Below are 112,465 nucleotides of genomic sequence, written 5' to 3'. Positions count from 1 at the left end.
AGGCCGAAAGGGTCATCGCGTCCCGTCAATCCGGTGAGGTTGTTTTGGCCGACGACGGGCAGGCAATCAACCTGTGCGCCAACAACTATCTCGGGCTAGCGGATCATCCCGATCTGATCGAGGCAGGGCGGACAGCCCTTGAGCGATACGGCTACGGCATGGCGTCGGTTCGGTTTATCTGCGGCACGCAGGAAGAGCACAAAGCGCTTGAGGCGCGGATTGCGGCCTTCCTAGGAACGGAGGATTCCATACTCTATTCCAGCTGTTTTGATGCTAATACCGGCCTGTTCGAGACACTACTTGGTCCAGAGGATGCGATCATATCCGACGCGCTTAACCATGCCAGCATTATTGACGGTGTGCGGCTGTGCAAGGCGCAACGGCTGCGCTACGCAAATTCCGACATGCCCGATCTGGAGGCGCAGTTGCAGGCATCCGCAGGCGCGCGCCACCGTCTGATTGCGACGGATGGAATTTTCTCGATGGATGGTTACATGGCCAAGCTCGCGCAGGTTTGCGATCTGGCGGACAAATATGATGCGATGGTCATGGTTGATGATAGTCACGCGGTGGGCTTTGTCGGCCCTTCAGGTCGCGGCACGCCAGAGGCCTGTGGTGTCATAGACAGGGTCGATATCATCACAGGCACACTCGGCAAGGCGCTGGGCGGGGCTTCCGGTGGTTATACTGCGGCCAGCGCACCTGTTGTGGACTGGTTGCGGCAGCGCTCGCGCCCCTATCTGTTCTCGAACACTCTGGCACCTGTGATCGCGGCAACAAGTCTCAAGGTTTTCGATATGCTCGAACAAGGCGACGCACTACGCGCGACCTTGTGGGAGAACGCAGCCTATTTCCGCGCAAGGATGGGTGCGCTTGGCTTTGAGTTGCTACCGGGCGAGCACGCGATCATCCCTGTGATGCTGCGCGACCCGAAACTGGCGCGCGATATGGCGGCCCGTTTGCATGAAAAGGGCGTGTTTGTGACTGCTTTTTCCTTTCCGGTCGTGCCGCGTGGACAGGATCGTATACGCACCCAGATGTCTGCCGCCCTTAGTCGGGACATGCTTGACCGTGCCATTGATGCGTTTGAATCCGTTGGCCGCGATATGGGGGTCATCGCATGAGCAACCAGATGAAGGCGCTTGTCAAAGCGCGCGCAGAACCGGGTCTGTGGATGGAACGCGTTCCGGTTCCCGAGCCGGGCCCGTCCGATGTGCTGATCAAGGTCGGGAAGTCCGCGATTTGCGGCACTGATGTGCATATCTGGAAATGGGATGCATGGGCGCAAGCAACGATTCCCGTGCCGATGGTTGTCGGCCACGAATTCGTGGGCGAGATCGTCGAAACAGGCTCTGCGGCGAGCAAATACGCCGTTGGCACTCGGGTTTCGGGCGAGGGCCACATCGTCTGCGGGATCTGCCGGAATTGCCGCGCAGGGCGCGGGCATCTATGCCGCAATACCAAGGGCGTCGGGGTCAACAGACCCGGTAGCTTTGCCGAATATCTCTCTATCCCCGAAGCGAATGTCGTTCCTATTCCACCTGAAATCCCCGATGAGGTCGCTGCTATCTTTGATCCTTTCGGCAATGCGGTGCACACCGCCCTCAGTTTTGATCTGGTGGGCGAGGACGTTCTTGTGACAGGTGCAGGCCCTATCGGGATTATGGGGGCCTTGGTGGCGCAAAGGGCCGGCGCGCAGCGTGTCGTGATCACGGACATCAATCCCTACCGTCTTGATTTGGCCCGCCGTCTGGGTGTGCAGCACGTGGTCAAGGCGGATGACGAGGGGCTCGATTCCGTGATGGCGCGGATCGGGATGACCGAGGGTTTTGATATCGGTCTTGAAATGTCGGGCGCACCGCCTGCAATGCGCGACATGATCCATTTCATGAACAATGGTGGTAAGGTCGCGCTGCTCGGGATCGCGCCGCAAGGCTTTGCCGTGGACTGGAACGAGGTGATTTTCAAGATGCTGCACATCAAGGGTATCTACGGGCGCGAAATGTTCGAGACCTGGTACAAGATGATCGCTCTTGTGCGGGGCGGGCTTGATCTGAGCGGCCTGATCACGCACCGGATCGGGATTGACGACTATCAGGACGGTTTTGTCGCGATGCTTTCTGGCGATGCCGGCAAAGTCGTGATGGATTGGTAAAATCGTCACTTTGTTTTGAGTATTTGTTGCAAGATGAATAAGCCGTATCCCTTGAAAGCCTGCCTGCAAAGCGCAGTTTTCACAGGCAAGACTTGACTGCATGGAGACCGTGATGCCGAAATATGAACGAAACCAAGATGTTGTGGCCAGCCTGACACCCGAACAATTCTGGGTCACACAGGAAAGCGGCACAGAACGGCCGGGCACAGGCAAGCTGTTGCGGAACAAGGAACCGGGGATCTATGTCGATGTTGTCTCGGGCGAGCCGCTTTTTGCATCCTCTGACAAATATGACAGCGGGTGTGGCTGGCCCAGCTTTACCAAACCGATCGAGCCTGCCCATGTCACGGAATTGTCCGATAACAGTCTTGGAATGCAGCGGGTCGAAGTCCGCAGCACCTACGGCGACAGCCATCTCGGCCATGTCTTTCCGGACGGCCCGCGCGACCGTGGAGGTCTGCGCTATTGCATCAACTCAGCTTCTTTGCGCTTTGTCCATCGTGACGATATGGAAGCCGAGGGATATGGCGAATATCTGGATCAGGTGGAGGACATCAGATGAATGAGGAACGCGCCGTTCTGGCAGGGGGATGCTTTTGGGGGATGCAGGATCTGATCCGGAAATTGCCCGGGGTTACCAAAACGCGTGTCGGCTATACCGGCGGCAACGTGCCCAATGCAACCTATCGTAACCACGGCACCCATGCGGAAGGGATCGAGATTTTCTTTGATCCCGACCGGATCACCTATCGCAGACTGCTGGAGTTCTTCTTCCAGATCCATGATCCCACCACGCTGAACCGTCAGGGCAATGATATCGGGCTGTCCTACCGCTCGGCGATCTACTTTGTGAACGATGCCCAGCGCGAGGAAGCCATCGACACGATCGCAGATGTTGAAGCGTCGGGCATCTGGCCTGGCAAAGTGGTAACAGAAGTCGAGCCCGTCGGCGATTTCTGGGAGGCGGAACCGGAGCATCAGGATTATCTGGAACGTCTGCCCAATGGATATACCTGCCATTTCCCGCGACCGAACTGGGTTTTGCCCCGCCGGTGAACTGGTGCCGCGTTCAGCTTGCTTGCTGTGGGGATGGATATGAAACCCGCTAAGCCGAAGCAGACCAAGGGCCCTGCCCATGTGATCGCGGCATTTGGCTATTCTCTGGCCGGTCTAAGATGCCTCTGGAAAGAGGTCGCTTTCCGGCTGGAACTACTGGGTGGCGCGCTGGGCCTGACCATTTTGATTGTCGCGGGGGCGAGTGCTAGCCGTCTATTGCTGTTCGTTCTATTGTTTTTAGCTGTCTTGGTAATAGAGGCGCTGAATACAGCAGTTGAAATGATCGTCGACAAAATTTCACCCGAATGGTCGGAATTTGGCAAAAAGACGAAAGATGTCGGTTCAGCTGCGGTATTCCTCATAATCATAGCAAACGGAGTATATTTCTCTGCAACGTTATTCGAGATTTTATATTTATAGACTTAATTCGTCATCTGGTTTCGAGCGGCACATAATGGAAAAGGGCGCCCATCAGGGCGCCCTTTCTGACAAGACCCGTGAAGGTCAAATCAATTAGAAACGGTAGTTTGCACGAACCTGGAAGGTCGTTGCATCGACATCGATAGCTGTGTCGTTGAAAGTGTCAAACTCGTGGTAAAGCACTTCACCGCCCAGCGAGATCGCGTCCGTGACCATGTGCTCGTAGCCTGCACCAACGAAGTAACCGGTATCGTAGCCCAGACCATCAATGTCTGCGCCAACACCACCGGCAGTCGCATACAGCAGACCGTTGCCCAGATCATAACCACCACGGACTTTCAGGCGATAAACGCGCTCCAGCGTCACACCACCAACGGCGATGTCCGCGATGTCGGCGTCAGCGCCCACACCAAGTACATAATTCCCGAAGTCCCAGTCATAACCTGCAGTCAGACCACCAATAACGTCATCACCGCTAAGGCCAGTTGCCGAGTCAGTGCCGATATCCGCATAGCCGAGCTGCAGACCGGCATAACCGCCAGTCCAGTCGCGACCCATGGTCATTGCGACGGGCGCAGGTGCTTCAATCATCGGTTCCATTGCGGCCGGAGCTGCCGAGCCAGCAAATGCGGGTGCCGCAATTACAGTCGCGCCAAAAGCGGCGATAAGTGTACGTGTAAGTTTCATAGTCCCATCCTTTCGTTACGGGGTCGTCGCTGGAGAGAGCAATGCACCTGCACAGCAACGATCTCGGCACAAATGAGCCTGATCCCGTTTATTCGCAAGGGTTGTTTACTCTTTGTCCGAACAAGAAAATGTGAGTAGATAGGCGGGAACCTGCCGAGTGGCTGGATGTTTTCCGCCGATAGTTGATTTCAATCCAAACGCGAGCCGCCAGTAATCTATCGCGCAAGATGTCTATCAGCAGCATTGACCTTTTGCCCCACACAGTTCAGCATCCCCGTGCCGCTCAGAAGGAATGCAGATTTATGCAACCATTACAGGGAATTACCCTAAAGATCTGCTCGGTTCTTCTTTTCATAACGATGGCCTCGATGATTAAGGCAACCGCGCATCATGTCCCGGCGGGGCAGGCGGTGTTTTTTCGGTCATTTTTTGCCATGCCGGTCATTCTGGGTTGGCTTTGGATGCGTGGAGATTTGCGGACAGGACTCAGTGTTGCCTCACCACTGGGACATTTTTGGCGCGGTTTTGTCGGAACTGCCGCCATGGGTTTGGGTTTCGCAGGGCTCGGATTGCTTCCTCTGCCCGAGGTGACCGCCATCGGCTACGCCGCCCCGCTGCTTGTGGTCGTGTTTGCGGCCATGTTTCTGAACGAAGAGGTGCGCGCGTTCCGGTTGTTTGCCGTGGCGCTGGGTATGGTGGGCGTGGTGGTTGTACTGGCTCCGCGTCTCTCGATACTTTCCGGACCGACCGTTGAAAGCGCTGCGGCCCTCGGCGCCATGCTGGTTCTGATGGGGGCAGTATGCGCTGCATTGGCGCAGATCTATGTCCGCAAGCTGGTGCAGACCGAACAGACATCGGCCATCGTGTTTTTCTTCTCGCTGACAGCAACAGGTCTGTCGTTGCTGACCTTGCCCTTCGGTTGGGTCGTGCCGCTGCCATTTGAAGCCATGTTGCTGATTATAGCGGGGCTTCTGGGCGGGCTTGGCCAGATATTCCTGACCTCGGCCTATCGCTTTGCAGATGCCAGCGTGGTGGCGCCTTTTGACTATGCTTCGATGCTGTTTGCGATTCTGATCGGATATTTCATTTTCGACGAGGTGCCGACAGTCCAGATGCTGGTCGGCGCGGCATTGGTGATCTTGGCAGGCGTCATGATCATCTGGCGCGAACATGTGCTGGGTCTGAAGCGCGAGAAGGCGCGTTCGGGAATGACGCCGCAAGGCTGATCAGGCCTAAAGGTCGCGCAGCCCGGCAAGCGCATAGCCCGCAGGCAATAGCGCGCGCCGGAACCGTCCCAACGGAAAGCGTGGCGCACTGGCCTGCATGACTGCGGGATAAGGCAGACTTGTGGTCTTGCCCTGCACCAGATCGGCCAGCAAAGCGCCGGTATAGGTGCCCATTGCCACGCCGTTACCGTGAAAGGCAAAACCTGCGAACGCACCAGTGAGACTGGGGATCGGTCCGCAATAGGGCACCCGATTAGACGAGAAGCAGACCATCCCGCTCCAGCTATAGGGGGTTTCAACGTCCTTCCAGGCTGGAAACATCGTTTCAAAATGGGCGCGGGCACGTCTGGCGATTCCTGCTTCTGCCTCGGGCGAGGCCAGCAACCCGCCACGCATTCCGAACAGAAAGCGATTGTCGGGCATCAGCCGGAAGTAGTGCAGCAGATTGCGGGTGTCATAGACCATTTGCCGACTGGTCCACCCTGCTGCATCAAGTTCGGCTTGGGTCAGGGGGCGCGTGGTCAACACGTTAGACTGTGCAGGAAGGTAACGACCAGCCATCCAGCGGGGTAGATCCTCGGCAGAATAGCCGTTTGTTGCCAGTATTAAACGCTTCGCGCGGATCGTAGCCTGACCTGTTCCAACGACGATATAGCCATCCCTTTGCGCGATCCTCTGCACCGCGCTATCGCCGTAGACCCGTGCACCGGCATTGCGCGCCGCACTGACCAGTCCCGCGATGTATTTGCGTGGGTTCAGACCGAAACCCACCGGTATGGTCAGCCCGCCATGAAAAGGACCCGACATTCCCAGATCCTTCAACGCGGCAGGGTCATGCCATGTGGCATCAACTCCGTATTCGGCCTTTATGCGTGTGACATCACCCTGCAGGGCTCGGGCATTGCTTTGATTATGCGCAAGGATGGTTTCGCCGTTCGAATGGGTGTCGGCCTCGATCCCGTGCGTAGTCAGGATGTCCCTGACCAATGCGACAGCATCCTTTTCAGCCTGACGCCAGCCTGTCAGGGCGGCACCACCAAAACGCTTTGCGATTTCCTTGCTGCTGGCCTTTACACCGCCAAGACAACAAAAACCGCCATTGCGCCCTGATGCACCCCATCCCGGATAAATCGCGTCAACAACAACCACATCGACACCATCCTGTGCCAGATGCAGCGCTGCTGACAGGCCAGTAAAACCTGCGCCGATGATCACGACTTCGGTGGACAAATCGCCTGTCGCAGCCAGAAAATCTGCTTGGCTAACTGCGACGGTTTGCGCCCAGTAGCAGTCCGCGACAGGGCCTTCCCCATAGGCATAGGCAGGAAAAATGCGCGTCATGAGGTGCGGGCGGCCGCCTGTTCGTCATTCTGTTTGGCAAGACTGCTGCGTTTGGTCAGGATCGACGCCGTGATCACCCCTATCGTGACAATGGCGATCATGATCGTCGATAGAGCATTGATTTCTGGTGACACGCCCAACCGCACGGCCGAGAATATCCTGATCGGCAAGGTCGTGGCAGATGGTCCTGCGGTGAAGGACGCAATGACAAGATCGTCAAGCGACAGCGTGAACGCCAATAGCCAGCCTGAAATGACCGCAGGTGCGATGATCGGCAAGGTCACAAGGCGGAACGCATCGAAGGCCGAGCAACCTAGATCAAGTGCTGCTTCTTCTAGTGACTTGTCAAAACTGACCAGCCGCGAGGACACAACTACCGACACGAAGCACATCGAAAAGGTCGTATGCGCCAGAACGATGGTGAAGATACCGCGATCAAGCCCGATCCCGATGAAGAGCAACAAAAGTGACAGACCGGTGATGACTTCCGGCATCACCAGCGGTGCGTAGATCATGCCGGAAAACACGGTACGCCCCATAAAGCGCCCCCCGCGCACCAGAACATAGGCGCCCATTGTGCCCAGAACCGTTGCGATCGTGGACGAGGCGATAGCCACTTTGACCGTGACCCATGCCGCATCAAGGAAAGACTGGTTCTGTAATAGGGTCCCGTACCATTGTGTCGAGAAGCCCGCCCAGACTGTCACCAGTCGGGATGCGTTGAAGCTGTAGATAATCAAGATGATCATCGGCAGGTATAGAAACGCGAATCCCAGCGTCAGCGAAGTGGCGTTGAACCATGAAAACCGTCTCATTGATCCATCTCTCGCTGCTTCTGTTCGTTGCGCTGGAACAGCACGATGGGAATTATCAGGATCAGCAGCAGGATAACGGCCACTGCAGAGGCAACAGGCCAGTCACGGTTCGAGAAGAACTCCTCCCAGAGCACTTTGCCGATCATCAATGTATCCGAGCCACCCAGAAGCGAGGGGATGACAAACTCGCCCAGCGCCGGAATGAAGACCAGAAAACAGCCCGCAATGATCCCCGACTTGGACAGCGGTATGGTGACCAACCAGAAGGCGGTCAGGCGTGAGCAGCCAAGATCCTCTGCCGCTTCCAGAAGCGAACCGTCCATCTTCTCGAGGGCCGCGTAGATCGGCAGGATCATGAAGGGCAGATAGGTATAGACGATGCCGATATAGACAGCCGTATTCGTGTTCAGGATCACAAGCGGCGTCGAGATCAGACCTGTCCAGAGCAGAAACTGGTTCAGGAACCCCTCGTTCGATAGTATGCCCATCCACGAATAGACGCGGATCAGAAAGCTGGTCCAGAACGGCAATATGACCAGCAGCAGAAGGGTTGCGCGCCATTCATCGGGGGCCTGGGCCATGCCATAGGCGATTGGATATCCAACCAGCAGCGTCAGAATGGTCGAGATCAGGGCAATCTGGAGCGAGGAGACATAGGCTTTCCAATAAAGCTGATCCTGCGTCAGAAAGACATAGTTTTCAAAGTCCAGTTCCGCGAAAAACGCTTTGATACCGGCCCAACCCTCGGTAAGGTCCAGTTGGGGTGTATATGGCGGAATGGAAAGCGCGATATCAGACAAGGATATCTTGAGCACGATAGCGAAAGGCACCAGAAACAGCGCCATCAGCCAGATGAACGGCACTGCGATCAGGATGAAGCGCCGCATTGCCCTAATTCTCCAGCACGACGGCAGCAGTGTCCGTCCATGACAGCCAGACCCGATCTTCCCAAGTGAAGCTACGGCGCGACAGGCGGCGCGTATTGGCCGTCTGTGCCTTCATCATCTGACCGTTGGCAAGCTTCACATGATAGGTTGAGATATTGCCCAGATAGGCGATGTCGATGATCTGTCCTTGCACAGCATTCGCCATATCTGCAGGACGATCCGCCGAGATCCCCACCTTCTCGGGCCGGATGGCAAGATAGCAGCGTTGACCTTCGGAAAAGCGTGTCGCTGTCTTGGCCGTGAACGGTGCCTGACCTTCAGCCCAAGCGATGTGATAGGCATCACCCTCCGGCGTGGCGACACCGTCGATGATGTTCACGTCACCGATGAAATCCGCCACATAGACAGAATTCGGTGCCTCGTAGATTTGTGCAGGGGTCGCGACCTGAATGATCTGGCCTTCATCCATCACAGCCACGCGGCTGGAGACTGTCATCGCCTCTTCCTGATCATGGGTCACGATGACGAAAGTGGTGCCTGTCTTCTCTTGAATGTCCATCAACTCGAACTGAGTATCCTGACGCAGCTTCTTGTCCAACGCGCCCAATGGCTCGTCCAGCAGCAGCAGTTTGGGGGCTTTTGCAAGGCTGCGTGCCAAGGCCACACGCTGGCGTTGGCCGCCCGAAATCTGGTGCGGTTTGCGCATGGCGAATTTTTCGAGCCGCGTCAGCCGCAACATCTCGTCAACGCGCGCGGCGATCTGGTCTTTGGGCTTGCCTTCACGTTTCAGACCGAAAGCGATGTTTTCCCAGATACTCAGATGCGGGAACAGCGCGTAGGACTGGAACATCATGTTCACAGCGCGCTTGTTTGGAGGGACATTGGCCATGTCCTGCCCTGCGATCAATATCTGCCCTTCGCTGGTATTCTCGAAACCGGCAAGCATCCGCATCAGTGTTGTCTTGCCGCAGCCGGACGGACCCAGAAGCGCGAAGAACTCTCGTTCGTAGATATCCTGCGTCAGGTTCTCGATAGCTGTGAAATCGCCGAACCGCTTGGTCACGTTCTTGAACTGGATGAGAGGCTTTGCCTGCGGATCATCCCACGGGGCGAAAACGGTCTGTGCCATGCCGAACCCTGTCCTGAATATTGTGAAGGCCCGCGCGTTAGCCGCGCGAGCCTTTGTTGCCGGGTCTTAGGTGCCCGATTTGATCTTGGTCCAAAGGCGGGTCACAGTGCGCTGGACGCCCGCATCCCAAGGTGTCGTCGTGAACAGGTTGTTCAGCGCTTCCTCGGAGGGATAGATTGCGGGATCGCCGATCACGTCTTCCACCAGAAACTCTTGCGAGGCGAGGTTTCCGTTCGCGTAGTAGACATAGTTCGATGCCGCAGCCATGTTCTCGGCGTCCATGATGAAATTCAGGAAAGCATGGGCGCCTTCAACGTTGGGTGCATCAACGGGAATGGCCATCTGGTCAAACCACATCTGTGCACCTTCCTTGGCCGCGTTATAGGCAATCTCGATCCCGTTATCGGCCTCGGCTGCGCGGTCACGGGCCTGAAGGATGTCGCCCGACCAGCCAAGCGCCACGCAGATATCACCATTTGCAAGCGCGTTGATGTATTCGCTGCTGTGGAACTTCAGGATATGTGGACGGATCGCCATGAACACCGGCTCGGTCTTGGCGATGACCTCGGGGTCGTGGCTGTTTGGGTCCTCGCCCAGAAACTGGAGCGCGGCAGGGATCATTTCTGCAGGCGCGTCCAACATCATGATACCGCAGGCTGCCAGTTTCTCGGCATTGGCGGGATCAAAGATCAGCGACAGGCTGTCGATTGGCGCGTCCTCGCCAAGGATCTCGGTGACCTTGCCAACATTCACACCGATACCTGTGGTGCCCCACATGTAATTGATCGAATAGGCGTTGGCGGGGTCATACTGCTCGGTCCGTGACGAAACCACGTCCCACATGTTTTCCAAATTGGGCAGCTTGGACTTGTCCAACTCCTGGAAGGCGCCCGCTTGGATCTGACGCTGCAGGAATGTTCCGGAAGGCACAACAACGTCATAGCCCGAACCGCCGGCCAGCAGCTTGGTTTCCAGAACCTCGTTGCTGTCGAAGACGTCATAGATCAGTTTGATACCGGTTTCGGCCTCGAACTTTGCCAGCAAGGCTTCGTCGATATAGTCGGACCAGTTGTAGACGCGAACTTCCTGCGCCGATGCAGCGCCTGCCATGAGCGCGATAGTCGCAGTCATGGTCAGCAAGTGATGTCTCATCAAGTAACTCCCTATCATAGATTGAGGATCTTCCGTCCCCGTTCTGGAATTTGATCAAAGTTTCTGCCTCTAGGCAATATGGTAATGTTTTCACGACACCGCTAAACTCGCAAGCGGGTGTCTTGGGCTAGCGCAGGGAAAAGTGGCAGAATGGAAGACGGTGCACGGAAAATGACCACTCTTACAGATGCGGCCTCGAACCCGCCTGCACATGAGGTGATCTATCGCCAGTTGCGCGACCAGATCCTGTTTGGCGAAATAGCGCCGGGGCAGGCCCTGACGATTCAGGGTGTGGCGGACCGCCTGAACGCGGGCATGACCCCGGTCCGCGAGGCAATCCGCCGTCTGACAGCCGAGGGTGCGTTGGTGTTTCAGGGCAATCGGCGTGTTTGTGTTCCGGAACTTACAGCCGCCAATATATCTGAAATTATATTTGCAAGACAATGGCTTGAATCCCATCTGGGGTTGCGCGCCACAGAACGCGCAACACCGTCTGACCTGAACCAGCTGACTGAGATCGACAAGAAGCTGGACCGCGCGATAGTCGCCGGAGATCTGCGCGCCTATTTGCAGAACAACTATCGTTTTCATGCCTTTCTCTATAATCTTGCAGAGGCGCCGATCCTTGCAGAAATGGCCGAACGTTTGTGGCTCAGGTTCGGGCCATCCCTGCGGGTGGTGATCGGCCGGATCGGAACCCAGAACCTGCCGGACAAGCATAAGGATATGCTGGAATGCATGCGGACCGGTGATTCCGAAGGCGCTGCGAAGGCCATGCGCGAGGATATGCTGCAGGGAATGGAGCAGATCCGCGAGATGCTGGATTTGCGCGAGCATTCAAACTGATTCGATTGACACTTCAGAATTTGATCATATTCTAGTTGCCAACAGCGATGTGACCCGCCACAGGGTCGCCCTGACCGATTTCTTGACCAAGCGAGGCCCACCATGACTGTGATCACCAATCATATGCCAACGCATGAACTTCAGGCGTTGGACGCCGCGCATCACATGCACCCTTTTACGACGCAAGAGGCATTGGCGACACGCGGCGCGCGGGTGATCACCCGCGCCGATGGTGTCTGGATCACGGATAGCGATGGCAACAGGATCATCGACGGCATGGCCGGCCTGTGGTGCGTGAATATCGGTTACGGGCGCGAGCGTCTGGCCGAGGTCGCGGCCCGTCAGATGAAGGAGTTGCCCTATTACAATACCTTTTTCATGACGACCCATGTGCCTGCCATCGCACTCAGCCAGAAATTGGCGGAAATCGCGCCCGGCGATCTGAACCACGTGTTTTATGCCGGATCAGGCTCTGAAGCGAATGACACCAACATCCGCATGGTCCGCACCTATTGGGCACAAAAGGGCGAGCCGGACAAGAAGGTGATCATCAGCCGCAAGAATGCCTATCACGGCTCGACCCTTGGGGGCGCGTCGCTGGGGGGCATGTCCGGTATGCACGCGCAAGGCGGCTTGCCGATCCCCGATGTCTATCATATCGACCAGCCCAACTGGTGGTCCGAAGGCGGCGACATGAGCCCCGAGGAGTTCGGGCTAGAGCGCGCGCGCCAATTGGAACAGGCGATCCACGATCTGGGCGAAGACAAGGTCGCTGCCTTCATCGCCGAGCCGATCCAGGGCGCGGGCGGTGTGATCGTGCCGCCAGACAGCTACTGGCCCGAGATCCAGCGCATCTGCGACAAGTACGAGATCCTGCTGATCGCGGACGAGGTGATTTGCGGTTTCGGGCGCACTGGCAACTGGTTCGGAAGCCAGACCGTGAACATCAGGCCGCATATCATGACAATCGCGAAGGGTTTGTCTTCGGGATATCAGCCGATTGGCGGTTCGATCGTCTGCGACGAGGTGGCCAGCGTCATTGGGGCATGCGAATTCAATCACGGCTATACCTATTCCAGCCATCCCGTAACTGCAGCGGTCGCGCTTGAAAACATCAACATCATCGAAGAGGAAGGCATCGTCGAACATGTCCGCGACGATATCGGCCCCTATATGAAAGAGTTGTGGACCGCGATGACGGATCACCCGCTTGTCGGCGAGGCCAAGATCGTGGGTATGATGGGTTCCATCGCCCTGACACCCCACAAAGAAAGCCGCGCCAAGTTTGCGTCTGAGCCCGGAACCGTGGGCTATATCGTGCGCGAGAGGTGCTTTGCCAACAATCTGGTCATGCGCCATGTCGGTGACCGGATGATCATCAGCCCGCCCTTGGTCATGACCCGTGACGAGGCCGATATCCTGATCGAACGCGCCCGCAAATCGTTGGATGAAGCGCATCAACAGTTGAAAAACGACGGCCTGATGGTCGCGGCCAACTGAACCGGAAAAGACTCTAATCCGGCCTGATCTTATGTGTCAGGGCCGTGTTGGATATTTGAAGCAAGAAGAAATACAGGGCGTGCCGGTCACGCCATGTGCCGGTTCAATCGGGCGATACAAAGCGAGATATGGGCGCGACGCACATCTGCGGCTGCCTGCCCGTCCCTTGCCACAAGCGCCTGAAAACTGTCACGCAATTCCGAGACGAAGATTGCCGTTTCTTCGGCAAGGTCCAGACGCGGCGTTGCGGTCAGCCAGATCCTTGCCGTGCGGTAATACAGCCGCTCGGACATTTCGCGCAGCGCCAAGTTATTGGTCAGCGAGGTGCCGAAATGGAAGTAGTCCATATTCAACTCCGCCAGCGCACGGGTGTCGGGTTGCTTCAGCAAGATTTTCCCCGCGTCGAGAAAGTCCGCGGCCTCTTTGATGATTTCGTCCGAAACGGGCACCGGTGACAGCCGCCCGACAAGCCCTGCCAGTTCACGCCGCAGATCGTAGGTGCGCGCCATCTCCTCTGCGTCGACGTCTGTGACGATCGTACCCACGCCGTGCTGCGAGATGACAAGCCCCTCGTCCTCAAGGCGTGCGAGAACCCGCCGGAGCGGTGTGCGCGAGGTGCCGAATTCGGCTGCAAGGGTTTCCTCGGACAGGCGGGTGCCAGGCGGATAGTCAAGCATGCAGATCCGCGTTCGCAGCGCGTCATGCAGGCGTAGAAAACGACTACGCGCATCGGAGTGATCAGACATAGCGGGTCAACCTGTCACCCAGCCCGTGAAGCATTGAAAGACATTGATCCAATTGGGATAGAGACACAAACTCGTCCGCTTTATGCGCCTGTTCGATACTGCCCGGCCCGCAAAGCACGGCCGATAGACCCATCTGCTGGAACAAGCCTGCCTCGGTGCCAAATGCGACTACATCCGCACCATTGGCTCCTGTCAGTTCGGCAACCAGCCGCCTCGCCTCGTTCTCGTCCATGGGCTCAAGCCCGCAGACCTCGCCGATGATATATGTTGTGATATCGGCCTCGGGACAGACGGCCTGCATCTGAGGAAGCAGGACGTCATTGCAATAATCTGCCAGTGTCTTTTTGACGAAATCGGTATCCGAATCCTGAACGGGGCGCATTTCCCAATCCAGTTCGGCGCGGCTGGCGATGACATTATGGGCAACACCGCCAGCAAGACGACCGATATTGATCGTTGTCCAGGGCGGCTCGAACCTGCTGCCGACAGGGGTGCGATGGCGCAACTGATGGCGCAACTCCATCAGCCGCGCGACATAAGCCACAGCGTATTCTACCGCGTTCACGCCGCGATCAGGGTTCGAGCCATGGCCTTCCAGCCCGCGAAATTCGACCGTGTATTCACAGCAGCCCTTATGGCCTTCGATGATCCGCATATCTGTCGGCTCTCCGACGATGGCCATCGCGGGGCGTATTCCGCGTGATTGCAAAGCGGGCACAAGAGATCGCGCGCCAAGGCATCCGACTTCCTCGTCATAGGTAAAGGCAAGATGGATGGGGCGCTTGAGGTTTCGTGCGGCATAGTCAGGGGCCATTGCCAGCGCCGCGGCGATAAAACCCTTCATGTCGCAAGCGCCGCGCCCGTAAAGCGCGCCATCCCTTTCGACCATGCGAAACGGATCGCTTGTCCAGTCCTGATCGGTCACGGGGACCACATCGGAATGGCCAGATAGAACGATCCCCCCCTCCCGATCCGGTCCGATTGTGGCAAACAGATTGGCTTTGGTGCCACTGTCGTCGTGGAACAGATCGACATGCGCACCCGCATCCGACAGCAGGTTGGCCATGTGGTCGATCAAGTCCAGATTACTGTCAGCTGAGACTGTCGGAAATCCGATCAGATCCCCTAGAATGTCGCGGGTGCGCGTGAGTGTTGTCATGTCTTCACAAAAATCCGCCGTGGACGGTTGCAGAAGGTTTCAGCCGGACCATCCGTGGTGATCAGGATAGATTCGGTAATCTCGATCCCCCATGTATCCATCCATAGACCGGGCATGAAGTGAAACGTCATACCGGGTTGCAGCACGGTCTGGTCTTCCGACCGCAGGCTGATCGTGCGTTCGCCCCAATCGGGGGGATAGCTGATCCCGATGGGATAGCCGCAGCGCGCACCGCGCTGGATGCCCGCAGCCTCAAGAGGGCGGGCCAAGGCATCGGCGATATCACAGGCACGGTTGCCGGCGCGTGCTGCTTGCAAGCCTGCCTCAAGCCCTTCGATCAGTGCGGCCTCGGCGCGTTTCACCTCGTCTGTCGGTGTGCCCAGATAAACCGTGCGGCAGAATGGTGTATGATAGCGCCGATAGACGCCTGCCAGTTCAAAAAAGGTGCATTGGTCGTTCTCGAACTCTCCGCCGTTCCACGTGATATGCGGCGCAGAGGCATCGGCCCCCGAGGGGCACATCGGCACGATTGCAGGGTAGTCGCCCCAATCCTCGCCGACGCCGATGATCGCCTCGCGCATCACTTCGGCCACCAAGTCGTTTTTGCGAACGCCGGGGCGAGCGCGTTCGATTGCGGTGTCCACCATCTTTTCGGCGATCCGCGCCGCGCGGCGCATGAAGGTAATTTCCTCATGAGACTTGACGGCACGCTGCCAGTTCACCAAGGCGGTCGCATCGACCAAAGTGGCACGAGGCAACTCTGTCAGCATGGTGACATAGGCCTTGGCAGAGAAATAGTAATTCTCCATCTCGACGCCGATACAGGCCGCTTCAAACCCCATCTCGCATAGCAGCGCGGACAGATGCTGCATTGGATGGCGCTCGTTGGATTGCACATAGGTATCATCATAGGGGCGCAGGTGATCGTGAGGCAGCCATGCTGTGCGCTTGGCGCCGTTCGCGTCCATATTGCGCCCCCACCACACCGGATCGCGGTCATGGGTGATGATCACACCCTGATGCACATAGAACGACCAGCCATCATAGCCTGTCAGCCAAGACATGTTCGACGGGTCTTCGACAAACAACACGTCGATACCGCGTTCGGCCATTGCCGTGCGGGTCAGATCAAGGCGGCGGCTATATTCCTCGGCCGAGAATGGAAGGTCTGCAAAAGGGATTGGCGGAACGGACATACGTGCTTTCCTTGCTGGTATTTTCCGCAGATCAACAAATTTGTGCACATCTTGACCATCCTAAAAACGAAATGCCCCTGTCGTTTTTAGGAAATACTATAAAAAATAGGCATATATGATTGACGTTACACGCATAGCTGTAAAGGTTGTGCACAACATGAATTCTCAGAACACCGCCTAAGGAAGCTGGAAATGCTGACAAATGACCAATTGGCCCAATGGGACCGCGACAACTTTTTTCACCCGTCGACCCATCTTGCTGAATTCGCGCGTGGTAATGCCCCGCAGCGGATCATCACGACAGCCAAGGATTGTCACATCACCGACCGTGACGGGACGCGCCTGCTGGATGCTTTCGCGGGGCTTTACTGTGTCAATGTCGGCTACGGACGTCAGGAGATTGCCGAGGCAATTGCCGATCAGGCGCGCGAATTGGCCTATTACCATGCCTATGTCGGTCACGGGACCGAGGCGAGCATCACACTGTCCAAGATGATACTGGACCGCGCGCCCGAGGGGATGTCCAAGGTCTATTTCGGTTTGTCGGGGTCGGATGCGAATGAAACCAACGTCAAACTGATCTGGTATTACAACAACATTCTCGGACGACCCGAGAAGAAGAAGATCATCAGCCGCTGGCGTGGCTATCACGGATCGGGGCTGGTGACTGGATCTTTGACCGGACTGGAGCTGTTCCACAAGAAGTTTGACCTGCCTCTGGCGCAGGTGATCCATACCGACGCGCCCTATTACTTCCGCCGTCCTCATGACGACATGAGCGAGGCGCAATTCACCGCCCATCTGGTGGCCGAACTTGAGGCGCTGATCGCGCGTGAAGGGGCAGACACGATTGCCGCTTTCATCGGCGAGCCGGTTCTGGGCACTGGCGGGATCGTTCCCCCGCCAGAAGGATACTGGCCTGCCATTCAGGAGGTTCTTCGAAAGCACGATATCCTGTTGATCGCGGATGAGGTCGTGACCGGCTTTGGCCGCTTGGGCAGCATGTTCGGATCGGATCACTACGGTATCAAACCTGATCTGATCACCATCGCCAAGGGCCTGACCTCTGCATATGCGCCCCTTTCGGGTTCGATTGTAGGTGACAAGATGTGGAAGGTGCTGGAGCAGGGCACCGATGAGAACGGACCGATCGGTCATGGCTGGACCTATTCGGCGCATCCGGTAGGGGCGGCGGCAGGGGTTGCCAATCTCAAGCTGCTGGATGACCTAAACCTGATCCGGAACGCAGGCGAAGTCGGAACCTATCTGAATGCGCAGATGCGCGCTGCATTGGCGGATCATCCCAATGTCGGCGAGGTGCGTGGCGAGGGTATGCTTTGCGCCGTCGAGTTCGTCCGCGACCGTGACGGCAGAAAACTGTTTGATGCCTCCGACAAGGTCGGGCCACGCGTTGCAGCAGCACTTTTAGGCCACGGTGTCATCGGGCGCGCCATGCCACAGGGCGACATTCTGGGATTCGCGCCGCCCTTCTGCTTGACCGAAGCCGAGGCCGATCAGGTGGTGGAAAAAACGGCAAAAGCCATTTCCGAGGAGCTCGGCTGACAGTGCTGTCAGGCAATTTGCCTATAATTGGGGCTATAGAAAGCCAAACGGCCTGCTGTTTGGCGTTTTGACAAATTAGGACTGCAAAAGGGTTGCAACCAACAGGACAGCACGTTTTAGTCTTAGACGAATGCGCGGCGCAGATCGTGCAACAACAACAAACGGGGAGCCTGCTTTGGCTGGATCAAGTGCGAACGATGCGTTCGTGGCTTTTGAGCGTGTGCAAAAAAGCTATGATGGGGAAACTCTGGTCGTCAAAGACCTTAACCTGACCATGCCCAAGGGTGAGTTTCTCACCATGCTCGGACCTTCCGGTTCTGGCAAAACCACTTGCCTGATGATGCTGGCAGGTTTCGAAACGGCCACGCACGGAGAAATCCTTCTGGACGGTAAGCCGATCAACAATATTCCGCCCCACAAACGTGGCATCGGGATGGTGTTCCAGAACTATGCCTTGTTTCCGCATATGACCGTGGCCGAAAACCTTTCTTTTCCTCTGGAAGTCCGCAAAGTCGGCAAGTCCGAGCGGGAAGAGAAGGTCAAGCGTGCCCTTGATATGGTGCAAATGGGCAAGTTCGGCGGACGTCGTCCTGCGCAACTGTCAGGGGGCCAGCAGCAGCGGATCGCACTGGCCCGTGCGCTGGTTTTCGAGCCAGAGTTGGTCCTGATGGACGAGCCGCTGGGCGCGCTGGACAAGCAGCTTCGTGAAACCCTGCAATTCGAGATCACGCGTCTGGCGCATGATCTTGGCATTACCACGGTCTATGTCACCCATGACCAGACCGAAGCACTGACGATGTCGGACCGTGTCGCCGTGTTCGATGACGGACGAATCCAGCAGCTTGCATCGCCCGATGTGCTGTATGAACAGCCGCAAAACAGCTTCGTCGCGCAATTCATCGGTGAGAACAACACTATGGAAGGTGTCGTGCAGGAGATCAAAGGCGATACCTGCATCGTCAAGCTGGATGGTGGCGAGGTGATCGACGCCAAACCCGTCAACGTGACTAAGGTCGGAGAACGTACACGGGTCTCGATCCGTCCCGAGCGGGTCGAGTTCAACAAGGACCGCCTGCAACCCGGCGCCCATACCCTCAAGGCCGAAGTGCTGGAATTCATCTATATGGGCGACATCTTCCGCACCCGTCTGCGGGTAGCCGGAAACGAAGATTTCGTCGTCAAGACGAGAAACGCACCCGATCAGGTGCGTCTGAAACCGGGGCAGCAGATTGAAATCGGCTGGCTTCCGGAAGATTGCCGCGCGCTCGACGCCTGAGCGCTGGAAAGGTGCCTTTGCCCAGCCCGTGGGATAAGGCGCGCAGAACAACGGGCTTAAACAAGGAGTGTAATATGAAACTCAAGACAACTCTTCTGGCCACCGGGGCCACGATGGTGGCGGCAGCCGCTTTTGCACAAGATAACATGGCCGACAGCATGACAGTTGTATCCTGGGGCGGGGCCTATCAGAACAGCCAGGTCAAAGCCTATATCGAACCCTATGTTGCCAATAATCCCGGCCTGAACGTCATCACCGACGAAAGCTCGGCCGAGGCGGTGACCAAGCTGCGGGCCATGTCCGAAGCAGGCAACATCACATGGGATCTGGTAGACGTGACCGCCGCCGATGGCTTGCGCCTGTGCGATGAAGGTCTGGCGATGGAGATCAACCCCGACGAGATGCTGGCCGCAGCCCCCGATGGTACGCCCGCGTCCGAGGATTTCGGCGATACACTGATCGGTGACTGCTTCATCCCGCAGATCGTGTTCTCGACCACCTTCGGCTACCGCACTGATCTGGTGTCCGAAGCCCCCACGTCGGTTTGCGATGTGTTCGACACCGAAAAATTCCCCGGCAAGCGCTCGCTCGAAAAGCGCCCGATCGGTAACATGGAATGGGCGCTGATCTGCGATGGCGTCGCAATCGAGGATGTATATGACACCCTCGAAACACCTGAAGGCGTAGCACAGGCGCTGGCAAAGCTGGAAACCATCAAGGACGACACGATCTGGTGGTCGGCCGGCGCGGAAACCCCGCAGCTTCTGGCAGATGGTGAAGTCGTGATGGGCTCGACCTATAACGGTCGTCTGTTCTCGGCCATCGTCGAGCAGGACCAGCCGATCGGTATGCTGTGGGATTGGCAGATGTTCGATCTGGACGGCTGGATCATTCCCGCCGGTCTGCCTGAAGACCGTCTGGCCCGTGTGATGGATTTCGTCGAGTTCGCGACCGACACCCAGCGTCTTGCTGATCAGGCCGCCTATATCTCTTACGGTCCCGCACGCGCATCCTCCGCACCGCTGGTGGGTCAGCATGCCGAACTTGGCGTCGACATGAAGCCGCACATGCCCACCGATCCTGCCAACTCGGTGAACACTTTCGTGTTCAACTTCGAATGGTGGGCCAGCTACCGTGACGATCTGGATGCTCAATTCCAGGCATGGCTACTGCAGTAATCGTAGCACTTGAGGAAGAGCGCTTTGCGGCTCTCTTCCACTTCCCGCGCGGTTTGCCGCTGCGCGGGCCTTCGCTAAGCCGGTAGTAGACCGATTTTGCCAAGGCCAGAAAAGGCATCGGATAACAGGTGCCAGTTATACTGACGGGGAAACATATGTCCGACGCATCGCTTGACGCTCCGGTTCTGTCTGCAGACGGAAAACCGCTGAAACAGAGCCTGAATCAGGCCTTGCGAAAACAGAAGATACGGGCGTTGATCCTGATCGCCCCGCTTCTGGTCTTTGTCATGGTCTCATTCGTTGCGCCTATCGGCTCGATGCTGATGCGCTCTGTGCAGAATACAGCGGGCGTTGATTATATCCCCGACCTGATGCCGAATGTTGTCGCTTCGATAAAGGATTGGGATCCGCGTTCGGGTGAAACACCGCCCGAAGAGGTTTATCGCGGTATGGCGATCGATTTGGCGGCTGCCTTCGAGAATAGGTCACATACACAGCTTGGCCGCCGCTTCAATTACGAATCCCCCGGATTTTCATCACTTTTCCGCAGTGCAGGACGGCCGGTTTCTCGCTGGGATCTTGAGAACGATGGTCCGTTCAAGGAAAAATTTCTGGACCTGAATGATGACTGGGGCAATATCGAATACTGGGCCTCGATCAAAGCCAACTCGGGGTATTATACGACCAGTTATTTCCTTGCTGCCTTCGACGCTGAACGCACTTCGGAGGGAATTCGGTTCAAAGACCCCGATCAACGCATCTATCAAAAGCTGATGCTGCGTACGCTGGGCCTGAGCTTGCTGATCACATTCTGTACGCTGGCCTTGGGCTACCCCGTCGCCTGGTTGCTCGCAGACCTGCCCGTGCGAACCTCGAACCTGTTGCTGATACTGGTGCTGCTGCCCTTCTGGACTTCACTACTGGTCCGAACCTCGGCTTGGAAAATCCTGCTGCAGGATCAAGGGGTCATCAACAATTTCTGGGTATGGCTGGGCTTTGCCGAACGGCTACCGCTTATCAACAACCAGACAGGTGTGATCATCGCGATGACACATATCCTGCTGCCGTTTATGATCCTGCCGCTCTACTCCGTGATGAAAACGATCCCACCCTCCTATCTGCGCGCGGCGAAATCCTTGGGCGCCTCGAACTGGACTGCGTTCTGGCGCGTATACTTTCCGCAGACCACGGCAGGTATCGGCGCGGGCGCTCTCTTGGTGTTCATTCTGGCTGTCGGCTATTTCATCACGCCGGAGCTTGTAGGTGGCGCAGATGGCACTTTCATCTCGAACCGGATTTATTTCCAGTTCGCCGTATCCGGAAACTGGGGACTGGCTGCAGCATTGGGAACGCTGATGTTGGTGGTCATTCTGGTCCTCTACTACATCTACGACAAGCTTGTCGGCGTCGATAACGTGAAGCTGGGATAACTGATATGGCCTCGAGACTTCCAATTTACGCAACTACCGGCCAGCGCATCTGGTTTTACACCTTCCGCCTCATCTGCGGGCTGGTCTTCTTTTATCTGATCTTTCCGATCCTGATCATCATCCCACTATCCTTCAACGCCGAAAATTTCTTTACCTTCACGCCGGAAATGCTGCGGCTTGATCCCGAGGGTTACTCGCTAAAGCACTATCGGGACTTCATGGGCGCGAATGGCGACTATTCGTGGATACAGGCGCTGACCAACTCGTTGATCATCGCGCCTTTGGCCACGCTTCTTGCGGTGACCTTGGGCACTTTGGCCGCGATCGGTTTGACGCAACCGCATGTGCCATTCCGCAAGCAGATCACCGCATTGCTGATTTCACCGATGATCGTTCCCTTGATTATCACATCTGCCGGTATGTTCTTTTTCTACTCGCGCCCGTTCGGCTTCTCGGACCTAGGGCTGCAAGGAACCTATGCGGGGGTGGTGCTGGCGCATGCTGCATTGGGGATACCTTTCGTGATCATCACTGTTACCGCGACGTTGTCGAGCTTTGACAACTCGCTGACGCGGGCTGCGGCTAATATGGGCGCTAATCCGGTTACAACATTCTTCCGGGTCCAGATGCCGCTGATCCTGCCGGGTGTGATTTCGGGTGGTCTGTTCGCTTTCATCACCTCGTTTGACGAGGTCGTTGTGGTGCTCCTTGTCGGTTCCGCCGGTCAGAAAACACTGCCTTGGCAGATGTTCATCGGTCTGCGCGAACAGATCAGCCCGACCATTCTGGCCGTTGCGACCATTCTGGTTGTAATCTCGATCGCCTTGCTGACCACCGTGGAACTTCTGCGCCGCCGGTCCGAGCGGATGCGCGGGATGACCCCGGGCTGACCTGATGGAGATCACCGGCAAGGTCGCGCTTGTTACAGGCGGAGCGCAGGGTATCGGACTGGCATTGGCGCAAGCCCTGACGCGCGCAGGCGCTGCGCGAGTGGTTATTGCGGATCTGCGTTTGCCCGATGATACCCCGCAAGGGGTAGATGAGGCGCTCATTTGTGATGTTTCGGACGCTAACCAGATCGCCCGCCTGATCGACCATGTCGAGACGGCCCATGGCCCTGTGGATATCATGTGCTCGAACGCTGGAATCGCGACCGGTATGGACAGCACATTCGAGAACATCGCCTTTGCCGATCCAGAGGTATGGGGCCGCGCATGGGCTGTGAATGTCATGGCTCACGTCCATGCAGCGCGGGTTCTGATCCCGCGCATGAAGGCGCGGGGCGGCGGGTATTTTCTTCATACGATTTCAGCTGCGGGTCTGTTGTCGCAAGTCGGGTCAGCCGTTTATTCAACGACCAAACACGCGGCTGTGGGCTTTGCCGAAAGCCTTGCGATCGGGCATCGCGACGATGGTATCCGTGTGTCGATGCTCTGCCCTCAGGGTGTGGCAACACCAATGCTTGAAGGTATCCCCGACGGTCCCCAACTGGGTGATGGAGTCCTGAGCGCCGAGGCTGTCGCGGAGGCGGCCATTGACGGTATCCGGGATGAGCGTTTTGTTATCCTGCCCCATCCCGCTGTCGCAGATTACATGCGCGCCAAGGTCGAGAATTACGACCGCTGGATCGGCGGTATGGCCAAGCTTCAACGTGGGATGAAGCCGGACTGACATTGAAAAAGGGACGCGCAGCGGCGTCCCTTTCTATTCGGCCGAAGGAAAGGATCAGCTTCTCACAAGCTTTTCGTAGCTTTCGGCGATGTCTCGGGTCAGTGCGCCAACCTCGAAATTGTAATCGCCGATTTGCCCCACGGGTGTGACTTCGGCGGCAGTGCCGGTCAGCCAGCACTGCTGGAAGCCCTCCATCTCTTCGGGCATGATGTGCCGCTCATGCACCGTGATGCCCTTGTCTTTGAGCATGCCTATCACTGTCTGGCGGGTCAGACCGTTTAGGAAGCAGTCCGGCAGCGGCGTATGAACCTCGCCATCCTTGACGAAAAAGATGTTGGCACCTGTCGCTTCGGCCACATAGCCGCGATAATCCATGAACAACGCGTCAGAGCACCCCTTGGCTTCGGCCGTGTGTTTCGACGTGGTGCAGATCATGTAAAGCCCTGCCGCCTTGGCATGCACGGGGATGGTCTCGGGCGAGGGGCGCTTCCACTTGGAAATATCCAGCTTCGCGCCCTTCATCTTGGCATCGCCATAGTAATTGCCCCATCCCCAGACCGCGATGGCCAGATGCACCGGATTGTGCGCGGAGGAAACACCCATATCCTCGCCAGCGCCGCGCCATGCAACCGGACGCACATAGGCGTCGGTCAGGCCGTTGGCCTCAAGCACAGCTTTCTTGGCTGCTTCGATCTCATCCAGGGAATAGGGGATATCGAAATCCAGACAGCTTGCCGAGAAATGCAGGCGCTCGGAATGTGCGCGGCTTTTGAAGATCTTGCCGTTATAGCAACGCTCGCCTTCAAAAACCGAACTTGCATAATGCATGGCATGGGTCAGGATATGCACATTGGCCGCGCGCCAGTCTACCAACTGCCCGTCCATCCAGATCTTGCCGTCGCGATCGTCATACCCAGCCATGTGTCACTCCCTAGCGTGCTTTTTTGAAAGTTGCGTGAATTACGTCCACATCGGACATAAAGTTGCGCGGAAACTGCGATTCGCTACCAGTTACTTCTTGGAATGTCAACAAGACTGACTTAAACTGCCTTGATCCTGTGCGGTTTTGAAACGGATCGCGACAGCAAAAGCTGAACCATACCAGTCCAAACCAAGGGGGGAAGGCATGATGTCAGACGCACCAGGTGGTGAAACGCTTCTGTTCCTGACGGACGAACAGTTGCGGCAAGGGATCGAGGCAATGTTTTTCGCCTATCGAGGTTTTACTGCTGATCCCGACCGCATTCTTGCCGGACTGGCTTATGGGCGGGCGCATCATCGCGCGATCCATTTCATCAACCGCGCGCCGGGAACGACGGTGAACAACTTGCTGATCCTGCTTGGCGTGACCAAACAATCGCTGAACCGTGTCCTTAGAACGCTAGTAGAAGACGGGCTTGTGCAAAGCAAAGTAGGCAAATCTGACAAGCGCGAGCGTCATCTCTACCTGACCGAGGCTGGCGCCGCATTGGAGCGCAAACTCTCGGACGCGCAGCGCGCACGGATGCGGGCCGCCTATCGAGCGGCAGGCCCGCAAGCTGTTGCGGGTTTCAGGCAGGTTCTGGAATCGATGATGGATACCGAATTGCGCCGGAAGTATCAGGCCCTGAAGGAAAGCGGCATATGAGCAGACAGGATTCCCATCTGCTGATTGTGGACGATGACGAAAGAATTCGCGGGCTGCTGCAAAAGTTCCTGATGCGGCACGGGTTCATGGTGTCGGCTGCACGGGATGCCGGGCATGCACGGCGTGTCCTGTCAGGGCTGGAGTTTGACATGATCGTGCTGGATGTGATGATGCCCGGCGAGGACGGCGTCAGCCTGACCCGTAGCTTGCGTGAAACCATGCAGACGCCGATCCTGTTGCTGACGGCCAAAGGCGACACGTCGGATCGCATCGCTGGGCTTGAGGCGGGGGCAGACGATTATCTTGCCAAACCTTTCGAGCCGAAAGAACTGCTGTTGCGGATCAACGCCATTTTGCGCCGCATGCCTGAGGCCGCTCCTGTGAATACGGCGCCGAAGGTGTTGCAATTGGGGGCCGTGCGCTATGACATCGAGCGGGGAGAAATGTGGCAAGGTGACGGGCTGATCCGCCTGACCGCAACCGAGGCGCAGTTAATGCGGATATTCTCGGCCCGTCCGGGTGAACCGGTCAGCCGCATGCAGCTTGTCGAGGATCTGGGCCGCGACCGTGATCAGGCGCAAGAGCGCGCGGTCGATGTGCAGATCACACGTCTGCGCCGCAAGATCGAAGCCGATCCCAAACAGCCGCGCTATCTGCAAACCGTGCGTGGGGCCGGTTACATGCTCGCACCGGATTGATCGCAGCCAGAGGTCGGGATCGAGTGTTTTTGGAAAGATGAACAGGGGAAGTATACCATGACAACAGGGCTTTGGACGCATGAAGCCTTTTCGGGACACGTGACGCCTCCGGGACATCCGGAACAGGTGGCGCGTCTGGCATATGTCGAGCGCGCCTTGCAGGGCGGCCGCTTTGCCAGTCTGGTCCGGTTTCAAGCGCCATTGGCCGGGGATGAGGACATCCTGCGTTGCCATCCACAAACCTATATCGACCGGATCACGTCATCAGAGCCTGCATCGGGTTGGAACCAGATTGATGCCGACACCCATATGTCGCGCGGCTCGGTCGAGGCAGCGCGTCGGGCGGTTGGCGGCGCTGTTGCCGCTGTTGATGCTGTGATGACGGGTGACGTGAAAAATGCTTTCGTGGCCGCCCGCCCGCCCGGACACCACGCAGAGCGCGAGACTGCGATGGGGTTCTGTCTCTTCGGGACAGTAGCGATCGCTGCTAAACATGCCTTGGACACTTATGGCCTGTCGCGTATCGCGGTGGTGGATTTCGATGTTCATCACGGTAACGGAACGCAGGATCTTTTGTGGAACGAACCGCGCGCGGTGTTTTTCTCGTCCCATCAGTCACCGCTTTGGCCCGGCACCGGCGCAGAGGATGAACGCGGGACGCATGATACGATCTTCAACATCCCGCTTGAGCCTGACAGCGGCGGAGCCGCGATGCGGACAGCCTATGAGGGTCGGGTGTTTCCCATCCTGCGCGCGCTCAAGCCCGAGCTGATCCTGATCTCGGCAGGCTTTGACGCGCACAAGGACGACCCTCTGGCCCAATTGCGGTGGACGACCGAGGATTTCGCATGGCTGACCAACCGTCTTTGTGATCTGGCCGGTGAGGTTTGCGACGGAAGGATCGTATCCGTGCTCGAGGGCGGCTATGATCTTGACGCGCTCGCGCTGTCGGTTGCGACGCATGTGGATATCCTGATGGCAAAAGGCGGCTGACGCCTGCTTTGTGCTACAGAACCGCTTTGATATCGGCCTGCAAAGCCTTGGCCATTGTCAGGGCGTGATTGACCCGCGCAGGTGGCATATCGGGATGTTCGACCCTGATCAGGGTCTCGAAACAGATCATGAAGGGCAGGCATAGCTCTGCCTCGCGCCGGTCCAGTGCGAAGGCATCGACAAAAGCCGCATAGGTGGCGGCATCCACGCCAAAGCGCCGCTCGCTTGAAATGGTAGTGCCGCGCCGCGCCATATGCGTCAGGAACCGCGCCATGTCCTTGTAAATCGGGATGCGGCTTGACCCGCCAAGGTCGATTCCGTTCAGCACGCCTTCCGACACAATGAGGTTGTTGGGGTGGAAGTCGCCATGCCCGATGGCCGTGCGCCAGCTTTCCTGCTCTTGCAAACGGCGGCCAAGCGCCTTCATCCGCCGCAAGACGCGGGCTTCCATTTCCTGCAAGGACGCATGCGTTTGACGGGCCAGTGCCGCTTCGGCCTTTTTGAACCAGCCCTTCCACAAAACAGGCGAATGCTCGGTTGTGGGTGCCTGATAGCAAGACAACCACTGCGCCGCTGCTCGCAGATGTGCCAGACGCTCGGGCGGTTCCAGTCCCCAGACCAGTTCCAGCATCGGATGGCCGGGAGCAAGGCTGACGACCAGCACCTGTCCTTCCGCTGCCAAGGCGAGCGGTGCCGCGATCCGGTGCTGCCCTGCCGCCATGAAGCTCTGGGCCCGTTGCAGTTCTTTCCACTGTCGTGCAAATCCGGCCGTTTCATCAGGATGCAGAGACAACCGGAACACGGCCGGTGACCCGTGCAGCCAACCCGCTACGATGGCCCTGCGTTTGGGAACAAGCCGCAATATACGTCCCACCTCGGCAGTCTGTAATGCAGGGTCTGTCGCAATCAGTTCCGACAGGTGCGCCAATGCTGCGGCGGCCTGATCAGGGTGTTGCTGGGCATGGGGTGTGACGATATCCATGCGGGCGATCATGGGCAGGCTGACATGTCCGGTCAACTGGTCAGGTGACTTGAGCTGCTGGCCTGTTGAACCTTGGCGGAGGCGTCGTTATGGTCACTACAACCCGATTTGACGAGGATTGCATGACAGACAGGCCCGTATCCGAGATGAGCTTCGAAGAAGCCATGAAAGAGCTTGAGACTGTCGTGGCGCAGCTTGAGCGTGGCGATGTCGCGCTGGATCAATCCATCAATCTTTACGAGCGGGGGGCCGAGCTGAAGAAGCGTTGCGAGGCCAAGCTCAAAGAAGCCGAGGAGAAGGTTGCCGCGATCACACTGGATGGTGAAGGCCAGCCAGTCGGCACCACGCCTGTTGAAGGGCTGTAAGTGTTCCGCGCAAGACTAGACGATGTTGCAGCACAGGTGCAGGCGCATCTGGATGATGTGATGGCGCCGCTTGAAGGCCCCGTTGCCCCTGCCATGCGCTATACCTGTCAGGGCGGGAAAAGGTTGCGCGCCTTTCTGGTAATGGAAGGGGCGCGCTTGCACGGTGTGCCGCCAGCGCAAGCGATCTGGCCCGCCGCAGCGATCGAAATGGTCCATGCCTACAGTCTTGTGCACGACGATCTGCCCTGCATGGATGATGACGATCTGCGACGTGGCCGGCCAACCGTCCATATCAAATGGGACGAAGGGACCGCTGTGCTGGCCGGTGATGCCTTGCAGACCCTGGCTTTCGAATGTCTGGCGCGGCCGGAATGCCATCGCGATCCCGCAGTGCGCGCCGATCTGGTGCTGACGATGGCGCAAGCCGCAGGCGCGCAGGGCATGGTTCTGGGTCAGGCACTGGACATCGCGGCCGAGACTGCTGCGACCCCGCTGACGCTGGACCAGATCATCGCATTGCAAGACGGCAAGACCGGTGCCCTGATCCAGTGGTCTGCTACGGCGGGGCCCCTCATGGCGCGCGCTGATACGGCACCCTTGCGGCACTATGCGCAAGCGCTGGGCCTTGCTTTCCAGATTGCAGACGACATCTTGGATGTGACGGGCAACGAGGATATTGCGGGCAAACGGCTTCAGAAAGATGCGGATGCGGGAAAGGCCACCTTTGTCTCGCTTTTGGGTCTTGCAGGCGCGCAACAGCGCGCAAGCGACCTCATTGATCGCGCGATAGTGGCGTTGTCCGTTTACGGCCCCGAGGCGGACAGCTTGCGGGATGCGGCACGCTTCGTTATTGCCCGCGACAGCTAGGACGAAAAACCCCCGGAGGGGTCGATATGACGAACACACCCCAAACACCGCTGCTGGATCAGGTCCATCTGCCTGCCGACCTCAAGCGTTTCTCGGACGAAGAGTTGCGGCGCGTCGCTGATGAACTGCGCGCGGAAACGGTCTCGGCTGTGTCGGTCACGGGGGGGCATCTGGGCGCCGGTCTGGGTGTTGTGGAACTGACGGTGGCGCTCCATGCTGTGTTCGATACGCCGCGGGACAAGCTGATCTGGGACGTGGGCCATCAATGCTATCCGCACAAGATCCTGACAGGACGGCGCGACCGTATCCGTACCCTGCGCCAGAAAGACGGATTGAGCGGTTTTACCAAGCGGTCCGAGTCGCCCTACGATCCCTTTGGCGCGGCCCATAGCTCGACCTCGATCAGTGCGGCACTGGGCTTTGCCGTGGCGCGTGATCTGGGTGGCAGCATAGATAGCGGGCTGGGTGATGCGATTGCGGTGATCGGTGACGGGTCGATGTCAGCGGGCATGGCGTTCGAGGCGATGAATAACGCGGGTCACCTGAAGAAACGGCTTTTCGTGATCCTCAACGACAACGAGATGTCGATTGCCCCGCCGGTGGGGGCTTTGTCCTCGTACCTGAGCCGCCTTTATGCGGGCGAGCCGTTTCAGGAGTTCAAGGCGGCGGCCAAGGGTGCGGTCAGTCTGCTGCCGCCGCCTTTCCGTGAAGGGGCCAAGCGCGCGAAGGACCTGCTCAAGGGTTTCGCGGTAGGCGGCACCTTGTTCGAGGCTTTGGGCTTTTCCTATATCGGCCCCATCGACGGACATGATCTGGATCAGTTGTTGCCTGTATTGCGGACGGTCAAGGCCCGCGCGACGGGCCCGATGTTGATCCATGTGATCACCAAGAAGGGCAAAGGCTATGCCCCTGCCGAGGCTGCGCGCGATCGTGGCCATGCCACCGCCAAGTTCGATGTACTGACTGGCGAGCAGAAAAAGGCACCGTCCAACACACCTAGCTATACCTCGGTTTTCGCGCGGGCCTTGTTGGATGAGGCTGCACGCGACAGCCGTATCTGCGCGGTGACAGCAGCAATGCCGGACGGTACCGGCCTGAACCTGTTTGCCGAGCGCTACCCGTCGCGTTGTTTCGATGTGGGTATTGCCGAACAGCACGGCGTGACGTTCTCGGCGGCATTGGCGGCGGGCGGGATGCGCCCCTTCTGCGCCATGTATTCAACCTTCCTGCAACGTGGGTACGATCAGGTTGTGCATGATGTGGCGATCCAGCGTTTGCCGGTTCGTTTTGCGATTGATCGTGCCGGTTTGGTCGGTGCCGATGGCGCGACCCATGCGGGTGCATTCGACGTTGCATTTCTGGCGAACCTGCCGGGCTTTGTCGTAATGGCCGCTGCGGACGAGGCAGAACTGGTGCATATGGTTGCAACGGCTGCGGCGCATGATGACGGTCCCATTGCCTTCCGTTTTCCGCGGGGCGATGGCACCGGCGTGACGATGCCCGAGCGCGGCGAGACGCTCGAGATCGGCAAAGGCCGTATGATCCAGACAGGCAAACGCGTAGCCATCCTGTCATTCGGCACGCGCCTGTCCGAGGTTAGGACCGCCTGTGAGGCCCTGTCGGCGCGGGGTGTCACGCCGACCGTGGCCGATGCCCGCTTTGCCAAGCCGCTGGACCGAGACCTGATCCTGCAACTGGCGCAGGACCACGAGGCACTGATCACGATTGAGGAAGGGGCAGTTGGCGGTTTCGGCAGTCATGTCGCGCAGCTTCTGTCAGATGAAGGTGTCTTTGATACCGGCCTGCGGTTCCGCGCGATGGTGTTGCCAGATACGTTTATAGACCATGCCAACCCAGAGGATATGTATGCCACGGCAGGCTTGAACGCTGCAGATATCGAGGCAAAAGTCCTGCAGGTTCTGGGTGTCGAGGTTCTGTCGCGGCACGGTTAGGCGCTATAGAACGCCTGCTACAGCCACGCTGACGCCAGTGATCAGCAGAGTCAGATAGGCATAGCCGAACAGGACGAAAATGCCATCCCGCAGCGTTTGCCCTGCGGCCAGCATGGCCATACCTACCGCGCTCAGCGTCGTCGAAAACGGCACGAAAGACAAAGGCGGCCATGTCAGGGCAACTGCGATGATCACCAGATAGGCCAGTGACGACATCGGCCAGAGCGTCAGAACGACCCAGCGCCCGCTGCGATGCGCGTCTATCCATGCTGCCGGTCTGGCCAGCCAGTCCACGGCGCGCGCCAGTTTTTCGGCGGAAACACTGCGTTGCATCAGGATACGTGGCAGCCAGAGGTGATGACGTCCCAGAATGGCCTGACCTGCGATCAGAAGGATCACGACCGCCACGAGTGACGGCAAAAAGGGAATTGCCGAAAGCGGCGAGACCATCAAAAGCGCGATCACCAGCAAGCTTGCGGCGAAAGACCGCTGCCCGATACGGGACAGAATTTCCCCAAGCGTCAGCCACTCCTCATTGGCTTTTGGCCGGATGGCGGCCAGAAGTGCCGTCAATGACACCTGTATCTCGGGGTCCGGTCGGCCTTCTTCTGGCGTCAAGGGAGAAATCAGGGTCACGATGTTTCCTCGGCAAGCAAGGCCCTCAGGCCATGGCGGTAATCTGGATGGATCAGCTTAATACCGAGATCCGATTTGATCCGGTCATTCCTGACCCGCTTGTTCTCGGCGTAGAAACTGCGCGCCATCGGTGTCAGGTCTGCCTTCTCGAAGGCGACCTCCTCGGGCTGAGGCAGTCCCAGTAGTTCGGCGGCGTAGCCGATCACGTCTTGCGGCGGGGCCGGATCGTCGTCGCACAGGTTATAAATTGCGCGACTCTCCGGTCTGTCGATCGACGCTTCAAGCACCTGCGCGATGTCATCGACATGGATGCGGCTGAAAACCTGACCGGGTTTGATGATCCTGCGCGCCGTGCCGTTGCGGACTTTCTCGAATGGGCCTCTTCCGGGACCATAAATACCGGCCAGCCGGAAAATATGCAGGGGCAACCCATCAATGGACTGCCATTCTCGTTCAGCGGCCAGACGCAATTGCCCGCGACGAGTTGAAGGGGCAAGGGGGGTGTCTTCGTCAACCCAGTCACCATCGAAATCGCCATAAACGCCAGTTGTCGACATATAGCCGACCCATGTCAGACGCGGCGCGGCCCGCGCGATATGCTCGCGGAAAAGGGCCAGAACGGGATCACCCTCGGCTTCGGGGCCGGCAGAACACAACACATGGCTTGCCTTCGACAAAGCCACCCTGACATCACCGTCCGGCCAGAGAATCGGGGTCACGCCTTCTGCCCGCAAAGCGCGCGCCTTATCGGGGTTGCGAGTCGTACCGAACACGGTCCAACCCTGAGGCAAAAGCCGCCTTGCAAGCGCCCGCGCCGAGTAGCCATGTCCAAAGGATAAAAGTGTTTTTTCCATCCGCGATAGATGTGTCGGTCAACGCAGGAAAGCAAGCGTTACAAAAAGTGATTTGATATAAGATTTTCGTAACATATAATGATTGCGCGAACGGAGGAACTTCCATGTATTCACAAGGATTGATCGGTGCCGATGGCCGGACCGAGGAAACGCCGGAATTTCTGGCACGTTTCCAGCAACGTATTGATGCCGAGGAAAAGATCGAACCCAAGGATGAAATGCCCGAGGGCTATCGCCGCACGCTTGTGCGTCAGATCGGCCAGCATGCGCATTCCGAGATTGTCGGCATGCTGCCCGAAGGCAACTGGATCACCCGCGCGCCAAGCCTGCGCCGCAAGGCCGCCCTGTTGGCAAAGGTACAGGACGAGGGCGGGCATGGCCTTTACCTTTATTCCGCCGCCGAAACGCTGGGTGTCAGCCGCGAGGAGATGACAGAAGAATTGCTGTCGGGCAAAGCCAAGTATTCCTCGATCTTCAACTATCCGACGTTGAACTGGGCTGATATGGGCACCATCGGTTGGCTGGTCGATGGCGCGGCGATCATGAACCAGATTCCTCTTTGCCGCTGTTCCTTTGGCCCCTATGCCCGCGCGATGATCCGTGTCTGTAAAGAAGAGAGCTTTCACCAGCGTCAGGGCTACGAGATTGTGATGACACTGGCCCAAGGCACGCCCGGACAAAAGGCGATGGCGCAGGACAGTCTGAACCGCTGGTGGTGGCCATCGCTGATGATGTTCGGCCCGCATGATGCGGATAGCCAGCATTCCGACCAGTCGATGGCGTGGAAGATCAAGCGCTTTACCAACGACGAATTGCGCCAGAAATTTATAGACGCCACCGTACCGCAGGCGGAATATCTTGGCCTGGCACTGCCTGACCCCGACCTGAAATGGAACGAGGAAAAGGGTGGTTACGATCATGGCCCCATCGACTGGGATGAATTCTGGCGGGTGGTCAAAGGCCACGGTCCGATGGCCCGCGACCGGATCAAGGCCCGCAAAAAGGCGTGGGAAGATGGCGCATGGGTCCGCGAGGCAGCCCTTGCCCATGCCGAAAAGCGCCGCGCGCGCAAGATCGCAGCCGAGTAACACAAATAGGGGCTCTGCCCCCGTCCCTGTGGGACTCCCCCGGGATATTTCATGCAAGAAGAAGGAGCAGGCGATGACTGCGACAACACCGCTTTGGGAAGTGTTCATCCGTCCACGCAATGGTCTGGCGCATAAACATGTCGGCAGCCTGCATGCCGCAGACGAGGTGATGGCCCTGCAATCGGCACGCGATGTCTATACGCGTCGCGGCGAAGGGAATTCGATCTGGGTTGTGCCTTCGGCAGCGATCACAGCATCTGACCCTGACCAGACAGCCGAGAATTTCGAGCCGACCGCCGACAAGATCTATCGGCATCCGACCTTCTACGAGATCCCTGACGATGTGGGGCATATGTAATGGCTGAATTCGAAGCGTTGCTGGAAATAGCCGACGATCATCTGATCCTTGGCCACCGCATATCCGAATGGTGCGGCCATGCGCCGATGCTGGAAGAGGATCTGGCCCTGCCCAATATGGGGCTGGACCTGATCGGCACAGCGCGGACGCTCTATGATCACGCGGGCAAGTTGGAAGGCAAAGGCCGGTCTGAGGATGATCTGGCCTATCTGCGCGACGAGCGGGAATATCGCAATTGTCTGCTGGTCGAGCGCCCCAACGAGGATTTTGCCCATACGATGCTGCGCCAGTTCTACTTTGCGGCGTTCATGCGCCCCTATTGGCTGGCGGCGCTGGACAGCACGGACGAGACCGTGCGCGGGGTCGCGGGCAAGGCGGAAAAGGAAATGGCCTACCACATCCGGCACGCGGGTGAATGGGTGATCCGCATGGGTGACGGTACCGATGAAAGCGCCGCACGGATGCGCGACGCGGTCGAGGCGCTGCATATCTATGTAGACGAACTGTTCGACAGTTCGGACGCTGCGCAAGAGGCCGAGGCGGCAGGCGTCCTGCCGTTGCGCGATGCTCTGCGCACCACATGGGATCGCACCGTGGCCGAGGTGTTCGCCGAGGCGTTGCTGGCACAGCCTGAAGCGGCCTATGCCCAGCGTGGTGGGCGGCAGGGCATCCACAACGAAACTCTTGGCCATTTGCTGGCTGAAATGCAGGTCGTCCACCGCGCCCATCCCGGAGCGCGCTGGTGACTGTCTGCTGGCAGGGCAGCGCCGAGGCGGCATGGGAGGCGGCAGCCGCTGTCCCCGACCCCGAAGTGCCCTGCGTCACAGTGGCTGAATTGGGCATATTGCGCTGGGTCAGGGTCGATAACGGCGTGGCCGTGGCGGGAGTGACACCAACCTATTCGGGCTGTCCCGCCGTGCTGGCGATTGAACTGGCAGTCGAGGCGGCTTTGCGGGATGCAGGTTTCGAGGCCAGAATCGAACGCCTGCTCAGCCCGCCATGGACCACCGATTGGATTTCAGAGGATGGGCGCGAGAAGCTTCGTGAATACGGCATCGCACCGCCCGAGAAATCTTCAGGTTCGATCCGGTCTCTGTTCGGCGAGGTGACAGTGCCTTGCCCGAAATGTGCCAGCACAGACACTGAAAAACTAAGCGAGTTCGGATCGACAGCCTGCAAGGCGCATTACCGCTGCCGCGCCTGTGCCGAGCCTTTCGACTATTTCAAATGCATCTGACGACAGAAGGACCCCGCACATGTTCCACGAACTGACCATCCGCGAGGTGCGTGCTGAAACGCCCGATTCCGTGGCGATTTCCTTTGATGTGCCAGAAGCTTTAGACAAGTTTTTTGCATGGGTGCCCGGGCAGTATCTGACCCTGCGCGCCATTGTGGAAGATCAGGATATCCGGCGTTCATACTCGATCGCCAGTCTGCCGGGCAAACCTTTGACCGTCGGTGTCAAACATGTCGAGGGCGGCGCGTTCTCAAGCTTTGCGCAAAGCTTGAAACCGGGAGACAGGATACAGGTGATGCCACCGGAAGGCCGGTTCACCTGCAGGGGCGCGACACGGGTCGTGTTGATCGCCGCCGGATCCGGCATCACGCCGATGGTCGCCATGGCCGCTGACGCGCTGGCGCAAGGGGCCGAAGTCACACTGGTCTATGGCAACCGGAATACCGGCTCGATCATGTTCCGCGACGCGCTCGACGGGTTGAAGGACCGCTATGTGGACCGCTTCACCATGATCCATATCCTCAGCCGCGAACCGCAGGATGTGGCGCTGCTCAATGGTCGTATCACGGGCAACAAGCTTGCGGCGCTGGCGCAAGCAGGAGCAGTTGATCTGGCCGGGGCGGATGGGATCTTTATCTGTGGACCCGGCGATATGATCGACGATGTTGCGCTGATGCTTGATACCAAGGGTATTCCGAAAGACCACGTGCATTTCGAGCGCTTCTTTCAGGCGGGCGAGGTTCAGCGCGCGCCGCGGTCAGCCCAGGCCGAGGCAGCCGCCGTGCATGGTGTCACCGTCGAGGTGGTGCTGGACGGAACGCGGCGCCAGTTCAAGGTCGAAGCTGACGACGACAACGTCGTGGCAGCAGCCGAACGGCAGGGCCTGGAGCTGCCCTACTCCTGCAAGGGCGGAATGTGCTGCACATGCCGCTGTAAGGTTGCCGAAGGCAGTGCCGAGATGGCGGTAAACTATTCGTTGGAACCTTGGGAGCTTGAGGCAGGCTTTACCCTTGCCTGTCAGGCGCGGCCCACGAGTGACCGTCTGGTTCTGGATTTCGACGCTGCTTGATCACCTTGATCACAGGGTGCTGAAATGTCACGGTGTGCTGATAGGCTGCCCGCCAGTGGTGGCACAGAATGCCGGGGCAGATGATGACGCGATACCAGAACGACATGCAGGTGATCACGCCTGATTTACCTGGACCTGCAAGCTTTACTGATCCGAAAGAAGCCGTGGCGCATCTTGGCCGTCTATATGAGGGCGCCACGCGATTTCTTTGCGACCGGTTCGCACAAACGATGCAGTCGGGTCATCCTGGTTGCAGGTACCGCGCATTCTATCCCGAGATACGGATTGTCACATCCAGCCATGCCAAGGTCGACAGTCGTTTGAGCTTTGGCCATGTGTCGCGTCCCGGCGCACATGCGGCAACCATCACACGGCCTGATCTGTTCAGCAAATATCTGGAGCAGCAAATCGGCCTTTTGATCCATAACCACGACGTTCCGGTCCAGATCGGACTGTCCGAGACCCCGATGCCGGTGCATTTTGCCGTTGCGAACGATCCTTCCATGACAGTGCCGCAGGAAGGTGCTGCAGAATTTACCCTGCGCGATGTTTTTGACGTGCCTGACCTTGGCAATACCAACGACGATATCGTCAACGGAACCTACAAGCTGCCGCCGGATGGTACTGAGCCTCTGGCGGCCTTTACAGCACAGCGCGTGGATTACTCGCTGGCGCGGCTGGCGCATTATACCGCAACCGATCCGGTACATTTCCAAAACCATGTGTTGTTTACCAACTACCAGTTTTACGTGTCCGAATTCGAGGCCTATGCCCGCAGCGCCCTTGCCGATCCTGCAAGCGGCTATACCAGTTTCGTGAGCACTGGAAATGTCGAGATCAGTGATCCGGATACCCCGCTGACACTTGTCGACAAGGTGCCGCAGATGCCAGCCTATCATCTGAAACGGGCTGACGGGGCGGGGGTCACGTTGGTCAATATCGGTGTGGGGCCGTCGAACGCCAAAACCGCGACGGATCACATTGCGGTGCTGCGTCCGCATGCATGGATTATGGTTGGCCATTGTGCGGGTCTTCGCAACTCCCAAAGCCTTGGCGATTTCGTGCTGGCCCATGCTTACCTGCGCGAGGACAAGGTGCTGGATGACGACCTGCCAATTTGGGTGCCAATCCCTGCCTTGGCAGAAATCCAGATCGCGCTGCAACAAGCCGTTGCGCAGGAAACCCAGCTTGAGGATTACGACCTCAAGCGGATCATGCGGACAGGTACGGTTGCGTCTGTTGATAACCGCAACTGGGAATTGCGTGATCAGACAGGCCCTGTCCAGCGTCTGAGCCAGAGCCGCGCGATCGCGCTTGATATGGAAAGCGCGACCATCGCGGCCAACGGTTTCCGCTTCAGGGTGCCCTATGGCACGTTGCTTTGCGTGTCGGACAAACCGCTACATGGCGAGTTGAAACTGCCCGGAATGGCCTCGGACTTCTATAAAACACAGGTCGCACGGCATCTAATGATCGGTATTCGGGCGATGGAACGCTTGCGGGATATGCCGCTTGCGCGTATCCACAGCCGCAAATTACGCAGTTTTGACGAGACCGCGTTCCTCTGAAGGGCAAAAAACACCGCCTGAACCACGAAAAAACCCACTTTCGGCACGTTTTGATCTTGTGTTGAGCCACTATTCGTTGTGTTTAGACACGAGATACAGTTAAATATCGCAAATGAGCCCCAACAGATCGGGCAGTTTAAGGAGACCAAGAAATGGCAAAACCGATGACTAAGACCCAGCTTGTTGCCGCTCTGGCTGAAGAGATGGGCGCAGACAAGAAAACCGCCGGCAGCGCGCTGGATGCGGTTGTTTCGATCATCACCCGTGAAGTTGGCGGCGGCGGCGCAGTAACCCTGCCCGGTATCGGCAAGATCTATTGCCGCGAGCGTCCCTCGCGCATGGTCCGCAACCCCGCCACGGGTGAGCAGATGCAGAAAGACGCTGACAAGGTTGTGAAGATGACCATTGCGAAAGCTCTGAAAGACAGCGTTAACGGCTGATCTTGCATCCCTGACGATTTTCCGAAAAGGTCGCCCCCACGGCGGCCTTTTTGCTTTTCAGGCCATGCGTCGCAAGAATGACCCTCAGGCAGACAGGCAGACAGGCAGACAGCAAGTTGAATATTCGCGCAATTGTCATGGGGATGTTGTTTGCCCTCATGTGGTCATCTGCCTTCACTTCCGCACGGGTTATCGTCGCGTATGCGCCTCCTCTGGGGTCACTTGCCCTGCGGTTTTTTCTGTCGGGGATCATCGGTGTTGCCATCGCTTTGGCACTTGGCCAGACCTTCCGTCTGACGCCCGCGCAATGGAAGGCCACGATCATTTTCGGCATATGCCAAAATGCGCTGTATCTCGGGTTGAACTTTGTAGCGATGCAGACAGTTGAGGCGTCGCTGGCATCTATCATCGCGTCCAGCATGCCATTGATGGTGGCCTTCGCGGGATGGGCAATCTTTCGCGAACGCCTGCCGCGACTTGGCCTGATCGGGCTTGTGCTGGGCTTTCTCGGGGTCGGGCTGATCATGGGCGCAAGGCTGGATGCCGGTGTCGATCTTTACGGGCTGACACTCTGCGTCCTTGGGGCGGCAGCCCTGACAGTCGCAACCCTGTCAGTGCGCGGCGCGTCATCGGGTGGCAATGTCATGATGATCGTCGGCTTGCAGATGTTCGTGGGTGCGGCAGTTCTGGCCGTGGCGTCGGTGGCACTGGAGACTGTTGAGGTCACATGGAACTGGCAGCTTGTTGTCGCTTTCCTTTACACCACCCTTATTCCCGGTCTGGCCGCAACATGGGTCTGGTTCACGCTAGTGAACCAGATCGGGGCGGTGAAGGCGGCGACCTTCCACTTCCTGAACCCGTTCTTCGGTGTCGCGATTGCTGCGGTTCTCTTGGGCGAGTCGTTAGGTCTTGCCGATGTGGTTGGTGTGATCATCATTGCGGGCGGTATTCTGGCGGTGCAACTGTCACGCCAGAAACCTGCGGTTTGAAGCAAGTTCCCACGCTGACGTGATTGCGTTTCAGGTCAACGTGTAATGACAAAAGTCATCCCGCGCGCCTAGATCGCGGGATGGAGCTGTTCCTTGGATATCTGGCGGGGCTATTGACCCTGATAAACCCCTGCGTCTTGCCGGTGCTTTCCATCGTGCTGGCCGGGGACTTGCAGGCAAGTGCGCTTGGACCCGTCGCATTGGCCGCAGGGATGAGCCTGTCTTTTGTCGTTCTGGGGATCACTGTATCGGCCTTCGGATTTGCGCTTGGCCTGACCGAGGAACTGATCGCGCAGGCCGGTGCGATCCTGATGATCGGCTTCGGGCTGATCCTGCTGGCGCCCCGTTTCGGTATGGCCTTCTCGATAGCAACAACTGGTCTGGCAAGCGGTGCGGATGCCCGCATGGACCGGATGGATAGCACCGGCCTGCAAGGCCAGTTCGGGGGTGGCCTGCTACTGGGTGCGGTATGGTCGCCCTGTATCGGCCCCACATTGGGCGGCGCTATCGCGCTCGCCGCGCAGGGCGAGAGCTTGCTCTGGGCTGCGGCAATCATGGCGGCTTTTGCTGCCGGCGTTTCGACCTTGATCCTGACGCTGGGCTATGGTGCTCGCGCTGCCCTGGTAACGCACCAGCCGTTGATGCGCCGGATTGCCGAGAATGCCCGTCCTTTCATGGGGGCTGTCTTTATCGCTGTCGGTGTCGCACTGCTTCTGCGCTTGCATCACCTGCTGGATGCCTGGTTGCTGGGCGTTCTGCCAGCTTGGTTTGTAGACCTTTCCGTTGCCATTTAACCCTATTCACCACGATGAAGGAAACAACATGAACCGCCGCGATTTCATTGCTCTTACGTCGACGACGATTGTGACCCTAGCTATGCCTTTGGCCGTGCGCGCCACTGGTCTGCCCTATACACCCGACTTGCTAGCCGCGCGGCTGGCTGCCGATGAAACTGTGTTTCTGGATTTCAAAGCCAGTTGGTGCAGCACCTGCGCCGCGCAGGAACGCGTCTTAAAAGCGCTCAAGGCCGAAAGCCCCGCCTATGAGGAGAAGATTACCTTCATCGACGTGGACTGGGATGAGTATGGTCGCTCCCAGATCGTACAGGACCTCAAGATCCCGCGCCGCTCGACCCTTGTGGTGCTGCGCGGCGATCGGGAACTGGGGCGCATCGTGGCGCAGACCGGGCGGGCCGAGATCAAGGCCCTGATGGATACGGCGCTTGAAGCTGCCAGCGCGTGATCAGGTCAGCACAGCCAGCAACGCGCTGAGAGTAAAGAACGCACCAACCGTGGCCCCCAGAAGGGCGAGCGATGCGATACCCTCGTGTCCGTAGTCCTGCGCAAGAAGCGTATAGATACCGAACATCGGCATGGCGGTGGACAGGATAACCGCTGTCGCCATGTCGCCCGACAGGATCGGAAGTCCGGTCAAGGGCAGGCAGACAAGAACGATAGTCGTCAGGCCGGGATGCAACAGCAGTTTCGCAGCCATGATCTGCACGGCCAGCGAGCGTTGTCCGATGACGGGCAGTCCGACAAGTGACCCGCCGATCACGAACAGCGCAAGGGCGCTGGACGACGCTGCCAGAACGTCCATCAAGCGGGTCACCATCTGCGGCACAGGCAAATCCGTCAGCATCACGACAAGGCCCAGCATCAAACCAATGACCATCGGCCTGCGAAGCACGTTCAGAATGATCTGGCCCGCGATCCGCATGAGGGATTTCCCCTGCCGGTCGCGCGATGCTTCTAGCAGCATCAGGCAGAGCGGGATCAGCAGAAAGTTCTCGACCACCATGTTCAGGGCCAGAACCACGCCAGCCAGATCGGGAAAAACCAGCAGCATGACGGGATAGCCGACAAAGCCGGAATTCGGACAGGCAGCTCCCATCGTGGCAATCGCACGCCGTGCGGGTCCGGTGTCTTGAAGGGTAAACCATGCGAAGGCCACACCGATGGTCAACAAACCCCCGAAGGCGAAGACAAGTATGTAGCCAAGGTTCAAGACATCGCCCAACTCGCGCGATGCCACCGCATTGAACAGGAGGGCAGGCAGCGCGATGTTCAGCACATACTTGCCCAAAACCTTCATGTCCGAGGACGCGAACAGTCCCATACGCACGGCACCATAGCCGACACCGATCAGCGCAAAGATCGGGAAGGTGATGATAAGGATCGCGCCCAATTCTAGCCGATGCGCCCGCGGGTCTCGCCTACTGCGCCGCCGATCTGTCCGCGATGAAGCAGGATATGATCAAGGATCACACAGGCCATCATCGCTTCGCCGACCGGCACTGCCCTGATCCCGACGCAGGGGTCGTGGCGACCCTTGGTGATGATCTCGGCAGGTTGACCGCCCTTGGTGATGGTCTGGCGTGGCTTCAGAATAGACGAGGTAGGCTTTACAGCAAAGCGCACCACAATGTCCTGCCCCGTCGAAATCCCCCCAAGGATGCCGCCCGCGTGGTTCGAGGAATAGACAGGTTTGCCATCATTGCCGAGGAATATCTCGTCGGCATTTTCCTCGCCCGTCAGCATGGCAGCCGCCATGCCCTCGCCGATCTCGACGCCTTTGACGGCGTTGATCGACATCATCGCGGCCGCCAGATCAGTGTCTAACTTGCCGTAAACGGGCGCACCCAGACCCGCAGGAACCCCGCGCGCCACAACTTCGACAATCGCCCCGACCGAATTACCCGACTTGCGCAATTCGTCCAGATAATCGGCCCATACCATGGCAGCCTGTGCATCCGGCGTCCAGAACGGGTTGCGGGCAATCTCGTTCCAATCAAACCGGTCGCGGTCGATTCCGTGCGGGCCGATCTGGGTCATATAGCCGCTAATCTGCACCTCGGGTGCCAGCAGGACCAATGCAGCGCGTGCCAGACCGCCTGCCGCGACGCGTGCGGCAGTCTCGCGCGCCGAGGACCTCCCGCCGCCGCGATAATCGCGGATACCGTATTTTTGCCAATAGGTGATATCCGCATGTCCGGGGCGGAACTTTTCGGAGATGTCACCGTAATCCTTGGACCGTTGATCGGTATTCTCGATCATCAACTGGACGGGCGTGCCTGTTGTTCGTCCTTCGAACACACCGGACAGGATTCGCACCTCGTCCGCCTCGCGGCGCTGGGTCGTATATTTGTTCTGGCCGGGTTTTCGCATGTCCAGCCACTGCTGGATCATCGCCTCGTCAATTTGCACTCCCGGAGGGCAGCCATCGACGGTGGCACCCAATGCGGGCCCATGGCTTTCACCCCATGTTGTTACGCGGAATAGATGGCCAAAGCTGTTCATACTCATGTGCAGCGCTCCTTTGCGCTTGGTCTAGCGTTGCGCTGTCCTTGCCTCAAGCGGTTTTGCCTTGAAGGGGCTTTGATGCAGCACTAGGCTGGCTCCACCTCGGGGTGCGTGACCTGTTGTTGCGCTGAGATGCCGGTTGGCGAACCCGTTGAACCTGAACCGGTTAGGACCGGCGGAGGGAAGGGATGGACCACCTCCAGACTTGACCCGCTGCCGGATCGTAGGAGGAATGAATGAAGCCCCATCTGGTAATTGCAGCGCTTTTGGCGGCAAGTCCGGCATTGGCCCAAACACCACAGTTGACCGTCTACACCTATGACAGCTTCCTGTCTGAATGGGGCCCCGGTCCTGCGATCAAGCAAGCATTCGAGACCGAATGCGGCTGTGTTCTGAACCTTGTCGGTGCAGGTGACGGTGCCGCACTTCTGGGGCGGCTCAAGCTTGAGGGTGCCCGTAGCGATGCGGACATCGTGCTGGGTCTGGATACCGGCCTGATCTCGGCCGCGCGTGAAACGGGGCTTTTCGTCGCCCATACGATCGAGACCGATCTGGATCTTCCACTGGAATGGAACGACCCGCTGTTTCTGCCCTATGACTGGGGTTATTTCGCGTTTGTCGGCAATCGCGGCGAAGCCCATTCGACCAGCTTTCGCGAACTGGCGGAAAGCGAGCAGAAAATCGTCATTCAGGACCCAAGGTCATCTACCCCTGGTTTGGGGTTGCTGATGTGGGTCAAGTCCGTTTTCGGGGACGAGGCCGAAGAAATCTGGGCAGCACTGGCCGACAATATCGTGACGGTCACACCCGGTTGGTCCGAAGCCTATGGGCTGTTTCTGGAAGGCGAGGCCGATCTTGTTCTGTCCTACACGACCTCGCCCGCCTATCATCTGATCGCCGAAGAGGACGACAGCAAGGTCGCGTTGCCGTTCTCGGAAGGCCACTACATGCAGATAGAGGTTGCGGGTAAACTGGCGGCCACCGATCAGCCTGAACTGGCTGATCAGTTCCTGCGCTTCATGCTCGGCGATGCCTTCCAGTCCGTGATCCCGACGACAAACTGGATGTATCCCGTGGTGCTACCCGATGGAGGTTTGCCGGACGGGTTTTCGACCCTGATCCAGCCTGAAACGGCCATTCTTGCACCGATAGACCAAGCCGGGGCGCTGCGGGATCTGGCATTGGACGAATGGCTGCGCGCGCTGTCCCGCTAGGCTTGCGTCACTCGGGCCATTGGCCGGGATGGGTGGCGGCGGCACTTGTTGCAAGTGTTGTCCTGCTGCCCTTGCTGGCTGTGTTCTGGCGTGCGGGAGGCGGCAGCATGCCCGGACCATCGGACTGGGCCGCCTTGCGCTTTACCGTGCTTCAGGCGCTGTTATCGGCCCTCTTCAGCGTTGTGCTGGCCGTTCCGGTGGCGCGTGCGCTGGCGCGGCGAAGGTTTCGCGGGCGCGGGCTTCTGGTCACGCTGATGGGCGCACCTTTCATACTGCCTGTCATCGTCGCCGTGCTTGGCCTTCTGGCTGTTTTCGGTCGTGCCGGTATCGTCAATCAGGCGCTAGGCGGGATCGGTCTTCCACCTGTCCAGATCTATGGGTTGCACGGCGTTGTGCTGGCGCATGTATTTTTTAACCTGCCACTTGCGACACGTTTTCTGCTGCAAGGCTGGCAAGGCATACCGTCCGAACGGTTCCGTCTTGCGGCAAGCCTTGGATTTGGGCCTTCAGACGTGTTTCGCCAGTTGGAAATGCCGATGTTACGGACGACATTGCCGGGGGCTGCGATGGTGATCTTTGCCATCTGCCTCAGCAGCTTTGCGGTCGCCTTGACGCTGGGCGGCGGTCCACGTGCGACGACGGTGGAACTTGCGATCTATCAGGCTTTTCGATTCGACTTTGATCTCGGACGCGCGGCGGTATTGGCGGTCATCCAGATGGCGGTTGTCACTGTCGCGGCTTTGCTGGCCTTCAGGTTTGGTCATATCAACGGATTCGGACGTGGATTGGACCGACCCTTCCGCCGTTGGGAGGCCGAGGTTTGGCACTTGCGCATTCTGGATGCCTTGGCGCTTGTGTGTGCGGCGCTGTTCCTGTTAATCCCCCTCGCCGCTGTTATCTGGCGCGGCCTTCCGGGTCTGTTGGACTTGCCCGTTCAGGTCTGGCGCGCCGCTATCGTGTCCGTCGTCATGGCGCTGTCATCTACCTTGTTTGCGATCATATTGGCGCTTTGTCTGGCCTATCTGGCACTTGCCCGCCACAGGACCGAGGCGATTGCCCTTATAGGTGTCGCAGTCTCGCCCTTGGTAATCGGCACGGGCCTTTTCCTGCTGATTAATCCGTTCAGCGATCCAGCACGCTGGGCATTTGTATTGACGTCTTTGGTGAACGCCTTGGCCGCCCTTCCCTTTGCCCTGCGTGTTCTGGTGCCTGCACTTCGGGATATTGTCCGTGACTATGGACCGCTCGCGGATAGTCTGGGAATGTCAGGCCTATCGCGCCTGCGTTTGCTGGTCTTGCCCCGTTTGCGCCGTCCGTTGGGTTTTTCAGCGGGACTTGCGGCGGCTCTGTCTATGGGGGATCTGGGGGTAATCGCACTTTTCGCGGACCCAGAGCGGGCCACATTGCCGTTGGAAATCCTGCGGTTGATGGGGGCTTACCGGATGGATACCGCAGCAGGTGCCGGTCTGCTTCTACTGGCCATCAGCCTGTTTCTGTTCTGGACTTTTGATCGGGGAGGCCGCCGCGATGTTGAGGCTTGAAGCGCTTGATATCCGGCAGGACGACTTTCGGTTACAAGCGGATTTTGCGATTCCGGCGGGTTCGATCGTGGCCGTCATTGGCCCATCCGGTGCCGGAAAATCAACTTTACTGAATGTGATCGCGGGATTCTTTCCACCGGTCGCGGGGCGCATCATATGGGAGCAGCGCGACATCACCGGATTGCCGCCCGCACAACGGCCCGTTGCAATGCTGTTTCAGGACAACAACCTTTTTCCGCATCTGACAGTCGCCCAGAACATCGGATTGGGTATCCGCCCCGATCTGCGCCTGACTGCCGAGGATCAGAACCGCGTTGCCGAAGCAGTAAGGCGTGTGGGACTGGACGGTATGGAGGGGCGCAAGCCTGGGACGCTTTCGGGTGGGCAGCAGGGGCGTGTGGCGCTGGCGCGTGTGATGGTGCAGCGATGCCCCCTGATTCTGCTGGACGAGCCTTTTGCGGCGCTGGGTCCAGCCCTCAAGTCAGAGATGCTGGATCTGGTCGCTGGACTTGCCGGTGAAACTGGCGCGACCCTGTTGATGGTCAGCCATGATCCGACGGATGCGCGTCGTATCGCGCCGTTGACGGTTCTGGTGTCTGAAGGTCAGGCGTTTGCCCCGCAAGAGACAGGACCGCTTCTGAACAACCCACCGCCTGCACTGGCGGACTATCTGGGCGGTGGGTAATCTCTTAGACAAAAGCGTCAGCAAAAGAAAAACCCCGCACAAGGCGGGGTTTTTTTGGTTTTGAAAGAACTGATCAGGCGTTCTTTTCTTTGCGCTTCACAGGCATCCAGATCCGTTTGTTTGTCAGATAAAGCAGCACAGTCAGCACTGAAAGGAAGAGAACAGCAACCAGTCCAGTCTGTTTGCGGGCCATCATCTTGGGTTCTGCAGTCCACATCAGGAACGCGGCAACATCTTCTGCCACGGCTTCCATCGAGTTGCTGGAGCCATCCGCGAATTCAAGCTGGTCTTCGAACAGGACCGGCCCCATAGCAAGCCACTGACCCGGATAGGCCGTGTTCTCGTAAAGGGTCACACCTGCTTCAGTCTTTTCCTCACCGGTGAATCCCAGCAGCAGCGAGTAGATATACTCGGGTCCGCCAATACCGTTAATCAACTGGTTGATGCCGCTACCGTAGGGGCCGCTGAAACCGGCCCGTGCCTTGGCCATCAGTGACAGGTCCGGCGCATTCGAAAGGTTCGACATCGGGAAATGGTCGGTTTCCACACGCGCGCGGAAATCGTCCAGTTCAGCGTCGAAAATCTCGAACTGGTTGGCGTACGCGCGCACCTGATCTTCGGGCATGTTCGGTCCGCCCTCGTCCGCCAGTGTCCGAAGTGGGACATAGCGCAATCCGTGGCAAGCTGCACAGACCTCAGTGTAAACCTGAAGCCCGCGCTGCAGCTGATTCTGATCATAAGCGCCAAACGGCCCTTTGAACGAGAAATCGACTTTCTCGACATGGCCGCCAGCGCCCGCGGCAAGGCCTGCCCCGCCCGAAAGTGACAGGGCGGCAACTGCGGCAATCGCAATCTTTCTCAGTATCATCCCGTGTCCTTTCTTATTCGGCAGGGGTGCCGGAGGCGGCACCATAATGCGACTTGAAGTCTTCTTCGATGGTCGCAGGAGCGGCCAGCGGTTTTTCAATCACGCCCAACAGGGGCAGAATGATAAGGAAGTAGGCGAACCAGTAGGCCGATGCGATCAGCGAGATCGTGGCATATGGTTCTTCCGCAGGCATCGAACCCACCCATGTGAGAACCACGAAGTCCACACAAAGCAGGGCGAACCACCACTTGAACATCGGACGGTACCGGCCCGAACGCACGCGGCTTGTGTCCAGCCAGGGGGCCAGCGCCATTACAGCAATCGCACCGAACATCGCCAGCACGCCGAAGAACTTGGCGTCGATGATGCCGCCTGTGATCCAGTTTGCTGCAATCACAACCCACACATCGGCAGTAAAGGCACGCAGGATCGCGTAGAAGGGCAAGAAGTACCATTCAGGCACAATATGCGACGGCGTCACCAAGGGGTTTGCCTCGATATAGTTGTCGGGGTGTCCCAGATAGTTGGGCATGAAACCGACCACGGCAAAGAAGATGACCATGATCAGACCCAGGGCGAACAAATCCTTCATCACGAAGTAGGGCCAGAAGGGCAGCGTGTCCTTCTCGGCATCTTCTTTCGACGTCCGACGCACTTCAACACCGGTCGGATTGTTGTTGCCGGTTGTGTGGAACGCCCAGATATGAACGGCCACCAGCGCCGAAATGATCATCGGCAGCAGGTAGTGCAATGAGAAGAAGCGGTTCAACGTAGCATTGTCCACTGCGGGTCCGCCCAGCAGCCATGTCTGCAACGCGTCGCCGACAAAGGGGATCGCACCAAACAGGCCGGTAATCACAGTCGCTCCCCAGAAGGACATCTGGCCCCAAGGCAGAACGTAGCCCATGAACGCGGTTGCCATCATCAGCAGATAGATCAGCATGCCGATGATCCACGTAATCTCGCGCGGGGCTTTGTAGCTGCCATAGTAGAGACCGCGGAAAATGTGCAGATACACGGCAAAGAAAAACAGGTGTGCACCGTTCTGGTGCAGATAGCGCAGCATATGCCCGCCATTCACGTTACGCATGATATGTTCGACCGATGCAAAAGCGTGGTCTACATGCGGCGTGTAATGCATCACCAGAATGATCCCGGTGATGATTTGCAACGCCAGACAGAATGTCAGGACGATCCCCCAGATCCACATCCAGTTCAGGTTTTTGGGTGTGGGAATCATGATGGTGTCATAGAGCAGACCGACGATGGGCAGGCGCGAATGCAGCCACTTCTCGCCACCGGTCTTTGGTTCGTAATGGTCGTGAGGAATTCCAGCCATGATGCGTTTCCTTTAACCCAGCTTGATCGTTGTGTCGTCTTCGAACGCGGCGACCGGAATCCACAGATTCTCGGGTGCCGGTCCACGGCGGATGCGGCCGGAGCTGTCGTAATGCGAACCATGGCAGGGGCAGAACCAGCCACCGAAGTCACCAGCACCATCGCCGATGGGAACGCAACCCAGATGGGTGCAGACGCCGATCATCACCAGCCATTCACCGGCCTCGTCCAGCGCGCGGTTCTGGTCGGAGGCGTCCAGCGTCATGTCATTGCGGTTTTGCGCATTGCCGTCGGGAAGCTGGCTCAGGTCAACTGCGCGCGCTTCCTCGATCTCGGTTTCGGTCCGGCGACGGATGAACACGGGCTTGCCCAGCCATTTCACCGTCAGCTGTGTGCCTGGCTCGACGCCGGAAACATCAACGCGAATCGAGGCCAATGCCTGCACATCGGCCGATGGGTTCATCTGGTTGACAAGCGGCCAGATGGCTGCACCTGCGGTCACGGCACCTGCGCCTGCGGTGGCGTAATAAAGGAAATCTCTGCGGGTGCCTTCGTGATCTTCTGCGTGGGACACGAGGTTTTCTCCATTCCAAGGCCGGTAGTGGCCAAATAAAGGGTATTGCCGCGACAAGCGCAGCTTTTCCAAGGCGCTATGTAGCGGGGCAACCACGACTCGTCCAGCAGACAATGGCCGAGTGTGACAAACTGCGACTATTGATACACCTGTGCCGTATTGTGATGCCACTCTACCGCGCCTATGCTGACAACGTCCGATTGACATACTAGGAAGTCAATTGCGAAAGACCCTGCGTGAAAGGCCTACCTGATGTTGTACCGTTTTATATCCCTCGTTGCCGTACTGGTGCTCTCAAGTTCGCCACTTGTGGCGCAGACGGAAATCAGCATTTATGGCGGGGTGCAGACCGCCCCGCATAGCAGCGTCAGCGGTCAACGGGCAGATGGATCGTCCTTCGATGAAAACATCGGATGGAAGGGCAAGTCACTGTCGATGCCGCCCTATTACGGTGCAAGGATCATGTGGTGGCAGCCCAACAACATCGCTTACGGTGTCGAATTCACCCATGCCAAGTTTTACGCGCCGACTGGCGATATGCCTGCGGGATTCAACAGGCTGGAATTCACGGACGGGCACAACATCGTCACTGCGAATATCGCAAAACGCTGGCCCGGTCTTTGGGCGTCCGGTCGTTTCACACCCTATGCAGGCGTAGGATTGGGGATTGCCGTGCCGCATGTCGATGTGACCGAGAATGGCAACCGCACCTATGGTTACCAGTATACAGGTCCCGCCCTGCGACTGTCTGCGGGTGCGTCTTATGATCTGAACGACCGTTGGGCTGTTTTTGGCGAGTACCAGTTCACGATCTCGGATAACGAGGCCGATCTGGAAGGTGGCGGAAAGCTCAATACTCGGCTGATCAGCAACGCGGTCAATGTCGGGGTGTCTTTCCGCTTCTGATCAAGGCTTGCAGCGACGTCCGAAGTTCCAATCAAACAGCCCCGCCAAGAACCAGCGGGGCTTTTTGCGTTGTGGAAAGGCTCAAAAGGCAATCAGTCTTTCGGTGCGGTCGCGATCATAGAGGGACGTTGTGAGAACGCAGCATACCAATCGTCCAATGCGCCACGGTCCTTGCGCCATTGCCGCGCATCATGTCGGAAATCGAGATAGCCAAGAGCACAGCCGATAGCGAGTTGTCCCATGCATAGCGGTCCTTCCAGATGGCTTATCCAGCGGTCATTCAGCGCATCAAGCGCGCCGCTGACCTTACCCCACTGGGCTTCGATCCAGTCCTCGAAAACCCGCTCGGCGGGGCGTATGCGCCGCTCGTAGGTCATCAGTACCGCCGCATCCATGATCCCGTCAGCCGTCGCTTCAAGCGTCAGGATTTCCCAGATACGCGCCTGTGGATACAGTTTGCCGCTTGCGCGGGCATCCAGAAACCGCGTGATGACGCGGCTGTCATAAATCGCAGGCCCGTCATCGCGCAGCAACGCGGGGATCTTGCCCAAAGGGTTTGCGGCGGCAACGTCCATCGCGGTTGCCACAGGAGATGTTTTGACACCGATCACCTCGACATCGGCAAGTTGGCCAGTTTCGTGCAGCACGGCGTGCACCTTGCGCACGAAAGGCGAGGCAGGGGACGAGATGAGTTTCATTGGCGTATTCCTCCCTGAGATACGGGCGCGACACTAGGCCCGGTCTGTGAGGGTGTAAACTGCCAAGCAGGGGGCTTCTGCCCCCGTCCCTGCGGGACTCCCCCGAGGATATTGAAAGCAAGAAGAGACGTCGTTCAGGCTTGGGCAGTCAACTGTGTTGCGGTCGCCCCGGTTATTCTGGCTGTGATGATCCGGCCTTCGGGCTGGGGGCGGTCCAGCGTCACCTCGGTGAACTGCTCGGTGCGGCCCATGTGAGGATTTTCCATGAGGATGCGGTGGGTCTGACCGATCTGCCCTGCAAGATGCTGCGCCACCCGCGCATCACCCGCAGCGCGCAGGCGTGCGGCACGCGATTTGATAGCGGGCCCCGCAACGGCTGGCATCCGCGCGGCAGGCGTTCCGTGACGGGGGGAGTAGGGGAAGACATGCAGCCATGTCAGTTTGCAATCCTCGACCAGCCGAAGCGAGTTTTCGAATTGCGCCTCTGTCTCGGTCGGAAAGCCTGCAATGATATCCGCCCCGAAGGTCATGTCGGGCCGCAGTTTCAGCGCAGCTTCAGTAAAGCGGATAGCGTCGTCGCGCAGATGGCGCCGTTTCATCCGTTTGAGAATCAAGTCGTCACCATGCTGTAGCGACAGATGCAGATGTGGCATCAGTCGTGGTTCGGTGGCGATGGCCTGCATCAGGTTGTCATCGACCTCGATCGAATCAATGGAACTGATCCGCAAGCGTGGCAGATCAGGCACCAAACGCAGGATTCGCATGACCAGATCGCCCAGTTTCGGAGCGGCGGGCAGATCGGCGCCCCAGCTTGTCAGGTCAACTCCTGTCAGAACGACCTCGTTGTAACCGGCATCGACCAGACGTTTGATCTGATCCACCACAACACCGGCAGGGACCGAGCGGGAATTTCCGCGACCGTAAGGTATAATGCAGAAAGTGCAGCGGTGATCGCAGCCGTTCTGGACCTGCACATAGGCGCGGCTGCGCGTCCCGAATCCGTCGATCAGGTGACCTGCGGTCTCTGTCACGCTCATGATATCATCGACCTGCACACGTTCGGTCTGGCCGATGAAATCGGGCGAGAGGCGCGCCCATGTCTCGGGCTGCATCTTCTCGGTGTTGCCGATCACCAGATCAACCTCGGGCATGGAAGCAAAGGTTTCCGGCTCGGTCTGTGCGGCGCAGCCTGTCACGATCAGGCGGGCATCGGGGTTCTCGCGGCGCAGGCGGCGAATCTCCTGCCTTGCCTTGCGCACGGCCTCGGAAGTGACGGCGCATGTATTGATGACCACCGCGCCGTCCAATCCGGCCTGCGCGGCCAGATCCTTCATCGCTTCGGTCTCGTAGGCATTTAGCCGGCAGCCCAGCGTTGTGAACTTCGGAGGGGCAAACGTCATGTCGCGCTGTCCAGAAAAGCCTGGGTCAGATAGCCCGAAGCGACATGCGTCGTCGCGCCAGTCATCCAGACGCCATCCTCGCGCCAGTCCACCTCAAGCGTGCCGCCATCAAGGTCAATCACGACACGCCGCCCTGTCAGCCCGCGCCGCGCAGCAGCCACGGCGGTAGCGCAGGACGATGAACCCGACGCCAGTGTCACACCTACGCCCCGCTCCCAGACTCGCATCCGCAAGCGATCAGCGCCAGTTACCGTAGCGAATTGGACATTGGTGCGCTTCGGAAAAAGCGGATGATGCTCGAACTGTGCACCAAGTGCTTCCAGGTCGACCTCGTCGGCATCAGGCACGAAGAAGGTGCAATGTGGATTCCCCATGCCGGTGGCAGTCGGTGCACCCTCTATCGGCAGTTCCAGCGTATCCATTGGGCCCGCCAGCGGGATATCGCTCCAGACCAGCTGGGGAAGTCCCATGTTGACCGATGTCAGACCACCCCCCGCATCAAGAGCACGCAGTTTACCACGTTCCGTGATCAACGTCAGAGAGGATTTCCCGCCTTCATCCATCAGATAGCGCGCAATGCAGCGTGTCGCATTGCCACAAGCCGCCGAGGTCGATCCGTCGGCGTTGTAAAATAGCAACTGCGCGTCGCCATCCGGCGTTTCAGAGATCACGGCAAGCTGGTCAAATCCGATACCCCGGTGCCGGTCCGCGATCAGCCTGACAAGCCCCTCGCGCAGTTGAACAGCCTGCGCACGCGCGTCCAGTACGACAAAGTCGTTCCCCAGCCCGTGCATTTTCATGAAGGGCAAACCTGTTGCGTGATCCAGCGTCATGGCGCGCATATACTCCGCTCTGCAAGGTTTATCCAGTATGCCGCAGTCAAAGGTGGATTTTGGGGTTGACCCTCTGCCCGCGTCTTTCTAGAAGCGCGCTCTAGTGGGCCGTTAGCTCAGTTGGTAGAGCAACTGACTTTTAATCAGTGGGTCGCAGGTTCGAATCCTGCACGGCTCACCACTAATCAAAGGCTTGGGCAGAAATGCCCGGGCCTTTTGTCTTTTTGCGCACCACGAACGGGACCGGTTTCCATTGATCTTTGGGCAGAGGCATTGTCTGTGACAGGGCCTGCGCTAAAGTCCGTTCTCGCGGTGTGAATATCCTCCGGCAAGGGCGATCCCATGAAGACAGCAGCAATGGCCGTTCCCGGCGACATCACGAACCTGACGGGGGGCTATATCTATGATCTGCGTGTTCTTGAGGAATTGAGGAGCGCGGGGCGCGAGATCCGGTTGATCCGTTTGCCCGACGGTTTTCCCTTCGCCACCCCCTCGGATATGGACAGGGCGCTAAAGGCGCTGCAAGACCTGCCGGAGAGTTGCCCGGTCATCATTGACGGCCTTGCCTTTGGCGCACTGGAAACGGCCGGAGTGGCGCGGATCAAGGCGCCTATCGTGGCCTTGGTACATCACCCCCTTGCCTTGGAAAGCGGTCTTCCGGACGAGCAGAAGGACCATCTGTGGCGGACAGAGCGTGATAATCTACGCTTCGCGGCGCGTATCCTTGTGCCCAGTCCCCATACGCGGGCGAGTCTGATCGAGCAGTATGATGTACCCTCCGACAAAATTCATGTCGCATTGCCAGGGATCGCGCAGCCAAAGATCGAGGCCGGCGGGGGCGCGCACAAATCCGAACCGCCCCTAATTCTGTCGGTAGGCATCCTGCATCCGCGAAAAGGTCACGATGTGCTGATCGACGCACTGGCGCGGATTGCTGATCTGGAATGGCAGGCCAAAATTGTCGGCAACCCGTGGGAGAAAGGACATTCGGAAGCGTTGCAAGACCGCATCCTGCGTGCGGGTCTGGGAGATCGCCTGCATCTTGCGGGCCGCGTTTCAGATACGGAACTGGAAGGTCTTTATCGTCAAGCGGCTATTTTCGCTTTGGCCACCCGCTACGAGGGATATGGCATCGTCTTCAACGAAGCACTTGTCTATGGTTTGCCAATCGTATCCTGCCGGACGGGGGCAGTGCCCGATACGGTGCCCTTGCAAGCAGGGTTGCTGGTTGAACGGGATGATCCCGCTGCTTTTGCGGACGCGCTGCGCAGTTTGCTGACAACGCCTGACATGTATCAGGCCATGGCTGCAGAGGCGGGACGTTTCGGGGCGGGGCTGACCAATTGGTCGCAGACCGCCGATATCGCGGGCCAAGCGCTTGATGCGGCACTTGGGGCTGCCACATGACGTTACTTGCACGGGATGAGGCGGATCTGGCGCTGGCACAGAAAGCTGCTGCAAAAGCAGGCGCAATCCTGATGCGCTATTGGGCGGCCCCCGCACAGTTGGCGGTTACTCAAAAACGGGCTGGTGATTTCCTGTCTCAAGCTGATCTTGAGGCGGAATCCTGTCTGCGAGAGACCCTTTTGCAGGCAAATCCCGCCGATGGCTGGTTGGGCGAGGAAACCGGCGAAACAGTCTCTGTTTCGCGGCGGTGGATTGTCGATCCTCTGGATGGGACCACGAATTTCCTGCGCGGTATTCCTCATTGGGCCGTTTCGGTCGCGCTTGAGGTCGATGGTATCCGCAGGGTCGGCGTTGTGCATGATCCTGTGAAATCCGAGACCTTTTCCGCGCGTCTGGGGGGTGGTGCCAATTTGAACGGCCAACCGATAGAGGTGTCGGATACGGGTAAACTCGGGTCTGCATTATTCGGCACCGGGATACCTTTTGGCGAAATGGACCATATAGGCGATCATGCCAGCGATATCGCGCGTCTGATGCCCCATTGCGCAGGAGTGCGCAGGATGGGGGCGGCGGCTCTGGATCTGGCCTATGTCGCGGCGGGACGGTTGGACGGATTCTGGGAACGGCGGTTGCGCCCTTGGGACATCGCAGCGGGTCTGGTCATCCTGAAGGAGGCCGGTGCGCGTATCGAGGCGTTGGACATTGCCGACAGCCCGCAGAAATCGGGCACGGTCCTCACGGCAACGCCGCGCTTGTTCGGGGAATTTGCTGCTATTTTGCGTGCCTAGCCCGACAGGCGCGCGTAAAGATCGCCTGAGGGGGCCGCAGTTGGAAGGCCGGACAACCAGTCCTTGGTCGCACCCGCATCGCGCGATGCGTCCCACATGAACTGACCCGATTCCCCGAGTACGGGATTGAAACGATAGTCTCCCAACGTAGCCAGCCGGTCGATGACCGATAGTGTCAGCGCGGGAAGGCCGGGCAGGTATTCCACCGATATCATCTCGACCGGTTGGCTGAGGCCCGACAGCACCTCAAGCTCGAACCCCTCGACGTCGATCTTGATATAGCGGGGCATGCCTTCTTCTTCGATCAGTTTGTCCAGAGTTGTGACCCTGACCCTCTGGCTGCGGTCCCAGCGGACATGGCCGAAACCGGGGGAGGCCCCCGCTTGGGTTGCGAAATCCTCTTTCAGGGAGGACACTGTGGGGTGCAATGATGATACCACCATATTGGCAACGGTTTCGGCCCCCCCAGCAGCGGCTTCGACAAGGCGGATGTCGCGCGGCAGGGTCAGGCGTAAAAAGCCGGAAAAAGGCGCTTGCGGTTCCAATGCTACGACCCGCGCCCCTGCAGCGCGCATGGCGCGTGCACGGGTGCCGACATGTGCGCCCACATCGAACACCAGATCGCCCTCGTTCAACAGACCGCTGTAGAAACGGCGCAGGGGAACGGTTCTTAGGGGATTGTTATAGATCACCAAGGATCGCAGCAAACCCAACCAGACTGACAGTCCCAAACCTTTTCTCCCTGTTTGTGTATCTTAATCGTCGCCAGCGCAGGATCTAGCGCAACTTTGCATGCGTTCACCCCGTGTAAGCATAAGACCGCGCAAAACCGCGCGGCGTTTATGGAAATCCTGCGGGCGGGCTTGTCTGGCTGTATGTAACACTACTTTGACAGGGATATTTGGAATTTTGGTCGTCACATGAATGTTCTACAACCTGCCCGCATGGCAGAATCTTCTGTCATGTCTCCGCTTGCGCCGCGCGCAATCGAAAGATTGATGCGCGTCAAAAGTGACATACGGCTTGGCGTGCCTGTCGTGCTTTCGGCAAAAGGCGCTTGTGCAATTGTTGTTGCGTCTGAAGTGCTCAGCGCGGAACGCTATGCAGCTTTGATGAACGAAGGCGGCGTAGCAGAGATGGCGATGACGCGTCACCGTGCTATCATACTCGGTCTTAGAGATCTGCCCGCGGCGGATGTTCTGTGGTTCGGTATCCCGCAAAACGCGTCTCTTGGATGGTTAGCGGCACTTGCGGACCCGCAAGCCACCCCCCTGCCGATCGGTGGTGGGCAGATCGACATGACCCCGAAAACACATGCAGGCGACACGATCCATCACGCGGCGATCGCACTTGCGAAGTCCGCACAGCTTTTGCCCGCTGTTATTGTTCTGCTAGTCGCGGACGGCCATGCCGAGGCGTTGCGCCACGGCCTGTCGATCATTGATGCCACAGAGGTGTTAACCGAACTGGCACGCGAGCGTGTGCAGTTTCCCGTGTCTTCGGCGCGCTTGCCGATGTCTGTCTCCGAAGCCGGACGTGTTCATGTATTTCGACCCGATGATGGCGGAATCGAGCACTATGCGATCGAGATCGGTAAGCCTGATCCAAGCACTCCTGTGCTGGTCAGGCTACATTCGGCCTGCTTTACAGGTGATGTACTTGGCAGCCTGAAATGCGACTGCGGCCCGCAACTGCAGGCGTCTTGCGCGGCGATGGCCGAAACAGGTGCGGGTATTTTGCTCTATCTCAATCAGGAAGGCCGCGGCATTGGTCTTGCCAACAAGATGCGTGCCTATGCCCTTCAGGATCGCGGTCTGGATACGGTGGAGGCAAATCACCACCTTGGTTTCGATGATGATGAGCGGGATTTCCGTATCGGCGCAGCGCTTCTGTCGCGGCTGGGTGTCGCTTCGGTCAAGCTTCTGACAAACAATCCGGCCAAGGTTGCGATGCTGCGCGCGCAGGGAATTGACGTCGCCGAACGTGTTCCCCTTGAGGTTGGCAAGACCAAGCAAAACGCGTTCTATCTTGCGACAAAAGCAGCAAAGTCGGGACATCTGCTGAAATGAACGATACCACAGCCCTTTGGTGCACCGCTCCGTATCACGCCGAGATAAGGCCCGGCCTGATGGGAAGCGGCGTGCTGATCGAGACACTATTTTCGGGCATCAGCCGTGGCACGGAAAATCTTGTGGCCGGTGGGAATGTGCCGCTGTCCGAATACACGCGAATGCGCGGACCTGGCATGGAGGGGGAGTTTCCTTTCCCTGTAAAATACGGGTATTGTAACGTTGGGCGCGTTGCCGAGGGCGCATTGACAGGCCGGACGGTTTTCGCGCTTTTTCCCCATCAGACAAGCTATCGCTTGCCCGAAACTGCCCTGACGCTCTTGCCCGACGCGCTTCCGCCGGAGCGCGCAGTGCTGGCCGCCAACATGGAGACAGCGCTGAATATCCTGTGGGACAGTGGGGCAGGCGCTGGCGACAGTATTGCTGTCATTGGTGCAGGCGTGGTTGGGGCGCTTGTCGCCTATCTTGCCGCGCAGCTCCCCGGCGCGGATGTGACCCTGATTGATATCAACCCAGAGCGGGCAGCCCTTGCTGCGGCGCTTGATGTGCAATTCGCGTTGGCCGCTGCCGCACCGGAGGATTGCGATGTTGTGATCCACACAAGTGCGTCGGAATCCGGTTTGCATCTGGCCCTTGCGGTTGCAGGGCAGGAAGCAACCGTGGTCGAGGCAAGCTGGTACGGAGACAAGCACATCGCGGTCCCACTTGGAGGTGCGTTTCACAGCCGCCGTCTGCGCCTTGTCAGTTCGCAAGTCGGGCATGTCCCCGCGCCGCGCATGCCGCGCTGGACCTATGCCCGTCGCATCGGCAAAGCGCTGGAGCTTCTGCTTGACCCGCGCTGCGATGCGCTGATCAGCGGCGAGACCGCCTTTAGCGACCTGCCAAAAGCCTATGCAGGTATCCTTGCCGCGCCCGAAACTCTGTGCCACCGCATCCGGTATTGAAACCCATCTAAGGAACTGAAATGTACGCCGTCGAAGTTCGTGACCACATCATGATCGCCCACTCCTTTCCTTCGCCCCTGTTCGGGCCAGCGCAGGGGGTGCATGGCGCCACCTTTACCGTCGACGCCGCGTTTTTTGCCGCTGACATCGACGAACATGGTCTGGTCGTCGATATCGGACTGGCGATCGAAGCACTGGCCGAGGTCTTGGAGCCTTTGCGCTACAAGAATCTGGACGATTCGCCAGAATTCAAAGGCATCTTTACAACGACCGAATTCCTGTCGGGCCATATCTTCCACGAGATGGCAGCCAAGGTCCGCTCTGGCGCGTTGAAGGATGCGGGGCGTGTCAAGCGGTTGCGGATCACGCTGCATGAAAGCCATCTGGCACGCGGCTGGTTCGAGGCGGAGATCTGAACCATGGGTTTTTCCGCAGCATGGCTGGAGTTGCGCGAACCCGCCGACCATGCGGCGCGGGATAACGCTTTGCTGGCCGATGCGGCAATAGCAGCGGGTGAAAACCCCGTGATCGTCGATCTTGGATGCGGAACAGGATCGACGATACGGGCTTTTGAAGGCCGGTTGGCAAGACCTGCCGAATGGCGGTTGATCGACAATGATCCAGAACTTCTGGCCCATGCCGCAACCGCTGCGACGGGTCGCGATGACAGTGCTACGACCCACCGGATTGATTTGCGTGAACTGGACGCGCTGCCGTTACACGGGGCAGGTCTGGTCACAGCATCGGCCCTGCTGGATCTATGTTCACATGATTGGGTCAAGGCGCTGGCAGACCGGCTGTCACGTTACAAACTGCCTTTCTATGCCGCACTAAACTATGATGGTCAGATGGATTGGACCCCTGCTGATCCGGCGGATGCGATTGTGACGCGCGCTTTCAACACGCACCAACGCGGTGACAAGGGTTTCGGCCCAGCCTTGGGGCCTGATGCCGCCGATGCGATCGCCAAGATATTCACCGCTGCAGGCTATAGCGTGTTGCAGGCCGAAAGCCCGTGGCGGCTAGGCTCCTCAGAGGCGGCACTACAGCGCGAGCTTGTGACCGGTATTGCGGATGCTGCACATCAGGCTGGCGCGGCAGAGGCACTCGGCTGGGGCGCTTTACGCAGTGGAAACGTGGATAGCGCCGCTTGCCGTATCGGCCACCGCGACCTTCTGGCCTTGCCCGCTGGTGCCGCATGACTGGCCATCAAGGAGGACTGAAATGCATAGCGTGAACGTCACCCCCGCTGTCTGGGAACGCATCCTTGCGGTCCGTGCAGGGCAGGCTTGTCCATGCTGTGGTGATTGGTCAGCAGAGGAAAAATCTGCGCTGGCGTTATATGGCCCCCTCGCGCGGCGCGATCTGGGGCCTGTGACGGCTGCCCAGATCGGTCAATCGCTGGATGGTCGTGTTGCCACCGTATCAGGCGATGCGCGCGATGTGTCGGGGCCGGACGGTCTTGCACATTTGCACCGGATGCGGGCGCTTGTTGACGGCGTTGTCATCGGCGTTGGAACCGCCCTGCATGACGGATCGCGCTTGACCGTGCGGCTGTGTAGTGGCCCCAATCCGGCGCGAATCGTGATTGACCCGAAGGGGCGGCTTCCTGACGATGCGCCCGTGTTGCGCGCGGATGGTGCGCGCCGTGTGGTGATTCAGGCCTGTGATCGCCTGCGCCCTACCGGGGTCGAGATCATCCGCCTACCGTTGAAACGCGGTGTCATCCGCCCGCAAGACATCCTTGACGCACTGCACGATGCCGGTCTGTCCAGCCTGCTGATCGAAGGAGGTGGAATTACCATTGCAGGATTTTTGGAAGCAGGCCTGCTCACGCGCCTTCAGGTGGCTGTGGCCCCGTTGCTGATCGGGGCCGGACCAGCGGCGCTGACGACAGCCTCGCCCAGTCTGAAGCTTGCCGATTGCATCCGTCCCGATACACGCGTGTTCTCTTTGGGGTCGGATGTCCTGTTCGATTGCGGCCTGTCACCCACGGCTGCCGAGGCGACCCTGCCGGTCCACGACACGCCGCTCGCTGCGCCAAGACGTGCCGCCTCATATCTTTCCTGAAAACGTGATGACCCAGCCAGAGCTTGCTTGTGTCAGTTGGAATGTCCATCGCGGAAAGGGGCAAGATGGGCAGGTCGATCCATCCCGTACAGTGGATGTACTGCTTTCCGAAGTCGCGTTACCCGGCACCGAAATCCTTGTTCTTCAAGAAGCAGACGAGGATCACCGCCCGCATCGCGGCCTTCTGGATTTGTCACGGATCAAGGCGGAAACCGGTCTTGTGCATGCCCAATCCGAGGCCGGTTTGCGGTGGGGGCCGGAAAGTCACGGCTTTCTGGGGGTGATCCTGTTTCTTGCCCCGCACATCATGGTGCAGGATAGTGTTCTCCTGGACTTACCGGGCCATTGTCATCGCGGTGCTGTGGTTGTCGATGCAATGCGTGACGGCAGGCCGTTCCGGATTATCGGAACCCATCTGTCACTGGGTCAAGTCGCACGGATTGCCCAGATGCGGGTGATTGCCCAGCACTTGCGCCGCCGCCCGCCACGACAGACGATTCTGATCGGCGATCTGAACGAGTGGCGGCCTTGGGGTGGTTTGGCCCTGTCCCCGCGCCTTTTGGGGCAAAGGTTGCATGGTCCGGCCCGCGCCACCTTTCCCGTTGGGCGCCCCTTCCTGCCACTGGACCGTATCATGACAACAGAGCCTGGGCGGGTGACGGGCATGGATGTTCTGGACGGGAAGGGGATTCGCCTGGCCTCTGATCACCGCCCTCTCGCGGCAAAGGTCATGCTGGGCGAAGCAGCGGTTTGATCTGGTCCATCCAGCGGACCAGCACAGGCGCGGCAATCATCGGTCCTGCGACTGGCACCAGCCAGATTGCGGCCTCCGGATTGAAAAGCACGGCCATGCCAACCAAGGCAAAGCCCGTTGCTGCCTCTGCAAATCCCGTAGGCAAGCGTACACCCCGCGTCACAGGTTGTTTCCATCCGCAATCCGCGCCGGCCAGTACAGCAAGAACCGATGCCGTGTGATGCAACATCACGATGGGCGCCAACAGGCTGGACAGCAGCAATTCCCCCCCGAACGCACGCAGGGCAATGCGTCGCCGCCATGCCGTGGCCCCACGTCCCGCCAGCCGCCAAAGACCGGAAAGCTTGGGGAGCAGCAGTATCGCAAGGATCAGCACGAAGGGCAGGGGACTTTCCAGAACGACAAGACCTGACCCCATCAGGACCACAAGCGCCAGCCAGACGGGTGCCGCCAGAAAGCTGAAAATGCCCGATGCAATATGCAACCTGCTAAGCGGATTCAGGCCCCGCGTGGCAATCAGCCGGATATGTTGCAAATTTCCCTGACACCAGCGTCTGTTGCGCCGGTGAAAAGAGGCCAGTTCCTGCGGCCCGTCTTCGGCGCTGCCGACTGCGTCGGGGTCAAAGGCCACGGCCCAGCCTGTGCGTCGGACAAAGGCGGCCTCGATGAAGTCATGGCTCAGGATATCGCCACCAAAGGGAGCCGGCCCGCTCAGGCGGGGAAGGTGGGCAGCGGCGGCAAAGGCCGCTGTGCGGATCAGCGCGTTGTGACCCCAATAGTTGGCCGTATCGCCTGTCCATGCTGCCAGCCCCGCTGAAAACGGGGGCCCAAGCAATCGCGACGCTGTGCGTTGCACCTGACCGAACCGGCTTTGTGCCGGAACAAGCGTCATTCCTGCCTGTAAAAGACCAAGACCGGGCTGGCTTTCCATCCGCCAGATCATCCGCGCCAGCCTTGCCCCGCTCATCCGGCTGTCAGCATCCAGAACAAGCATTTGGGCATAGGCACGCCCTTCGCGGTCAAACCACTCGGCAATGTTTCCGGGCTTGCGTCCGGTATTCTCATACCTGCGCCGATAGGAAATCCTTCCGTCCGCGATCAGTGGAAGCAATGCAGCTTCCTCGGCCGCGACTGCATCCTGTCCGAACGTGTCCGATAGAACGATCAGTCTGGTGTGGCCCGTCAATCCGGCCTTGCTGATCTGGCGCGACAGTTCCAACATGGACCCTGCCACCTTTTGCGAATCTTCGCGGCAAAGCATCATCAAAACAGCCGTCTGACCGGCGGGCTGCCAGTTTTCCACTGGTTTAGAGGAAGCAGGAAGAGGACAGAGAAGACCGGTCAACGACGTCGCGGCGCCGCCCGAAATCCATAGAAGGCTTGGTACGACCAGTGCCATTGCCAGAACCGACCAGACCGTCCAGTCAGCAATGTGAAAGGCGACACAAAAGGATACCGCACATGTCATACCGATTGTCAGCGTAATAAAGACGCGGCGCGCTGCGGGAACAGCCGTCCTGCGCCTGAGCGGCGTCGCTGTCGCGCGGGCGCGCAGAATGTCTGACTGTCTTGCTTGAAACGTCACGGGCGGGCCATGTCCTTTTTGCTGCCACTTGCGGCCTGATCAGTCCTTGCGGGGCCACATCCGCTCGAACACCCCGTCACGTTTTATCAAGGCATGCTGCAATGCTGCGCCGATATGCATGGCAACAAGAATGACCAGCGCCCAAGCGCCTGCGTAGTGCAGCGACTTCGCCGCATTCGCCACGGCATCCGACTTGGGAAGCAAGGTCCCAATTCCCATCGCGTCCAGCAACTCGATCGGGAAACCACCCGAGCGAACACGCACGTAGCCCGAGATCGGCATAATCACGATGAGGGTGTACAGAAACGCATGTGTCCAGAAAGCGACGCGCCGCTGCCAGAGTGGCAGGCCCTGCGGCAATTTCGGTGGCGGGTTGCGCCAACGGTAAAGAAGACGCGCAGTCACAAGAAGCCCGACGATGACACCAGTGTTTTTGTGGAATATAAAAAGGCTGTTTTGAAGGGATCGCCCCAGCCCCTCCTGCACCATCAGGGCGCCGACAGGGATCATGGCCAAAACGAGTGCTGCAACAGTCCAGTGCAGCCAGCGCGCAGGTGCCTTGTAATGATCCTGTTGCAGCTTCATGCCTTCCTCGGTATCCCCAACAACAGCAAGTAGTCGGCCAAGGCCCACGGTCAAGTTTTGCGCAATTTGGGCTTCGCTATAGCCCGCGCAGCACCAGCCGTTTCCAGCCATCTTGACTGCGCTTGCAGGGCTCTATCTTTGCTGGATGAACAACTTGCCGCAAATGGCCAACTCTTTCGGAAATATCGCCGTTTTGCGGCCTAGAACCGGTCTTTTGCTCGGTTTTTCGGCGACTCTTGCCGTCATGTGCGGGCTGCATGTTGTTCTGTTTCCCGCAGAACCGGAAGCTTTCTTCGCCTTTGCGCTGTTCATAACGGGGTCGTTATTGCTGTGGGTCAAGCTGCCGGTGCATTACCCGCACCCGCAGTTCGGGGCTTGCAACACCGTGACCCTCCTGCGCGCGGGCCTCGGCGCAAGCCTTCTTACGCCACTTCTTACGGGCGATACGGCGACAGCGCCAATCGGTGATTGGGCTGTTGTCGTTATCTCTGCCTGTGCCTTGTCGCTCGATGGCGTGGATGGCTGGTTGGCGCGACGCAGCGGGCTGGCTTCCGCCTATGGCGCGCGCTTCGATATGGAAGTCGACGCCGCCCTTGCTTTGATCCTCGCGCTGCATGCCTTTGCGGATGGTATGGTCGGGCCGATTGTTCTGGTTCTGGGGTTGATGCGCTATGCCTTTGTCGCATCGTCCTATTCGTTTTCCTGGCTCTCGGCCCCGTTGCCCGACAGGTTCGGGCGCAAACTGGTCTGCGTCGTTCAAATTGCCGCGCTGATCGCCTTGCAACTGCCACTTCTACATGAGGCACTGGCGCAGTGGATCGCTTTTGGCGCAGCGCTGGCCCTGATCTGGTCCTTCGGGCGCGACACGATCTGGCTCTGGAGGCACAGGCCGTGATGTCGGTAACGCCTCGCAGGGTGGGAGCAGCGATGCTTGCAGCACTTGTGCTGCATCTTGTCCTGATCCAGCCAAACCACCCTGCGGCCATGACGCCCGCGGCATTGTTTGTTCTGGCTCTGGAATGGCCTTTGCTGCTTCTGACTTTGCCGGTGATCGGTGACGGCCGGATCGGACGCTTGATGCGCGCGACCCTTGTAGCGGTTCTAGTGGTGATCGTCTTCCTGAAATCTGCCGATTTCGCGATGTTCACTGCTTTCACGCGGGGCTTCAATCCGGTGGGCGACATGCCGCTGATCGCAGCAGCTTTCAGGCTGACGATGGGATCAATCGGCTTGGTTGCGGCTATCGGGGCGGCTGGCGCGACCATCCTCGGCGTTGTGTTGGTTGCTGCCGTTCTGTGGTGGGCCATGGGTGTCTGGGCCCGTCTGCCGCTACCGCGCCCTGCGCGGATCGTTGCGGGTGGCGGCGCAGTTCTGGCGCTGGGTCTCGCGGTGGCCGATATCGGCTCTATCATGGCGCGATGGCCCATTCCGTTCAATCCGCCCGGCACAGCGTTCACCGCCCGCGTCGGGGTCGAGCGTGTTGCGATGATTGGCAGGACCCTTGGCGATCTGCGGGCGTTCAACGAACTGGCGCGAAACGACCCCTATGCTGACCGTGCCGATTTGCTGGACAGGATCGACCGCGACGTTCTGGTGCTGTTCGTCGAAAGCTATGGCCGCACCAGTATGGATACTCCTTTCTACGCGGACCAGCATCGCCCATTGCTCAGTGATGCGACCCGCAGGCTGGACGGTCTAGGACTCGAGATGCGCTCGGCCTTTCTGACGTCGCCTACGCGCGGGGGGCAAAGCTGGCTGGCCCATGCCACATTTGCCAACGGTATGCGTGTTGACGGGCAGGCGCGATATCAGGCGGCTATGGCCAGCGGGCGCGAAACATTGTTCCACATCGCAGCGCGCTCCGGTTTTCACACCGCTGCCGTGATGCCAGCAATTACGCTGGACTGGCCCGAATCCGCGTTGATGGGGTTTGACACTGTCTTGCCCGCGAAAGATCTGGGATATCGCGGATTGCCCTTCAACTGGGTGACCATGCCCGACCAGTTCACGTTGGCAGCTATAGATCGGCTGTTGCGCGATGAACCTTCCGGTCGCAACCTCTTCGCGCAGGTGGCGCTGATCTCGTCCCATGCGCCATGGGTGCCGATCCCGCAACTGATCCCGTGGGAGGATATCGGCGACGGCACCGTCTTCAACGAGATGGCACAGTCCGGAGACCGCCCTGATGTTGTCTGGCGTGATCACGACAGGGTGCGCGCCCAGTACCGTCAATCCATCACCTACGCGCTGGAAACTGTCGTGGAATACGCCGCGCGTCATGCCGCGAATCCGCCCTTGATCATTGTGCTCGGTGATCATCAGGCGGCAGGCTTCATCGCATTGGACGAGCGACCTGATGTGCCCGTGCACCTGATCGGCCCACCCGACCTGCTGGACAATATCGCTGACTGGGGCTGGACGTCGGGTTTGATCCCCGCCAGCGGCGCGCCCATTCTTCCGATGGAGGCAATGCGCGACATGATCCTTGATGCTTTCACAACGGAACCGCCTGCAGGGGCCAACCTGTTTGGCATCACACCGGTCAACGGAGGGTAGTCGCGCCATGACCCGCCCTCGCTTCATGCAAGCCTTGCGTCTGGTCGTGACGCTATCGATCCTTTTCCTGTTATGGCAGAGCTTTGACGGTGCTACGGCTATGTCGTTGGTTGTTTCGGCTGATCCGCTCTGGCTGCTGGCGGCCTGCGCTGCGTTGACAGGGCAGACGGTTCTATCCGCCTTGCGCTGGCGTTTGACCGCGCAGCATCTGGGGCAATCGTTCCCTGTAGGGCACGCAGTGCGAGAATATTATCTGTCGTTACTGGTAAATCAGTCCCTGCCCGGTGGTGTCGTGGGTGATGCCAGCAGGGCAGTCCGCGCGCGGCACGAGGCGGGATTGAAGCGCTCAGGGCAAGCCGTGGTATTCGAGAGGCTGGCAGGGCAGTTGATGCTCTATCTCGTGACGATTGCAGCGGTCACCTATGTCTGGATCACCGCGGTTGAGCCGGCCTTGCCCGGTTGGGTGCTGCGAATGATCGCTCTTGCTGCACTGGGGATGCTGGTTGCAGCGATCAGTCTGTGGTGGATGGGGCGGGGTGAGAATGCCTCCTCTCGTCAGCTTGGTGACTGGACCGCAGCATTCGCCAGCGCTGTGCTGGCACCTGATGTGCTGCCGCGTCAGGTCATGCTGAGCCTTGGAACCACGCTTCTGAACTTGCTGGCTTTTGCCCTTTGCGCGCAGGCAGCGGGCACAACCCTGCCATTGACGGGTGTTATGATCATTGTGCCGCTGATCTTGTTCACCATGTTGATACCGATCTCGGTCAGCGGTTGGGGCTTACGTGAAGGGGCCGCTGCCGCGCTGTTTCCCGTCATTGGGGCGACGGCAACCGAGGGCTTTGCAGCCAGCGTCGCATTCGGTGTGATGTTTCTGGTCAGCACGCTGCCGGGCGTGCCCTTTCTACTGATGCGCTCAACATCCGATCTGGCCTCAACAGGCTCTGATTCAGGGCAAATCGCCGGCAGGGATCATCCCGAAGAAAGCCCCTCCTGACCAAATACCAAACCACGACAGCCCATCGACATCATGCTCGGTGCCAAGCTCGGCCAGACGGTAGAAGCTTTTGCGGTCTATCAGCGCCTCAAGCCCGTCCCTTACCATGACATAGGGCGAAGGCTCGCCGGTATCCGGGTCGCGCACAAAGCGGAGCGGTGTTTCCGGTCCAGCAGTGACGCTGTCGCCCACATTGGTGTGGAATGTCAGTTGTTGGTCGTGATCCGTGCCGGTTGTATCGAAATCAACGGCAACGAAAGGCGCGTCATCAACGGTGATCCCGACCTTTTCAACCGGCGTGACAAGGAAATACTTGTCACCATCCTTCCGGAGAATGGTCGAGAACAGTCTGACCAGACCAGGCCTGCCAATAGGCGTTCCCTGATAGAACCATGTGCCATCCCGTGCGATCCGCATGTCCAGATCGCCACAAAAGGGCGGGTTCCACAGATGCACAGGGGGCAAGCCCCGCCCTTTGGCTGCCTTCACAGAGGCAGCAATGCCTTCTGCAGAAGGGGTCACGATCATTTGTCCGCTCATTGCTTTTGCCATTTCCCTTTCGCGCGATACTATCATCATAAAGACATAGTTCTCAAAGGAGGGATTGTCATGTCCGATCACGCCGATCTGGTCGCAGGTATCGAGGCGCTTGAGGACAAGCTGGCGCAGGCAAGGGCCTCGATCACCCGACGTTTTATCGGGCAGGAGCGGGTCGTCGACCTGACTCTGTCGGCCCTTCTATGCGGCGGGCATGGCCTTCTGATCGGTTTGCCCGGTCTGGGAAAAACCCGATTGGTCGAAACGCTGTCAACCGTGATGGGCCTGAATGGAAACCGTGTGCAGTTCACGCCCGACCTGATGCCCGCAGATATTCTCGGCTCCGAGATACTCGAAACAGATTCTGAAGGTCGCCGTGCGTTCCGCTTTGTGGAAGGTCCAATTTTCTGCCAACTTTTGATGGCGGACGAGATAAACCGCGCCAGCCCGCGCACGCAATCTGCCCTGCTTCAGGCGATGCAGGAACGGCGTGTTACGGTGGCTGGGCAAGATCGTCCCTTGGGCAAGCCGTTCCATGTGCTTGCGACACAGAACCCCATTGAGCAGGAAGGCACCTATCCTCTGCCCGAAGCGCAGCTTGACCGTTTTCTGGTGCAGATAGACGTAGAATATCCCGACCGCGCGACCGAGCGTGATATCCTGATCGCCACCACCGGCGTCGCCGAGGAAGAGGCGCACGAGGTCTTCAGCGAGACCGAGTTGCTTGAGGCACAGACATTGCTGCGCCGGATGCCTGTGGGCGATGCCGTGGTGGAATCGATCCTTGATCTGGTGCGCGCCTTCCGTCCCGAAGATGCAACCGCCGATGACCGTGTGCGCCAGACCGTGGCTTGGGGCCCTGGTCCGCGTGCGGCGCAGGCGCTGATGCTTACTGTCAGGGCGCGCGCCTTGCTTCAGGGTCGTCTGGCCCCCTCGGTTGAGGATGTGGTTGCAATGGCGCGTCCGGTGCTGACACATAGGATGGCCCTGAATTTTGCCGCCCGCGCCCGTGGCGACACCCTGACTGGCCTGATCACCGAAACGGCCACCCGCATCACGCGGATTGAGGCGGCTGCGTGAACTATCCCCTGACCCTGCGCGCAAGAGCCGAGGCCGAGGCGGCACGGTTTCCACCGCTTCTGGCACGGGCCGACCATTTGGCAGGCACCGTGCTTCTGGGGGAGCACGGTCGCCGTCGTGCGGGACAAGGGGATGATTTCTGGCAGTACCGTCCTGTCCAGCAAGGCGATCCGGTGCGAATTATCGACTGGCGCCGCTCGGCACGCGGTGACACGCAATTCGTGCGCGAACGCGAATGGCAGATAGCCCAAAGCGTTATGCTCTGGGTTGATCAGGCTGCGTCGATGCGCTTTACATCAGACCCCAACCTGCCTGAAAAGACCGATCGGGCGCGCCTTCTGGCGCTGTCTGTCGCTGTACTTCTGGTGCGTGGCGGTGAACGTGTCGGGTTGACTGGAACAACCCTGCCGCCGCGCCGTGGCAACGCCCAGTTGCTGCGCCTGGCCGAGATGTTCTCGAAAGATGACGACGCCGACTACGGCATCCCCGAAGCGCGGGCGATGATACCGCTAGCACGGGCGATGTTCGTATCCGATTTTCTGTCCGACATTGCACCAGTGCAGGCGGCGCTGACCAAAGCGGCGGATCGCGGTGTGCGCGGCGTGTTGTTGCAACTGCTCGATCCCTCGGAAGAAGCATTTCCTTTTCAAGGCCGTACGATCTTTGAAAGCGTAGGTGGCACAATCGCGCATGAAACCCTGAAAGCGGGCGATCTGCGCGGCCGGTATCTGGACCGCCTGACGGAACGCAAAGCAGCCTTGGCAGATCTGTGCGCGGCAACAGGTTGGCAGTACCAGTGCCACCATACCGATGCCTCGGCGCAATCCGCGCTTCTGCGGATCTGGCGGGCACTGGAACGGGGGGCGGGCACATGATGTTTGGACCCATCGGTTTTGCAGCGCCGTGGCTATTGCTGGCTTTGCTGGCCCTGCCGATCCTGTGGATTATCTTGCGTGCTGTCCCGCCCGCCCCGATCCGCCGCCGTTTTCCTGCGGTGGCACTGCTGTTGGGGCTGAAGGATGATGAAACGGTTACGGATAGAACCCCGTGGTGGCTGTTGCTGCTGCGGATGCTGGCTGTTGCGGCCGTGATTATCGGGCTGGCCGGTCCGGTGCTCAATCCGCAAGCCGATCGCGACGTCGGAACAGGCCCTGTTCTGATCGTCATGGATGGCGGTTGGGCTGGCGCGCAAGACTGGAACAGTCGTGCCGAACTGGCAGACCGGTTACTGGCAGAAGCTGGACGCGAGGGGCGCACGGCGGCGGTTCTGCGTTTGACTGCGCCCGAGGAACCCGCCTTCCAGTCTGCCGAACTCTGGCGCAGCAGGTTGGCGGGGCTGGCCCCGCAACCCTGGCAGGCAACACCCGAGATGGTTGCACGTGCTGTCGAACTCCTGCCCGAAGGCGGCTTCGAGACACTGTGGTTCACCGACGGGCTGGCATTTGATCAGCGCGATGAGCTTCTAGAAGCCTTGGAAAGCCGCGGCCCTGTGCGTGTATTTGCTTCAGGGCGCAGCCCGCTTGCGCTGTTGCCTGCGGTCTATCAGGACGGTGTGTTGGAACTTTCCGCTCGCCGCGCTGGACAGGGGCCGGAACAGGAACTGAGCATCGCGGCTCACGGACTTGATCCCGCAGGCGTCCCGCGTATTCTGGCTACCTTGCCGCTGGTTTTCGACAGCGGCGAAACTGAGGCTCTTACCGAGGCCAGCCTGCCCGCCGAATTGCGTGCCCGTATTACCCGTTTCGAGATCGAGGGCCTCCGTAGCGCAGGGGCTGTGGTTCTGTCAGATGACAGTCTCAGCCGTCGCGAGGTTGCGCTGGTCGCCGGTCGTGCGGATCGCGAGGGGTTGGAGCTGCTCTCGCCGCTGCACTATCTCCGTCAGGCGCTGGAGCCGAATGCCGATCTGCTGGAGGGTGGCGTTGCCGATGTGCTGCCTGCCAATCCCGATGTCATCATTCTTGCCGATGTAGCTACCTTGTCACCATCCGAGGAAGTGTCGCTGCTGGAATGGATTGATGGTGGCGGATTGTTGCTGCGCTTCGCTGGACCCCGCCTTGCTGCCAGCGAAGTCAGCCGGACCGAGGAAGACCCCTTGATGCCTGTGCGTTTGCGTGCGGGCGGCCGGTCGGTTGGCGGCGCCATGAGTTGGGGTGATCCCAAGACCTTGGCCCCATTCAACGAAGACAGTCCGTTCTTCGGCCTGCCGATCCCCTACGATGTGACGATCTCGGCGCAGATCATGGCGCAGCCTGATCCGACCTTGGCCGACCGTGTCATTGCACAACTGACGGATGGCACGCCGCTTGTCACCCGCAAGACCATCGGTCAGGGGCAGGTTGTTCTTGTACATGTGACGGCCAATGCCGAATGGTCCAGCCTGCCGCTTTCGGGCCTGTTTGTGCGGATGCTCGACCGTCTTGCGGTATCGTCGCTGGGGCAGGGGATGGAAGCCGACGAGTTGGAGGGTACGATCTGGCAACCGGTGACTGTGCTTGACGGTTTCGGCCGTGTGCAGGACGCACAGACCTTGCCGGGTGTCGATGGCGCTTTGCTTTTGTCGCAACCGCTTGGCGCTGATCTGCGTCCCGGTCTCTATGATGGCGGGGATCGCCGTATTGCCCGCAATGTCATGACCGCCGAAAGTGTACTGACCATGGCGACATGGCCCGCGCGGATTCCGGTTGAAGGGTTGGCGCGTCCGACGGAAACTCCGTTGGCTGGTTATCTTTTGGCGACGGCTCTGGCTTTGCTTCTGGCCGATGTGATTGCCTCGCTTGCTTTGTCGGGGCGCTTGCTGCGCGCGCGCGGTGTGGCGGCGCTGCTGGCGGCAGTCATGCTGCTACCACAGGACGCGGTGGCGCAGCAGGGAACGTTAGCCGAAGACGAGTTTGCCATCGCGGCAACATCCGAATTGCGACTTGGCCATATCCTGACCGGCGATGCGCGGCTTGATGACATGGCGCTTGCAGGGTTGCGCGGCCTGTCCGAGACATTGTTTTTCCGAACTTCGGTCGAGCCAGCAGAACCGATGAGCGTCAATCTCGAAACCGACGAGATCGGCCTTTTCCCTTTCCTCTACTGGCCGATCACACCCGATCAACCGACGCCATCCACCGAAGCCTATGAAAAGCTGAACCGCTTTCTGCGCTCTGGCGGGATGATCCTGTTCGATACCCGCGATGCCGATGTGGCCGGATTTGGCGCTGCCAGCCCAAATGGACGAAAGTTGCAGCAACTGGCCGCACCGCTGGATATTCCAGCATTGGAGCCGATCCCCGAAGACCACGTGATCACGCGGACATTTTATCTGCTGCAGGATTTTCCGGGCCGTCACATGGCCCGCGATGTCTGGGTCGAGGCGTCACCGGCTGATGCCGAAAGGATCGAAGGCATGCCGTTTCGCAACCTAAATGACGGTGTAACGCCGGTCGTGATCGGTGGCAATGATTGGGCTGCCGCTTGGGCTTTGGATAACCGCGGCAATGCCCTGTTTCCGGTGGGCCGCGGCTTTGCCGGTGAAAGGCAGCGCGAACTGGCCTATCGTTTCGGGATCAATCTGGTGATGCATGTGCTGACAGGTAACTACAAATCCGATCAGGTCCATGTGCCCGCGCTTCTGGACAGGTTGGGTCAATGACGGGACAGATTATCTTTGACCCGCTTCTGCCTTGGCTGATTCTGGCTATTCTTGGCGGTATTGTCCTGTTGGCAGCGGGACTTGCTCTTGCGCGTGGCCTGAAGGGCTGGTCCCTGCGCTTTCTGGCAGGCGCCGTCGTTCTGGCGGCCTTGTCCGGTCCAAGCTGGCAGGAAGAAGACCGTGCGCCATTGTCCGATATTGTGCTGATGATGGTAGACGGCTCGTCCAGCCAGGCACTGGGTGACCGCGCTGAAAGAACTACGACCGCCGCCGATGCTCTTGAGCAGCAACTTAAATCGCGGGCCAATACCGAGGTGCGCCGGATCGAAGTGCCTGACGGCGACGGGGATAGCGGCACCTTGTTGATGACAGCTTTGAACGATGCGCTGGCGCAAGAGCCGCGCGGACGTATTGCGGGGATCGTGGCGCTGAGTGATGGGCATATACATGACATGGACCGGGCCCCCGATCTGCCTGCCCCTTTGCATCTGCTTCATACCGGCCTGCCCGATGACTGGGACCGGCGTCTGATTGTCGAGAATGCACCGGCTTTCGCTATTCTGGGCGAACCTGTGACTCTGACCCTGCGGATCGAGGATATGGGCGCCCTTCCCGAAGATGCGACCTCGGCACCGCTTGATATCTCGGTCGATGGCGCAGAGCCGCAGCGCTATGATGTCGAGATCGGGCGGTCCTTTGAATTACCTGTGACGCTGCCCCATGGCGGGCGTAACGTGATCCAGTTCACGGTTCCCGAAGCCGAAGGCGAATTGACAGATCGCAACAATACAGCCTTGGTGCAGATTAACGGCGTGCGTGACCGGTTACGCGTGCTTCTGGTATCAGGGCAGCCGCATGCCGGCGGGCGAACATGGCGCAACCTGCTGAAATCCGACAGCTCGGTTGATCTGGTGCACTTCACCATTCTACGTCCGCCAGACAAGCAGGATGGGGTGCCGGTCTCGGAATTGTCCCTGATCGCTTTCCCCACGCGCGAACTGTTTATGGAGAAGATCGAGGATTTCGATCTGATTATCTTTGACCGCTACAAACGGCGCGGAATCCTGCCCTCGCTCTACCTTGAGAATGTGGCGGAGTATGTCCGTAATGGTGGTGCCGTTCTGGTCGCCGCAGGACCTGATTTCGCAACAGCGGCCTCTCTCTATCGCTCGCCGCTATCAACCGTCTTGCCGGCGCGCCCGACAGCGCGCGTGATCGAGGAAGGCTACGTGCCCGAAATAACCGATCTGGGGCAACGTCATCCTGTGACAGCGGGTCTCGCGCCCGAAAGTGACGAACCATGGGGCCGGTGGCTGCGCCAGATTGATCTTGAGACAGAGCGCGGCAATGTTGTGATGTCCGGTGTGGACGACCGCCCCCTGCTGATCCTTGACCGTGTCGACGAGGGGCGCATCGCGCTTCTGGCTTCTGATCAGGCATGGCTCTGGGATCGTGGCTATGAGGGCGGTGGCCCTCAACTGGAATTGCTGCGGCGCCTTGCCCATTGGATGATGAAGGAACCCGAACTCGAGGAAGAGGCGATATGGGCCGAGGCTGTCGGTCAAAGGATGCGAATCATCCGGCGGACGCTCGAAGACAGCGCAGGCCCTGTCACGGTGATAACGCCAAGCGGTGAAGAGGTTGAGGTGCCCTTGACCGAGATCAGTCCCGGGCGGTTCGAGGCAGAATATGAAGGGCCTGAAATCGGGCTTTATCGTCTGGAAAACGGTGATCAATCTGCGGTTATCGGTCTTGGCCCTGCCGCACCCCGCGAGTTTGAAAGGACCATAGCCACCGGCGACGTGATGCAACCCGCGATCGACAGTTTCCGCGGTGGTGTCCTGCCCCTGGTCGAAGGCCTGCCGTCAATCCGCGAGGTCAGCGCGGGACGCCCTGCCGCAGGTCGCGGTTGGATCGGTCTGACCCCGCGCGAGGCTTTCGAGACACGTGATCTGCGCCAGACGCCATTGCTTCCGGCTTGGCTGGTCTTGCTGCTGGCCTTAGCACTGATCGTGGGAGCTTGGCTGCGCGAGGGGCGTCGCTAGGCGTTCAACGCTCAAGGACGACCCTTGTTATCTGATCCGACCATCCGTCACGTGCGCATCTGGTGCGGATGAAAACTTCTTTCGTACCGTCGGGGATCATCACATTGTTCAGGCTGCGGGTGAAGGGTTGCTCGTTCACATGGGGATGCAGCAACTGGCGCCAGCCCAGCCTGTTGCCTTGGCTGTCCTGTATTTCCCAGCCATCGGCGAAATGGTCCCAGCCGGAATCAGGGTGGCTAATGGTGACTTCAAAGCGCCAGCCCATTCCTGCCAGTCCCGTCGTTACGCCAACCACAGCAGGAGAGTCTGCGCGAACCTGCAAAGCGGAAAGCAGCAAGGCTGCCAGGGGTAAGATTGTGGAATGTGTGATCATGGTGTGTATCTAGCAGTCCGAAGCATGAAAGAGGCGTCACGTCTGCGTGTAGCCCAAACCGTCGGTTTGTTGTGTCAGAATCGCACGGGATTGGGATGCGAACTCGCGCCGCCACAGCACAGCCAACGTGACCAGCGTTGTCAGGACGAGAGGCCATGCGCCGACGAGCCATGCCGCACTTGCCAATGCAAAATAGACCGAGCGCAGACCGCGATTGAAACTGCGCGCCGCGGTGATGTTGACCTCGGCAGCTTTGGAGGCCCTAGGAAAGGCGCTGGGATCGTCGGCTTCGTTGGGCACAGCCGCAATCAGGATCGCGCAATACCCGAACAACCGGTGCGACCAGACGAATTTGAGGAAGGCATTGGACAGCAGGAACAGGGTCACCAGCAGCTTGACCTCCCAGACGAAAATCGGGTCGCTGGTCATTGTCAGATCGCTGGCCACTCCTTGCAGTCTTTCGGCATTGCCGACCAGTGCCAGACCGCCGCCGATGGCGATCATTGTTGCAGAGGCAAAGAAGGAGGCCCCCTGACGCAGCGTGCTCAGCACTTGCGCGTCAAACATCCGTGTCTGGCGGCTGACCATCATCCGCATCCATTCGCGCCGGTATTCGGCCATCAGGATCGATACGGACGGACGTCGGCCCCCCAAGGCCTCGATCCGCCACCCGATCAGGAACCAGCCCCCGAACAAAAGGGCAAGTCCCGCAATATCCAGCGGTCCGAACAATCCAAGGCGGTCCATCCATGTCATAGGCGAATCCTAACTGGTCACATCGGCACTTGCCAGATAGGATAAATTGGTTATATTTTTTTACCAATACGCAGGAGGAGCATCATCTATGGACATGCCGACCCCGAATCCCGTTATTCTGGCCAAGAAACCCCAACTGGTCGAGCGTTTGTTGCGCGTGCTGCCTCGGGATGCGGTTATCCATCTTGAGGCCGAAACCCGCGCCTATGAATGCGATGCCCTGACGGCCTATCGTTGTCCGCCGATGGTGGCGGTTCTGCCATCCACCACGCAGGAAGTCTCGGATATCCTGCGGATCTGCCACGAGATGGGTGTGCCGGTCGTGCCCCGCGGGTCGGGCACGTCGCTGGCGGGGGGCGCATTGCCGACAGCCGATTGTCTGATCCTTGGCGTGGCCCGTATGAATGCTGTTCTCGAAACCGACTACGAGAACCGGTTTATTCGCGTTCAGTCAGGCCGCACAAACCTGAGCGTGACGGGCGCGGTACAGGAAAGCGATTTCTTCTATGCGCCCGATCCGTCCAGCCAGTTGGCCTGCGCGATTGCGGGCAATATCGCGATGAATTCGGGCGGGGCGCATTGCTTGAAATACGGTGTAACGACCAACAACCTGATGGGTGTCACGATGGTGCTGATGGATGGCACCGTGGTCGAGATTGGCGGCGCGCATCTGGATGCCGGCGGGCTGGACCTGTTGGGTGTCATCTGCGGGTCCGAGGGTCAGTTGGGCGTCGTGACCGAAGCAACCTTGCGTATCCTGCGAAAGCCCGAGGGCGCGCGCCCCGTCTTGATGGGTTTCGACAGCAACGAGGTGGCGGGCGAATGTGTCTCGGACATCATCAAGGCCGGTGTTCTGCCGGTGGCAATCGAGTTTATGGACCGCCCTTGCATCCGCGCAACCGAGGCGTTCGCCAAAGCGGGCTATCCCGATTGCGAGGCGCTGCTGATCGTCGAGGTGGAAGGCTCGGATGCCGAGATTGACGAGCAGCTTGACAAGATCATCGCCATTGCACGGCGGCACCATCCTGTCGAGCTGCGCGAAAGTAAATCCGCCGATGAAAGCGCGCGTATCTGGCTGGGGCGCAAATCGGCCTTCGGGGCGATGGGACAGATCAACGACTATATGTGCCTGGATGGCACGATCCCCGTTAGCCAACTGCCCTATGTGCTGCGCCGGATTGGCGAGATGAGCAAGGAATACGGGCTGGACGTGGGCAATGTGTTCCATGCCGGTGATGGCAATATGCACCCGCTGATCCTGTTCGATGCCAACAAGCCTGGTGATTTGGAACTATGCGAGGCGCTGGGCGCCGATATCCTCAAGCTGTGTGTGGAAGTCGGCGGTTGTCTGACCGGCGAACATGGCGTGGGGATCGAGAAACGCGATCTGATGGTGGATCAATTTGCGCCCGACGATCTGGACATCCAGATGGCGGTCAAGGATGTATTCGATCCGCAATGGCTGCTGAATCCGGCCAAGGTTTTCCCGCTGGCCGCATCCGACGCGCGGCGTGCGGCCTGACAGAAGAACCGGGGGGCCAGCCCCCGGTCGCCCGGAGTATTATGGCGAGATGAAAATGATCACACCCCGGACCGAGGCCGAGTTGGCAGAACTGATTGCAGGTGCCAAGCAGCCCATGCAGGTGATCGGCGGCGGGACACGTTCTGCGATGGCGCCGCGCGCGGATATTCTGACGTCGCGGGGCCTGTCAGGGATTTCGCTTTACGAGCCGGGATCGCTGACCTTGGTGGCACAAGCTGGCACCGCGCTGTCGGATATCGAAGCGGCGCTTGAGGCCGAGGGTCAATGCCTGCCATTCGAGCCAGTCGATCATCGCGGATTACTGGGAACAAGCGGCACACCAACCATCGGCGGGGTTTTCGCGGCCAATGTCAGCGGGCCGCGCCGGATCCAGGTTGGCGCTGCGCGTGATTTCCTGTTGGGTGTGCGCTTTGTGGACGGGTCGGGCCGCATCCTCAAGAATGGTGGGCGGGTGATGAAGAATGTCACCGGCTATGATTTGGTCAAACTGATGGCCGGCTCAAAGGGGCGGCTCGGCGTGCTGAGTGAGGTTGCCCTCAAGGTGCTTCCGCGCACGGAAGTGGTTTGCACGCTGGTCATCGTGGGTCTGGACGATGCCGCGGCAGTGCGCGCCATGGCGCAAGCGCTCGGCTCTCCCTACGAGGTAAGCGGTGCCGCGCATTGGCCTGGACAAGGAACATTCCTGAGGATCGAGGGATTTGCCGGATCAGTCGCCTATCGCGCAGAGAAATTGCGCGGAATGCTGGGCGGAGACATTGAGCAAAGCGTTGAGGTGTGGCCAAAAATCCGCGACGTATCTCCCTTTCACGGTGTTGCGGGCGATATCTGGCGGCTGTCGGTCAAGCCCAGCGATGCACCGGGGATCGTGGCCCGCTCGGGGGCCGAAGCGGCGCTTTATGATTGGGGCGGTGGTCTGGTCTGGCTGCGTATGGCCCCCGGAACAGACCTGCGCACACGGATCGCGGGCTTTCAGGGTCATGCGACATTGCTGCGGGCCGATGAGCAGACATTGGCACGCCTTCCTGTGGAGCAACCGGAATCGCCTACTATTGCCGCCCTGAGTGCCGGTATCCGCGCCAAGTTTGACCCGCGCGGAATTTTTGCGACAGACACGGATATGATACGGGCTATCGTATCATGATTTTGATCATCATCGTGCCTGTCGTGGTCGCCATTTCACTTTGCATGCTACAACCGGGGCGGCAGGCTGCGGCTGGCATCGGTATTGCCACTGCCTTGCTGTCGATCCTCTGGGTCGCCTCGGGCGGAGAACAGGATCAGGGCCTGACGAGCACCTATGCGCTTATGGCTGCCCCGGGTGTCGCTCTGGCGGCGCTTGCCCATCTCACCCATCGTATCCTTGGCGCGAAGTTGCCGGTCTGGGGCTATGCTTTGGCGGCAGTTGCGGTTCTTTTTGCGATTTCGGCCTTCTTGCGCGCACTGACGGGGAATTGACATGCAAACGACCTTTACACCCGAACAGCTTACGGACCCAGCTATTGCGCGTTCGAACCAGATTCTACGGTCCTGTGTGCATTGCGGTTTCTGCACCGCCACTTGTCCGACCTACCAGATCCTCGGCGACGAATTGGATAGCCCGCGTGGCCGCATCTACCTGATCAAGGACATGCTGGAAAACAGCCGCGTGCCGGATGAAAAGACGGTCAAGCATATCGACCGTTGCCTGTCCTGTCTGGCCTGCATGACGACTTGCCCCTCGGGTGTGCATTATATGCACCTTGTCGACCATGCCCGCGCCTATATCGAGGAGCACTACAAGCGCCCGCTTGGTGACAGGCTGTTGCGCTGGGTTCTTGCACGTATTCTGCCATATCCGATGCGTTTCCGTGTGGCGTTGTTGGGGGCCAAGATCGGGCGGCCGTTGGCACGGCTTATGCCGGACGCGCGGTTGCGCGCCATGCTCGAGATGGCACCGAAGGGCATCCCTCCGGTCAGCCGCAATGATGATCCGCAGACATTTGCCGCACAAGCGCCCAAACGCAAGCGCGTGGCGTTGATGACAGGTTGCGCCCAACGCGCGTTGAACACAGATATCAACGATGCCACCATCCGTGTCTTGCAAAGGCATGGCTGCGAAGTGGTAATTGCCGAAGGGCAGGGATGCTGCGGGGCTTTGACCCATCATATGGGCAAGGAAAAGGAAAGCCATGCGACAGCCGCACGCAACATCCGCGCTTGGGCCGCCGAGATGGACAAGGGCGGTTTGGATGCCATCGTAATCAACACGAGCGGTTGCGGCACGACCGTCAAGGATTATGGCCATATGTTCCGCAACACCGATCTGGCGGTTGATGCGGAAAGGGTTTCGGCGATCGCAAAGGACGTGTCCGAGGTATTGATCAGCCTTGATCTGCCCAGGGGCGACAACAAGGGGATGACCGTGGCCTATCACGCGGCTTGTTCGCTGCAACACGGCCAGCAGATCAAGACATTCCCCAAAGACTTGCTTAAGCAGGCGGGGTTTACGGTGGTCGAACCCGCTGACAGCCATCTTTGCTGTGGTTCTGCCGGTACGTATAACCTGATGCAGCCAGCAATTTCCAAACAGTTGAAGGATCGCAAGGTCCAGACCCTTGAGGCACGCAACCCTGATGTGATCGCTGCTGGAAACATCGGTTGCATGATGCAGATCGGATCAGCCACGCAAGTACCGATTGTGCACACGGTCGAGCTTCTGGACTGGGCAACAGGTGGTCCACTGCCCCCTGCTTTTACAGCCCAAGGAAAAAACCAGCCGAAGATCCCTATTCTTCGCTGAAAACAGTCGCAATTTGGCCGGAATTCGATCCTATCTGGGTATCAGGACTTTCGAGGAATTATGATGCCGCGCGGATTGAGCTTTGCCATCGGATTGTTTTGCGCCCTTCTATCGGTTGGCGTGACCAAGGCGACAGCGCAGGAGACCAGACTGACGCGTCTGGATACAGGCGATCAGACCCGTGGTTGGGAGGCCGTTGGCCGTCTGGATATCGACGGGCGGGGCTTTTGCACCGGCGCGCTGATTGCGCCCGATCTGGTTCTGACAGCGGCCCATTGTCTTTTCGACCGCAGCACTGGTGAACGGATCGACCACAGCAAGATCGAATTTCGCGCTGGCTGGCGAAACGGCCGCGCCGAGGCCTATCGCTGGGTGCGCCGTGCGGTTATCGATGCGGATTACACCTTTGACGGCGATGTTGTGTCGCAGCGGGTGCGGAACGATGTCGCGCTACTTGAACTACAGCAACCGATCCGGACAACCACTGTCGTGCCCTTTTTGACAGATGCCCGTCCACGCACGGGGGATCGCGTTGGCGTTGTGTCCTATGCCTTTGATCGGGCCGATGCGCCCTCACTTCAGGAAATGTGCGCTGTCATGGGGCAGCAAGAAGGCGTGTTGATCATGTCCTGTTCCGTCGATTTCGGATCATCCGGAGCACCGATTTTTTCGTTCGGGCCCGATGGCGTGCGGATTGTATCGGTCGTTTCGGCCAAAGCCGAAGTGCGTGGCGCCAAGGTCGCTCTCGGCACCCAGTTGCAAGAACCACTGGACCGCTTGAAAGCGCAGCTTGCCGAAGGCGGGGGCGTTTTTTTGCATGCCTCGCCCGACGCGAACCGCGTGACTCCGGGCGGTGTTCAACGCGATACTGGGGCCAAATTCGTCCGGCCATAATGCGTGCCCAACCCTGCCCTTGAAAGCAGCGAATTTCTTTCCCACATCTGGAATACCGAGGCGCCACTCAAGGGCCTTGGGACGTTTGCCTGTCCCTTTGGGAAGGCTTTGACTTGGTATCGCTCAGATGGAGGATAACCCATGCGAAACTATGATCTTGCACCGCTTTACCGTGCAACCGTCGGATTTGACCAGATCGCGGACCTGATGGACCATGTCTTTACCAGCGATCTGCCGCAGCCGACATATCCGCCCTACAATATCGAAAAGACGGACGAGAATGCCTATCGCATCTCGCTGGCCGTGGCCGGTTTTGCCGCAGATGACCTGACGGTCGAGGTGCGGGAGAACGCGCTTGTCGTCGCGGCACGCAAAGGCGAAGAGGTCGAGAAAGGCCGCACCTACCTGCACCGCGGAATAGCTACCCGTGCATTCGAGCGGCGTTTCACGCTGGCCGATCATGTGCGTGTCACAGGCGCCAGCCATGCCGACGGGATGCTGCACATTGATCTGAAGCGCGAGATCCCCGAGGTGTTGAAGCCCCGTCGCATCCAGATCGCAAACGCATCGGCTCAGAACGCGACCGACAAGGATGTGCTCGAGGCGAAAGCCGTTAACTGAGGCCTTCACACCTATCCAGAAGCGGGTCTGCGGAGATGTTCCGCGGACCCTTTTTATCAACTGGCCCAAAAACTGTAGCCACCCGCCACCGCAATGTATCGTCCTGCTTTACCAAGACCGACCAGAACGATCACAAGTGCCAGCCGTGCACGCATGGCACCGGCAACAACGGTCAACGGATCGCCGATCACCGGCACCCAGGCAAAAAGCAGGGTCCATTTGCCATAGCGTGCATACCAAGATTCGGCTTTGCCATACTGGTCAGGCGAAACCGGAAACCAGCGTTTATCCCGAAACTCTGCCGCATAGCGGCCCATGCCCCATGTGACGATGGACCCGATCAGGTTGCCTGCAATCGCCACCAGCACCAAGGTGACGGGATCGCCAATACCTGTCACCAGAAAGCCGACTAAAACCACCTCGGACGATCCGGGCAGTAGCGTGGCCGAAGTAAAGGCGCTGACGAACAGCGCGACATAGGCAGCGAGCGGTGTCATTGGCGCCTTTTGGCGGCGGCACGATCAACGCGCCGCTGCTTGTTGTTGGGTGGGTTTCCCCGTCGGTTACACGGACATGCAGATGTATTTCATCTCGAGATAATCCTCGATCCCGTGGCGGCTACCCTCGCGGCCAAGGCCTGATTGCTTGACACCGCCAAAGGGCGCGACCTCGGTCGAGATGATGCCTGTATTCACGCCGACAATGCCGTATTCCAAGGCTTCCGCCACTTTGTAGACGCGACTCAGGTCGCGGGCATAGAAATAGGCGGCAAGGCCGAAGATCGTGTCATTGGCCAGATCAATCACCTCGTCCACATCGGTGAATTTGAAAAGCGGCGCGAAGGGGCCAAAGGTCTCTTCGGTTGCGACGATCATATCGCGAGTCGCGCCGGTAACAATTGTAGGAGGCAGGAAGTTGCCCGGCCCCTGCATTGGATCGCCACCCATGATGACCGTACCGCCCTTGGCAGTAGCATCTGCGACATGGCTTTGCACTTTCTTGATGGCGGCTGCATTGATCAACGGCCCGAGAGTTGTGCCCGCCTCAAGCCCGTCACCGACCTTGAGCTTGCCCACGGCCTCTTTCAGCTTGGCGGCAAAGGCGTCATAGATACCGGCCTGTACGTAGATTCGGTTGGCGCAAACGCAGGTTTGCCCGTTATTGCGGAACTTGCACATGATGGCACCTTCCACGGCGGCATCCAGATCAGCATCGTCGAACACAATAAACGGCGCGTTGCCGCCCAGTTCCATCGAACATTTCATCACCTGATCCGCAGCCTGACGCAACAGGATGCGTCCCACGTTGGTCGATCCGGTAAAGCTGAGCTTACGCACCGTGGGGTTTTCGCAGAATTCCTTGCCGGTCTCGGACGCATCCGTCGTTGTCACGATATTCAGAACGCCGGCGGGAATGCCTGCGCGTTCCGCCAGCACACCCATCGCCAGCGCCGATAGCGGCGTCAATTCAGACGGGCGCGCGACGAACCCACAGCCTGCGGCCAATGCGGGTGCCACCTTGCGGGTGATCATCGCTGTCGGAAAGTTCCACGGGGTGATCGACGCAGCCACACCGATCGGTTGCTTGATCACGGTGATGCGCTTGTCGCGCTGGTGGCCGGGAATGGTCTCGCCATAAATACGCTTGGCCTCTTCGGCAAAGAATTCGATAAACGCGGCACCATAAGCGATCTCGCCCTTGGCCTCAGCCAGCGGCTTGCCCTGTTCGGCCGTCAGGATCATGGCCAGATCATCGGTATTCTCGACCATCAGATCAAACCAGCGGCGCAGGATGATCGCCCGCTCCTTGCCGGTATGCTTGGCCCATTCAATCTGCGCTTTCTGGGCAGAGGTGATGGCCTGCGCCACCTGCGCGCGGCTCAGATCGGCGACGTGGGCGATGACGTCACCGCGAGCAGGGTTTGTGACTTCAAAAGTCGCCCCTGTCTCGCTATCGACCCATTTGCCGTCGAGATAGGCTTTCTCGGCCAGCAGGGACGGGTCATTGAGCAGGGATTTCAGGTCTGTCTTGCTGTCCAGCATGGCGGATCCTCCAATTATCAGGTGGCATAGGCAAAGCATCTGGCGCTAGGCTTGTCCAGAGCAGGACGGAGAAAGTGAATGACGGATCTGGATGATGCCTATGCCAACGCGGCCTATATTCCGGGGGCTGCCGACTACCCCCCGCGCTGGGCACGCGCCGCGGAAGGCTTGCGCGAAGGCCTGCTGGAACAGGGATTGGCGGATCTTGATCTGTCTTATGGTGACAGCGCGCGCCAGCGACTCGATCTGTTCTATCCGGCGGGTGACGCCAAGGGGCTGATGGTCTTCGTGCATGGCGGATACTGGCTGCGGTTCGACAAAAGCATCTGGTCGCATCTGGCAGCCGGCGCACTGTCACGGGGGTGGGTGGTTGCCATGCCCTCTTATGACCTTTGCCCTGCGGTGCGGATCGCGGATATCACGCAACAGATCGCGCAGGCGATCACCACGGCAGCGGCCATGGTGGCAGGTCCGGTTGTGCTGTCAGGCCATTCCGCAGGCGGACATCTTGTGGCGCGCATGCTGCAGCCGGGTTTGTTGCCCGACGCTGTTGCGGCGCGGTTGCAGCATGTCATGCCGATCTCGCCTGTAGCAGACCTTCGCCCGCTTTTGCGGACGAGCATGAATAACGATTTCCGTCTGGATGAAGCCGGAGCAATCGCCGAAAGCCCGGTGTTGCTGGATCATAGGTTGCCTGTGCCGGTGACGGTCTGGGTCGGTGCCAAGGAACGCCCCGTTTTTCTGGATCAGGCGCGCTTGCTTGCCGAAGCTTGGGGTTGCGCGCATGTGGTGGACAAGGGCAAACACCATTTCGATGTGATCGACGCGCTGGCAGATCCCGAAAGCGGGATGGTGCAGCACCTGCTTGGTTGAGCATCGCTGGAAGAATGAGTGTTTAGGACAAGATGATCGTGGCCTTGCGAGTCTAATTCTGCCCGAAACGGTCCTGCCAGCTGGGTTTGGTATCGTCCGGCAAAGACTGTGCCGCATGGATTGCCCGCGCAATGGCACGGGCCATACAGGTCGCTGCTGCATGACCCAGTGCCAGAGCGTCGGCAGTCGGGTTTTCCAGGGGACGCGTCCCCATGGCTGCGGCAAAGATCAGGTCGCCATCCATCGGGGTATGGGCCGGCACCAGCGCGCGAGCAAACCCGTCATGGGCTGCGGTTGCCATGCGCGTGCATTGCGCCTGCGTCAAGTCCGCATCGGTGGCGACAATGCCGATGGTCGTGTTGGCGTGGCTGGCCAGCTTGGTCACGGGGATATGCGGATCGGGATAGTGATGCGCGACGCCCAGCCCGCCGAACTCGTTGCCCATCTCGAATGGGGCGGCCCAGAAATGCGGGCTATCGCCCACTGTGGCCGAGCCCAGCGCGTTGACGGCAACAAGCGCGCCGACGGTATGGCCCGATGGTAAAACTACAGAGGCCGAACCGAGACCTCCGCGTAGGTTTGCGGTGATCCCGCCGGCACCAGCGCCAATGCTGCCAAGGTCGAACTGCGAACCTGCCTGCGCGAGCGCTTGCCGTCCCAATGCTTTGTAAGGGTTGTCCTGCCAGTCTTTCGCGCCGCCATTGTTCAGATCGAACAGGATTGCTGCAGGCACGATCGGCACTTTATGGGCACCAACGGCAAAGCCGCGCCCTATAAGCCGTAAGGCATCGGCGACGCCGGACGCCGTATCAAGCCCGAAGGCCGAACCACCTGACAGAACCAGTGCATCAACCTGTTGCACCGTCTTGTCTGGCGCTAGCAGGTCTGTCTCGCGTGTGCCGGGTGCGCCGCCCATCACATGAACGCCCGCGGTAAAAGGCGCATCGGCCAGCAGGACTGTCGCGCCGGTCTTTATGGTTGGATCGGTGGCATTCCCCACTCTCAGACCAGCGACATCCGTGATCAGGTTGAGCGGACCGGTGCGGGTCGTTATGGTCATAAAGGAACCTTCATTGTTGCTGCATAGTCTTGGACGGCATCGGACAGATCAGAGGCGGATGACAAAATCCTTGCGGGTTGTCTCGACCACCTCCCATGTGCCCTGAAAACCTGGGCGCAAGACAAAACTGTCACCGGCTTTCACTGTGACCGGTGCGCCGCCATCCTCGGTCAGGATCGAGACCCCTGACAGGATGCGGCAATACTCCCATTCGCCATAGGATATCCGCCAGCATCCGGGCGTGGATTCCCAGATGCCGCAGTAAAGCCCGTCGCGATCTTCGAGTGTCCATGACGTGAAGACCGGGTCACCCGCGATCACGCGGTCGCCAGCGGGACGCTCGACATCAGCCTCGACGCTGTCGGGTGTTGCGGAAAAAAACAGATCTGACATCGGGACCCCCTGTAGTTTGAAAGCAGGCTAATGCGGTAGGGACAATAGGTGCAACCGTATTCACCGGTCACGTGCTAAACGCTTGAAATTCGGGCTTATCGTGCTCAGGTGGAGATAGCGGGTGTACCGGATGTTTGATTGGGGCATGATGCTGCGGTGACATGGGGAATTGGGGATGCTGGCACTGGCAAGATTGATCATAGTAGGCTTCATTGTCCTGACAGTGGTTTACATTTCGCTGTCGCTCTATTCCCGTTCTGTCCGCAAATCCAAGCTGCGACAAAAATGGGATGAGGATATCCGGCGTGGAGATCGCAACGCCTATGTCCGGCGTGGCCTCAAGATCTATGACCGCTCGTTGCGCCGCAAACTGCTATGGGGTGTGTATGTGGTTCCTGTTGTGACGATCGCCGTGGTGATCTATCTGGTGAATTTCACCTGAAGGGAAATGTAATGGTTTACGTGAAATGGACGTTCATCGGGGTTTTCTGGCTGCTGGTCGGATCATTTCTGCATTACACGCTGCCGCAGCATGATGTTGCGCGGATCACCGACACCTATCTTGAACGTATCGACTTTGGCGAGAATTCTATCTTCTGGGCCAATGCCCAGACGGGCGATGCTGTGAACCCGCAGAACCGTGATGTCTTTTTCATTCAGACTTTTCGCACCAATGACAAACCGATGATCTATCGCAACGAGGATACAGGATGGGGTTGGCCACCCTATTTCAAGTTCAACACCTCGAACCTTCAGGCACAGGCCGCCGATCTTGAAAGCCGGTCGACCAGCGGGCAACAAGCGCAATGGGTTGTGATCCGGCATTATGGCTGGCGCAACGAATTCCTGTCGATCTATCCCAATGCGATCAAGATCTGGCGTGTCGACAGCCCCGATGTCACGATCATTCCGTGGATCAACATCACGATCCTCACATTGCTGGCGGCAGTCTCATGGGCCATCTGGGTTCGCTGGCGTCGCTTTCGGCGCGCGCGGATTGACCCAGTTTTAGAGGATATCGGTGACTCGTTCGAGGCTGCAACCGATCATGTGGTTGACCGGCGCGGAAAGGTGCGGCGGTGGTGGGATGGCATGCGCGGCAAGACCTCTGCGCGCTGATCAGCGTTTGCCATAATAGAGGCCGACAACATGTTCGGCCTCGGCAAAGAACAGCCAGCGCGAGGCCAGAATGCCTGTAATATGGCTCAGCACGGCCAGCAGACCCATCCAATGACTGAACGTGACAAGCAGGAAGGCCAGAGGCAGCGCATAGCCCAGCACAAAGGCGATGATCCGCAGCTTGAACGCGTGTTTGCGGCCAACCACATAGACCATCTCGCGCAGCAGATAGTTCGGGCCGGTATGTGGCGGCTCGAACGCGCTAACACGCCCGATATGGCCAAGCCCCGTTGCGCTGGCCATCGTTGTGCCCGCATCCGAAAAGGCACGGTCGCCGTGCCACCACCACGCCAGTTGCAACAGGCCCGCCATGCCAATCAGGAGCAGCGCCCAAGTAACCTGCCCTGCCAGCAAAGCACCACCGCCCAGCGACAGAGCCAGATACAGCGCGGGTGTGAGCGGGCTACGCCAGCGGGGAACGGTTTTCATCTGTGCGTAGATCATCGACGTGGTCAGCACAGTCATCAGCGACAGGGCCGCGCCCAGCCATCCAATGGGTATCCAGGATGCCGCGAAGAATACCCGACCGATAGCATAAAGCCCCATGACCGCAAGTGCCGCAACGGCACCGACCGCCTCGCGGCTCAGCCAGCTTGACCGCCACTGCGTGAAGGCCAACAGCGCGCGTTCAGGGTGCCCAAGATGGAATGTGGACGCGATCAGACCTGCACCGGCCAAGACATATGCGATGGCAAAGAATACAAACGCCACCAGCCCCGTTGATCCGGGCATACCGATGCCCAGCCAGAACATCAGACCGAAGCCAAGACCTGACAATGTCGAGAAGGCGATGATTGAGGGGGCAGGATACATGTCAGATCTTGTCCAGCGCCTTGTCGAGCCAGCCGAGAAACCCTTTGGGCTGATCGGTCACAACATCCAGAAAAGGTTCCAGAACATCGGCATCGTCTATCCGGTCCAGCCTGTCTTTGATCCGTGGTGGCAGATACTTGTTGACCGGTGCGGTGCCCTGTTCGGGCATCAAGTCCATCCCGCCGCGTGCCACAACAAGACGGCTGACATCACTGTCAGGATCGGCAAGATCACCGAAATGGCGTGCATTGCTGGGACAGGTCCGCACGCAGGCGGGAACGCGGTCTATCTCGGGCAGGTTCTCGTTGTAGATGCGGTCCACACAAAGGGTGCATTTCTTCATCACCTTGGAAGCCGCGTCCATTTCCCGTGCGCCGTAGGGGCAGGCCCATGCACATAATCCGCAACCGATACAGGCATCCTCGTTCACCAGAACGATTCCGTCTTCCTGCCGCTTATAGCTTGCACCGGTCGGGCATACCGTGACGCAGGGGGCATTGTCGCAATGCAGACAGGACTTCGGAAAATGCACCAACTGTGCGGCACCTTGGGCGGGTTGCACCTCGTAGCTGTGAACGCGGTTCAGGAAAGTGCCGGACGGGTCCGCACCGTAGGGGGTCTGGTCCGATAGCGGCGCACCGTAATTTTCGGTGTTCCAGCCCTTGCAGGACACAACGCAGGCATGACAGCCCACGCAGGTGTCCAGATCAATCACAAGGCCAAGCTTGCGTTCGGTGCTGTCAGGCAAACTGGTCATACGTCGCGCACCTTGGTCTGCAAGACCGGAAGCTGCGTTACCGGACTTTCCTTGGCTGCGTCCCATGTGACAATAAACCAGATGAAACTGCCGACGATCAAGGCGACAAAAACCGCGATCACAAGAAGTGTGCGCTGCATCGGGTTCATTTTCCTACCTTCCATGCCAATGTGTCTGGTCCCTTGCCAACAGGTGAATCTACGGCTGCAAAGGCGGGCTGACTGCGATCAGGGGCAGGTACTTTCTCGATGTTGACGCGCAGATCGAACCAAGCGGCCTGTCCTGTGACCGGATCGGAATTCGACCAGCGCAGGCCGTCGCCGCGCGGCGGTAGCAATTCGTGGATCAGATGGTTCAACAAGAACCCTTTTTCGGCTTCCGGTGCCTTGTCATCCAGTGCCCACGCTCCCTTGCGTTTGCCGATCGCGTTCCATGTCCAGACGGTATTCTCGTTCAATGCGGCCATATGGGCGACGGGCACTGTGATCACCCCGTGCGCTGACGTGACCTGCGCCCAGTCGCCTTCGGCAAACCCATGCTGCTCCCAAAGCTTGGTTGGTACATAAAGCGGGTTCACACCGTGAATCTGGCGTAGCCAAGCATTCTGGCTACCCCATGAGTGATACATCGCCATGGGCCGCTGGGTCAGCGCGTGGACCGGAAACGCCTCGGGGTCGGCATGACCGTCTTCCAAGGCCGCATACCAGATCGGCAGCGGGTCCAATGTAGTCTTGATCCTTTCACGCAGATGGTCAGGGGGCTGGCATGAACCGTGGCCTTCCGCAGCCAGTTGGAAGCGGCGCAAGGGCTCGACGTAAAGCTGGAACAGATAGGGTTCGGGCTTGTCGTAGAAACCCATTCCCACGGCCCAATCCTGATAGGCGCGGTTCCACGGTTTGAAATAGGCGGCATCTTCGGGCACATGCGCCACAAAAAATCCGCCATGCGCGATATATTCATCCAGTTGCGCGGCATTGGGAAGGCCGCGCCCGTGGGTCAGGCCTCTGTCACCCGTGCGCCACCCCACCAGGGGGCCGACACCGGGTTTGCGCTCGTGGCTCACAATGTAATCCGCATAATCCGCGTATTTGGGGCTGCCATCGGCGGCAAGCATTCCGGGCAGACCCAACCTTGCCCCCAGATCCAGCAGCACGGACTGGAAGCCGCGCACATCGCGGTCAGGTTCAATGACCGGCCAGCGGATCGCATCCCCTGCGCCATCGGCCTCCGAGATCGGGCGGTCCAGCAGGCTGATACAATCATGCCGCTCCAGATAGGTCGTATCGGGCAGGATCAGATCGGCATAGGCAACCATTTCGGAACTATACGCATCCGAATAGATAATCCGCGGGATCACATAGTCGCCGTTATCGTCTGTATCGGTCAGCATCTGCATGACGCCGCCTGTGTTCATCGAGGAATTCCACGACATATTTGCCATATACAAAAACAGCGTGTCGATCCTGTAGGGATCACCCGCATGGGCATTGCTGATGACCATATGCATCAGGCCATGCGCCGACATAGGGTTTTCCCATGTAAATGCCTTGTCGATCCGCGCAGCACTGCCATCGGCCTTGAGGCACAGATCATCCGGCCCCTGCACATAGCCCAAGTGCGGGCCATCCAGCGGCGCACCAGGTGTCATCTTGCAATGCGGCTTGGGATGGGCCGTCGCGGGCTTGGGATAGGGCGGCTTGAAGCGCATTCCACCGGGGGTTTCCACGGCCCCCAGAAGGATTTGCAGTATGTGCAGCGCACGGGCGGTCTGGAATCCGTTGGAATGTGCCGAAATCCCCCGCATCGCGTGAAAGGCAACAGGGCGTCCCACCATGGTCTGATGGGTCTCGCCACGGAAATCCGTCCATTCGCGCCGCAGGATGACAGGATCGTCAAAGGCGGTATGGGCAATCTCATTCGCCAGAGCGCGGATTTTCGGGGCTGGAATGCCAGTTCTCTTGGCGACGGCTTCGGGCGCGTATTGAGGATCAAGATAGCGTTCTGCCAGCAGATGCATGACAGGCCGGTGGGTGATACCGGCATGACGATGACTCGCGGCCAGATCGGGGCGAACACCGTGTTGGTCAAAGGCAGTCAGTTTGCCGGTGACACGGTCAATCACAAGCGGCTTGCCGACATCGTCGCGCAGAAACAGCCCGTATTCGGATGACTTGGGATCGCCGTTCAGCAAAACAGGCGCATTGGTATACCGCGACAGATAATCAAGGTCGATCCTGCCGGTCCGCAGCAATTCATGCACCAGCGACAGGATCAGCAGGCCATCTGTACCGGGTGTAATCCCCAGCCAGTCGTCGGCGACAGCGTTGTAACCCGACCGGATCGGATTGACGCCAACGATCCGCGCCCCACGCGCCTTGAGCCGCCCGATGCCCATTTTGATCGGGTTGCTGTCATGGTCCTCGGCCACGCCGAAGAGGATGAACAGCTTTGTATGCTCCCAATCAGGCTGGCCGAATTCCCAGAAGGCGCCGCCCATCGTATAGATGCCCGCAGCCGCCATATTCACACTGCAAAACCCGCCATGCGCCGCGAAGTTCGGTGTGCCGAATTGCTGCGCCCACCAACCCGTGAAACTTTGCGACTGGTCGCGTCCGGTAAAGAAAGCCAGCTTCTCGGGGGCGGTCTCGCGCAGCGGTTTCAGCCATGAGGTCGCCAGCTCCAGAGCCTCATCCCAACTGATTTCCTCGAACGTGCCCGATCCGCGCGGGCCGACGCGTTTCAGCGGCGCACGCAGGCGTGAGGGTGCATTGATCTGCATGATCCCGGCCGAACCCTTGGCGCATAGCACGCCTTTATTCACAGGGTGGTCGCGATTCCCTTCAATATAGGCAACCTTGCCGTCCTTGAGATGCACATTGATCCCGCAGCGGCAGGCACACATATAACAGGTCGTCTTGCGGATCTCGTCCGACACAAGGGGCGAGGTGTCGAGAAGCGGTTGGGTCATGCTGGCTTTTGCCCCATTAAAGCCAAGGCATCACGCGCGATCTGGCGTTCCTCTTCTGCCGGGACAACATGGACTGGCACAGGGCCGAAACAGGCCAGATGCGATACTATACGGTTGCGTACGCTTTCAGCGTTCTCGCCGATGCCGCCGGTAAAGGCAATGGCATCCAGCCCGCCCATCGTGACGACGGCCGATCCGGCCTGACGCGCCGCCCAATAGCAGAAATGTTCCACGGCGAACCGGGCGTCAGTTGTATCGGCCGCCAGAAGCTGCGCCATGTCATTGGTGCCGCCCAGTGCCCGCAACCCGCTGTCATGGTTCAGAAGATGGGCAGCGCGATCAATGCCGTGATCGGTGGCCAAGCGCAGAACCGCCATCCCGTCAATGCTGCCGGCGCGGCTGCCCATCACCAGACCATCAAGCGGTGAATAGCCCATCGAGGTGGCAATCGAGCGCCCTTCAAGGATTGCGCAAAGACTTGCACCGTTGCCAAGATGCAGCGCCAGCAATCGGCGCGGCAGATCGCTGCGGAAAGAGTCAACCAGCCCCGCATAGCTGAGACCGTGAAATCCATAGCGCCGGATACCCTTGTCGCGCTCAGCCTGAGGGATTGCATAGGTCACAGCCACATCAGGATTCGTGGCGTGGAAAGCGGTGTCGAAACTGCCGTACTGGGGCAGTTCGGGGGCCAAGCGGAGAAGCGCGTTTATGCCGGACAGGTTATGCGGATTATGCAGCGGAGCAAGACTGTTGCAGTCCGCGATCTTGTCCAGAATATCGGGCGTCAGGCGGACGGGCGCGGTTAGTTCCGCCCCGCCATGCACGATACGGTGTGCCGCCGCGACAAGCTGCGACAAGGGGATACCCTGAACTGCCAGAGCATCAAGCAGATGCGTCAGAGCATCCGTATGATCCATCGCGGCCACAGGCCGGCTCTGCCTTGCGAGTTTGAGGCGCGCGGCCTTGCCGATCTCAGAGACTGCGCTGCTGGCAACCGAATTCAGGGCCAGATCGAAGACCTCGATCTTGACTGAACTCGAGCCTGCATTGACCACAAGGATCATAGCCTGACCCCTGCAGCAATGACGCCTAAAGCAGCCGACGCGATCCGCGCAGGCGCTGTCTGTGCACGTGACGTCAGAAGGACCGGAACACGCAAGCCCAAAACCAGCCCAGCGGCGCAACAGCCCATGCCAAGCGCCATCAGTTTGAAGATGGCGTTGCCCGTGGTGATGTTCGGCGTCAGCATGATATCGGCATCCCCCGCGACCGGAGAGACATAGTTCTTTGCCGCCGCCGCCTCGGCCGAAAAGATCAAGTCCAGGGCCATCGGCCCTGCAACCTCGGCTTGCGGCAAGGCTGCTTGCGCCCAAGCCGCAATCACAGCCGCATCCATGGAGTTCTGGAGCGACGGGAGCGGGTCTTCATTGGCCGACAGGATACCCGCTTTGGGACGCTCAATGCCCAACTGCTGCGCCAGTCTTACGGCATGGGTCAAACAGGCCTGGCGGGTAGGAATATCAGGGTCCACATTCAATGCGCCATCCGTAAGGATCAGAGGGCGGTCGGAATGGGGGGCAGTGATGTGAAAGACATGGCCGCAGCGGGTATGTTCATCTCGAAGCCCTGCCGAACGCGGCAGCAAACCTTGTAAAAAGACAGAGGTGTGTATCTGCCCCTTCATGATCGCATCTACCTCACCAAGGCGCGCAAGCTCGGCGGCTTGGACGCTGGCCGCGGCATGGGGTGCATGGATCAGACGCAGGGCTGAAATGTCCCAGCCGATCTGTTCAGCGATTTGCCGGACCTTTGGGGCGTCGCCGATCAGGACAGGATGGGCCAAGCCCGCATCTGCCGCCTCGCGCATACCCTGAAGCGCGTTGATGCTGCCGGCATTCACGAGCGCCACACGCGGGACAGGCAGGCCACGCGCCTGATCCAGCAGCCGTCGCGGGGCGGCGGCACTGACAGGAGACAGGAAGGGAAACGGTTCTTTCATAACGGTCTCAATCGAACACGGCTTTGCGAACGAGGCAAGAGCGCAAGACGTTTGTTCTGAAAATCATGCAGTCGTCTGGAAATATCCCCGCCGGCGCAGCCTCCGGCGGGGATATTTCCAGCAAGAAGAAGCAGGCTGAGGGTCCGGTTGGCCACCGCAATCAGACAGGTTGCTGTGCGCGCATATCGGCTGCTGAAATGCCTGCAACAGAGACCGGCTTCTTCATCGCGTCACGCCGGAACGGTTCGCCCAGTTCCTGATTTATCAGCGCCTCGATCAATGTCGTCTTGCCATTCTGCATCTGGTCCTCGATGGCTTTGGTCAGAGCTGCGCGCAAGTCATCCATTGTCTTGGCCTGCACGCCTTGCAATCCGCAGGCGCGGGCGATGCCGGCATAGCTGACTTGCTCGTCCAGTTCGGTGCCGACGAAGTTCTCATCATACCACAGAGTCGAGTTGCGCTTTTCCGCGCCCCATTGGTAGTTGCGGAACACAACCATGGTTACGGCGGGCCATTCCGGTCGGCCGATCGCGGTCAGTTCCGTGACCGCGATCCCGAATGCACCGTCACCGGCGAAGCCGACAACCGGTGTATCGGGACACCCGATCTTGGCCCCGATGATCGAGGGAAGGCCATAGCCGCAGGGTCCGAACAGGCCGGGGGCAAGGTATTTGCGACCCGTCTCGAAGCTGGGATAGGCATTGCCGATGGCGCAATTGTTCCCGATGTCCGAACTGATGATCGCATCGCGCGGCAGGGCAGACTGGATCGCGCGCCATGCCATACGGGGGCTCATCCAGTCGGGCTTGTCGGCGCGGGCGCGCTGGTTCCAGCTCGTGCCAGGATCGTCGTCTTCATGGTCCATCGAGGACAGTTGCTGCGCCCATTGCGATTTCGTCTGCGCGATGCGGGATTTCCGTTCGATACGACCCTGATCGCCCGCTGTCGGCGAGAGTTTTTCGAGGATGGATGCCGCCACCTTTTTTGCGTCCCCAATGATCCCGACACTGACCTTCTTGGTCAGGCCGATGCGGTCGGGGTTGATATCGACCTGAATGATCTTTGCGTCCTTGGGCCAGTAGTCGATCCCGTAGCCCGGCAAGGTCGAGAAAGGATTGAGGCGCGTACCAAGGCACAAAACCACATCGGCTTTTGCGATCAATTCCATTCCCGCCTTTGAGCCATTATAGCCCAAAGGTCCGGCAAACAGCGGATGCGAGCCGGGAAAGGCGTCATTGTGTTGGTAGCCTACGCAAACTGGCGCATCGAGTCGTTCGGCCAGTTGCATCGACGCGGGGATTGCTCCTGCCAGCACCACGCCCGCACCATTCAGGATCACGGGAAAGCGTGCGCTGGACAGCAGGTCAGCGGCGCGTTGTACGGCATCCTCGCCACCGCCGGGGCGTTCGAATGTCACGATTTCGGGCAGGTCGATGTCGATCACCTGAGTCCAGTAATCCCGCGGCATATTGATCTGTGCCGGCGCGGACATGCGCCGTGCGTTCAGGATCACGCGGTTCAGCACCTCGGCCACGCGGGACGGGTCGCGCACCTCTTCCTGATAGGCGACCATATCCTGGAACAGGGCCATCTGCTCGACTTCCTGAAAGCCGCCCATGCCGATGGTTTTGTTCGCAGCCTGCGGTGTGACCAGCAAGAGCGGCGTATGGTTCCAGTAGGCGGTTTTCACGGCAGTCACGAAATTGGTTATGCCGGGGCCGTTCTGCGCGATCATCATCGACATCTTGCCGGTCGCGCGCGTGTAGCCATCAGCCATCATCCCGCCCGAGCCTTCATGGGCACAATCCCAGAAGGTGATGCCCGCGCGCGGAAACAGATCCGAAATCGGCATGAAAGCAGAGCCGATAATGCCGAAAGCATGCTCGATCCCGTGCATCTGGAGGGTCTTCACAAATGCTTCTTCAGTGGTCATTTTCATGTCTTGGACTCCGGACTACGGGAAAGAGGCCAATGTCGGCCTGATGACAGATTAAGTCCCACAAAGGGCAGGAGATAGGACCAGTTGAAGGAGGTAACTAAGGCCAGTTGAGACCTCCCTGACCTCATGCAAGTGCCTCGGCGACCAGGCGTACGCCATCCCCGATCCGTGCTGACGGGATCGAGGAATAGGCCAGACGGTAGAACTGTGTCGGGGGTCTTTCTCCGGCGAAGAACGGCGCACCGGGCTCGATAAGGACACCCTTGGCGCGTAGGTTCAAGGCCAGTTCGGTTGTATCGACCGCGGCGGGCGCTCGCATCCAGATACTCGATCCCCCGAAGGTGCCACGTCCCGCAATCGTCAATCCGTGACGCTGGATCGCCTTTTCCAGCACAAGGCGGCGGTCGGCCAGAGCGCGGGCCATGCGGCGGATCTGTGCGTCGTAATGACCCAACGACAGGAAATAGGCGGCGGTGCGCTGGATATGGCCCGGGGGGTGGCGCAATACGCTGGCGCGCAGGGCGCGGGCCTCGCGGATGAAGGCTTCGGACCCCACGAGATAACCAAGCCTCAACCCCGGAAACAGGGATTTGGAAAAGCTGCCGACATAGATGACACGCCCGTCCCGATCGAGCGATTTCAGCGCGGGCGATGGAGGTGCGAGATAGGACATCTCGAACTCGTAGTCATCCTCGACGATGATGGCATCAAGATCACGGGCACGGTTCAGCAAGGCAAGGCGCCGCACCATCGGCATCGTGGCCGAGGTGGGGCATTGGTGGCTTGGGGTGGTAAAGATTACATCCGTTCCATCCGGTATCGAATCGGGGGGCAGCCCGTCCCCATCGACCGGCAAGGCCGCCAACCGACAGCGCGATTGCATCAGGATATCACGCAGCGCGTGATAGCAGGGGTCTTCAATCGCGGCCAACCGGCGCTGCGTCAGCAACACTTGCGCCGTGAGCCAAAGCGCGTTCTGCGCGCCCAGAGTCACAAGTATCTCGGAAGGGCGCGCGATGATTCCCCTTCGGGGCAAGGTGTGACGGGCAATAAACTCGATCAGTTGCGGATCGTCCTGATCGTAGTAATCCGTCGTCAGTGCGGTGAAATCCCGCGCGCCCAAGGCCTGCACCGCACAAAGCCGCCAGTTGGCGTGATCGAACAGGGTCGGGTCTGCCTGACCATAGATGAACGGGTAACGGAAGCTTGCCCAGTCCTGCGGCTTTTCAGGAGTCGCACCGCCTGTGAAACGTTGCCCGATCGCGCGTGTCCAGTCGACAGTATCGCTGCGGATAACGGTGTTGGGCGTGGGTGGCGGTTCGGGGGCATTGTCTGACACAAAGTAACCCGAGCGGCCACGCGCCGCGATATAGTCATTGGCCAGCAATTCGGTATAGGCCAGTGTCACCGTGATCCGACTGATCCCCAGATGCACGGCAAGCCGCCGTGTCGAGGGCAGTTTTTCGCCACGCCGGAATCGCCCTGACAGGATGCCCCCCGCAATCATTTGCTGGATGCGCGCCTGCAAGGTGCCTTGCGCCACGGGATCAAGGAAAAAGGTTTCGACAGGGATCGCCATAAGTTCAGCCTAGGTGGACTTAAGGGCGACGTAAACTGGCCTTATGAAAAAGGCGCGGATTTTATCCCGCACCTTTCTTGCAGAATGCAGGTGTTGCGTATCAGCCGAAGACGCGAGTCAAGGCGCCATCAACGCCGTCTATGATCTCGTTGATGTCATCCTTGGTGGCGATCAATGCGGGGCTGAAGCACAGCGTGTTGTTCAGACCGGGAAGCGAACGGTTGGTTGCGCCGATAATAAGGCCCTGTGCCATGCAATCCGCTGTCACCATCTGAACCTGCTTTTCCGGCACCGGCGCGCGTGTGCTGCGATCTACGACAAGTTCCGCACCAAGAAACAGACCTTTGCCGCGCACGTCGCCGATAACGGCGTGCTTGTCTTTCAGCTCTGCTAGACGGTCCAGCATGTAATGGCCCATCTTGGTCGTGTTCTCGAGCAGGCCTTCTTCTTCGATGATCGCCATGTTCTCAAGCGCCGCCGCCGGACCTGCGGTGCAGCCCCCGAAGGTCGAGATATCGCGGAAATAGTTCAGCGGATCGGTGGCATCATCCTTGAACATGTCAAAGACAGCCTCGGTCGTGACCAGACATGCGATGGCGGCATAGCCAGAGGCCACACCCTTGGCCATGGTCACCATATCGGGTTGCACACCGTATTGCTGGTAGCCGAACCATGTGCCGGTGCGACCGACGCCGCAGACCACCTCATCTATATGCAGCAGAACATCGTATTTGCGGCAAATTTCCTGAACGCGGGGCCAGTAGCCATCGGGTGGCGTGATCACGCCGCCGCCCGCAGTCACAGGCTCGAGGCAGATCGCGCCCACTGTATCTGGTCCTTCGGCGAGAATGACTGCCTCGATCTGGTCAGCCGCCCATTCGCCGTAATTTTCCACGGGTGCGCCCTGATCGGTGGCACGGTATTCAAGGCAATGCGGCACACGCACGAATCCGGGCGCGAAGGGACCGTATTGTGCATTGCGCTCGTCCTGACCGCCTGCCGAAAGGCAGCCGATCGTGGTGCCGTGGTAGTCACGGTCACGATACAGGATCTTGTGCTTCTTGCCGCCATAGCGCTTGTGCGCGATCTGGCGCACCATCTTGAAGGCCTTCTCGTTCGCCTCGGAGCCCGAGTTGCAGTAATAGACACGGCTCAGCCCCGGCATCTTTTCGATCAGACGTTCTGAAAACATTGCGCCGGGGATGGAACCGGCAGACCCGGCAAAATAGTTTAGCTTGATCAACTGGTCGCGCACGGCATTGGCGATCCGTTCACGGCCATAGCCGACGTTGACGGTCCAGACACCACCGGACACGGCATCCAGATGCTCCTTGCCCTTCTGGTCCCAGACGCGCATCCCCTTGCCTTCGACGATGATGCGCGGATCGGTTGTTTCATAGGGTTTATGCTGGCTCAGGTGGTGCCAGACATGGGCGCGGTCGGCGTCCACAACTGCCTGAATATCATTGTCGAACTTGCCGTCCATCATTGTGCCGCTCCATCTGTCTGAAAAGGTGAGGGTCCGCGACAAAGCGGACGTTCCACAGCAGTATCACACGCAAATTGACCCAAAGAAATAGGACCAGATGCAAATCAAGTTTAAGGCCAGATGCTGTGCCTCCATCTGCCTGCCATTTAGGCGCTAATTCCAAGGCGCTGAAGATAAATTGAAAATAACTTTCTGATTGCATGAAAACACAGGAGCGACAGTCTCCACAGCCGTGGGCTTTCCAGAAAATCATTGATCGGAATCGGCTTTTCCAGTCCGATAATCACAGCGGTCGCGATCCGGCGGTCAAAACGCTCCGGTCGTTCCCTGCAAAATTGACAGATCACCAAGACAGGTGGCGCAACACAAACGGGAGCTATGAATGAAACTCAAATCAAGGATGATGGGTGCAGTCGCTGGCCTTGCCCTGAGCACGACCGCAACTGTTGCCATGGCGGCGGACGAAATCACGGTCGCCTATTTCACCGAATGGCCGATGCCGTTCCAATATGCCAAAGAGATGGGCACCTATGACGAGGTTATGGGCGTCAAAGTCAACTGGCGGGCCTTTGACACCGGCACCGCGATGAGCGCCGCAATGGCCTCGGGCGATGTGCATCTGTCGGTCAGTCAGGGTGTTCCGCCCTTTGTTGTGGCCACAAGTGCGGGGCAGGATCTGCAGATCGTGGATGTTGCCGTGTCCTATGCCGACAATGACAACTGCGTCGTGGCCAGCGCTCTGGAAATTGACAAGGACACAACAGCCGATCTTGCAGGCAAGAAAGTGGCTGTACCCTTGGGAACGGCCGCGCATTACGGTTTCCTGCGTCAGATGGACCATTTCGGCGTTGATCTGGCCAGCCTAGAGATTGTGAACATGGCCCCGCCCGAAGGCGCCGCCGCCATCGCGCAAGGCGCTGTCGACATGTTCTGCGGCTGGGGCGGTTCGCTGCGCCGCGCGCTTGAGCATGGTAATGTCCTGCTGACAGGGGCCGAGAAAGAAGCACTTGGCATTCTGGTGTTTGACGTGACCAGCGCGCCTGCAAATTTCGTGGCGGAAAACCCAGATCTGGTATCCAAGTTCCTCAAGGTGACGGCAGATGCCAATGCGATGTGGGCCGATCCAGCCAATCGCGACACGATGCTGCCTGTGATTGCCAAGGATGCCGGTATGGATCTGGACGCGACAGCGGCGACCATCGATACCTTTGTCTTTCCGACAGTGGCAGACCAGCTTGATGGGAAATGGCTGGGTGGGGGCGCGCAGACTTTTATGAAAGGCGTGGCGCAGGTCTTTGTCGAAGCGGGCAGCATCCCGTCGGCGCTGGAGAGCTACGACAATCTTGTCAACACCGGCCCTTTGGCCAGTGCAAGCAGCATGTAAGCCGTCCATCGTTCAGGGGCGGTCAACGCCGCCCCTGCCACATGGCTTGACGTGACCGGCGAGGCAAGATGCCTCCGGCGGAGATATTTCAGGCAAGAAGAAACCGGTATCATATGGCCTTGTTCAAGGGGCAAGCTTGACCGGATCAGGAAGGGGCGGGTGTGTCGACACTTTGCATTGATAATATTTCCATGCGCTTCGATCTGCCGAATGGCAGCCATGTTCAGGCCCTGCAGAATGTCGGCCTGACGCTCAATACGGGCGAGTTGCTAAGTGTGCTGGGACCCTCAGGTTGTGGTAAAACCACCCTTCTGAACATCGTTGCGGGATTTCTGGCCCCGACCGAAGGGCAGATCACCCTGAACGGCAAAAGGGTCTCCGGCCCCGCTGCGGAGCGGGGAATGGTCTTTCAGCAAGGCGCGTTGTTCGAATGGATGAACGTGCGTGATAACGTAAGCTTTGGCCCGCGCATGGCAGGCCAGCGCGAGGCGCAATGGAAAAGCAATGTGGACCATCTGCTGGATGTGGTGGGCCTGCGCGATTTCAAGGAAAAGTCGGTTTATGAGCTGTCAGGCGGCATGCAGCAGCGCGTGGCGCTGGCGCGCTGTCTGGCCAATGATCCGGATGTGATTTTGATGGATGAACCCTTGGGTGCACTGGATGCGCTGACCCGCGAGAAGATGCAGGGCCTTGTCCTCAAACTGTGGAAAGAGACCGGCAAGACGATCATCCTGATCACCCATTCGGTCGAGGAAGCGCTGCTGCTGGGCGAGCGCCTGTTGGTCATGGCCCCGCGTCCGGGACGTATCCACCGCGAATACAACCTTCCCTTTGCCGAAATGGGCGTGGGGCAGGATCTGCGCAGCGTCAAGAGACACCCGGATTTTGCCGCCAAGCGCGAGGAGATCCTAAGCATGATCTGGGACATGGAAGAAGAGATCATGGGCCGCAGCGTAGAGGCAGGCGCATGATTCCGCTGCTGATTTATCTGGCGATATTCATCGGCAGCTTCGTCCTGATCCGCACGGGTGTGAACCGGCTGCGCGAGCGGCATGATTTCACCTCGCTCAAGACAGTAACCTTCGGCGACGAAAGCGCCGTGCGCCCCGACCGCGCGGCCAGCATCATCTCGGTCCTGACGATATTCCTGATCTGGGGCGCGTTCACGGGCAGCAAGTGGGCACCAATCCATGTGCCCGGTCCGTTCGCTGGCGATACGCAATTCACCTATACGGTCGAGACCCCTGATGGCACACGCGACGATGCCATCGTCTTTGCCCGCGTGCATCCGGTCGGGGAAAATGTCGAGCTGCCCCAAATCTCTGAAAACGAGGGTTTTGCCCGCGATGATGCCGTTGCCGTCGGTATCATGCGCTCGGCACTGGTGGTCTGGGACGACAATGACGAGATCACGCGCGCCGACGGAGCTAAAATTGTTGCAATCGAGGGGCGCGCGGTCGAGCCCGGCCAGTCCGTCGATACGCCAGCCGGAAATGTGAGTGTGACAGCACGGGGGACGCTGAATTTCAGCCCGCCCAAGGGCATGCAGATGGAACCTATCTGGCTACCTCCGCCCGAAACTGTTGTGGCCCGTGTTGGCGAGATTGCGGCCAGCGGTTACCAGAACTTCACGCTATGGGAACATTTGGGCTGGTCGCTTTACAGGGTCATTGCAGGGTTCGTTTTTGGCGCATTGGTGGGCATTCCGCTTGGCTATGCGATGGGCCTGTCCGGCTGGTTTCGTGGCTGGTTCGATCCCATTGTGGAGTTCATGCGCCCTGTGCCGCCCCTGGCACTGATTCCGCTGGTGATTATCTGGGCCGGTATCGGCGAGACCGGAAAAATCATCCTGCTGTTTCTGGCTGCTTTGTGGATCATGACAATTGCTGCGCGGGCAGGGGTGTCGGGTGTCGCTATCGCCAAAGTGCACGCCGCCTATTCACTTGGGGCCAGCAAATGGCAGATCCTGCGCCACGTGATTGTGCCCAATTCCCTACCGGAGATTTTCACAGGTGCGCGGGTCGCGATGGGCGTCTGCTGGGGGACGGTGGTTGCGGCAGAATTGGTGGCGGCGGAAAAAGGTGCGGGCATGATGATTATGGTGGCCAGCCGGTTCCAGCTGACGGATGTGGTGATCATGGGGATCATTCTGATCGGGATTATAGGCTATGGAATCGACATCCTGATGCGAATGGCGGAAAAGTGGTTGGTGCCCTGGAAGGGGCGTGTCTGACATTTCTGCAGAAAGCCGCAAAATGAACTCGCAAGACCGCGACCTGCTGTCCTCACTCTTTGCGGCGGCGGTCGCTGCTGCCGATCCGCACAAGGCTATAGCCGCCCGTTTGCCCGCGAAACCCAAAGGCCGCACCATCGTGATCGGCGCTGGCAAGGGGGCCGCACAGCTTGCTGCTGCGTTCGAGGACCTGTGGGATGCGCCGGTCGAGGGCACCGTTGTCACGCGCTACGGCTATGCCTGCCCGACACGACATATCCGCGTGCTTGAGGCCGCGCATCCGGTTCCCGACAAGGCCAGTCTGGCTGCGTCGGAGGCCTTGTTCGAGACGGTATCGGGACTTGGCCCCGATGATCTGGTGGTGGCTTTGATCTGTGGCGGAGGGTCGGCTTTGCTGGCGGCACCGGCGGAGGGTCTGATGCTGGCGGACGAGGTTGCACTGAACCAGACGTTGCTGGCCTCTGGCGCACCGATCGGGGCGATGAACGTGATCCGCAAGCAGGTCAGCCGAATCAAGGGCGGGCGTCTGGCCGCGGCGGCCTATCCGGCCCATGTGATCAGTCTGATCGTATCTGATGTTCCGGGCGATGATCCGGCGCAGGTTGCCTCGGGCCCGACGGTGCCTGACATGCTTGGCCGCGCCGAGGCGCTTGTCGCAACGCGTGATCACGGCATTATCCTGCCCGAACGAATTGCACGGTATCTGGCTGATGCGCCTGAAGACGCGCCAAAGCCCGATGATCCCCGCTTCGCCCGAAACGAGGTTCATGTCATCGCATCCTCTGCACGCTCGCTTGAGGCAGCGGCAGAGGTTGCGCGTGCCGCAGGGATCGAGGCTGTCATCCTGTCTGATGCGATCGAAGGCGAGGCGCGCGATATTGCCCGTATGCACGGCGCCTTGGCGCGTGAAGTGCTGATGCGCGGACGTCCTTTTGTGCCGCCTGTCGTTATGCTGTCAGGGGGGGAAACCACGGTCACAATAAGGGACAAGGCCGGACGCGGCGGGCGCAACAGCGAGTTCATGTTGTCCTTGTCTGTCCAGATTGAGGGATGCAAAGGTATCGCAGCATTGGCCGCCGATACAGATGGTATCGACGGATCCGAGAACAATGCCGGCGCGTTTGCCGACGGAGACACAGTAAAGTGCATGCGCGAGGCGGGTATAGATCCCGCGCAGATGCTGGCTGCGCATGATGCCTGGTCAGCTTTTGATGCTGTTGACCAGCTTTTCGTGACAGGGCCGACAGGCACGAATGTAAACGATTTGCGTGCAATCTTGATCCGGGGGCAGTGATCACGGCACGAACCATGGGCCATATGCAGACTATAGGACAAAGTAAAAGCGAAACCGCTTGTTTATTCGGTGTTGAGCAATACAGCCTCGACCCTGCGATTGATCTCGCGTCCGGCTGAACTGGTATTCGGCGCGATGGGCGATAGATAGCCCATGCCCTCTGCCGTCAATTGCGATGCAGGTACGCCATATTCCGCGATCAGTCGCTGCTGGACCGAGCTTGCCCGCTGTCGCGAAAGTGTGATGTTGCCGGGCAAAGCCCCTACCGCATCGGTGTGACCGACCAAGGCTATCCGGCGCGTACTATCGGCCAACAGAAACGCTGCAAGGCTTTCCAAAGTTCTGAATCGCCGCTGTGCCAGTTGGGACGAACCCGTATCGAATGTCAGATCGGACAGGATGACATGTCCGCGCCGTTGCAGGCTGTCGACAAGGGATAGCGGCTCGGACGCGCGCGCCGCCGATGCAGGCGCAGTTGCGGTCTGCCCGACCGTGTCCCGTGCAACCTCTGGCGCAACGCGGTCTTCTGCTAAATCGCCCGGTCCGGTGATCCGCAGGGCCGAGGCATCCTCGCCTGACGAGACACGGATGATCTGGATAAATCCTGCATTTGCGGCGCTGCTGATCAGAAGGCCAATATGGTCCTGCCCGCCGCGTTGGGCGGATAGGTAGCGAAAATCGTTCAGATCGACATACATATCCGGCGCTGGAAGCACCTCGGTTGCGAAGCGGAAATCGAACCCGCCACAGGCGGCGGCATGGCAATCCAGCAGGATATCGAACCCCATCTCTGTCAGTTGCTCACGCAAAGGAGCCAGCATTTGCAAGGTTGTGAGCGCCTGCCCTGGCAAGCGCAGAACCTGCCGTTCGACCTGACCCTCCAGAACTTTTACAGGCAGTTTTCCACCCACAAAAACCCCGGTCGCCAAGGCATGACTGTCGGGTGCCGTTACAACCTGCGTTGTCGTCTGGTTGCTGAAGGGCAGCGCCAGATCCAGCGCCTGCCCCTGGTCTGGCATTGCCAAGGCAAGCCAAAGACTGACCACACAGCAAAGACCTGCTTTGTTGGGGCTATAGTCGCATAGATCGACGATCCGCTGTTTCTTCCGCATCCTGACGCTCTAACGAGCCTGCGCGTGGTATCCGTCGTTGGGACGCATATCAGTGGCCGAGGCGACGCGGTTCGTCATGTTGAAGAACGCCGCGACATTCGCGATATCCCAGATGTCGCGGTCGCTGAAGCCCGCATCCCGCAGGGTCTGGCGGTGATGGTCCTCGATCGTGGCCGAGGCCGTAGTCACCAGCGCTGCAAAATCCAGCATTGCCCGTTGCCGCGCATCCAGCGGTGCAACGCGGTAGTTCATGACCAGCATCTCACCCAGTTTTGGATCGCCTGACAATTGCCGCACGGCGGCACCATGGGCGGTCAGGCAATAGAAACAGCGGTTGATCGACGAGACCGTGACCGCAATCATCTCGCGCTCAAGCTTGCTCAGGCCGCTATCCGCAAGCATCAAGTCATTGTAAAGCGCGGTAAACGTGTTCAGTTTGTCGATATCAAAGGCATGCGCCAGCAGAACATTCGGGACCATGCCAAGCTTTTCCTGACAGATGTCGAAATATTTCTGTGTCGCTGGCGGCAGCGGATCGACGGGGGGCAGGTTCAGGGCGATGGGTTGATCAGTTTTGGTCATGCGGGCCTCACTTCATGTCGTCGGGATGTTTACGGTAATGGTACTGTCCCACAAGTGCCATCCCGAGGGAAGCATAGAGAGCGTTTGCGGCTCTGTTGGCGCGGGTGCAGACAACAGCAATATGCGTGGTGCCATGCTCCTGCGCCCAGAGCGCCGCCGACCGCATGAACCATCGGGCCATGCCTTGCTGGCGCTGGTGCGGCAACACCTCAATGGCATGGACCATCGCGATATTGTCATGGATAGCGACAAAAGCAGTACCACCGGGATGGTCGTTCAAACGCCCGAGGATCGAGGTTTTCGGCCCCTTGGCGCGATGCATCACGGCAATCCGTCCCGGCCCGATCCCGCCCTTGGCCCATATGTCGATCTGGATCGCCAATGGCTCCCACAGGGCGAAGGTCGTGATAGGGGGTGGTTGGTCGGTCAGCAGTTGTGCGACGGGCGCGAGATAAAGATTGACCGGATCGACGACCGCATAGCCGCGGGCGGCCAAGGCCGCATCAAGAGCATCGTCGCCTGCGCGGATTTGGAACAGACGCGGCTGACCCATCGCAAGCATCGCCGTCTCTGCGGCATCTATCGCGTTATTGGACGCGGGAGCCAAAGCTGTAGCTGCCGATACCCGTTGCCCGCCACCATCCCCGCGACGCAACAGGAACGGCCCTGTCTGTTTTGTCGCGGCTGCAGGCCATGTGCCGTCTATCACGTTATAAAGATGGGCGGTGTCAGGTGTCATGCCGGAAAAAGCCTCGATAATTCGGCCATCGCGGCATCGACGCGGCGGCCATCCTGACCTCTGATAACGATATTGGCCCCGAAAGCCCCATTGGTCTGGAAGGGGTAGGACCCAATCATCAGATCGGGATAGCGGCTGGCCAACTCGCCCAACGGCCCCGCGATATCGCCTTCGCCCCGCTGGATACGAAGCGTCTGTGACAGCAACGGCTCACCACCCGTCAGGGTGGGAATCACCGAGGCGACCATGGCCTGAAACACAGCCGGAACGCCCGCCATGACGTGCACATTCTCGACAATGAATCCCGGAGCAACAGAAACAGGGTTTTCGATCAGACGCGCACCTTCGGGGATGCGCGCCATACGCAAGCGTGCCGTGTTCAACTCGCCCCCCGTACGGGCGTAATGTGCGGCCAGCAAAGCGCGTGCATCGTCGCGCACGTCGATGGATCTGCCAAACGCCTGCGCGATGCAATCTGCAGTGATATCGTCATGGGTCGGACCGATCCCGCCCGAGGTAAAGACATGGGTAAAACTGCCTGACAAGGCTTTGACAGCCGCGACGATGGCTGGGGCATCGTCGCTGACTACGCGCACTTCGCGCAGGTCGATCCCCGCCTTGGTCAACTCTGCCGCAAGGTAATGCATGTTGCTGTCACGCGTGCGGCCCGACAGGATTTCATCCCCGATCACGATCATGGCTGCGGTGGGGTTGGTCATGGAGATATCCTTTGATGCGATGTTGTCTTGGTATAGGCGCAAGGGGCAGGGCTTTCCAACCCTTCTGCTATCGGACAGGTCGCAGCAACCGCTACAGGATTGTCGCACCTTTGCGAGGGCTTGTCCGGCAGGTCTGGCAACTTGCACCAATTCGGCCTAAATAGTGGAAAAATATCTATTCGTAACGGAGAACCGGCGTTGAACGATCAGCATCGTGGCCGACTTACACGGGATGGCATCCGCATACACGAAGTCGGCGACTTTGCCGGCATGCACCGTGCCGGACAGGTTGCGGCAGAAATCCTTGATGCGATCGCCGACCATGTCCAACCGGGCGTGACCACAGGCGAACTGGACCGTATCATCGAGGATCAAGTGACCCAAGCGGGCGCGAAATCGGCGACGATCGGCTATAAAGGCTACCAGCACGCAAGCTGCATCAGCCTCAATCACGTGGTTTGCCACGGGATTCCCGGCGACAAGAAGCTGAAAGACGGGGATATCCTGAATATCGACGTGACAGTCATTGTGGATGGCTGGTTCGGAGACACCAGCCGCATGTATGCGGCAGGCACTTTGCCCCGCAAAGCCGAACGCCTGATCGAGATCACCCATGATGCGCTGATGCTTGGGATTGAGGCGGTGAAGCCCGGGAATACGTTCGGCGATATCGGCCATGCGATCCAGAACTTTGTTGAAAGTCACCGGATGAGCGTTGTGCGCGATTTTTGCGGTCATGGCCTTGGCCGCGTATTCCACGCACCGCCCAATGTGCTGCATTACGGACGCCCCGGCACCGGACCCGTATTGGAAGAAGGCATGTTCTTCACCATCGAGCCGATGGTCAATCTGGGCCGTCCCGAGACTAAAGTGCTGGCAGATGACTGGACAGCCGTGACCCGCGACAAGTCGCTGAGCGCGCAGTTTGAACATTCCGTCGGCGTGACTGCGACAGGCTGCGAGATTTTCACCATGTCCCCTGCGGGACGGTTTCATCCGACCTACGGGTAATTCCGTCAGTTTCAGGTAGTTGGAATGCGAATGCGCGCGTGGCCAAGTCGTGGATGCAGCCTGCCCGCAATGCCCCAAGCCAGCACAAGCCCCGCACCACAGGCCACAAAGACGCCGGGCAAGGGTGTGACCAGCAGCACCAGCCACGCGACTCCCGGAGTCAGGATGCCCGATACATCGCGGAAGCTGGAATAGACCGCCGACATCTCGGTCCGCTCTGACGGTTTGACGGCCATCAGGAAAGGCAGGCCGCCGCACACATCCAGCAGGATCAAGCAAAACGAAGCGGCCATCAGCACGCCAACAGCCCCCCAGGGTAGCCAATGGCCCACACCTGCCAGAATGAACAACGTTCCCGCAGCAAAAAAACCAAAGCGCACCGCTGTCCGGATCGACTTGGCCTGCACAAAGCGCAGCATGAAGGGCGTCAGGAACAGCGTGGCATTGGTGATGGACAGAACGATCCCGCCTGTCGCCTCGCCCAGTCCGGATTCGACGGCGAAAATCGGCAGATAGACCACATAGACCCACCATCCGCAGGACCGGATCACAGCAAAAAGCCAGCCAGAGATCAGACGCGGCTGCTGGAAAAAACGCCCCAGAAAAGCCAGCGGATTGGGTGCAGGCGCACGTGCGCGGCTGATCAGCTTGCCATTGCCCAGCCGCATCGCCCAGAACACTGATAGCATGCACATGGCGGATAAGCCTGCCACGACAAATGGCGCAGGCCGCCACAGTGCCATGAGCGTAACACCCAGCACAGGACCAACCGTCCAGCCCAATGCCGAGTAAAACATACGCATGGATTCCGCTTGACCCAGATCGGCGCGGGAAATGTAATCCAGCACATAGGCATTGAAGCAGACGAAGGTGATCACCGTCGCCAGCGTGTTGCACAGCAGGGCGAACATGATCATCTCGGTGCCACCGAATACGGCGATCATTGACCCCAAAAGATAAAGCAGCGCGCCAGTAGTATACATCCAGCGGCGCGGCAGCCTGCGGTTCAGCCACGGGACCATCAATCCCGCGGTCAGCGAAGTGATCCCGATCATGAAATAGATTTGCGAGACTGTTTGGGCGTCCTGCAACGCGCGATACATCTCGAGAGGGAAGACGGAGATCAGGATGCCGCGTGTAATGGCCTCGAACCCCTGAAGGGTCGCAAAGCCCCGCACGCCGGGTGTTGGGGCAAAGCGGGTCCACAGGGGAATATAGCGGGTGGCCATCGGTCTTCCGGTCTTGGGTAACCGCAAGCTGAACCTGCGCAAGCCGTACTGCTTTGCCGTTTCCGACGCGGGCAAGCGTCGTGTTTCGCCCCCGCGCTGACGGGTGCTGTCAGTGCTGCAAAATACTGATCACCGTGTCGCCAAAGCGGCGACTGTCGAGAAGGCTCAACTCATCTGGCGGTGTGATCGCGGCGCTTTCCTCCCACACGATCAGGGCATTCTCGGCAATCCAGCCCGTGTTCAGGGCTTGCGTGATTGCCTGCTCTCCCAGCGCCTTGCCATAGGGCGGATCAAGAAACACCAGATCGAAAACAGCATCCTCGTTGCGAGGAAGGCGGCGGGCATCGCGTTTGATGACTTTCGTATCGGCTTCGGCGCCGCAAAGCGCGATATTCTGTCTGATAAGGCCAAGCGCTTTCCTCCCGTCATCAACAAAAGTGACATGCGCGGCTCCCCTTGAAAGCGCCTCAAGCCCCAGCGCGCCGGTGCCTGCGAACAGGTCCAGAACGCGCGCATCCGTCACCGGATCGCCGAAACGTCCGCCTGCCAGCATGTTGAACAGGCTTTCACGGGTCCGGTCAGTGGTGGGGCGCAGGTGTGCGGCAGGGTCGCCCTTGCCCAAGGCCGCCAAGGCACGCCCCTTGAACCGGCCTGCAACGATCCTCACGCGGGCAGCAGCGACTTGAGGGCAATGTCGGGATCACAGATCGCGTCCGGCGCAGGTGACTGGCCCGCTTCGATCAGGCGCTTGCCGATCATATAGGCGCGCGGATCGTTCATGGCGTCTACGGCCAGCAAGTTATCACCCTGATAATACCAGACCGATTGACTGCCCGGTTTTTCGCCCGGACGCACGAAGGTCCGGTCATAGCCTGCGTTCAATCCTGCAATCTGCAGCTTGATATCAAACTGGTCGGACCAGAACCACGGCTTTGCAATATAATCTTTTGCAGCGCCCATGATGTTTTCGGCTACGCATTCGGCCTGATCAATGGCGTTCGGCACGCTTTCCAGACGGATGCGCCCGCCGTGCCACGGGAACGAGGCGCAGTCACCTGCCGCCCAGATTGCGGGGTCCGATGTGCGCCCCTGTGCATCTGTCTTGACCCCGTTCTCGATATCGAGTCCGGCCATCTCGGCCAGAGCGGTGGCAGGTGTAATGCCCACGCCGACGATGACCAGATCAACCTCCATCTCCGTGCCATCCGACAAGCGCGCCCCTGTAACGTGTTTCTCGCCCAACAGTCGCTCTAGCCCGACACCCTCGCGGATCGTCACGCCGTGGCCCTGATGCAAGGCGCGGAAATAGTTGGACGTCTCGGGTGCCGCCACGCGTTGTAGGATGCGGTCGCCCATTTCCACAAGCGTCACCTCAAGCCCGCGCTTGGCGGCTACGGCAGCCGCTTCCAATCCGATATATCCGCCGCCCACGATCAACACGCGCTTGCCAGCGGTCACCTGCGGACCCATTGTATCGACATCCGCTAGATCGCGGACCACGTAAACGCCCGTCAATGCCCCGCCGATGCTGGCGGGCAAGCGGCGCGGTTCCGACCCAGTGGTCAGGACCAGATGGTCATAGACCAGCACATCGCTGTTGACCGAAACCGTGCGCGCCACGGGATCAATGCCTGTCACGCGCTGGTTCAAACGCAGCTCAATGCGGTGCTCGGAGTAAAAGCTTGCCGGACGCAGGAACAGCCGGTCCAGGGTCATATTGCCCAGAAGATAGGCTTTGGACAGGGGCGGGCGCTGATAGGGGGGCACGGGTTCTGCGCCGATAAGGGTGATCTTTCCGTCAAATCCGGAATTGCGTAACTTTGCGACAAGTGACGATCCTGCCTGTCCGGCGCCGATCACGACCACATGCGTCATGCCCATTCCTTTTCGAAAGTGTTGGTCTCGCGTTGCGCGGCACCCTATATCGGTGGAACCGGAAAACGCAAACCCAAGGTGAGGAACAGGATGACGATTTCGACAGGGGACAAACTGCCCGACGCAAAGCTCGTGAAGATGGGTGACAAAGGCCCGGAAGCCGTGGCTTTGGGCGAGAAACTCAAAGGGCGCAAGGTTGCGCTTTTCGCGGTGCCGGGGGCATTCACGCCGACCTGCCATTCCGCCCATGTGCCAAGCTTCATTCGCACCAAGGATGAATTCGCTGCAAAAGGGGTGGATGAAATCATCTGCATCAGCGTCAACGATCCATTCGTGATGAAAGCATGGGGCGAGGTCACAGGCGCAACCGAGGCAGGGATCTCGATGCTGTCTGACGCATCAAGTGAGTTCACAAAAGCAATCGGTATGAGTTTCGATGCGCCGCCCGCAGGGTTGGTCGCGCGTTCCAAGCGCTATGCTATGCTGGTTGACGACGGTGTTGTTACCGTTTTCCACCCCGAAGAAAGCCCCGGAACCTGCGATATCTCTGGCGGAGAGGCGTTGTTGGCAGCGATCTGATCCAGCAACCTTATCTGTCAAAAAATCCCCCGTCAGGCGTCGCCCGGCGGGGGATGTCATTTTTCAGTATCAGAACCAGTGCGCGGTCAACCGCGTGACAAACCGACCCTGATATTGTTCTGGGTAGCGTTCGAATAGGGGCAAACAACGTGCGCGCGGGCGATCAGGTCATCGGCGATATCAGCCTCGATGCCCGGCAGCGTGATGATCAGATCAACCTCAAGTCCGAACCCGCCACCATCTGCGCGTGGGCCGATGCCGACTTCGGCCGACACACTAGACTCGCTGGACAGTTCGACCTTGTCCTGGCTGGCGACGAATTTCAGCGCCCCCATGAAGCAGGCGGCGTAACCCGTGGCGAAAAGCTGTTCGGGATTGACCCCGTCACCTCCCGCGCCACCCAACTCTTTCGGGGTGACCAGTTTCACATCCACTGCCCCGTCCTCGGTCGCTGAATGGCCATCGCGCCCGCCTGTTGCGGTGGCTTTTGTCCTGTATTTGACATCGACAGACATGGTGGTCTCCTTCCAATATTTACATCGCTAGAGATTATATCGCACACGATATAAAGGATTGCAACTCACGTGCCCGAGAGCGCAATTGTCGGACAATTCTTTGCTCTTTCGCGTCAGGCGGCGTTGATCATTGTCCTGGTCGGGAACGGAATATCGATCCCGCCGGCATCCAGCGCCTCTTTGACTGCGCGCTTCATATCGGCCTGATACTGGAAGAACTCCGACGCATCGCACCAGACACGCACCAGAAAATCGACCGAGAAATCGCCAAGGTTGTTGACCTGAATAAACGGCGCCGGATCGGTTTTAGAGCGGGGATCAGACATGATCGTATCGCGGATGATCGTTTCCGCCTTTTTCAGATCGGCACCATAGGAGACACCGAACATCCATTCTGCGCGACGTGTGCTGTAGGCAGAGTAGTTAGTGATCACATTGCCCCAGATCTGGCTGTTGGGAATGATCACCTGCACATTCCCGATCGAAGACACTTCGGTAAAGTTCAGGGAGATTTCTTGCACGGTGCCGGACTGACCCGCCACCTCGACAAAATCCCCGTTCTTGAAAGGACGGAACAGAATGATCATCACCCCTGCGGCTACATTCGACAGCGTTCCTTGCAGGGCCAGACCGATCGCCAGACCTGCAGCACCGATCAGCGCGACGATGGATGTTGTCTGAATCCCGAAAGTGTTGAGAACAAACAAGGCCATAAACGCCAGAATGATATAGCGCACCAGACTGCCGAGAAAGTTGAACAGGGTCGCATCAAGCCGCGCATAGCGCCGCGTCAGGCCCACGATCCGGTTATGTGCCCATCCTGCAAGGATGAACCCGCCCAGAATGATCGCCACCGCCCCAAGCACGGAACCGGCCAGTGACGCCAGAAATTCCAGTGTCAGCAGTTCCTGAAGTGTGGTTCCGTTCCAGAGTTCGGTCGTCAGCAGATCTTGCATGGGTATTCCTTGGTCTGTGTCTTGCTTGAGGTCAGATGCTATCCATTTTGCGCGCCAGTTTCGCATCCAGTGCGGATAGCCCGTCTACATCATGCGTGGTCAGGACAACAGTAACAGTCTTGTAGACATTGGACCATTCGGGGTGGTGCCCCCATTTTTCGGCCCAAAGTGCGGCTTGTGTCATCCATCCGAAGGCTTCGGTGAAATCCTTGAATTCGAAGCTTTTGATGATGGCATCACGACCGTCCACCATGCGCCAACCTGTTTCGAACAAAGGTTCCAGCATGGTTTTGCGGCCAGTATCGCTGAGGCGTTCGGTCATTCCTGTTCCTCCATTTGCGTTCGTCTGAACGGACCATAGGCCGTCAGAACCTCGATGTCTTCCTCGACGGCTGCACGCTCGGCCGCAAGATAACGGGCAATCGCGTCTGCAAAACCACTATCGGCCACCCAATGCAGCGAATGGATCGGCACCGGAAGATAGCCGCGCGCCAGCTTGTGCTCGCCCTGAGCGCCAGCTTCAACCCGCTGCAGTCCCTGTGCGATGGCAAAGTCCATGGCCTGATAGTAGCAAAGCTCGAAGTGCAGACAGGGATGATCCTCGGTGCACCCCC

Annotated in this window: 114 protein-coding genes, 1 tRNA gene, 1 pseudogene and 1 riboswitch (2 of these 117 only partly in view); of the genes and pseudogenes, 65 read left to right on the top strand and 51 right to left on the bottom strand. The window is 59.1% G+C overall.

All coding sequences use genetic code 11. The features are described 5' to 3' along the window. From K7H22_RS02705 to K7H22_RS02685, 5 genes are all read left to right on the top strand, one after another. On the top strand, positions 1–1,124 hold the 3' portion of the coding sequence (locus K7H22_RS02705) for a glycine C-acetyltransferase (protein ID WP_230799189.1). Its footprint begins 73 nt before the window's first position; the window shows 1,124 of its 1,197 coding nt (coding positions 74–1,197); the start codon falls outside the window, past its left edge; it ends in the stop codon at positions 1,122–1,124. A gap of 8 nt (positions 1,125–1,132) precedes the next feature. After that, positions 1,133–2,155, top strand: a complete 1,023-nt coding sequence (tdh, locus tag K7H22_RS02700; RefSeq protein ID WP_419248140.1) for an L-threonine 3-dehydrogenase — start codon at positions 1,133–1,135, stop codon at positions 2,153–2,155. A gap of 112 nt (positions 2,156–2,267) precedes the next feature. After that, positions 2,268–2,717, top strand: coding sequence for a peptide-methionine (R)-S-oxide reductase MsrB (gene msrB, locus K7H22_RS02695; protein ID WP_230799187.1), 450 nt, complete (start codon positions 2,268–2,270; stop codon positions 2,715–2,717). Beyond that, positions 2,714–3,211, top strand: coding sequence for a peptide-methionine (S)-S-oxide reductase MsrA (gene msrA / locus K7H22_RS02690; protein WP_230799186.1), 498 nt, complete (start codon positions 2,714–2,716; stop codon positions 3,209–3,211). Before msrB ends, msrA begins: the two co-directional genes overlap by 4 nt. A 39-nt stretch (positions 3,212–3,250) precedes the next feature. Continuing rightward, entirely contained in the window at positions 3,251–3,631 is a 381-nt protein-coding gene (locus K7H22_RS02685) for a diacylglycerol kinase (protein WP_230799185.1), read from the top strand. A 93-nt stretch (positions 3,632–3,724) separates the two neighbouring features. Here K7H22_RS02685 and K7H22_RS02680 read toward each other — a convergent pair whose 3' ends face one another. Beyond that, a complete protein-coding gene (locus tag K7H22_RS02680) occupies positions 3,725–4,318 on the bottom strand; it encodes an outer membrane protein (RefSeq protein ID WP_230799184.1) in 594 nt (197 codons plus the stop codon). Positions 4,319–4,620: 302 nt separating this feature from the next. On the opposite strand from K7H22_RS02680, the gene K7H22_RS02675 reads away from it, so the two are divergent. Continuing rightward, positions 4,621–5,544 carry a DMT family transporter gene (locus K7H22_RS02675; RefSeq protein WP_230799183.1) on the top strand — a complete coding sequence of 308 codons (924 nt, stop codon included), beginning with the start codon at positions 4,621–4,623 and terminating at the stop codon, positions 5,542–5,544. 6 nt (positions 5,545–5,550) lie between these two features. Here the strand turns inward: K7H22_RS02675 and K7H22_RS02670 are convergent, their stop codons facing one another. From K7H22_RS02670 to K7H22_RS02650, 5 genes are all read right to left on the bottom strand, one after another. After that, positions 5,551–6,885 (bottom strand): NAD(P)/FAD-dependent oxidoreductase, encoded by a 1,335-nt coding sequence (locus K7H22_RS02670; RefSeq protein WP_230799182.1) that lies wholly within the window; start codon positions 6,883–6,885, stop codon positions 5,551–5,553. Next, positions 6,882–7,700: an ABC transporter permease gene (locus K7H22_RS02665; RefSeq protein WP_230799181.1), complete on the bottom strand. Its 819-nt coding sequence runs from the start codon at positions 7,698–7,700 to the stop codon at positions 6,882–6,884. Before K7H22_RS02665 ends, K7H22_RS02670 begins: the two co-directional genes overlap by 4 nt. Next, on the bottom strand, positions 7,697–8,587 hold the full coding sequence (locus tag K7H22_RS02660; protein WP_230799180.1) for an ABC transporter permease subunit: 891 nt from the start codon (positions 8,585–8,587) through the stop codon (positions 7,697–7,699). Before K7H22_RS02660 ends, K7H22_RS02665 begins: the two co-directional genes overlap by 4 nt. Positions 8,588–8,591: 4 nt before the next feature. Continuing rightward, positions 8,592–9,716 (bottom strand): ABC transporter ATP-binding protein, encoded by a 1,125-nt coding sequence (locus K7H22_RS02655; protein WP_230799179.1) that lies wholly within the window; start codon positions 9,714–9,716, stop codon positions 8,592–8,594. 66 nt (positions 9,717–9,782) lie between these two features. Further along, complete coding sequence (locus tag K7H22_RS02650) at positions 9,783–10,868, bottom strand: polyamine ABC transporter substrate-binding protein (RefSeq protein ID WP_230799178.1); 1,086 nt, start codon at positions 10,866–10,868, stop codon at positions 9,783–9,785. A 171-nt stretch (positions 10,869–11,039) separates the two neighbouring features. On the opposite strand from K7H22_RS02650, the gene K7H22_RS02645 reads away from it, so the two are divergent. Further along, positions 11,040–11,714, top strand: coding sequence for a GntR family transcriptional regulator (locus K7H22_RS02645; RefSeq protein ID WP_230799177.1), 675 nt, complete (start codon positions 11,040–11,042; stop codon positions 11,712–11,714). 102 nt (positions 11,715–11,816) lie between these two features. Continuing rightward, entirely contained in the window at positions 11,817–13,214 is a 1,398-nt protein-coding gene (locus K7H22_RS02640) for an aspartate aminotransferase family protein (RefSeq protein WP_230799176.1), read from the top strand. Between the two features lie 86 nt (positions 13,215–13,300). Here K7H22_RS02640 and K7H22_RS02635 read toward each other — a convergent pair whose 3' ends face one another. From K7H22_RS02635 to K7H22_RS02625, 3 genes are read right to left on the bottom strand one after another with little or no spacing between them, the layout of a single operon-like run. Continuing rightward, the gene (locus tag K7H22_RS02635; protein WP_230799175.1) at positions 13,301–13,960 is read right to left on the bottom strand and encodes a GntR family transcriptional regulator; all 660 of its coding nucleotides are present in this window, start codon (positions 13,958–13,960) and stop codon (positions 13,301–13,303) included. After that, positions 13,953–15,119 carry an acetylornithine deacetylase gene (gene argE / locus K7H22_RS02630; RefSeq protein WP_230799174.1) on the bottom strand — a complete coding sequence of 389 codons (1,167 nt, stop codon included), beginning with the start codon at positions 15,117–15,119 and terminating at the stop codon, positions 13,953–13,955. Before argE ends, K7H22_RS02635 begins: the two co-directional genes overlap by 8 nt. Next, positions 15,116–16,315 carry a M24 family metallopeptidase gene (locus K7H22_RS02625; protein WP_230799173.1) on the bottom strand — a complete coding sequence of 400 codons (1,200 nt, stop codon included), beginning with the start codon at positions 16,313–16,315 and terminating at the stop codon, positions 15,116–15,118. The genes argE and K7H22_RS02625 overlap by 4 nt, the downstream gene beginning before the upstream one ends. A gap of 192 nt (positions 16,316–16,507) precedes the next feature. Between K7H22_RS02625 and K7H22_RS02620 the strand changes: the two genes are divergently transcribed. From K7H22_RS02620 to K7H22_RS02595, 6 genes and pseudogenes are all read left to right on the top strand, one after another. Continuing rightward, positions 16,508–17,878 (top strand): aspartate aminotransferase family protein, encoded by a 1,371-nt coding sequence (locus tag K7H22_RS02620; protein ID WP_230799172.1) that lies wholly within the window; start codon positions 16,508–16,510, stop codon positions 17,876–17,878. A gap of 130 nt (positions 17,879–18,008) precedes the next feature. Then, a complete protein-coding gene (locus K7H22_RS02615) occupies positions 18,009–19,154 on the top strand; it encodes an ABC transporter ATP-binding protein (RefSeq protein WP_419248135.1) in 1,146 nt (381 codons plus the stop codon). Between the two features lie 74 nt (positions 19,155–19,228). Beyond that, positions 19,229–20,332 (top strand): extracellular solute-binding protein, encoded by a 1,104-nt coding sequence (locus K7H22_RS02610; protein ID WP_230799170.1) that lies wholly within the window; start codon positions 19,229–19,231, stop codon positions 20,330–20,332. A gap of 155 nt (positions 20,333–20,487) precedes the next feature. After that, complete coding sequence (locus tag K7H22_RS02605) at positions 20,488–21,762, top strand: ABC transporter permease (protein ID WP_230799169.1); 1,275 nt, start codon at positions 20,488–20,490, stop codon at positions 21,760–21,762. Between the two features lie 26 nt (positions 21,763–21,788). Beyond that, positions 21,789–22,652, top strand: a pseudogene (locus K7H22_RS02600) (ABC transporter permease); the annotation flags it as partial. A gap of 4 nt (positions 22,653–22,656) precedes the next feature. Then, entirely contained in the window at positions 22,657–23,433 is a 777-nt protein-coding gene (locus K7H22_RS02595) for an SDR family NAD(P)-dependent oxidoreductase (protein WP_230799167.1), read from the top strand. 54 nt (positions 23,434–23,487) lie between these two features. Here the strand turns inward: K7H22_RS02595 and K7H22_RS02590 are convergent, their stop codons facing one another. Further along, positions 23,488–24,354 (bottom strand): branched-chain amino acid aminotransferase, encoded by an 867-nt coding sequence (locus tag K7H22_RS02590; RefSeq protein WP_230799166.1) that lies wholly within the window; start codon positions 24,352–24,354, stop codon positions 23,488–23,490. Positions 24,355–24,562: 208 nt separating this feature from the next. On the opposite strand from K7H22_RS02590, the gene K7H22_RS02585 reads away from it, so the two are divergent. The 3 genes from K7H22_RS02585 to K7H22_RS02575 are packed head-to-tail and all read left to right on the top strand — an operon-like array spanning position 24,563 to position 26,751. Further along, the gene (locus K7H22_RS02585) at positions 24,563–25,060 is read left to right on the top strand and encodes a MarR family winged helix-turn-helix transcriptional regulator (protein ID WP_230799357.1); all 498 of its coding nucleotides are present in this window, start codon (positions 24,563–24,565) and stop codon (positions 25,058–25,060) included. After that, on the top strand, positions 25,057–25,758 hold the full coding sequence (locus K7H22_RS02580; protein WP_230799165.1) for a response regulator: 702 nt from the start codon (positions 25,057–25,059) through the stop codon (positions 25,756–25,758). The genes K7H22_RS02585 and K7H22_RS02580 overlap by 4 nt, the downstream gene beginning before the upstream one ends. A 57-nt stretch (positions 25,759–25,815) precedes the next feature. Next, entirely contained in the window at positions 25,816–26,751 is a 936-nt protein-coding gene (locus K7H22_RS02575) for a histone deacetylase family protein (RefSeq protein WP_230799164.1), read from the top strand. 13 nt (positions 26,752–26,764) lie between these two features. On the opposite strand, the gene K7H22_RS02570 is transcribed toward K7H22_RS02575, so the two are convergent. After that, positions 26,765–27,769, bottom strand: coding sequence for a phosphotransferase (locus K7H22_RS02570; protein WP_230799163.1), 1,005 nt, complete (start codon positions 27,767–27,769; stop codon positions 26,765–26,767). Positions 27,770–27,855: 86 nt separating this feature from the next. Here K7H22_RS02570 and K7H22_RS02565 point away from each other — a divergent pair, with 86 nt between their 5' ends. Genes K7H22_RS02565 through dxs form a run of 3 tightly spaced genes read left to right on the top strand, consistent with a single transcriptional unit; the run spans position 27,856 to position 30,917 of the window. Continuing rightward, positions 27,856–28,098 carry an exodeoxyribonuclease VII small subunit gene (locus K7H22_RS02565; protein WP_230799356.1) on the top strand — a complete coding sequence of 81 codons (243 nt, stop codon included), beginning with the start codon at positions 27,856–27,858 and terminating at the stop codon, positions 28,096–28,098. Further along, entirely contained in the window at positions 28,099–28,965 is an 867-nt protein-coding gene (locus K7H22_RS02560) for a farnesyl diphosphate synthase (protein WP_330165824.1), read from the top strand. It begins immediately after the preceding gene. A gap of 26 nt (positions 28,966–28,991) precedes the next feature. Next, positions 28,992–30,917 (top strand): 1-deoxy-D-xylulose-5-phosphate synthase, encoded by a 1,926-nt coding sequence (dxs, locus tag K7H22_RS02555; RefSeq protein WP_230799162.1) that lies wholly within the window; start codon positions 28,992–28,994, stop codon positions 30,915–30,917. A 3-nt stretch (positions 30,918–30,920) separates the two neighbouring features. Here the strand turns inward: dxs and K7H22_RS02550 are convergent, their stop codons facing one another. Next, a complete protein-coding gene (locus tag K7H22_RS02550; RefSeq protein WP_230799161.1) occupies positions 30,921–31,553 on the bottom strand; it encodes an exopolysaccharide biosynthesis protein in 633 nt (210 codons plus the stop codon). Beyond that, positions 31,550–32,407 carry an SDR family oxidoreductase gene (locus tag K7H22_RS02545; protein ID WP_230799160.1) on the bottom strand — a complete coding sequence of 286 codons (858 nt, stop codon included), beginning with the start codon at positions 32,405–32,407 and terminating at the stop codon, positions 31,550–31,552. Before K7H22_RS02545 ends, K7H22_RS02550 begins: the two co-directional genes overlap by 4 nt. A gap of 104 nt (positions 32,408–32,511) precedes the next feature. On the opposite strand from K7H22_RS02545, the gene paaA reads away from it, so the two are divergent. From paaA to K7H22_RS02495, 10 genes are all read left to right on the top strand, one after another. Then, the gene (gene paaA, locus K7H22_RS02540) at positions 32,512–33,495 is read left to right on the top strand and encodes a 1,2-phenylacetyl-CoA epoxidase subunit PaaA (protein WP_230799159.1); all 984 of its coding nucleotides are present in this window, start codon (positions 32,512–32,514) and stop codon (positions 33,493–33,495) included. Between the two features lie 73 nt (positions 33,496–33,568). Next, the gene (gene paaB, locus K7H22_RS02535) at positions 33,569–33,853 is read left to right on the top strand and encodes a 1,2-phenylacetyl-CoA epoxidase subunit PaaB (RefSeq protein WP_230799158.1); all 285 of its coding nucleotides are present in this window, start codon (positions 33,569–33,571) and stop codon (positions 33,851–33,853) included. After that, a complete protein-coding gene (paaC, locus tag K7H22_RS02530) occupies positions 33,853–34,599 on the top strand; it encodes a 1,2-phenylacetyl-CoA epoxidase subunit PaaC (RefSeq protein ID WP_230799157.1) in 747 nt (248 codons plus the stop codon). Before paaB ends, paaC begins: the two co-directional genes overlap by 1 nt. After that, complete coding sequence (gene paaD / locus K7H22_RS02525) at positions 34,596–35,090, top strand: 1,2-phenylacetyl-CoA epoxidase subunit PaaD (protein WP_230799156.1); 495 nt, start codon at positions 34,596–34,598, stop codon at positions 35,088–35,090. The genes paaC and paaD overlap by 4 nt, the downstream gene beginning before the upstream one ends. Positions 35,091–35,109: 19 nt before the next feature. Then, the gene (locus tag K7H22_RS02520; RefSeq protein WP_230799155.1) at positions 35,110–36,159 is read left to right on the top strand and encodes a 2Fe-2S iron-sulfur cluster-binding protein; all 1,050 of its coding nucleotides are present in this window, start codon (positions 35,110–35,112) and stop codon (positions 36,157–36,159) included. An 83-nt stretch (positions 36,160–36,242) separates the two neighbouring features. After that, a complete protein-coding gene (locus K7H22_RS02515) occupies positions 36,243–37,727 on the top strand; it encodes an AMP nucleosidase (RefSeq protein WP_230799154.1) in 1,485 nt (494 codons plus the stop codon). Between the two features lie 152 nt (positions 37,728–37,879). Then, a complete protein-coding gene (locus K7H22_RS02510) occupies positions 37,880–38,167 on the top strand; it encodes an HU family DNA-binding protein (protein ID WP_230799153.1) in 288 nt (95 codons plus the stop codon). A gap of 116 nt (positions 38,168–38,283) precedes the next feature. Beyond that, positions 38,284–39,156, top strand: a complete 873-nt coding sequence (locus tag K7H22_RS02505) for a DMT family transporter (protein WP_230799152.1) — start codon at positions 38,284–38,286, stop codon at positions 39,154–39,156. An 80-nt stretch (positions 39,157–39,236) separates the two neighbouring features. Then, on the top strand, positions 39,237–39,950 hold the full coding sequence (locus K7H22_RS02500; RefSeq protein WP_230799151.1) for a cytochrome c biogenesis CcdA family protein: 714 nt from the start codon (positions 39,237–39,239) through the stop codon (positions 39,948–39,950). A gap of 28 nt (positions 39,951–39,978) precedes the next feature. Beyond that, a complete protein-coding gene (locus tag K7H22_RS02495; RefSeq protein ID WP_230799150.1) occupies positions 39,979–40,398 on the top strand; it encodes a thioredoxin family protein in 420 nt (139 codons plus the stop codon). Here the strand turns inward: K7H22_RS02495 and K7H22_RS02490 are convergent, their stop codons facing one another. Together K7H22_RS02490 and aroC are read right to left on the bottom strand one after the other, a co-directional pair. Next, entirely contained in the window at positions 40,399–41,343 is a 945-nt protein-coding gene (locus tag K7H22_RS02490) for an AEC family transporter (protein WP_230799149.1), read from the bottom strand. A 2-nt stretch (positions 41,344–41,345) separates the two neighbouring features. Next, positions 41,346–42,461: a chorismate synthase gene (aroC, locus tag K7H22_RS02485; protein ID WP_230799148.1), complete on the bottom strand. Its 1,116-nt coding sequence runs from the start codon at positions 42,459–42,461 to the stop codon at positions 41,346–41,348. A 90-nt stretch (positions 42,462–42,551) separates the two neighbouring features. Continuing rightward, a riboswitch (TPP riboswitch) is annotated at positions 42,552–42,659 on the top strand. A gap of 35 nt (positions 42,660–42,694) precedes the next feature. On the opposite strand from aroC, the gene thiB reads away from it, so the two are divergent. Genes thiB through thiQ form a run of 3 tightly spaced genes read left to right on the top strand, consistent with a single transcriptional unit; the run spans position 42,695 to position 45,898 of the window. Then, positions 42,695–43,672 (top strand): thiamine ABC transporter substrate binding subunit, encoded by a 978-nt coding sequence (gene thiB, locus K7H22_RS02480; RefSeq protein ID WP_230799147.1) that lies wholly within the window; start codon positions 42,695–42,697, stop codon positions 43,670–43,672. Beyond that, on the top strand, positions 43,648–45,213 hold the full coding sequence (locus K7H22_RS02475) for a thiamine/thiamine pyrophosphate ABC transporter permease ThiP (RefSeq protein WP_230799146.1): 1,566 nt from the start codon (positions 43,648–43,650) through the stop codon (positions 45,211–45,213). Before thiB ends, K7H22_RS02475 begins: the two co-directional genes overlap by 25 nt. Further along, the gene (gene thiQ, locus K7H22_RS02470) at positions 45,200–45,898 is read left to right on the top strand and encodes a thiamine ABC transporter ATP-binding protein (RefSeq protein ID WP_230799145.1); all 699 of its coding nucleotides are present in this window, start codon (positions 45,200–45,202) and stop codon (positions 45,896–45,898) included. Before K7H22_RS02475 ends, thiQ begins: the two co-directional genes overlap by 14 nt. A 73-nt stretch (positions 45,899–45,971) precedes the next feature. Here the strand turns inward: thiQ and K7H22_RS02465 are convergent, their stop codons facing one another. From K7H22_RS02465 to petA, 3 genes are read right to left on the bottom strand one after another with little or no spacing between them, the layout of a single operon-like run. Continuing rightward, entirely contained in the window at positions 45,972–46,763 is a 792-nt protein-coding gene (locus K7H22_RS02465) for a cytochrome c1 (RefSeq protein ID WP_230799354.1), read from the bottom strand. Positions 46,764–46,779: 16 nt separating this feature from the next. Then, complete coding sequence (petB, locus tag K7H22_RS02460; RefSeq protein ID WP_230799144.1) at positions 46,780–48,105, bottom strand: cytochrome b; 1,326 nt, start codon at positions 48,103–48,105, stop codon at positions 46,780–46,782. Between the two features lie 12 nt (positions 48,106–48,117). Next, positions 48,118–48,678: a ubiquinol-cytochrome c reductase iron-sulfur subunit gene (gene petA, locus K7H22_RS02455; protein WP_230799143.1), complete on the bottom strand. Its 561-nt coding sequence runs from the start codon at positions 48,676–48,678 to the stop codon at positions 48,118–48,120. A gap of 252 nt (positions 48,679–48,930) precedes the next feature. On the opposite strand from petA, the gene K7H22_RS02450 reads away from it, so the two are divergent. Further along, entirely contained in the window at positions 48,931–49,584 is a 654-nt protein-coding gene (locus tag K7H22_RS02450) for an outer membrane protein (protein WP_230799142.1), read from the top strand. 92 nt (positions 49,585–49,676) lie between these two features. On the opposite strand, the gene K7H22_RS02445 is transcribed toward K7H22_RS02450, so the two are convergent. From K7H22_RS02445 to dapF, 3 genes are all read right to left on the bottom strand, one after another. Next, a complete protein-coding gene (locus K7H22_RS02445; RefSeq protein WP_230799141.1) occupies positions 49,677–50,282 on the bottom strand; it encodes a glutathione S-transferase in 606 nt (201 codons plus the stop codon). Positions 50,283–50,416: 134 nt separating this feature from the next. Further along, entirely contained in the window at positions 50,417–51,682 is a 1,266-nt protein-coding gene (mtaB, locus tag K7H22_RS02440) for a tRNA (N(6)-L-threonylcarbamoyladenosine(37)-C(2))-methylthiotransferase MtaB (protein ID WP_230799140.1), read from the bottom strand. After that, positions 51,679–52,524 (bottom strand): diaminopimelate epimerase, encoded by an 846-nt coding sequence (dapF, locus tag K7H22_RS02435; RefSeq protein WP_230799139.1) that lies wholly within the window; start codon positions 52,522–52,524, stop codon positions 51,679–51,681. The genes mtaB and dapF overlap by 4 nt, the downstream gene beginning before the upstream one ends. Positions 52,525–52,620: 96 nt before the next feature. Here dapF and K7H22_RS02430 point away from each other — a divergent pair. From K7H22_RS02430 to K7H22_RS02420, 3 genes are all read left to right on the top strand, one after another. Beyond that, a tRNA-Lys gene (locus tag K7H22_RS02430) sits at positions 52,621–52,696 on the top strand. Between the two features lie 161 nt (positions 52,697–52,857). Then, positions 52,858–53,922 (top strand): glycosyltransferase family 4 protein, encoded by a 1,065-nt coding sequence (locus K7H22_RS02425; RefSeq protein ID WP_230799138.1) that lies wholly within the window; start codon positions 52,858–52,860, stop codon positions 53,920–53,922. After that, positions 53,919–54,710: an inositol monophosphatase family protein gene (locus K7H22_RS02420; RefSeq protein ID WP_230799137.1), complete on the top strand. Its 792-nt coding sequence runs from the start codon at positions 53,919–53,921 to the stop codon at positions 54,708–54,710. The genes K7H22_RS02425 and K7H22_RS02420 overlap by 4 nt, the downstream gene beginning before the upstream one ends. On the opposite strand, the gene K7H22_RS02415 is transcribed toward K7H22_RS02420, so the two are convergent. After that, the gene (locus K7H22_RS02415) at positions 54,707–55,441 is read right to left on the bottom strand and encodes an FkbM family methyltransferase (RefSeq protein ID WP_230799136.1); all 735 of its coding nucleotides are present in this window, start codon (positions 55,439–55,441) and stop codon (positions 54,707–54,709) included. The two genes, K7H22_RS02420 and K7H22_RS02415, sit on opposite strands and share 4 nt — an antisense overlap. Positions 55,442–55,672: 231 nt before the next feature. On the opposite strand from K7H22_RS02415, the gene ribA reads away from it, so the two are divergent. Genes ribA through K7H22_RS02385 form a run of 6 tightly spaced genes read left to right on the top strand, consistent with a single transcriptional unit; the run spans position 55,673 to position 60,547 of the window. Further along, positions 55,673–56,779 carry a GTP cyclohydrolase II gene (ribA, locus tag K7H22_RS02410; protein ID WP_230799135.1) on the top strand — a complete coding sequence of 369 codons (1,107 nt, stop codon included), beginning with the start codon at positions 55,673–55,675 and terminating at the stop codon, positions 56,777–56,779. Continuing rightward, on the top strand, positions 56,776–57,723 hold the full coding sequence (locus K7H22_RS02405; protein WP_230799134.1) for a zinc-dependent alcohol dehydrogenase: 948 nt from the start codon (positions 56,776–56,778) through the stop codon (positions 57,721–57,723). Before ribA ends, K7H22_RS02405 begins: the two co-directional genes overlap by 4 nt. 20 nt (positions 57,724–57,743) lie before the next feature. Continuing rightward, positions 57,744–58,139: a 6-pyruvoyl trahydropterin synthase family protein gene (locus tag K7H22_RS02400; protein ID WP_230799133.1), complete on the top strand. Its 396-nt coding sequence runs from the start codon at positions 57,744–57,746 to the stop codon at positions 58,137–58,139. Positions 58,140–58,142: 3 nt separating this feature from the next. After that, on the top strand, positions 58,143–58,925 hold the full coding sequence (locus K7H22_RS02395; RefSeq protein ID WP_230799132.1) for a methyltransferase domain-containing protein: 783 nt from the start codon (positions 58,143–58,145) through the stop codon (positions 58,923–58,925). Positions 58,926–58,947: 22 nt separating this feature from the next. Further along, positions 58,948–59,793: a RibD family protein gene (locus K7H22_RS02390; protein WP_230799131.1), complete on the top strand. Its 846-nt coding sequence runs from the start codon at positions 58,948–58,950 to the stop codon at positions 59,791–59,793. A gap of 7 nt (positions 59,794–59,800) precedes the next feature. Next, positions 59,801–60,547, top strand: a complete 747-nt coding sequence (locus tag K7H22_RS02385) for an endonuclease/exonuclease/phosphatase family protein (protein ID WP_230799130.1) — start codon at positions 59,801–59,803, stop codon at positions 60,545–60,547. Here K7H22_RS02385 and mdoH read toward each other — a convergent pair. Then, entirely contained in the window at positions 60,522–62,132 is a 1,611-nt protein-coding gene (gene mdoH / locus K7H22_RS02380; RefSeq protein ID WP_230799129.1) for a glucans biosynthesis glucosyltransferase MdoH, read from the bottom strand. The genes K7H22_RS02385 and mdoH overlap by 26 nt on opposite strands. 39 nt (positions 62,133–62,171) lie before the next feature. After that, positions 62,172–62,828 carry a cytochrome b gene (locus K7H22_RS02375; protein ID WP_330165823.1) on the bottom strand — a complete coding sequence of 219 codons (657 nt, stop codon included), beginning with the start codon at positions 62,826–62,828 and terminating at the stop codon, positions 62,172–62,174. A 214-nt stretch (positions 62,829–63,042) separates the two neighbouring features. Here K7H22_RS02375 and K7H22_RS02370 point away from each other — a divergent pair, with 214 nt between their 5' ends. The 3 genes from K7H22_RS02370 to K7H22_RS02360 are packed head-to-tail and all read left to right on the top strand — an operon-like array spanning position 63,043 to position 66,267. Further along, positions 63,043–63,612 carry a CDP-alcohol phosphatidyltransferase family protein gene (locus tag K7H22_RS02370; RefSeq protein WP_230799128.1) on the top strand — a complete coding sequence of 190 codons (570 nt, stop codon included), beginning with the start codon at positions 63,043–63,045 and terminating at the stop codon, positions 63,610–63,612. A gap of 32 nt (positions 63,613–63,644) precedes the next feature. Then, entirely contained in the window at positions 63,645–65,273 is a 1,629-nt protein-coding gene (locus K7H22_RS02365; protein WP_230799127.1) for a sulfatase, read from the top strand. A 7-nt stretch (positions 65,274–65,280) separates the two neighbouring features. Beyond that, positions 65,281–66,267, top strand: coding sequence for a lysylphosphatidylglycerol synthase transmembrane domain-containing protein (locus tag K7H22_RS02360; protein WP_230799126.1), 987 nt, complete (start codon positions 65,281–65,283; stop codon positions 66,265–66,267). Here K7H22_RS02360 and K7H22_RS02355 read toward each other — a convergent pair. After that, complete coding sequence (locus K7H22_RS02355; RefSeq protein WP_230799125.1) at positions 66,220–66,807, bottom strand: DUF1285 domain-containing protein; 588 nt, start codon at positions 66,805–66,807, stop codon at positions 66,220–66,222. The two genes, K7H22_RS02360 and K7H22_RS02355, sit on opposite strands and share 48 nt — an antisense overlap. 69 nt (positions 66,808–66,876) lie before the next feature. Between K7H22_RS02355 and K7H22_RS02350 the strand changes: the two genes are divergently transcribed. From K7H22_RS02350 to K7H22_RS02335, 4 genes are read left to right on the top strand one after another with little or no spacing between them, the layout of a single operon-like run. Further along, positions 66,877–67,884 carry an AAA family ATPase gene (locus K7H22_RS02350; protein ID WP_230799124.1) on the top strand — a complete coding sequence of 336 codons (1,008 nt, stop codon included), beginning with the start codon at positions 66,877–66,879 and terminating at the stop codon, positions 67,882–67,884. Further along, complete coding sequence (locus K7H22_RS02345) at positions 67,881–68,759, top strand: DUF58 domain-containing protein (protein WP_230799123.1); 879 nt, start codon at positions 67,881–67,883, stop codon at positions 68,757–68,759. Before K7H22_RS02350 ends, K7H22_RS02345 begins: the two co-directional genes overlap by 4 nt. Further along, entirely contained in the window at positions 68,756–71,521 is a 2,766-nt protein-coding gene (locus tag K7H22_RS02340; protein WP_230799122.1) for a DUF4159 domain-containing protein, read from the top strand. Before K7H22_RS02345 ends, K7H22_RS02340 begins: the two co-directional genes overlap by 4 nt. Further along, positions 71,518–73,566 carry a hypothetical protein gene (locus K7H22_RS02335; RefSeq protein ID WP_230799121.1) on the top strand — a complete coding sequence of 683 codons (2,049 nt, stop codon included), beginning with the start codon at positions 71,518–71,520 and terminating at the stop codon, positions 73,564–73,566. Before K7H22_RS02340 ends, K7H22_RS02335 begins: the two co-directional genes overlap by 4 nt. A gap of 4 nt (positions 73,567–73,570) precedes the next feature. Here K7H22_RS02335 and K7H22_RS02330 read toward each other — a convergent pair whose 3' ends face one another. Both K7H22_RS02330 and K7H22_RS02325 read right to left on the bottom strand, forming a co-directional pair. Further along, the gene (locus tag K7H22_RS02330) at positions 73,571–73,831 is read right to left on the bottom strand and encodes a hypothetical protein (RefSeq protein WP_330165822.1); all 261 of its coding nucleotides are present in this window, start codon (positions 73,829–73,831) and stop codon (positions 73,571–73,573) included. A gap of 144 nt (positions 73,832–73,975) precedes the next feature. Then, a complete protein-coding gene (locus K7H22_RS02325) occupies positions 73,976–74,695 on the bottom strand; it encodes a DUF599 domain-containing protein (protein WP_230799119.1) in 720 nt (239 codons plus the stop codon). 88 nt (positions 74,696–74,783) lie between these two features. Here K7H22_RS02325 and K7H22_RS02320 point away from each other — a divergent pair, with 88 nt between their 5' ends. The 6 genes from K7H22_RS02320 to K7H22_RS02295 all read left to right on the top strand — a co-directional run bounded on the left by K7H22_RS02320 (position 74,784) and on the right by K7H22_RS02295 (position 80,532). Further along, positions 74,784–76,217, top strand: a complete 1,434-nt coding sequence (locus K7H22_RS02320; RefSeq protein ID WP_230799118.1) for an FAD-linked oxidase C-terminal domain-containing protein — start codon at positions 74,784–74,786, stop codon at positions 76,215–76,217. 58 nt (positions 76,218–76,275) lie between these two features. Further along, positions 76,276–77,379: an FAD-binding protein gene (locus tag K7H22_RS02315; RefSeq protein ID WP_230799352.1), complete on the top strand. Its 1,104-nt coding sequence runs from the start codon at positions 76,276–76,278 to the stop codon at positions 77,377–77,379. Beyond that, complete coding sequence (locus K7H22_RS02310) at positions 77,376–77,693, top strand: hypothetical protein (protein ID WP_230799117.1); 318 nt, start codon at positions 77,376–77,378, stop codon at positions 77,691–77,693. Before K7H22_RS02315 ends, K7H22_RS02310 begins: the two co-directional genes overlap by 4 nt. Position 77,694: 1 nt before the next feature. After that, the gene (gene glcF / locus K7H22_RS02305) at positions 77,695–79,017 is read left to right on the top strand and encodes a glycolate oxidase subunit GlcF (RefSeq protein WP_230799116.1); all 1,323 of its coding nucleotides are present in this window, start codon (positions 77,695–77,697) and stop codon (positions 79,015–79,017) included. Positions 79,018–79,080: 63 nt separating this feature from the next. Further along, a complete protein-coding gene (locus K7H22_RS02300) occupies positions 79,081–79,911 on the top strand; it encodes a trypsin-like serine peptidase (RefSeq protein WP_230799114.1) in 831 nt (276 codons plus the stop codon). 141 nt (positions 79,912–80,052) lie between these two features. Next, positions 80,053–80,532: an Hsp20 family protein gene (locus K7H22_RS02295; RefSeq protein WP_230799113.1), complete on the top strand. Its 480-nt coding sequence runs from the start codon at positions 80,053–80,055 to the stop codon at positions 80,530–80,532. Positions 80,533–80,588: 56 nt separating this feature from the next. Here the strand turns inward: K7H22_RS02295 and K7H22_RS02290 are convergent, their stop codons facing one another. Together K7H22_RS02290 and K7H22_RS02285 are read right to left on the bottom strand one after the other, a co-directional pair. Then, the gene (locus K7H22_RS02290; RefSeq protein WP_230799111.1) at positions 80,589–81,029 is read right to left on the bottom strand and encodes a YqaA family protein; all 441 of its coding nucleotides are present in this window, start codon (positions 81,027–81,029) and stop codon (positions 80,589–80,591) included. A gap of 66 nt (positions 81,030–81,095) precedes the next feature. Then, complete coding sequence (locus K7H22_RS02285) at positions 81,096–82,574, bottom strand: NAD-dependent succinate-semialdehyde dehydrogenase (RefSeq protein WP_230799109.1); 1,479 nt, start codon at positions 82,572–82,574, stop codon at positions 81,096–81,098. Between the two features lie 78 nt (positions 82,575–82,652). Between K7H22_RS02285 and K7H22_RS02280 the strand changes: the two genes are divergently transcribed. Next, on the top strand, positions 82,653–83,447 hold the full coding sequence (locus K7H22_RS02280; RefSeq protein WP_230799107.1) for an alpha/beta hydrolase: 795 nt from the start codon (positions 82,653–82,655) through the stop codon (positions 83,445–83,447). Positions 83,448–83,499: 52 nt separating this feature from the next. Here K7H22_RS02280 and K7H22_RS02275 read toward each other — a convergent pair whose 3' ends face one another. After that, on the bottom strand, positions 83,500–84,507 hold the full coding sequence (locus K7H22_RS02275) for a P1 family peptidase (protein WP_230799105.1): 1,008 nt from the start codon (positions 84,505–84,507) through the stop codon (positions 83,500–83,502). A 48-nt stretch (positions 84,508–84,555) separates the two neighbouring features. Continuing rightward, on the bottom strand, positions 84,556–84,900 hold the full coding sequence (locus tag K7H22_RS02270) for a cupin domain-containing protein (RefSeq protein WP_230799103.1): 345 nt from the start codon (positions 84,898–84,900) through the stop codon (positions 84,556–84,558). A 175-nt stretch (positions 84,901–85,075) separates the two neighbouring features. On the opposite strand from K7H22_RS02270, the gene K7H22_RS02265 reads away from it, so the two are divergent. Both K7H22_RS02265 and K7H22_RS02260 read left to right on the top strand, forming a co-directional pair. After that, complete coding sequence (locus K7H22_RS02265; RefSeq protein WP_230799101.1) at positions 85,076–85,342, top strand: hypothetical protein; 267 nt, start codon at positions 85,076–85,078, stop codon at positions 85,340–85,342. Between the two features lie 11 nt (positions 85,343–85,353). Next, positions 85,354–86,019, top strand: coding sequence for a DUF1523 family protein (locus tag K7H22_RS02260; RefSeq protein WP_230799099.1), 666 nt, complete (start codon positions 85,354–85,356; stop codon positions 86,017–86,019). On the opposite strand, the gene K7H22_RS02255 is transcribed toward K7H22_RS02260, so the two are convergent. The 9 genes from K7H22_RS02255 to K7H22_RS02215 all read right to left on the bottom strand — a co-directional run bounded on the left by K7H22_RS02255 (position 86,020) and on the right by K7H22_RS02215 (position 97,620). Then, entirely contained in the window at positions 86,020–86,892 is an 873-nt protein-coding gene (locus tag K7H22_RS02255) for a dimethyl sulfoxide reductase anchor subunit family protein (protein WP_230799097.1), read from the bottom strand. It abuts the gene before it with no gap. 1 nt (position 86,893) lies between these two features. Next, a complete protein-coding gene (locus K7H22_RS02250; protein ID WP_230799095.1) occupies positions 86,894–87,649 on the bottom strand; it encodes a 4Fe-4S dicluster domain-containing protein in 756 nt (251 codons plus the stop codon). Further along, the gene (locus K7H22_RS02245; protein WP_230799367.1) at positions 87,646–87,789 is read right to left on the bottom strand and encodes a hypothetical protein; all 144 of its coding nucleotides are present in this window, start codon (positions 87,787–87,789) and stop codon (positions 87,646–87,648) included. Before K7H22_RS02245 ends, K7H22_RS02250 begins: the two co-directional genes overlap by 4 nt. 5 nt (positions 87,790–87,794) lie before the next feature. After that, entirely contained in the window at positions 87,795–90,617 is a 2,823-nt protein-coding gene (locus K7H22_RS02240; protein WP_230799093.1) for a molybdopterin oxidoreductase family protein, read from the bottom strand. Next, complete coding sequence (locus K7H22_RS02235; RefSeq protein WP_230799092.1) at positions 90,614–91,681, bottom strand: acetate/propionate family kinase; 1,068 nt, start codon at positions 91,679–91,681, stop codon at positions 90,614–90,616. The genes K7H22_RS02240 and K7H22_RS02235 overlap by 4 nt, the downstream gene beginning before the upstream one ends. Next, positions 91,678–92,616 (bottom strand): phosphate acyltransferase, encoded by a 939-nt coding sequence (locus K7H22_RS02230; RefSeq protein ID WP_230799090.1) that lies wholly within the window; start codon positions 92,614–92,616, stop codon positions 91,678–91,680. Before K7H22_RS02230 ends, K7H22_RS02235 begins: the two co-directional genes overlap by 4 nt. Before the next feature lie 160 nt (positions 92,617–92,776). Next, on the bottom strand, positions 92,777–94,555 hold the full coding sequence (gene xsc, locus K7H22_RS02225; RefSeq protein ID WP_230799089.1) for a sulfoacetaldehyde acetyltransferase: 1,779 nt from the start codon (positions 94,553–94,555) through the stop codon (positions 92,777–92,779). A gap of 124 nt (positions 94,556–94,679) precedes the next feature. Then, on the bottom strand, positions 94,680–96,134 hold the full coding sequence (locus K7H22_RS02220) for a PLP-dependent aminotransferase family protein (RefSeq protein WP_230799088.1): 1,455 nt from the start codon (positions 96,132–96,134) through the stop codon (positions 94,680–94,682). 100 nt (positions 96,135–96,234) lie between these two features. Continuing rightward, a complete protein-coding gene (locus K7H22_RS02215; protein WP_230799351.1) occupies positions 96,235–97,620 on the bottom strand; it encodes an aspartate aminotransferase family protein in 1,386 nt (461 codons plus the stop codon). A gap of 385 nt (positions 97,621–98,005) precedes the next feature. Between K7H22_RS02215 and K7H22_RS02210 the strand changes: the two genes are divergently transcribed. The 4 genes from K7H22_RS02210 to K7H22_RS02195 all read left to right on the top strand — a co-directional run bounded on the left by K7H22_RS02210 (position 98,006) and on the right by K7H22_RS02195 (position 102,534). Beyond that, a complete protein-coding gene (locus tag K7H22_RS02210; protein ID WP_230799087.1) occupies positions 98,006–99,007 on the top strand; it encodes an ABC transporter substrate-binding protein in 1,002 nt (333 codons plus the stop codon). 161 nt (positions 99,008–99,168) lie between these two features. Then, a complete protein-coding gene (locus tag K7H22_RS02205) occupies positions 99,169–99,978 on the top strand; it encodes a taurine ABC transporter ATP-binding protein (protein ID WP_230799086.1) in 810 nt (269 codons plus the stop codon). Beyond that, a complete protein-coding gene (locus K7H22_RS02200; RefSeq protein WP_230799085.1) occupies positions 99,975–101,240 on the top strand; it encodes an ABC transporter permease in 1,266 nt (421 codons plus the stop codon). Before K7H22_RS02205 ends, K7H22_RS02200 begins: the two co-directional genes overlap by 4 nt. A 22-nt stretch (positions 101,241–101,262) precedes the next feature. Next, positions 101,263–102,534 carry a glycerate kinase type-2 family protein gene (locus K7H22_RS02195; RefSeq protein ID WP_230799350.1) on the top strand — a complete coding sequence of 424 codons (1,272 nt, stop codon included), beginning with the start codon at positions 101,263–101,265 and terminating at the stop codon, positions 102,532–102,534. A gap of 62 nt (positions 102,535–102,596) precedes the next feature. On the opposite strand, the gene K7H22_RS02190 is transcribed toward K7H22_RS02195, so the two are convergent. From K7H22_RS02190 to K7H22_RS02175, 4 genes are read right to left on the bottom strand one after another with little or no spacing between them, the layout of a single operon-like run. Further along, positions 102,597–103,646, bottom strand: coding sequence for an OmpA family protein (locus K7H22_RS02190; protein WP_230799083.1), 1,050 nt, complete (start codon positions 103,644–103,646; stop codon positions 102,597–102,599). A gap of 9 nt (positions 103,647–103,655) precedes the next feature. Next, on the bottom strand, positions 103,656–104,228 hold the full coding sequence (locus K7H22_RS02185; protein WP_230799081.1) for a peroxidase-related enzyme: 573 nt from the start codon (positions 104,226–104,228) through the stop codon (positions 103,656–103,658). 7 nt (positions 104,229–104,235) lie between these two features. Beyond that, entirely contained in the window at positions 104,236–104,967 is a 732-nt protein-coding gene (locus K7H22_RS02180) for a GNAT family N-acetyltransferase (protein WP_230799079.1), read from the bottom strand. Further along, entirely contained in the window at positions 104,964–105,686 is a 723-nt protein-coding gene (locus K7H22_RS02175; RefSeq protein ID WP_230799077.1) for a competence/damage-inducible protein A, read from the bottom strand. The genes K7H22_RS02180 and K7H22_RS02175 overlap by 4 nt, the downstream gene beginning before the upstream one ends. 198 nt (positions 105,687–105,884) lie before the next feature. On the opposite strand from K7H22_RS02175, the gene map reads away from it, so the two are divergent. After that, on the top strand, positions 105,885–106,697 hold the full coding sequence (gene map, locus K7H22_RS02170) for a type I methionyl aminopeptidase (protein WP_230799076.1): 813 nt from the start codon (positions 105,885–105,887) through the stop codon (positions 106,695–106,697). A gap of 11 nt (positions 106,698–106,708) precedes the next feature. Here the strand turns inward: map and K7H22_RS02165 are convergent, their stop codons facing one another. The 3 genes from K7H22_RS02165 to K7H22_RS02155 form a co-directional block, all read right to left on the bottom strand. Further along, positions 106,709–107,926, bottom strand: a complete 1,218-nt coding sequence (locus tag K7H22_RS02165) for an MFS transporter (RefSeq protein ID WP_230799074.1) — start codon at positions 107,924–107,926, stop codon at positions 106,709–106,711. 109 nt (positions 107,927–108,035) lie between these two features. Then, on the bottom strand, positions 108,036–108,593 hold the full coding sequence (gene rsmD / locus K7H22_RS02160) for a 16S rRNA (guanine(966)-N(2))-methyltransferase RsmD (RefSeq protein ID WP_230799072.1): 558 nt from the start codon (positions 108,591–108,593) through the stop codon (positions 108,036–108,038). Further along, a complete protein-coding gene (locus K7H22_RS02155) occupies positions 108,590–109,801 on the bottom strand; it encodes an NAD(P)/FAD-dependent oxidoreductase (RefSeq protein WP_230799070.1) in 1,212 nt (403 codons plus the stop codon). Before K7H22_RS02155 ends, rsmD begins: the two co-directional genes overlap by 4 nt. Positions 109,802–109,891: 90 nt before the next feature. Between K7H22_RS02155 and K7H22_RS02150 the strand changes: the two genes are divergently transcribed. Next, a complete protein-coding gene (locus tag K7H22_RS02150) occupies positions 109,892–110,380 on the top strand; it encodes a peroxiredoxin (RefSeq protein WP_230799068.1) in 489 nt (162 codons plus the stop codon). 86 nt (positions 110,381–110,466) lie between these two features. Here K7H22_RS02150 and K7H22_RS02145 read toward each other — a convergent pair whose 3' ends face one another. The 4 genes from K7H22_RS02145 to K7H22_RS02130 all read right to left on the bottom strand — a co-directional run. Further along, a complete protein-coding gene (locus tag K7H22_RS02145) occupies positions 110,467–110,895 on the bottom strand; it encodes an organic hydroperoxide resistance protein (protein WP_230799067.1) in 429 nt (142 codons plus the stop codon). 113 nt (positions 110,896–111,008) lie between these two features. Further along, positions 111,009–111,851, bottom strand: a complete 843-nt coding sequence (locus tag K7H22_RS02140) for a mechanosensitive ion channel family protein (protein WP_230799064.1) — start codon at positions 111,849–111,851, stop codon at positions 111,009–111,011. Positions 111,852–111,882: 31 nt separating this feature from the next. Then, positions 111,883–112,173 (bottom strand): 4a-hydroxytetrahydrobiopterin dehydratase, encoded by a 291-nt coding sequence (locus K7H22_RS02135; protein ID WP_230799063.1) that lies wholly within the window; start codon positions 112,171–112,173, stop codon positions 111,883–111,885. Then, positions 112,170–112,465: the 3' end of a GNAT family N-acetyltransferase gene (locus K7H22_RS02130; protein WP_230799061.1), read on the bottom strand. The gene runs 892 nt beyond the window's last position; only the last 296 of its 1,188 coding nucleotides appear in the window; the start codon falls outside the window, past its right edge — the gene reads right to left on this strand; it ends in the stop codon at positions 112,170–112,172. Before K7H22_RS02130 ends, K7H22_RS02135 begins: the two co-directional genes overlap by 4 nt.

This window comes from Seohaeicola saemankumensis, assembly GCF_021021435.1.
In the GTDB taxonomy this organism is placed as follows: Bacteria; Pseudomonadota; Alphaproteobacteria; order Rhodobacterales; family Rhodobacteraceae; genus Seohaeicola.
Note: the sequence above shows the minus strand (reverse complement) of the source record. Positions and strands in the feature narration are given on the sequence as shown.

Coding starts and splice junctions, on each gene's coding strand:
- tdh (WP_419248140.1), top strand. CDS start 1,133: ATGAAGGCGCTTGTCAAAGCGCGCGCAGAACCGGGTCTGTGGATGGAA.
- msrB (WP_230799187.1), top strand. CDS start 2,268: ATGCCGAAATATGAACGAAACCAAGATGTTGTGGCCAGCCTGACACCC.
- msrA (WP_230799186.1), top strand. CDS start 2,714: ATGAATGAGGAACGCGCCGTTCTGGCAGGGGGATGCTTTTGGGGGATG.
- K7H22_RS02685 (WP_230799185.1), top strand. CDS start 3,251: ATGAAACCCGCTAAGCCGAAGCAGACCAAGGGCCCTGCCCATGTGATC.
- K7H22_RS02680 (WP_230799184.1), bottom strand. CDS start 4,318: ATGAAACTTACACGTACACTTATCGCCGCTTTTGGCGCGACTGTAATT.
- K7H22_RS02675 (WP_230799183.1), top strand. CDS start 4,621: ATGCAACCATTACAGGGAATTACCCTAAAGATCTGCTCGGTTCTTCTT.
- K7H22_RS02670 (WP_230799182.1), bottom strand. CDS start 6,885: ATGACGCGCATTTTTCCTGCCTATGCCTATGGGGAAGGCCCTGTCGCG.
- K7H22_RS02665 (WP_230799181.1), bottom strand. CDS start 7,700: ATGAGACGGTTTTCATGGTTCAACGCCACTTCGCTGACGCTGGGATTC.
- K7H22_RS02660 (WP_230799180.1), bottom strand. CDS start 8,587: ATGCGGCGCTTCATCCTGATCGCAGTGCCGTTCATCTGGCTGATGGCG.
- K7H22_RS02655 (WP_230799179.1), bottom strand. CDS start 9,716: ATGGCACAGACCGTTTTCGCCCCGTGGGATGATCCGCAGGCAAAGCCT.
- K7H22_RS02650 (WP_230799178.1), bottom strand. CDS start 10,868: ATGAGACATCACTTGCTGACCATGACTGCGACTATCGCGCTCATGGCA.
- K7H22_RS02645 (WP_230799177.1), top strand. CDS start 11,040: ATGACCACTCTTACAGATGCGGCCTCGAACCCGCCTGCACATGAGGTG.
- K7H22_RS02640 (WP_230799176.1), top strand. CDS start 11,817: ATGACTGTGATCACCAATCATATGCCAACGCATGAACTTCAGGCGTTG.
- K7H22_RS02635 (WP_230799175.1), bottom strand. CDS start 13,960: ATGTCTGATCACTCCGATGCGCGTAGTCGTTTTCTACGCCTGCATGAC.
- argE (WP_230799174.1), bottom strand. CDS start 15,119: ATGACAACACTCACGCGCACCCGCGACATTCTAGGGGATCTGATCGGA.
- K7H22_RS02625 (WP_230799173.1), bottom strand. CDS start 16,315: ATGTCCGTTCCGCCAATCCCTTTTGCAGACCTTCCATTCTCGGCCGAG.
- K7H22_RS02620 (WP_230799172.1), top strand. CDS start 16,508: ATGCTGACAAATGACCAATTGGCCCAATGGGACCGCGACAACTTTTTT.
- K7H22_RS02615 (WP_419248135.1), top strand. CDS start 18,009: ATGCGCGGCGCAGATCGTGCAACAACAACAAACGGGGAGCCTGCTTTG.
- K7H22_RS02610 (WP_230799170.1), top strand. CDS start 19,229: ATGAAACTCAAGACAACTCTTCTGGCCACCGGGGCCACGATGGTGGCG.
- K7H22_RS02605 (WP_230799169.1), top strand. CDS start 20,488: ATGTCCGACGCATCGCTTGACGCTCCGGTTCTGTCTGCAGACGGAAAA.
- K7H22_RS02595 (WP_230799167.1), top strand. CDS start 22,657: ATGGAGATCACCGGCAAGGTCGCGCTTGTTACAGGCGGAGCGCAGGGT.
- K7H22_RS02590 (WP_230799166.1), bottom strand. CDS start 24,354: ATGGCTGGGTATGACGATCGCGACGGCAAGATCTGGATGGACGGGCAG.
- K7H22_RS02585 (WP_230799357.1), top strand. CDS start 24,563: ATGTCAGACGCACCAGGTGGTGAAACGCTTCTGTTCCTGACGGACGAA.
- K7H22_RS02580 (WP_230799165.1), top strand. CDS start 25,057: ATGAGCAGACAGGATTCCCATCTGCTGATTGTGGACGATGACGAAAGA.
- K7H22_RS02575 (WP_230799164.1), top strand. CDS start 25,816: ATGACAACAGGGCTTTGGACGCATGAAGCCTTTTCGGGACACGTGACG.
- K7H22_RS02565 (WP_230799356.1), top strand. CDS start 27,856: ATGACAGACAGGCCCGTATCCGAGATGAGCTTCGAAGAAGCCATGAAA.
- dxs (WP_230799162.1), top strand. CDS start 28,992: ATGACGAACACACCCCAAACACCGCTGCTGGATCAGGTCCATCTGCCT.
- K7H22_RS02545 (WP_230799160.1), bottom strand. CDS start 32,407: ATGGAAAAAACACTTTTATCCTTTGGACATGGCTACTCGGCGCGGGCG.
- paaA (WP_230799159.1), top strand. CDS start 32,512: ATGTATTCACAAGGATTGATCGGTGCCGATGGCCGGACCGAGGAAACG.
- paaB (WP_230799158.1), top strand. CDS start 33,569: ATGACTGCGACAACACCGCTTTGGGAAGTGTTCATCCGTCCACGCAAT.
- paaC (WP_230799157.1), top strand. CDS start 33,853: ATGGCTGAATTCGAAGCGTTGCTGGAAATAGCCGACGATCATCTGATC.
- K7H22_RS02520 (WP_230799155.1), top strand. CDS start 35,110: ATGTTCCACGAACTGACCATCCGCGAGGTGCGTGCTGAAACGCCCGAT.
- K7H22_RS02515 (WP_230799154.1), top strand. CDS start 36,243: ATGACGCGATACCAGAACGACATGCAGGTGATCACGCCTGATTTACCT.
- K7H22_RS02510 (WP_230799153.1), top strand. CDS start 37,880: ATGGCAAAACCGATGACTAAGACCCAGCTTGTTGCCGCTCTGGCTGAA.
- K7H22_RS02500 (WP_230799151.1), top strand. CDS start 39,237: ATGGAGCTGTTCCTTGGATATCTGGCGGGGCTATTGACCCTGATAAAC.
- K7H22_RS02495 (WP_230799150.1), top strand. CDS start 39,979: ATGAACCGCCGCGATTTCATTGCTCTTACGTCGACGACGATTGTGACC.
- aroC (WP_230799148.1), bottom strand. CDS start 42,461: ATGAGTATGAACAGCTTTGGCCATCTATTCCGCGTAACAACATGGGGT.
- thiB (WP_230799147.1), top strand. CDS start 42,695: ATGAAGCCCCATCTGGTAATTGCAGCGCTTTTGGCGGCAAGTCCGGCA.
- K7H22_RS02475 (WP_230799146.1), top strand. CDS start 43,648: ATGGCTGCGCGCGCTGTCCCGCTAGGCTTGCGTCACTCGGGCCATTGG.
- thiQ (WP_230799145.1), top strand. CDS start 45,200: ATGTTGAGGCTTGAAGCGCTTGATATCCGGCAGGACGACTTTCGGTTA.
- petB (WP_230799144.1), bottom strand. CDS start 48,105: ATGGCTGGAATTCCTCACGACCATTACGAACCAAAGACCGGTGGCGAG.
- K7H22_RS02450 (WP_230799142.1), top strand. CDS start 48,931: ATGTTGTACCGTTTTATATCCCTCGTTGCCGTACTGGTGCTCTCAAGT.
- K7H22_RS02445 (WP_230799141.1), bottom strand. CDS start 50,282: ATGAAACTCATCTCGTCCCCTGCCTCGCCTTTCGTGCGCAAGGTGCAC.
- mtaB (WP_230799140.1), bottom strand. CDS start 51,682: ATGACGTTTGCCCCTCCGAAGTTCACAACGCTGGGCTGCCGGCTAAAT.
- dapF (WP_230799139.1), bottom strand. CDS start 52,524: ATGCGCGCCATGACGCTGGATCACGCAACAGGTTTGCCCTTCATGAAA.
- K7H22_RS02425 (WP_230799138.1), top strand. CDS start 52,858: ATGAAGACAGCAGCAATGGCCGTTCCCGGCGACATCACGAACCTGACG.
- K7H22_RS02420 (WP_230799137.1), top strand. CDS start 53,919: ATGACGTTACTTGCACGGGATGAGGCGGATCTGGCGCTGGCACAGAAA.
- ribA (WP_230799135.1), top strand. CDS start 55,673: ATGTCTCCGCTTGCGCCGCGCGCAATCGAAAGATTGATGCGCGTCAAA.
- K7H22_RS02405 (WP_230799134.1), top strand. CDS start 56,776: ATGAACGATACCACAGCCCTTTGGTGCACCGCTCCGTATCACGCCGAG.
- K7H22_RS02400 (WP_230799133.1), top strand. CDS start 57,744: ATGTACGCCGTCGAAGTTCGTGACCACATCATGATCGCCCACTCCTTT.
- K7H22_RS02395 (WP_230799132.1), top strand. CDS start 58,143: ATGGGTTTTTCCGCAGCATGGCTGGAGTTGCGCGAACCCGCCGACCAT.
- K7H22_RS02390 (WP_230799131.1), top strand. CDS start 58,948: ATGCATAGCGTGAACGTCACCCCCGCTGTCTGGGAACGCATCCTTGCG.
- K7H22_RS02385 (WP_230799130.1), top strand. CDS start 59,801: ATGACCCAGCCAGAGCTTGCTTGTGTCAGTTGGAATGTCCATCGCGGA.
- K7H22_RS02375 (WP_330165823.1), bottom strand. CDS start 62,828: ATGGCTGGAAACGGCTGGTGCTGCGCGGGCTATAGCGAAGCCCAAATT.
- K7H22_RS02365 (WP_230799127.1), top strand. CDS start 63,645: ATGCTTGCAGCACTTGTGCTGCATCTTGTCCTGATCCAGCCAAACCAC.
- K7H22_RS02360 (WP_230799126.1), top strand. CDS start 65,281: ATGACCCGCCCTCGCTTCATGCAAGCCTTGCGTCTGGTCGTGACGCTA.
- K7H22_RS02355 (WP_230799125.1), bottom strand. CDS start 66,807: ATGAGCGGACAAATGATCGTGACCCCTTCTGCAGAAGGCATTGCTGCC.
- K7H22_RS02350 (WP_230799124.1), top strand. CDS start 66,877: ATGTCCGATCACGCCGATCTGGTCGCAGGTATCGAGGCGCTTGAGGAC.
- K7H22_RS02340 (WP_230799122.1), top strand. CDS start 68,756: ATGATGTTTGGACCCATCGGTTTTGCAGCGCCGTGGCTATTGCTGGCT.
- K7H22_RS02335 (WP_230799121.1), top strand. CDS start 71,518: ATGACGGGACAGATTATCTTTGACCCGCTTCTGCCTTGGCTGATTCTG.
- K7H22_RS02330 (WP_330165822.1), bottom strand. CDS start 73,831: ATGGGCTGGCGCTTTGAAGTCACCATTAGCCACCCTGATTCCGGCTGG.
- K7H22_RS02325 (WP_230799119.1), bottom strand. CDS start 74,695: ATGACATGGATGGACCGCCTTGGATTGTTCGGACCGCTGGATATTGCG.
- K7H22_RS02320 (WP_230799118.1), top strand. CDS start 74,784: ATGGACATGCCGACCCCGAATCCCGTTATTCTGGCCAAGAAACCCCAA.
- K7H22_RS02310 (WP_230799117.1), top strand. CDS start 77,376: ATGATTTTGATCATCATCGTGCCTGTCGTGGTCGCCATTTCACTTTGC.
- glcF (WP_230799116.1), top strand. CDS start 77,695: ATGCAAACGACCTTTACACCCGAACAGCTTACGGACCCAGCTATTGCG.
- K7H22_RS02300 (WP_230799114.1), top strand. CDS start 79,081: ATGCCGCGCGGATTGAGCTTTGCCATCGGATTGTTTTGCGCCCTTCTA.
- K7H22_RS02295 (WP_230799113.1), top strand. CDS start 80,053: ATGCGAAACTATGATCTTGCACCGCTTTACCGTGCAACCGTCGGATTT.
- K7H22_RS02290 (WP_230799111.1), bottom strand. CDS start 81,029: ATGACACCGCTCGCTGCCTATGTCGCGCTGTTCGTCAGCGCCTTTACT.
- K7H22_RS02285 (WP_230799109.1), bottom strand. CDS start 82,574: ATGCTGGACAGCAAGACAGACCTGAAATCCCTGCTCAATGACCCGTCC.
- K7H22_RS02280 (WP_230799107.1), top strand. CDS start 82,653: ATGACGGATCTGGATGATGCCTATGCCAACGCGGCCTATATTCCGGGG.
- K7H22_RS02275 (WP_230799105.1), bottom strand. CDS start 84,507: ATGACCATAACGACCCGCACCGGTCCGCTCAACCTGATCACGGATGTC.
- K7H22_RS02270 (WP_230799103.1), bottom strand. CDS start 84,900: ATGTCAGATCTGTTTTTTTCCGCAACACCCGACAGCGTCGAGGCTGAT.
- K7H22_RS02265 (WP_230799101.1), top strand. CDS start 85,076: ATGCTGGCACTGGCAAGATTGATCATAGTAGGCTTCATTGTCCTGACA.
- K7H22_RS02260 (WP_230799099.1), top strand. CDS start 85,354: ATGGTTTACGTGAAATGGACGTTCATCGGGGTTTTCTGGCTGCTGGTC.
- K7H22_RS02255 (WP_230799097.1), bottom strand. CDS start 86,892: ATGTATCCTGCCCCCTCAATCATCGCCTTCTCGACATTGTCAGGTCTT.
- K7H22_RS02250 (WP_230799095.1), bottom strand. CDS start 87,649: ATGACCAGTTTGCCTGACAGCACCGAACGCAAGCTTGGCCTTGTGATT.
- K7H22_RS02245 (WP_230799367.1), bottom strand. CDS start 87,789: ATGCAGCGCACACTTCTTGTGATCGCGGTTTTTGTCGCCTTGATCGTC.
- K7H22_RS02240 (WP_230799093.1), bottom strand. CDS start 90,617: ATGACCCAACCGCTTCTCGACACCTCGCCCCTTGTGTCGGACGAGATC.
- K7H22_RS02235 (WP_230799092.1), bottom strand. CDS start 91,681: ATGATCCTTGTGGTCAATGCAGGCTCGAGTTCAGTCAAGATCGAGGTC.
- K7H22_RS02230 (WP_230799090.1), bottom strand. CDS start 92,616: ATGAAAGAACCGTTTCCCTTCCTGTCTCCTGTCAGTGCCGCCGCCCCG.
- xsc (WP_230799089.1), bottom strand. CDS start 94,555: ATGAAAATGACCACTGAAGAAGCATTTGTGAAGACCCTCCAGATGCAC.
- K7H22_RS02220 (WP_230799088.1), bottom strand. CDS start 96,134: ATGGCGATCCCTGTCGAAACCTTTTTCCTTGATCCCGTGGCGCAAGGC.
- K7H22_RS02215 (WP_230799351.1), bottom strand. CDS start 97,620: ATGGACGGCAAGTTCGACAATGATATTCAGGCAGTTGTGGACGCCGAC.
- K7H22_RS02210 (WP_230799087.1), top strand. CDS start 98,006: ATGAAACTCAAATCAAGGATGATGGGTGCAGTCGCTGGCCTTGCCCTG.
- K7H22_RS02200 (WP_230799085.1), top strand. CDS start 99,975: ATGATTCCGCTGCTGATTTATCTGGCGATATTCATCGGCAGCTTCGTC.
- K7H22_RS02195 (WP_230799350.1), top strand. CDS start 101,263: ATGAACTCGCAAGACCGCGACCTGCTGTCCTCACTCTTTGCGGCGGCG.
- K7H22_RS02190 (WP_230799083.1), bottom strand. CDS start 103,646: ATGCGGAAGAAACAGCGGATCGTCGATCTATGCGACTATAGCCCCAAC.
- K7H22_RS02185 (WP_230799081.1), bottom strand. CDS start 104,228: ATGACCAAAACTGATCAACCCATCGCCCTGAACCTGCCCCCCGTCGAT.
- K7H22_RS02180 (WP_230799079.1), bottom strand. CDS start 104,967: ATGACACCTGACACCGCCCATCTTTATAACGTGATAGACGGCACATGG.
- K7H22_RS02175 (WP_230799077.1), bottom strand. CDS start 105,686: ATGACCAACCCCACCGCAGCCATGATCGTGATCGGGGATGAAATCCTG.
- K7H22_RS02165 (WP_230799074.1), bottom strand. CDS start 107,926: ATGGCCACCCGCTATATTCCCCTGTGGACCCGCTTTGCCCCAACACCC.
- K7H22_RS02155 (WP_230799070.1), bottom strand. CDS start 109,801: ATGACGCATGTGGTCGTGATCGGCGCCGGACAGGCAGGATCGTCACTT.
- K7H22_RS02150 (WP_230799068.1), top strand. CDS start 109,892: ATGACGATTTCGACAGGGGACAAACTGCCCGACGCAAAGCTCGTGAAG.
- K7H22_RS02145 (WP_230799067.1), bottom strand. CDS start 110,895: ATGTCTGTCGATGTCAAATACAGGACAAAAGCCACCGCAACAGGCGGG.
- K7H22_RS02140 (WP_230799064.1), bottom strand. CDS start 111,851: ATGCAAGATCTGCTGACGACCGAACTCTGGAACGGAACCACACTTCAG.
- K7H22_RS02135 (WP_230799063.1), bottom strand. CDS start 112,173: ATGACCGAACGCCTCAGCGATACTGGCCGCAAAACCATGCTGGAACCT.